This is a genomic window from Singulisphaera sp. GP187, assembly GCF_900129635.1.
GTDB lineage: Bacteria > Planctomycetota > Planctomycetia > Isosphaerales > Isosphaeraceae > Singulisphaera.
In genome coordinates, this window is record NZ_FSRB01000002.1 from 57,672 (window position 1) to 173,014 (window position 115,343).

A 115,343-nucleotide genomic window follows, 5' to 3' on the forward strand; every position below is an offset into this window, starting at 1 on the left:
CGCCACCAGTCCCCGAAGGTCACGCCGGCCATGACCAGCATGACGAGTCCGAGGGAGATTGTGGCGAAACCCACACCGATCACGCCGCTCGTGACCATCACGCTGCCGACTTCGCGGTCCTCTCCGCAGGCATAAGCCCGAGTCGCCCTCATTGTCCCTGTCACGGACATACTGTTCGACCCCAGCCGTAGGTAATTGATGATGCTGGAGGCCGTCAACCAGAGACCGAACTGCGTGTTGCCGAGATGGCCGACATAGATCCGCGTCGTGATCAGGCCGGCGGCCATGGCCACCCCGCTCTGAAGATATGACGCCCCGATCCCGGCCAGCATCAAACGTCGCCCGGCGACCCGAGAGTGACTGGCGCCGGAAAGGTCCGACGACGCCTCGGCGGAATCTTCGAGGATCGGCATCAAAATCGCGTTTCCAATTCGAGCGTGACGGGCGGGAGCTTAGCGCGGACTCCGTCCCCGTCGGTTACACCGATCGTTGGGAACCTGGATCGGCGTGGCAAAGAGACCACGACCGGAGCCTGCTACTCGTCGAGCCTAGGCCTCTGTTTGCAGGGCGAAAACCCCACCTCGGGTTCCGATAAAAAACATACCGAAGTGCCCAAACCAACACCCTTCGGAGCGCCGCGTGAGACAAACTTAAGGCAAGTTTAACGATCTGTCAAGGATTGAGAAAAATGCGGATTAAGACAGATCACACACGATCATGGGTCGACTTGGTCCCCGGATAGGCAACCGGCATCACCCGGATCGGTCGTCTCACCAACGCCTTCCCAGAAAGCCGTAAGGTCCAACGGCACCGTTCTTTGAGTGCGAATGCTCTCCATCGCCGCGTAGGCCGCGAGGTGCGTGGCGACGAGCTCCGTCGCGGGGATCGGTGACGGCGATCCCTCCCGAGTGACAGACAACAGCGTCTCCCACTCGCCACGATGCCCCTTGTCGGTGCGCAGCCAGGCCCGGCGGTGAGTCCGCCGTCGGCCCGCGATCAGCTCGAGGCTCCGGTAGTCGTCGAGCACCGCCACCCGACCGTCGCCGATCGCCTCGATCCGTTCCTTGCTGAACGAGCGGTGCCCGCCGGCCGTATAGATGATCGTCCCGACCGACCCGTCGGCGTAAGTCAAAGTCATGGCAACTTCGTCACCGACCAAGTGGCCACCAGCCTGCAGGGCGCGGGCATTGACTTCCAGCGGGGGCGACCCGATCAGGAATTGGAGCAGGTCGATCCAGTGACAGCCCTCGCCGATGATTCGTCCCCCGCCGATGGCCGGATCCTGGGTCCAGTGGCTCGCCGGGATCGCTCCGGCGTTGATCCGGCAGGTCACCATCAAGGGGCCGCGGCGCGGGGCAAGGAACCGGTGCATCTCTTGCACCATCGGGGCGAACCGGCGATTGAACCCGACCATCAGTCGGCGCTCGGTTTCCTGCTGCACGCTCATGACCGCGGCGAGCTCCGTGACGTTGAGCGCCAGCGGCTTCTCGACGAAGACGTCTTTGCCCGCGCGCATCCCCGCGATCACCTGGCGGGCGTGAAGATCATGGCGGGTGAGGATGGCCAACCAGTTGATCTTCTCGTCCTGGAGCAGTGACGCCTCGTCGGAGGCGCAGTAGGCAAAGCCGAACCGGGAACCCAAGGTCCGAGCGGTCAGCCCCGAACCCGAAGCGATCGCCACGGGTTCGATACCGGGCACCTTCCGGATCGCCGGCAAGAGGGTGCTGCTGGCGAAGTTGCCGGCTCCAAGGACTCCGAGCCGGATGCCGGTCGGCTCGGCCGGGCGCGTACCTCGGCTCGGGGTCGCTTGGGGAAGCTCGATGCGCCCAGGCAGCACGCGTTCGCGCTCGTACTCAAGGATCACGCCCAGGAACGGTTCGTCGACCTTCCTCGTGATCACGTCGTAGGCGCGGAGGGCGTCCTCGATCGCGAAGCGATGCGTGATCAGCGGTTCGATCCGAACGGCGCCGGTGGCCAGCATCTGCGCAAACGCTTCCATGTTCCGCTGTTCGGTCCAGCGCACGTAGCCGTAGGGATAGTCTCGACCTTCCTCTTCGTATTGGGAGTCGTACCGACCCGGGCCATAGGACCGGCTCAGGCGGAGGTCGAGTTCCTTCTCGAAGTAGATCTTGCGGGGGACGGTCAGGCCGACCGCTCCGACGGCGACGACGACGCCACGGTCACGAGCCAGATCGCCGGCCAGCTCGATCGGCCCGTTGTCCTTGGTGTCGGCCGTGATCAGGACGGCGTCGAACCCTCGGCCTCCGCTCTGACTCAGGCCCAGGGCGGCCGCGTCGTCGGGCGATCCCACGGCGTCGGCCCCCAGTGACCGCGCCAGCTCGGCCCGCTTGGGGTCGAGGTCGACGCCCAGCACCTGGCAGCCGGCCGCCTTGAGCATCTGAACGGTGAGCTGTCCGAGGAGCCCCAGGCCGATCACGGCGACCTTGTGGCCGAGGACCACGTCGGCCTGGCGAATGCCCTGCAAGGCGATGGCCCCCACGGTGACGAAGGCGCCGGCCTCGAACGAGACATGGTCGGCCAGCTTCACGGCCAGGTTGCGGGGAATGGACGTTTCTTCCGCGTGCGAGGCGTAGCCGGCCCCCGCGCAGGCGACGCGGTCGCCCGCCTGGAACGACTCGACCTCAGCGCCCACGGCGACGACGATTCCGGCCGAGCTGTATCCCAGCGGCAAGGGCTGGTCCAGCTTGTTCCGGACGCTGTCCAGGGTGCTCAGGACCCCTTCGCGTTTCGCCTTATCCACGACCTGTCGGACCAGGTCCGGTCGCGCCCGCGCCTTGCCGATCAAGTCCTTGCCGGCGAAGTCAATAATCATTCGCTCGGTCCCGGCCGAGACCAGGCTGGCGGCGGTGTGGACCAGGATTCCTCGAGCGCGGAGAACGGGCGACGGTACGTCCTGGACAACCAGCTCGCCGGTCTTAAACGATTGAATGACTTGTCTCATGGTCGATTCGTGAATCGCCTCCGGGAAGGGGAATTCGGGGTTGCCTCAACGGCCGAAGCCATCAGGCCGACCTGGATCCTCATCGAGTCACCGTGAGGAGCCAACGGGAACAGGTCAGGGTACGGTCATCGGAACCGCCTCGGCGCGATCCCAGTCCGGAGTGACTTCGCCGTCGCACGATCGGAGGGGCGAACGCTCTCAGGGATGTTCAGCCACGAGCGCGAAACCACCCCCGCACGGGGCCGCCCCATAGTCGAGGACGACCTGGATCGTCGGCACGCGGACCCCGAAGTCCGGGGACCACCAGGCTTCGACGAGGGTCATCGGGCTGGCGCTCTGGAGTGAGAGGATCACTTCCTGGTTCTCGATCCGGATCTGCCCCGGCTGCGGGGTGAGCCGGCAGTCCGGGTGGAACAAAAGCCGGGCGCGCACCGGCTGGCCGGCCCCTCCCTGGACGGTATCCTCGACCTGGATCCGGTCCTTCGTCACCACGAACCGGCGGCGATGACGCGGGCCGCCGGCAAGCCGCGCGTAGCCGTCGTGCGACCCTTCGAGCTCGAGCTCGTCCCGGCCCAGGCGGAAGTTGTGGCAACGGACTCGAGCCCGCCGCGCCACGCGAAACGAGCTCCAGAACTCGCACTGGTCGGCGTCGCCGACGGTCACCGTGTTGTGCGACGTGGTGCTCCGCGAGTAATCCCTCAACCGTCCCGCCCGATACTCATAGACGCCCGCATCCACGAGGATTCGACGGCCGGCACGGGTCCACTCGAACGCGAGAATGTCGCCCTGGGCATGAGCGGGCAGGAAATCCGGGCAGACAGCCCCGCAGTCGGCGAGGAAGAGGTCCGACCCCGACCGCAACCCGTAGTAGCCGGCATCCTCCAGCGCGAAGGCGGGACGGGCCGTGATCTCCTTGCCGGTCAGGGTTCGGTAGACGTCGATGCAGACGTCGGTCGGGTAGGTCATGTTCAGCCCGCCGTCGTTGAACAGGCTGATCTGGCCGTCGGGGTGGGTCAGATCGATCAACGCCTGGGCCATCCGGTCGAGGGCGCGTCCGAGTGCCACCCGGCACGGGCCGGGACGGATGACATGGAAGCACTCCAGCAGGTCGGCGAAGACCTGGGTGTGGTAGGCCGGGCTCCGTTCGTAATGGAGGCCGTCGGGCGGGACCTGTTCTTCCAGTTCTCGGAGCAGGAGACGCTCGCCCAGCCGGCCCCAGCCGGCGGCCTCGGGGCCTGTGAAGAAACGGCTCGCCCACAGGAGGGTCTTGAGGTTCTTGACCAGGTGGTTGCCGAGGACGTCGAGTTCCAGGTTGTTCCGGAGGAACCGGAGCTGGGCCGCGAGCGAACCGAGGATCGTGGCCGCGACCCGGGGATCGTCAACCCCCTGCGCGGCGAATTGCTGCATCCAGACGACGCAACGGAGCGAGAGGACGTAGCTACTCCAACCGCCCAACCAGTAGGCGGACCGGTAGGGGGGATTCTGGACGATCCAGTCGACCACCAAGGCGGCCCAGAGCTCCTCGGGAAGCCCCTCCAGATATTCCATGTAATGGAGGTGGAACCGGCCAAGGTGGTCGTCGGCCAGGTCCGCGGGCTGCCAATCCATCGGCAGCGCGAGCGCACATCGCTTGTTCAGAAAGCTGAGGAAGCGGGTCTCGCCCTCGTGCTCGACGAAGTGCCGACGGGGGGGAAACAGCGGAGTGGGTAGGTCTCGCGCCAGCGGGGGAACGGCGGGGACCGGCTGTCCTGGCCGCTGGACCAGGCCGCGCCGGGCGAGCCAGACCATGGTCCTGCGACGGGCCGTCAGCCAGACGCGCGCGCGGATCTGACTGGGCCGGAGGTGGCGGAGCGTACGGCCGGTCAGCAGCCAACGGTTCATTGACCGGCCTCCCCGGCGGCTTGAGGCGCCGGATCTCGGGGATCGCCCGATTGCACGCCCAGGGCGACCGCGACCACCGGGCCGGCAGGGCCGCGCCGATGAGCCATCACCGCCAGAATCGCCAACGCGACCAGCGGAACCAACAGCGCCGCCCACCGGCCTTCGGTCCCCGCCTGCCCGTAGAGAGATCCCGCCAGGCAGCACCCGGCGCTCATCGCAAAGTAGATCAAGGTCGTAGCACGATGCGACATCCCCCCCCGGACGAGGAGTTGGTAGTTGTGCTCGCGGTGAGGCCGGAGCACGTTCTCGCCGCGAACCGCCCGCTTGAGCAGCGTGAACACGGCATCGAAGAGGAAGGCGCCGTGGACCAAAAGCAGCGCCGGCCCGGGCACGCCCGCACGCTCATGGGCAATCATCGAGAGCAGGGCCAGCGCGAACCCGAGCGTGACACTCCCCACGTCTCCCATGAATATTCGTGCCGTGGGAAAGTTGTGCGGCAGAAACCCGGCGGCAGCCCCACCGATGGCCGCCGCGACCACGGCGCCCGGCGCGTCGCCCCCCTGCCAGAGCAGCAGCCCGAGGGTCAGCGCGCTCAGGCTTGCCTGGCACGCGGCGATCCCGTTGATCCCATCCATGAAGTTGAAGAAGTTGCTGTACGCCACCACGAACGCGACCGCCAGCACCAGGCCCGCAACGTGCGGCACCCGGACGGCGGCCGAGGGCATGTCGATCGTCCCGACCGGCAGATCCAGGCCGACGATCGCCACCGCCGCCGCGCCCACCTGCACCACCAGTCGCGTCGCGAACGACAGCGAGCGGAAGTCGTCCACCAGGCTCACCGCGGCGACCGCGGCGACGCATAGGCCGAACACCATCGCCTCGCGTCCTGGAACGCCGAACCAAGCCACCACAAGCGCGGTCCCCAGCACGATCGCCAGGCCGCCGCCGCGGGGCGTGGGGGCCTCGTGACTGGACCGCTCGTTCGGCCGGTCAATGCCCCCGAGCCGCAGGATCAACCAGCGCACGGGAAAGGCGAGCACCGCCGAGACGATCAGTGCCAGGAGCGCGACGAGGATCAGAAGCGATTCCACGGCTCAACCCGCTCCTTCCCGATGCATGGCCACTTCGCGGGCGAGTCCCTCCCGCAACGTGATCGGGCGGTAACCGAGGTCCCTGGCCGCCTCCTCGTGCGAGAACGTCTTGTCCTCGTTGAGCCGGAGCACCTGCTCGCGCGAGAACCGGGGGGCCAGGGGGATCCGCCGGGCCAGATCCACCGCGATCAGCGAGACCGACACGGGCAAGTGGACCCGCCGCGGCCGACGGCCCAAAAGTTCCCCGATCAGGTCGACCAGCTCGTTGTAAGACAGCGCCGTGCCGCCGCTGAGGTTGTACGCCTGTCCCGCCGCCACCTCGCACCCGAGAGCGGCCACGACCGCCTGGGCCAGGTCATCGGCGTGCACCGGTTGGAGCCGGTATGTGCCCGGACCGAATACCGGGACGACCTTCCACCGGTCCACCCAGCGGATGAGCTTGATCAGGTTGCGATCCCCGGGGTCGCCGTAAATCATCGTGGGACGGACGATCGTCCAAGGGACAGTCGATCCGCGGACAACATCTTCCGCCTGCTGCCGGACCGACTTGGTGGCGGCGGGCAAGGTGGTGAACAGCGACGTGGTCGAGAAATAGATCGCCCGGCCGATCCCGGCGCGATCCACCGCATCGACGATCGCTTGGGCGTGCCCAAAGCCAAGCGATGCGACGTTCACGAGGGCGTCACGCCCTTCAAGCGCTTGCCCGAGCGACCTCGAGTCGTCGAGGTTGCCCACGACGAACCCCTCCGCAAGCCCTTCGAGGGGCGTGCGCCGACTTCCCTCACGCACGAACGCCGTGACGCGATGGCCCGCCTCCACGAGTCGCCGCACCACGTATTGACCTGTGAAACCGGTGGCACCGGTAACGAGGACATTAGCCATGAGTCATCCCAAAAATCAGACTCTTGCAACCGACTCGAGGTGGTCCAGGTAGCGGAGCGCGAGCTGGCGGCGATCGAAATGCTGGGTCACGTACTCGCGGCCCCGGCGACCGATCTCATCGGCCTGAGCGGGGTCGCTCTGAAGCCGGCGGATCACCGCGGCCAGGGCCTCTGGGTTCTCAGGCTCGGCAAAAAACCCGGCCCCTGCTCGTTCCACCAGGTCGCGGGCCACCCCGTCAATGCCGAGCACGATGGGCCGGCCGCACGCCATCGAGTCGAAGACCTTGTTGGGATAGACCGTGCGAAAGGTGTCGTTCTTTTGGAGGACCGCCGCACATGCATCTGCCGATGCGGTGATCGCCGGCATCTCCTCACGGGGTCGCGGGCCGTGCAGGACGATATTCGTGAGCCCGCGCTCGCGCACCTGGGCACGCAGCGGTTCCAGTTCCATGCCGGCTCCGACCGTGGCGATCAGCACGTTCGGCGTATCGCGGAGCAGATCGGCCGCCTCGACGAGCTGGCTCAGCCGGTTCGCCACGCCGTGGGCACCGCTATAGAGCACCACGTAGCGGCCGTCCCACCCCAGTTCACGGCGCAGTTGGTCGCTCCGCAGCTCGGGCCGCTGCTGCTCGACGTCGACTCCGTTGGGAATGAACCAGACCTTCGAGGCATCCGCCAACCCACGGGCCAGGATGTTCTCCCGAAACGCCTCGGTGAGGACGTTCAACCGCGTGGCCGCGGCATAGCAGCGCCGCTCGATGCCGTACATCAGGCGGATCATCCGCTGACTCCGGACCACCCCCGTGGTGACCGCACTCTCGGGCCAAAGGTCACGCACCTCGAAGACGATCGGAACCCGGCTGAACCGATGGATCAGGAGCATCCCGAGTCCCGTGAACAACGGGGGGGACGAACAGAGCAAGACCGACGGACGTTCCAGCTTGCGATAGCCCCAGGCACTCGAGAGCGCAAAGGCCAGGTACGAAAACGCCCGGCGCGAGAACGACTCGTTGGCACGGTCGGGGACGTACATCCGGTAGACGTCGACATCGCCGTCCTTCTCCAACACGCAGGCCCGGCGGCGATACTCCGGCTCCTTGAGACCCGTCATGTACGAGGCCTGACCGGTGATGACGCTGACCTTGTGCCCCAGATCCGACCAGATCCGCGCATAGTCATTGAACCGGTTGTGCCCCGCGTCGCCCGGCCGAAGATAGTGCTGATAGAGGATGCAAATATGCATAAATTACACCAGCAATGCCTCGACGTCGAAACCGACGGCCCAGCATTCTCAAATATCTAGATTTTTCAAAACCGAACCGGCCCCGCGCGCACTCCGTGCCCGTGGGATGCAGCCCACCTGTCTTTCACGGCTCCAGGTCGGTTCCGCGGAACTGGGGGCCGACTTCGCCCCCCAGACCTCTCGCCCTCGCACCGGGGTCCGAGTTCGGACCCCGGCCACCCCGATCTGGGCCATTCGAGGGTAAACCACGCTCATCATTGGCGGTGGGTGAAGCGAGGGGGCAGTGTCCGGATGGTGGATCAGGTCAAGGAGTGCACTCTTCCCTCGGATAGTTCGGTAGCTCGAGTGGGTTTCCTTGAGCCCGGGGACGCGGCTCGATCAAGGTGAGTTCCGTCGAAGAGCAACGGAAGGACTCATGCCTTGATCACGTGAGACGGACCGGTCCGCTCCGCGAGTGCCTTGCGGGTGGCCCCTCGAGTATCGATGACCAGGCTGGAGTGGGTCAAAATGAGTTCCCAGTCGAAGGCCTTGTGATCCGTGGCGATCAGAACGCAGTCTTGAGCCGACAAGGTTTCGGCCGAGAGCGGCGTACTTTCGAGCCTGACCGTACGTCCGCGCATCAAGGGGAGCGCGGGGACGTGCGGATCGCTGTAGGAGACGGTGGCCCCCCGGTCCTGGAGCAATTCCATCAGCTCGACCGCCGGACTCTCCCGGCAGTCGTCGACATTGGGCTTGTACGCCGCGCCGAGGACGAGAATCCGGCTTCCCTTCACCGCTTTGCCGGCGTCGTTCAACGCCGCCGTCACCCGGTCAATCACGTGGTGGGGCATGGCCGTGTTGATCTCACCGGCCAGTTCGATGAACCGCGTGTGCAGGCCGTAGGTGTGCGCCACCCAGGTGAGATAGAAGGGGTCGATCGGAATGCAGTGGCCGCCCAGGCCCGGGCCCGGGTAGAACGCCTGGAAGCCGAACGGCTTGGTTTTGGCCGCGTCGATCACTTCCCAGACGTCGATCCCCATTCGCTCAAAGACCAGCTTCAACTCGTTGACGAGCGCGATATTCACGGCGCGATAGGTGTTCTCGAGAATCTTGCACGCCTCAGCCACCTCGCACGACGTGACCGGCACCACTTCCGGAACCGCGGCGCCATAGAGCGCCTGCGCAAGTTGGCCGCTCATCTCGTCGTAGCCGCCGACAACCTTGGGGATCGTCCCGGCCGAGAACTTGGGATTGCCCGGGTCTTCGCGCTCGGGGCTATACGCCAGGTAGAAGTCACGACCCGCCACCAGTCCCCCCGCCTCGAGTTCGGGCTTCAACACGTCACGCGTGGTCCCGGGATAGGTCGTGCTCTCCAGAATCACGAGCTGACCGCGTCGTAGGTACCGACCGATCGATTGGCCGGTGGCGATCACGGCCGAAAGGTCCGGCTCGCGGTGCTTACCCAGCGGCGTGGGAACGCAGATCAGGATCGCATCCACCTCGGTCAGTCGCGAGAAGTCGGAGGTCGCCGTGAAGTGTCCTCCATCACGCAACGCACTGACTCGCTCGCTCGAGATGTGTCCGATGTAGCTCTCACCCGCCTGGAGCCGCTCGACCTTCGACGAGTCGATGTCGAAGCCGAGCACCCGAAAGCCACAGCCCGCGAAAAGCTCGACCAAGGGCAGGCCGACGTATCCCAAGCCGATCACGCCGATTCGAGCCGAACAATCTTTGAGGGCGCCCAGGAGAGACTGAAATGCGCCCGGATCGGTATCTTTAGATATCATGGTACTCAACGGTGGCTTAGGTTCAGTCTTTGAGAAACCCTGGAGACAAGCCGTTGGTCGGCTTGGGCGACGACGACGAGGCAATCATTCCGTCGGGGCCGGCGAGTTTTGCCTCCAAACCCATTCGCCCCCCTGCCGTACGTCCCGTGGCCGTTGGTGTGACCGGATTCGCATCCCAACTTGGAGTCGAAGGTCCAGCGGCCCGCGATCAAGCTGACCCGAGCGAAATCGAGAACCATCGCCAGCTTCGGAAGCGGGAGCAAACTCGAAGGTTTGACGAGTATTTGAGGCCAGGGAAAAGCGGACCGGCGTGCTGCTGGGACCAATAAAACCGTGCTCATCACCCCGATTGACTCATTCGAATCAATCCAACCCGATCACAGCGTTCGCATTGAGGTCTCGACTCACCGCAGCTCAGGTTGCGGCGACATCGATCGGCTCCGCAAGATTCGCTCGACTTCATCGTCGCACCAACTTGGGTTGTCAGATTTCGAGAGGGTCGATCCCGATGGTGTCGCTGGCTCCGGCTTGATCGCCATCCCGGTAAGCTGGGACATCACTCGTCCTCGAAAAGCACAAAAACAATCTTCACCCTAAGACATTCGTATGCCTCAAGATTGGGTAAAGACTCGCTCAGCTTCGAAACGCGATCTCATCCAATGATTATGAGAAAGTAAAGTCCCGAAATCGCCTCGTTTTTCTCTTTTGTGCGCGGCCGATGGAAAGCCCAGCTTCATGCGCCTCAGCGAACGACACGATCCTGCTGGTAGCATGCATCTACGCGAACAACGCTATCCTTTTGATACCTGACTGTCAAGAAATCGACCAAGCAAATTACGTAAAATCCGCACACTGCCATCAAGCGGTTGTCCCGTGACGGTTTAACGAGGCAACTGAATCTCCCAAAACGCTTGGCGAGGGGAGCAAAGGTCGTGGTTGCGAACATCGAAAATCCCTTGTGAATGACATCGAACTCGGAATGACGATGATCTGCCGGCCGCGGAGCAATCCTCCCAAAGGAGGCCATCGGGATCAGGCCGCACACGAGTTCCCGAACGCCACGACCCAACCGGTTTGCAACCCGCTGCTCGAGCGGATCCTCCGGCTGAATCGCCACCTCAAGAGGACACACGTACGATCGACATGTCAAACCGGCGATGAATCGAGGTTTCCTGAAAACCGGCTTAACCTCGTTAGACTCCGGCAAACCAGGTCTTGCATCCCTCGGCACTTGGCGCCCAACGCAGCCTGCTCTACCATGTGCCTGCTCGTCCAGAGGTGGGACACTGCCAAGACGAATCAAGTCTCGGAGCCGTCCACGTGCATTTCGCTGGCGAGCCAACGCGTCGTGCCTGGGCTGAATCTGCGTGAGCGTACCTCGTCCGATCCACTACTGCCGTTCTGGATTCGAGTCCTGGGACGCCGTCTTTGGGATTCGAGAGAATCACGATGATCAAGGTCTGTAGCGTCGTCGGCGCTCGCCCCAACTTCATGAAGATGACTCCGATCGTCCATGAACTCGCACGTCGTGGCGTCGAGCAATTTCTCGTCCACACGGGTCAGCACTACGACGCCCGGATGTCCGACGTCTTCTTCGACGAGTTGAACCTGCCCAAGCCCGACGTCTTTCTCGGCGTGGGGTCCGACTCGCACGCCAAGCAGACGGCGGCGATCATGGTGGCGTTCGAGGCGACCTGTCTGGAGTTCCGCCCCGACCTGGTCATCGTGAGCGGCGACGTCAACTCGACGCTCGCCGCGGCGATCGTGGCGGCGAAACTGATGATCCCGCTGGCCCACGTCGAGGCTGGCCTGAGGTCGTTCGACCGCGCCATGCCCGAAGAGGTCAACCGCGTCTTGACCGACCGGGTGTCGGACTTGCTGTTCGCCAGCGAAGAGAGTGGCGTGACACATCTCCGTAACGAGGGGGTCCCCGAAGCGCGGATCCACCTGGTCGGCAATTGCATGGTCGACTCGCTATTCAAGCACGTGGACGTCGCCGTTTCCCGGTCGCCCTGGAACGAGTTCGGCCTCGAACCCGGCAGCTACGCCCTCGTGACACTCCACCGCCCCTCGAATGTCGATGAGATCGAGGCCTTGCGGACGCTGATGGCGACGATCAACCGGGTCGCTGAGCACCTGCCCGTGCTCTTCCCGGTCCACCCACGGACCCGAGCCCGCCTCGCCCAAGAGGCGATCGCAACGACCCCGGGCGTCCGACTCACCGACCCACTCCCCTACCTGACGTTCCTCGGTCTCATGGCCAAGGCCAAGTGCGTCCTGACCGACTCCGGTGGAATCCAGGAAGAGACCACGGCGCTGGGCGTGCCTTGCCTGACACTCCGCGAAAACACCGAGCGGCCGGCGACGATCACCTGCGGCACCAATCGACTCGTGGGCAACGACCCGGCACAGATCGAGGCGGGCGTGGCCGAGATCCGGGCCGGTCACTGGCCGACCGGCAGCCGCCCTCCCTTCTGGGACGGGCATGCCGCGGTCCGCGTCGTCGACGTCCTCGATGCATGGGGCGCCGAGCGCGGCACCCCGTTGACCTGACCGACCAATGCTCAACGGCCGGTTCGTGCGTGTCGAACCGGCCGGGTCCCACCGCGGAGCTTTAGCAACAGCGTTCGCTTCAAGGACGCACGGAAGACCGTCGTGTCGGTCGTCCCGGGACGTTACCGCCTTGGGGAAGCGACCGTGACCGACTCGGTAACGTGAGCGGTCACGGCTTCGAGGCGGACGTGGGTTCAGTCCTTGAGGAGCGGTTGGGGCAAGCCATTGGTCGACTCGGAGGAAGACACCGAGGTGGTAATCTCTTTCGTGCTCGGTGTGATTTGATCTAAACCGTCATCACCCCGGCCATACGTCCCGTAGCCATAGCCATAACCGTAGCCATAACCTTGGCCATAGCCGCTGGCATTCTGGCGGTCGATGCCGTTGACGATGAAGCCGAGAACCGGGCTCTCCATGGTCTTGAGCAATTCCACCGTCCGCTCCGCATCGTGCCGTTTGGTGGCTTCGGGACGAACCACGAGCACCACGCCGTCGACCACGGCGCTCAGAATCGAGGGATCGGTAACGGCCAGCAGCGGCGACGAATCGAAGACAACCATGTCGTAGAGATTGCGGATCTCCGCCACGAAGTCGGTGAGGGCCGACGAGGCGAGCAACTCCGCCGGGTTATCGACATCAGACCCGGAAGCGATGAAGTCAAGATTCTCGATCTGGGTCTGCTGGACCACCCGCGAGAGCGGCAGGAGCCGGCGCAGGATATGGCTCAATCCCTGATCCCCTTTCAGCCTAAAAATCTTGTGCTGAGCCGGTTTCCGGAGATCGCCATCGACGAGTAGGACTTTTCTTCCCGCCATGGCAAAGCTGATCGCGAGGTTGCTCGCGGTGGTCGTCTTGCCGTCGCCGCTGTGGGCACTGGTCACCAAGATGAGCTGAACCTGGCGACTGCGGCGGAGGAACTCGAGACTGGTGCGGACCGAGCGGTAGGCCTCCGCCCAGACCGAGCGGGGCATGGCATGACTGACCAGGCCGACTTCTCCCATGAGCGTCAGTTGATCGACGAGCAACTTCGGGATCGTCCCAATCAGGCGGAATTCCAAGACCTTGCGCACTTCGTCGAGCGTGCGGATCCGGGGATCGAGCCGATCGGCCAGATAGGCGAGGCCAATTCCCAGAAACAGGCCAGTCATCAGGCCCATTAATAGGGTCATCTTGACGCGAGGCTGCACCGGATAAGGCAGGGCGCTGGGAGGTTCGATCACCTGACAACTGATGCTGCTGTAGTCGCTAACCAGTTGCGCTTGTTTGAGCTGATCCAGAACCGTGTTATAGAGCGCCTTCTGCCGGTCCAGATTGCCGTGCAGCCGCTCCTCCTCGAGCAATCCCAGTTCCGACTGCTTGGCCGCGACGAGGTCTTCCTTGAGCTTGGTCTCATACTCCTCGCGCATCGACCCGATCGACTTGAGACTATGCTCGATCGACGCCATCCGGTCGTGAAGTTCGCTCTGGAGCCCATCCTTGCCGAGACCTCCCAACTGCTCGGTCGCCCGATCCACCTGGGACTTCGCCTCAATCGATTCGGGTGCATCGGCGCCAAGCGTCTTGACCAATGTTTCGTGCCGCGTCTTCAGACCTTCGATCGACTTTTCCTTGGATTCTTTCAAGGTTTCATACAACGATGCTTCTTCGGCCGCGAGGGACGTGAGTTCCGCCTCCGCTTTCTGGAGCGCCAGATCCCCTTCGTTGGCCATCTCCCGAGTCAACTGCCGGAGGAGGAGCGGGCGCCGTTGCCGCCAGAGATCCTCGATCTCCGATTCGAGCTCCACTTTCCGTTCCCTGGCGTATTTGAGCGAGGGATCGTTCGTGTTCCGGGTGGCGCGCTTTGCGGTGTCGTAGCGGAGCTGGGCTCGCTTCAGATCACGGTAAAGTTCCGCCACGTTGGGATCGAGTTTGAACGAACCCGCCACGTCGTCCTCGGAGACCGTGGCTTCCGAATTCGGTCGCCCCGCCTTGAGATTATCGACCATGCGTTGGGTGATCGACCGCTTGAGCTTTACTTCGGCAAGCTCCTTTTGAAGCTGCTCGTAGGAACCGGCTGTCCCCGAACTTTGCGGGATCTGGCCGTTGCTGCCGCCGGGAGTCATGGTGGGGAATTGGCTCAACGCCAAGGAGATCGCATTTCCTTGCGATCCACTGCTCTCCATCTTCTTGATCAGCTCGAGCTGGGTCTTGAGCTGAATCATCAAGTCGGTCGTATTATTGATCCCCTGGCTCCACTGCTCGAGCTTTCGCATCGTCAGCGTCTGGCCATTGGAACCGATGGCAAATCCGGGGTTGTCTTTTCGAAACTTGTGATATTCCGCCTGGAGCAAATCGAGTTCTTTTTTCAGATCATCACGGGCGCGACTGACCAGGGTAATGACCTCTTGATTATTCTTCTGGTAGTTGGTTTCCAGAAGTTTCTTATAACTCGCCACAATCGCATGGATCATCTGCAGCGATTCTTGCGTCGAGGCTGACTGATACTGCAAGACGATAATCTTCGTCAGCCGATCAGGACGCGAGACCTTGAGATTGCCGCGGGCGAACCCCACCGGATCGGACGACTGAGCCAGCGACGTGGGCGTGTTCGACCCGAGCGAGTCGACGGCAGCCTGGATCACCAGCGGGCTCCGAATCAGCACCATGTGGGTTGGCACCGGATCTTCGCTGCCCTCACTAATCCGATTCGGATCAGTATAGGCGGAGACGTTGAGCGGGCGTCCGCCATGCTGAATCACGAGTAGACTGGTCGAAGCCTGGTAGATCCGTTTCGTCTTTGCAAGATAAATCGAGGCCAGGGTCAAGCCGACCAAGAGACCCAAGCTGACGAATTTCCAACCCCGCTTCAGCACGTCCCAGAGCGCGACAAGATCGTTCTGGAGTGTCCTCGAAGGCGGCCCTTCCGAACCGGGGCCCGTAATCGATTGTTGGATCGCCATGGACAGTCCCTATTAATCCTTCGACTCGCATCCAGCACGCGAATCAATCGACACACATCCATGCACTATACCAAGTCTCGAACCATGAAGGAGTCCGCCCCTTCCGATTCTGAGAATCTGCTGACGACTGACGGCCAAAGATTCAAAGGTGCAGTTTCGATGTCAGACCAGACGTAAGAGCCGTACGGGGTTTGTTATCGGAAAAAAACCAATCCTCGTGCTTCCTATCTCAACAACAATGAGAAATATCTTAGGCAAAGCTGGGCGATTTGGTCAAGAATGCGACTTTATCTCTCCACGATGCCACGAATTTCCGGCCATAGCCAGAACGCTCCGGGATCTTTTCCAGTGGCCGCAATGGATTGTCAGGATCAACACGGGACGAGTTCGATCGGATCGAACTGTCAAACGCCGAGCGAAGTCACCACATGATCTTGCTGTTGAAGGGAGGGGGCCGGTTCAGGGCTGGTCAAATGGAGCTCGACACCCGGGGGAGTGCCATAGCCCGGGACGAGTTGTTTCAACAGCGCGATCACGTCCTCGCTCGAACCCGTCACCACGCGGGCGACCGATTCAAACTGCGCCTTGAGCCGATCCGGCGAGCACGGCCGATGTTGCGCGGAGAAAATCTTGGGATGGGGAGTCGCCAAGCGCGTCTCCTCATCTTCGTACAGTTCCTCGTAGAGCTTTTCGCCAGGGCGCAGTCCGCTGAAGACAATCTCGATATCGCGTCCCTCGCGGAGCCCGGAGAGCCGAATCAGGTCGCGAGCGAGGTCGTGGACCCGGACCGGTTCCCCCATGTCGAGCACGAAAATTTCACCGCCCCGTCCCAACGCGGCCGCCTGGAGGACCAGTTGGGTGGCCTCGCTGATCGTCATGAAATAGCGGGTCATCGCCGGGTGCGTCACCGTCACCGGCCCACCCCGGGCAATCTGCTGCTTGAATACCGGGATCACGCTGCCGTTGGAACCCAGCACGTTGCCGAACCGAACGGTCACCAAGCGGGTGGCGGACCCACTTGAAAGTGATTGAACGTACATCTCGGCAAGCCGTTTGGTGGCGCCCATCACACTCGTCGGGTTGACGGCCTTATCGGTCGAGATCATCACGAACGCCTCGACCCCCGCCCGCACGGCTTCGTCAGCCACGGTCCGGGTCCCGAAGATGTTGTTCTTGACGGCCTCGCCGGGATTGGCTTCCATCATCGGCACATGCTTATGCGCGGCCGCGTGAAAGACCAGCGCGGGGCGATAACGCTCAAACTGAGTGCGGACCCGGTGGGCGTCCGTGATATCGGCCACCCGAATCACGATCTCGGTGCCGGAACCGGCGGCGACCGGAGCCAGCTCGCGTTCGAGGAAGAACAGGCCGTTCTCATTGTGGTCGAGCATCACGAGCCGCTCGGGCCGGAAGGCCAGGGCCTGGCGGCAAATCTCCGAGCCGATGCTTCCCGCCGCGCCGGTGACCAGCACCACGCGGCCCCGAATCAACCGGCCGATCGACTCGCCGTCGAGCTGGATCGGTTCGCGACAGAGGAGGTCATGAATATCGACGTCGCGCGGGCGGACCGACAGGCTGCCGTCCAGTAACGCATGGAAGCCGGGAACCACCTGGATCTTCAATTCGGCCGCCGTGCAGTCCGCGACCAGGGCGCGAAGCTCGGGGATCGAGACTGTGGGGGTGGGAACCAGCACGGTCCCCGCCTTATGACGGGCGGCCAGCAAGGCGACTTTCTCCGTGCGCCCCACCACCTTGATGCCCGCCAGATTTCGGCCGAGCAGTCTGGGATCGTCATCGATGAAGCCGACGACCTGCATCCCCACACTGGCCTGACTCTGAATCGCTCGGGCGAGGGCCACGCCCGACTCACTCGCGCCCACCACCAGCACGCGCTTGGTACTCTGAGTCGAAAGCATCGGGTAGTAGCGTTCGCGGAACAGGCGCGTGCTCCCCCGAATCCCCCCCACGATCAGCAGCGTTGCCGCCCAATCGATCACGATGATCGAACGGGGAATCTGAAACTGGGTCCAGAACACCATGTCCGTGACCAGGACGGCAATCATCCCGAAGGTCGCCGCCTCGAAAAGCGCAATCAAGTCAGCGAACGACGCGTATTGCCACCACCCACGGTGGCTGCCCATCACCAGGAAAACCGCCAGCTTCAGCGCCACGACCAGAGGAAGCGTCTTCCACGCCAACGCCAACGCCGATGCGGGAATCTTCCCATCAAATCGGATCAGGTAGCTCAACCCATAGATGCCCGCGAAGGCGAGGAGATGAAACACGACAAGAACCGGCACCCGATGACGCAAAAGCAGGTGCAACAGCCGCGTCAACTGGGGCCAAACTGTACCTCTCCCCAGCTCGTGACCCGCTTCGCGTTCGCTCCAAATCGGCTGAGTTCCGTTCACCGCTTCGCGGCCGAAAGCCGAAGCGACCCCGGAAGCCTGGTCGGTCTGCGAAGTCACCGTGGGAGAGGCCGAGTGATGGAGTGACGTCGGAACCATGGAACGGCGTTCCTCATCGTGGTTTGCGTGATCCGATAGACTCGATCAGCTCACAGTGACCGCCGCAAGGCGGCCATCCCAACTCTTGGGAAGCAGAGGAGTAGGATCTTAGGATCAATAAAGGTCATGCCACGGAGACTTCGATCGGCCCCGCTCGTTTTTTTTCGACTTCACCGTCGCACCAACCGCATGACCTACCCACAGCGAAACCCGGTGATCCAACCTGCCAAGTTGGATCCAGCTTGGTTTTCATCTCTTCAATGCAAAAGCATCACGGCAAAATGACAAAAGAACAATCACTGCCCCGATAAACCGAGTCGTTTCGTGAGGAGTGCATATTCCATTGCCTTCGCGAACTAATCAAATCAAATGTTCCTAGCGGGTTCGAGACTCTGGGGGATCACGAACGTCACGTACATTATCGGATGCCCACATTCACGCACCCAAGCGAATAACATGATAGCTTTGTGACCGATTGTCAAGGAGCCACCAAAAAAACCGCCTGAAGTTCGCAGAATACCAGAGGGTCGCCAGGTCGCCATTGTTTAATATTCGACCGGATCTCCTGCCGACATCACGAAGAACCGCGAAGAACGCATTTGCACCCTGCAGAGGTGCCAAAACCATCGGCGTCACGATGTTCTCCCCCCCTTGATTTCGCGGAAAATGCTCCCGGCGCGGGGATCGCCCCCGCGGCTTCGAGCCGTCTCGAGTCACCCAAAGTGGGCCCGTTGGTGGGTGGCATGGGTGACGATCCTGAGAACGCTCCCTGCTCCCCCATCGTATTCGGTTCGAGCATCGGCATCGCGCTGGTCTGACCCCACCCGTTCCGACCTCGCCGCCGTTCCCCTCGAAATCGGCAAATCCTCCCCTCTTGACCACGACGACGCTCACATGCGAATCTTAGGCCACGCTCGACTCAAATGTTCGTATCAATGGTGAGTGGGCCTTGGGAAACCAGGGGGGCCACCCAGGAACATGGGATTGTATGGGGCGCCGACCATCGGCTCGGCAACTTCGACGGCGGCCGACGGGCCGACGGACGGGGCAAGCCCGGTCCGGTCGGAGCGACATTATGGTAGATTGAGAGCGAAGTCGGACAGCGGTGGTGGTGGTCTCCACCGCAGCCGCCAATCATGAAAGGTGGGCACGAAGGACGACGATCAGGGCCGGGGCCGGCCAAGATCGACCGTGCACGGCTCGCCGAGGGATGACTCCATGTCGACGAAGACCCCGATCGACCAAGGCAAGTGGGTGATTACCGGAGGAGCCGGATTCATCGGCTGCCACGCCGCAGCGCGGCTGCACGCGGCGGGGCATCGCGTGGTCGTCGTCGACAACCTCTCGCGCCGCGGAACCGACGCCAACCTGGCCTGGCTCCGGACACAAGGTGTCACCGACGTCATCCAGGCCGACATCCGCGACGCCCAGGCAATGAATGACCTCCTCATTCAGCACGGCGATGCCGATGTCGTCCTCCACCTCGCCGGCCAGGTGGCCGTCACCACCAGCGTGGCCGACCCCCGCGCTGACTTTGAGGCCAACGCCCTGGGAACGTTCAACATTCTTGAGGCCGTCCGGACCGCGGCCCAGGGCCGGCCCGCCCTCTTTTATAGTTCGACCAATAAGGTCTATGGCAACCTCGAGCACGTCGAAGTCGTTCAGCGCGACGGCCGCTACGCCTATGCCGATCGCCCGCTCGGCGTCGATGAAGACGAACGGCTCGATTTCCACAGCCCTTACGGCTGCTCCAAAGGGGCGGGCGACCAATATGTCCGAGACTACGCGCGGATCTACGGGCTGAAAACGGTCGTGTTCCGCCAGTCCTGCATCTACGGAACCCGCCAGTTCGGCATCGAAGACCAGGGATGGATTGCCTGGTTTTCGATCGCCGCGACCCAGGGTAAGTCGTTCACCATCTTCGGCGACGGTCAGCAGATCCGCGACGCGCTTTGGGTGGACGACCTGATCGCCCTCTACCAGCGCGCCTGGGAGCGCATCGACACCGCCCAGGGCGAAGTCTTTAACGTGGGTGGCGGTCCGGCCAACACCCTCAGTCTTCTCGAATTGGTTGCGGCGATCGAGCGGGTGTTGGGCCGCCCCCTCAATCCTGGCTTCGCCGATTGGCGGCCCGGCGATCAACGCGTCTTCGTCGCGGATATCCGCAAGGCGAAGCGGCTGCTCGACTGGTCACCCCAAGTCTCCACCACCGAGGGAATCAACCGGCTCCTCCAATGGGTGCGAGACCATCGCGACCTCTTCGAGTCGGTTGGCCTCGGCTAGAGCACGGGTTTTCCGCTACGGTTGCAAATCGGTGTGCGGCCGCGGGCACTGACCCGCGGCCTCGGGTTGCCTGGCCCCCAATGCGTCGCTCAGAAGACCGGGGGCCGAAGCTGGACTTCGGCCACGCCGGATGCGGACGCCCCGTGAGCAAGCAATCCGCATCTCACCCACAATGTCCCGCTGATCTTTCGTTAACGAGGGCCCATCATACCGCCCATGCTGGGCATGCTGACCCCTCCGCCTCGACCAATCCGATGGACGGCCAGGTTATGGTTGGGGCCGGAATTGGGTCGCAAACCCGGATAATAGCGGGCGGCCCGGTTGTAATAAACCCCAGGCGCGTTGCCGCGTTGCCGGGCGTTCGTCGTGCTGGTGGGATAGACGTGCGGCCGAATCAGACGTTCGCGGCCCGACCGGGTATAGGCGCGGAGCGGATCGGCCTCTTCCTCGCTGAACGGATTGCTGGGGTCGTAGAGTCCCGTCCGATCCGCCGCGGCGGCGAATTGCCGGGCCGCCTGCGCGGCATTGATCGTATCCAGGGGGGTCGACTGCTGCGCGATCGCCGCCTGGTGGGGGAGATAGAAGCCGAAGTAGGCCTGGAACGGATCCAGCGGCAGTTGAGCGTGGGCCGGGCGCGCCGGCAAGAGCAGGAAGACTCCGAGCCCAAGCGCCAGACCAAGATAGGGACGACCCATAGTCCGTGATCCTCCTGTAGTTCGATCCGTCCGTTGGGGCCAGTCGCAAACCAGCATTTTTATCTTACGAAGGAAACCCAAGCGAAGCAAGCGAATGAGACCCCACCTCTGGAGGATAGTCGACCGAACTCCGGCCGGCCCTTTGGAGGAATCTTCGGACTTTCGAGCCCAGAACCGCCCCGGTTCCGAACCTTCGGCACAGCCATCCCCACTTCGCGCGAGCCGGAACCGTCGACAGAATGCATCCTCTTTCACCACGGCGAACGCTTCCACCGCTTCTCGACGGCCCGAACCGCCATCGGAGCCGGGGGCGAGAACCGCTCTCGCCCCCCCGGTGACGAACTTGGGAATGCTCGGCTGGGAGCAACCCTTGGCCTCAAATCCCGCCTCGGCGGCGAACCTTGCCGCCTCGTTGAACCGCTCCATCGTCGCCAGTAGAATCGGTTTTGGTTCGTCAGTGGGTCGCAACGGAATCCGAAACGCAAGTTTCCCCTTTTCATGATGGGAGCGATTCCCACCCGGCTCCTCCTCTTGGATGAATCCAGGGGCTTCCGCCGCCCGGAATTATGACAAACAGCAATACCGCGTCAATCTTCATAACAATTTTTATCCGCACAAATTTTGCATTTCCATAAACATCTCTTAGCATAAACGAAGGCAAACGCCCTGTGGATCACGCGACACGTGGACCAAGCCTCGCTGCCGACCAGGGCAAGCCGGTCCTGGTGCTCATTCCTCTGTACAATGATTGGGACGCGCTCGGCGAGGTGCTTCCCCGGCTCGACGCCGCCCTGGCCGCCCAAGGCATGGTTGCCGATATCCTCGTGGTGGATGACGCTTCGGAGGTCGAGGCGAGCACCGCGCTGGTCCGCGCACCGTTTCGCGCGCTGCGGCGGCTCGAGATTCTGACCCTCCGCCGGAATCTGGGCCACCAGCGGGCGATCGCGATCGGTCTCGCCTACGCTCAGGACCGCTTGAGCCATGACGCCATCGTGGTCATGGACAGCGACGGCGAAGATGACCCGACCGATGTCCCGCGGCTGCTCCAACGCCTGCACGCCGAGGAGGGGAAGAAAATCGTCTTCGCTGAGCGCACGCGCCGTTCCGAGACTTTTTCCTTTCGGATGTTCTATATTCTTTACAAGTTCATCCATTACGCGCTGATCGGCCAAGGCGTCCGCGTCGGCAATTTCAGCGCGATCCCGAGACGACGGTTAGATAGTCTGGTCGTGGTCGCCGAACTCTGGAATCATTACGCCGCGGCGGCCTTTCGCTCGCGCCAGCCGCGCTGCACGATTCCGACCCGACGGGCCAAGCGACTTCGCGGCCGCTCGTCGATGAACTTCGTCGGCTTGGTCACGCACGGCCTCAGCGCAATCTCGGTCTACGGCGACATCGTCGGCGTCCGGCTCCTGGCGCTGAGCGTCGTCCTGGCCCTACTCTCGCTGACCGGGATCGTGACCGTCGTGATTATCCGGTTGACCACGGAATGGGCGATCCCCGGCTGGGCGACGCTCGCCGTGGGACTGTCGTTGCTCCTGCTCACTCACGCGATCATGATGGCCTTCGTCTTCAGCTTTGTGATCCTGGGCTCTCGGCACAACCTGACTTTTCTGCCGTGTCGCGACTATGGCTACTTCGTGGGCGAGCTCAGGGCTTTCCCTCAGGACGATCAGGCCGCCATCGATGCCACGGCGTCAGGGACCGGCAATCCTCAGAATTTTGGCAAATTCCATGACGGCGAATGAATTCAAATACGTCGGTGAGGAACTGGATCTGTTCGCTCAAGCGACGATCTGGAAGTCCTACGTGCGCCGCCAGGTGACCCCCTACCTCGGCCGCAACGTTCTCGAGGTCGGCGCGGGGCACGGCGGGACAACCCGCTTCCTGATCCACGAGCAGGCCGAGCGCTGGGTCTGCCTGGAGCCCGACCCGGGGTTGGCCGACCGCTTAGCCCAGTCGATCGCCAACGGGACGTTGCCGGCGTCGTGCGCCGTCGTGGTCGGGACGCTCGACCAGATTGCCGAGGATTCCGGGTTCGACACGCTCTTGTACATGGACGTGCTCGAACATATCGAGGACGACCACGCGGAAATGGCTCGCGCCATGGCCCGGCTGCGCCCGGGCGGTCACGTCGTGGTGCTTTCCCCGGCGCATCAGTGGCTCTACACCCCGTTCGACAAAGCGATCGGCCATTTCCGCCGCTACACCCGGCGGACCCTCCGCGCCACGGCCCCCCAGGGGCTCACCCTCGTCAGGCTCGCCTACCTCGACTCGGTCGGAATGCTCGCCTCGCTCGGCAACCGCCTGGTCCTCCAGAGCGCCATGCCCAACCGACGCCAGATCGCGTTCTGGGACAAGTTCGCGGTGCGACTCTCCCGTGTGATCGATCCGATCCTCGGCTTCAATCTCGGCAAGTCGGTGCTCGGGATCTGGCGGAAGGACGAGAAGGTGGCCCACCCCGAATAGAATCGCGCGGTCGCCCGACTTCTTGAGCGGGAAATGCCCGCCTCGACCCCTTGAACGTCGCCGAACCGACCATTTACGAACCCTGCGTCGCACCGACTTGGCGAAAGTACGGATTTGCCCTCGCTTTCCGGGCAAACCTCCTCGATTCGTGGTCCGAGATTGCAACGCGAGAATTCGGCGGCAATGATTGAACCGTCGTGCCTTTCCCCATGCACCACGAAAATTGCGTACCGCCGAATCGCTCTTGGACGCGTCAGGTCGAAAGTCGAGTGGGATTGCCCCAAGAATTATTGAGGTGCTCAATGACCTGGGACCTTACAAAGTTCGCCCGCCTTCTGCTCTTTGTCAGCCTCGCGACCCTTATCACACCGACTTGGTCACAAGCACAAGGCCCGCCGACCGATCCGCGGGGCCTGTACGGGGCTTACGAGCCCTTTGCACGTCTCCCCACACCACCGAAAGAAGGCGAATTCCGGCGCCGGATTCCAGAAAGCACGAAGTCACGGTTCGCACCCCATTTTCGTAGCTACATGGGAGAATCGGGGACAGAAGACATCCTGAACAGGCCCGCCGGGGTCCGAGGACGCGCCGGGGTAAAATCGCCCGTTAATTTCGCAAACGACGATGACGACGAAAACGACAATAAAAACGACAAAGGGTTCCAGTCGGCACAGGTTACGAGTCGTTTCGGTGAGAAGGAACGCGAGACGCGCCGCGACGCATACCGGGAATACTTGAAAGAACGCGATCCCGCGAAACGTGCCCAGCTCTATCGTGAGTACATTGGGAAGAATGCCTACTCCCAATCGTCGGGAGATCGTTCCGCCACCCACGACCTGTCGAACCCCTCACTCCCCTCAGTGTTGACATCACCGCCTGGCTTTGGGCGGGACCGAGGAGGGTCGAGCACCCGCCCGTTTCTCTCGTCATCCCCGTCGTCCAGCCCCGCGGTGCCACGGACGAGCCTTTTTTCTTCCTCCCAGCCGAAGGCGCAGACCTCCCCTGGTCTCTTTCGAAGGAGCGACGGACCGGCGACCCAGAAATCGACCGGCTCGGCCTCACGCCGACTCCCCTCCCGCGCAACGGGATCGGCGGGACAAAGTTTCAAGAATGATGACGACCGGTGATGACCCTGAGTTAAGTTGAGTTGAACCAGTTGGCATTCCTGCATGCCCCCCCTGCCCTCAGTTCGGGGCTGCCAACCGATCGGCACCTCTCCAGGCAACCTGCGAGCACTCGCTCAGGTTTTCAGGCCCATCTCCTGCCGCTGCGCCTGCGCGGCCTCCAGGTAACGGGCATAAGCCGACTCGTCCCGGCGGCACTGAATTCCTTGGAAGACCATGGCGAAGCTGCGACGATGGCGGGTCGGGGAGCGATTGGCGTCGGCCCGGTGGATCGTGTCGCCGTGGTGGATGACCACGTCTCCCGGCTCCATCGGCACGGGAACCTCCCGCACGCGATCGGCGTCGCCGTAGTCGGCGACCTCCTGAGAGAAGCCCAGTGTCGACGTTCGCCGATGGGGCCGGATCCCCTGCAGGTGGGAACCGCGGACGTACCGCAAACAGCCGTTTTCCTCATCCACCGGGTCAAGCGCCAGCCAGACCGTCAACACCTGGGTCGGTCGCAAGCAAAAATAGAAGTTATCTTGATGCGGCGGCGTGACGTGATCGGTGCCGATCGGCTTGTTGAACCACTCAACCCCATCCGCGTGCGCCGACTCCCCGAGCAGTGCCTCGGCCATCGCCTTCCAGGTGGGGTGGTGACGGTAGGCGGCGAAGTACCGATCCTGCTCCATCCGCTGCATCTGCTTGAGAGTCTCGGCCCGGCTCTTGTCGTCGTAAAACGCGTCGGCGTCCGGCAACCCGGGCACCACCTCACGGATGTAGCGGTCGACATGATCCCTCAACTCGGCGAACTCGCCGGGGGAGAGCCACTGCCGCACCACCACAAATCCGTCCTCGTCATAACGCAACTTGATGTCGTTGCCATTCTCGGAGGTCATGAGAAAACTCTCGCGTGAAAGAGATTGCCGGCGTCTCATGCAAAACAGAACGTTATGAGTTCGGCGAGGTGTTCCGGGGAGTCGGGGTGGAAAACGTCCGGGCCAGTTCGGCGGCCTCGGCGGCGATTCGGTTTTCAAAGGTGAAACCGAGCGGTGCGTAACGCTCCTGAATGTGTTCGAGCCCCTTCTTGACCATGAGGATGTCGGCCCCGTGGCAGAGGAACGTCGCGCCCAGGTCCATCAACATCTGGGTATGCTCGGGAGTTCCGGTGACGGTGCCCCACCACTTGCCCGCGCTCTTGGCGGCGGCGGCGGTGCGGCGAAGCGCATCGCTGATGATCGGATGGTCGAACTGGTAGGGGATGCCGGAGAGCACGCTCAGGTCGCCCGGCCCGAGCATCAGCACATCGACTCCCGGCACGCGCGCGATCGCCTCCGCCTGATCCAGCGCCTGGAGCGATTCAAGTTGAACGATGATCAGGGTGTGTTCGTTGGCCGCTTGGAGATAGGGCGGCATCGGCATCCCGCAGTAGGGGGCGTCGCCGTTGGCCCCATCCACCCCGCGCTCCCCCTGAGGCGCGAACTTGGCCCAGCGGACGACCTCGGCCGCTTCTTCGGCCGATTCGCAACGGGGATACATGATGCCCTGAGCGCCCGCTTCGAGCAGCCGGGCCATGCGCATGTATTCCCCCTTGGCGGGCCGGGCGATGATATCGGACACCCCCACCCGCGCCGCCCGCATCAGGTGGGACGCCGTCTCGTCGCTGGTCGAATGATGCTCCAGATCGAGCCAGATGCCATCGAAGCCAAGCAAGCTCGTCAGCTCATAGACGCAGGGGTCAATGAGATGGCAGCAGGTGATGAGCGCGGGCTCGCCGCGACGGAGCTTGGCTTTGACTCGACTGAACCGCATGAAATCTCGTCCTTTCCGGATCTTCAAAGCGCCAGGGACCGGCGAACGCCATCGTAAGTGGTACGGACCAATGAAACAATCGGGCCACCTCGGAAACCGTACCCATGCTCGGCAAATCACCAGCAGCCCGTGAGTAACCGTGCCCGAATCCAAGTACCTACCAAAGTCTCACCCTCGGGCAAAGCCGTCGACAATCCCAAGGCGATCTCCCTGCCTTCCGCGGCGCGAAGCCGAAGGGACACTCCCTGACAAAGGGTGGAGCACAACCGACCAGGGAGTGACCTGGTCTCACGCGGGACGAGGGAATCCCCTCAGTCTCAGGGCTCGCGCAGATTAAGTCGGCCCGCCGCGTTTCCCCCTCGAAACGAATAAATTCCAAAATCCGTGTGAGCCACCGGCCTCGACCGGGCATTATTGGGGGATGCGACGAGATCAGGGAGGGATATGGCCGATGGCGAACGGACAGGCAGAACTTCTTCGTCAGGTCCACGAACTGTTCCGTGCGGGGCGAGTCGGCGACGCGACGGACACCGAGTTGCTGGGCCGGTTCGCCTCCCAGCGCGACGACATTGCCTTCACGGCGCTGGTCACACGGCATGGATCGATGGTCCTCCGCGTCTGTCAGGGCGTGCTCCAAGACCAACACGCAGCCGAGGATGCGTTCCAGGCGACCTTCCTCGTGCTGGCCCACAAGGCCCATCGCCTGCATGCGGGGGAAACCTTGAGCCAGTGGCTCCATGGGGTGGCATTGCGGGTCGCGAAGAAGGCGAAGTCCCAAAACGCGAGTCGGCAACAACGCGACCGGCACCACGCGGTGGCGGCCACCTGGGAGCCGAGTGGCGACCCCGACCGGTCCGACACCGAGGCCCTGCTCCACGAAGAGGTCGATCGACTCCCCGAGTCGTACCGCGTCCCCATCGTCCTGTGCTATTTGCAGGGACTGAGTTACGCGATGGCGGCGAATCAACTGGGAATCAGCGAGGGGACAATCCGGGGCCGGCTCGCCCGGGCGCGAGACCGCCTGCGAAAGCGACTCACCCGACGCGGCGTGGTCGTTCCCGCCGGTTTCCTGGTCGCGGGAGACGCATGGACCTCAAGCTCGGCCTCGGCCGCGGTGCCGAACAGCCTGGTCGATTCGGTCGCCCAGGGGGCGTTGCAAACCATCGCGGGCCAGGGGGCGGTCTCGGCGTCCGTCATGGTCCTGACGAAAGGAGTCTTACGAACGATGTTCCTGACCCAGTTCAAAATCGCGGCAACGGCTGCCCTGCTAACGGTCGGTGGCCTCCTGGCCTCAAAGCCACTTCTTATAAATTCGCATGCGAATTCCACCAACACGACTCCCTCACCCCCAAAGAGTGCGACGCAACGTGCAACTCCCGACCCACAACCGAAACCCGCAGACTCGGACAATGACGGAGAAGCCAAAGACGAACCCGTCTTGATCGTCGAATCGCCCCCTAAACCGTGGGAGACCTGCGTTCGCATCAATTTCCCCAACAACGGCGGCACCGGATCCGGGACGGTGATCCAGAGCACGTCCAACGAATCATTAATTATTACAAGTGCTCGCTTTTTTAATTCTGAAAACAAAAACCCTTACACCCCAGAGAAATTTCCGCATACCGTGAAGGTTGACATCTTCGACGGCAAGTTCCACAAGCCAAACGATGACATCGTGTGGTCGACCTTCACCGCCAAGTTGGTGGACTACGACCTGGACAGGGATATCTGCCTGCTCCGGATTCATCCCAATCGGATCCTGGCCGTTTCCCCGATCGTCCGGCCCTGGTGGGGACCTCAAAAGGGAATGAAGATGATGACGGCCGGCTTCTCGAATGGGGGACCCGCGACCTTCTGGACAACCCAGGTCATCGACCCGAAGGTTCGCTTTTTCGCCAATTCCCCATACGATGGCATTCAATGCGAATTTGCGCCAAAGCCGGGTCGTAGCGGTGGCGGGCTGTTCACGTTGGATGGATTTCTCGCCGGTGTCTGCAATTACGCGGAGCCGCAAGGCAATCGTGGCTACTACGCAACCCCCGAGTCGATCTATCAGCTACTGAACCGGAACGGATTGGCGGCTCTGTACGGCGAGAAGGAGCCTCTCAACTCAGAGGATGCAACGAAAAATCCCACGACGAGTCGACCATCGCCCAATCCGGTCCCCGATGAGCTCAACCTGGAATCGATGATCCGTCGCGCGGAGCAACAACTGAGGGATGGCGACCACCAGGGTGCTCGCGTGACGACCGACCGGCTCAACCGCCAACTCCGCAGCCAGCAAGAGGCCTTGCGGTTGAAGCTCGAACACCTGGACTCGCTGGCACGCCAGAGCAACGAAATCCGACTCGCCGCGGACAAGAAGGACGAGGCTGGCCTCGATCGGGCATCGACCCCGCGCAAACCCATCAAGGGAACCTGGTCCGCCTCTCCCTCACAGACAATTCCACCACCGCACGAATCCGGCTCCGCCCCGCCCGATCACGAGCAGCGATTGCGCGATCTCGAGCGGAAATTGGAGCAACTCCTGGAGGAACGTGCGGGATCGGCTGACTCTCCCGCATCAGAGCAGCCAGGCGAGTGATTCCTTCACCATCGGCACACGGCGAGGGTCGAATCCCTCCCGTAGAGTGGGCACGGCCCACCATCCCTATCCCCTTGCCAAGACGAAGGTCAAGCGGAGCCAAAGACTCGCGAATTTTAACCACGAATGACATGAATCATTAAAATCCAATCAATTCGTTTAATTTCCTTGAATTCATTCGTGCGATTCGTGGCTGAAATCTTAATGGGTGGGCCGTGCCCACCCTGTGGGTGGGAGGCCCACGATCATGCCAAGGCCGATCGATCACGCAATCGGGGATTAGACGTTGGCGAACGGGTTCTGGAACTCGATCAGCTGGGCGGCGCGGACCAGTTCGGCAATGCCACGGTCCAGATCGACCGTGGTCTCGAACCCCTTGGCGCGAATCTTCTCGTACGAGACTTCGTAGTTCCGCTGGTCGGCGTCGCTGCCGAACTCGGCGAAGTGGAGGTAGAAGTCGACATGTTCGAGGATCTTCCGCGCCACGTCTTCCTTGGTGAAGTTCATGGTCTCGTGGCCAACGTTGTAGACGTCGTCCTTAACCGTGTCCCACTTCTCCAGGGCGAAGATCATCGAGCGGGCCATGTCGCGGACGTGGACGAAGGTCCGCTTGAAGCCCCCTTGGTAGACGATCAGGCTCTTGTTCTTCACCGCCTGATAGGTGAAGTCGTTGGGCATCAGGTCGAGCCGCATTCGGTTGCTGACGCCGAAGGCGGTCGCGTAGCGGTAGGCGATGCCGTTGCCGGCGTCGAGCACCATCTGCTCGGCGGTCGCCTTGGTCTCACCGTAGAGGGTGATCGGAGCGCGCGGGGTCTGCTCGTTGCAAACGTAGTCGGGCACGGCACCGTAGATGCTGCCGGTCGACGCGAAGATGACCTTCTGGTCGGGCTTCCGCAGATTGAGCAGGGTGCGGGTGCCGTCGACGTTGGTCGACTGGGCCAACTGCGGCTCTTTCTTGCAGGCCGGGTAGCCGACGATCGCGGCGAGGTGGACGACCGCGTCCATCCCTTCGAGGGCCTTCTTGACCCCGGCCTCGTCGGTGACGTCCCCTTTGATCAGTTCGAAGAAGCGGTTCTGACAACAAGGGAGGAGACCCTGGCCGCCGAACTTGAGCGAGTCATAGACACGGACGCGGTGGCCCTGTTCCAGGAGCATGGGGACGAGGGTCGAACCGACATAGCCGGCGCCGCCGGTGACGAGAATCTTCATGGTGGGTCCATCCGTGGTGGCCCCTGACGCGCCTGGAGTCGTCAGGGTCGCGGTGCAAGTTCAGTTCGGGGAGTCGCGGCGGCAAAGTGAGGCGGGTTCAGAACGCCAGGCCCTCATCCTTGCGGCCGATCGATCTTGGGAGGGGTGCACTACACGGCGACAACCGGTTCTTCTTCCGGCGTCGGCGGAATCCTTGAGTTGGCTTTCGGCAATCGGACGAATCAGGATCGCCACTCCGAGGTTGGTGGGTCGATCCCAATCCGTCGCAGAGTTACTATCGGCAAGCGGAGCCGGCCTGTCAACGTCATCTTTCGCGTGCTCGCGGTCAGACATGCCGAAGGAACGCGGGTTGGACGGGCGTTCTGATGCGCCGGGCGGGTCGCGAAATCAGGCAAGCAACCGTTTCAACCCGTCTTCGAAATCGACTTCGGGACGATAACCGAGCACGGCCTGGATCCGCTCGAGGTTGGCCAGCGAATGGCGGACGTCGCCCTCGCGGGGGGGCTGAAACTCCGGCTCGATCCGGGTTCCGAGGATGGCGTTGATCGCCGCAACCAGGTCGAGCAGGCTGACGCTTCGGCCGACGCCGACGTTGAGGATCGCCCCGTCGAGCGGCCGTTCCGACCGCATGGCCGCCAGGTTCGCGGCCACGACGTTGCTCACGTAGGTGTAGTCGCGGGTCTGGCCGCCATCGCCGTAGATCGTGGGCCGCCGCCCCTCGGACATCGCGCGAACGAAGAGCGAGATCACGCCGCTATAAGGGCTGGTGGGATCCTGCCGGGGGCCGAAGATGTTGAAGTAACGCAGGCTGACGCCGTCCAGCCCCATCGTTTTGGCATAGACCGAGACATAGTGTTCGCCGGCGAGCTTGCCGGCGGCATAAGGGCTGAGCGGCTGAGGATAGATCGCTTCGTGCTTGGGCGACTCCACCGACTCTCCATAAGCCGCACTTGAGGCGGCGAACATGAACCGTTTGACCCCCGCCTGCCGCGCGGCCTCGAGCATGTTCAAAGTGGCGGTCGGCCCGCTCGCGTGGGAGGCGAGCGGTTCGCGGACCGATCGAGGAACGCTCGGGATCGCCGCCTCGTGGAACACGAACTCGGCCCCCGCGACGGCCCGGCGGCAGACCTCGAAATCGGCAACATCCCCCTCCAGCCAGTCGTACCGGCCCTCCAGGTGGGCAAGATTGCCGCGATGTCCGGTCACAAGGTTGTCGACGATCCGCACCCGGAACCCTTCGCCGATGAGCGCCTCGGCCAGGTGCGAGCCGATAAACCCGGCACCACCCGTGACCACAACCAGGCCGGCATCCTTCATGGGAATCATTCCTTAAACAACTTTACCTATTTCAAAACAACAAACACGCACATGCCGCATCAATTCGCCCCCTGAAAGCGGAGGTGGGATCGAGCCAGTCCACTGCCCCCTACTCTTTCATGGGACCGGCCCGCTCGCACGCGTGCTCGAGTCCCATGCCGAATTATGGAGACTCGCGTCTTGCTTTCCCAGGCCGATCTCGGCATGTGGCCGCATTCCATCACAGCGGGAGCCCCCCCAAAAAAAAGCGATGGGGGGAGGGAGGGAGAGACGCGGCTCAGCGCTCGGTCTTGGCGACCGCGTCGGCCGCGCGACTGTGGGCCTGCTGCAAGGCGGTGTCTCCGGGCGAATAATAAAGTCCGATCATCGCTTGATCGTAGGCGTCGCGGGCTTGTCCCCAACCGATCAGCCAATCGATGAGCTGGGCCCGCCACACGGTCTTCTTGGGGGCAAACACCAGCGCTTGCTCCATCAGGGACTTGGCCTGCTCGCGATCGTTCATGAGGAACCAGGCATGCGCCTCGGCCTGAAACCGGTCGGCCGGTTCCAGGCTCGTGTCGGCCGCCAGTTGCTTGAGGGCGGTGCGGAGAAGGAGTTCCCGGGAGGGTCGCTCCTCAGGCGTCGTGTACGCACGCTCGGCGAACCGGAGCGCGACCGGTCCCGAGGGAATGATCCGATCGACAAGCTGTTGGGCGGGATAGAGTTCCTTGGCGATCTCGACGATCGCATCGGCACTCTCGGGGGCGAGGCCCAGGATCCGCTTCCAACAGCGCGCGAGCAGGTCGAGGTCGCCGATCTGGATCGCCACGCCCTGAACGAGCTCGAGCACTTGCAGGTTCGGGCCGGCGAGCCGCACGGCGCGATCCGCGGAAACTTTGGGGGGCTCGCCCCCCTGGAGCAGGTAGTCGAGGAGCGCGAGCCGGGCGTGCGGGTCGGGCAAAAGCGGACTGCACCGTCTGGCTTCCAGAAAACAACGGGCCGCCGGGACGAGGTAAAGCCGGATGTGGTCGATGTTCAGCAGGTCGGCGATCGGGATCGGCTTGCCGCCCGACAGGGAGTGGGCCGTACTGAACAGCCAGAGTGGGCTGGCCTGATTGGCCACGGTTTCCTGGTCCTTCTCAAACTCGCGGAGCGACTCCTCCGCGCTGGTGGAGTAGAGTCGCAGGAAGACCAGGCCGAGCTTCCAGTGGCCGTCAGCCCAGTCCGGGCGGATCCGGATGACACGCTCGAGGGCGTCCTGCTTCCGCTCGAGTTCGTCCATGCTCGCGTCGGCTTCGCCCGCGGCCGGCTTGGCGGATCCTTGCAGGTAGAACCCGGCTTCGGACATCGCCGTTTCGACCTGCATCAGATGAACGCCCTCAACCAGGACGGTCGTGCTCAGGGCGAGCATGACGACAGCTCCGAGCACCGAGCCGGCCCGGCGTCCCAGCGAGATCGGCCGGTCCTCCGGCAACCGGTTCCGAGCCTCTAGCCCGAGCTTCGCAAGGTAAGCGCCGAGGATCACCGCAACGACGGAGACGGCCGGCACATGGAGCGCGAAATCTCCCAGGCTCTGGACGATCAGGCTTGAGATTCCAAAGAAGGCCCCGCAGATCAATGCGGACTCCGCTCGGCTCGAAGCCCCTTTCAACGCGCGCCACCCGAGCGCGACGGTCCCGGCCACGGCCGCCAAAACCAGGCCAAGCCCGAGGACACCCCCCTCGAGGAGCCATTCGATGTACTCGTTCTCGGCGTGCTCAAAGATCACGTTCGCATGCATCAAGTAGAACCGCGAGGTGACTGTGGCGAAGCTGCCCAGCCCCGTCCCGAAAATGGCATAGCTCGGGATGAGTCGCCCCGCCGTTTGCCAGATCACGAGCCGATCGGCATAGGCGTTTGACTCAAGGATCGACGCGATCCGCTCCTGGTAGCCGGTCGACGACCCCAGGGCTATCAGCAAGACGACGACGAGCAGTCCGATTCCTCCCAGGCTGAGCACCAGCTTCTTCGCCTGGGGACGAAGCAGGACGACCACCAGGCCGATCGCGACGAGCATCGCCACGAACCCGCTCCGCGCCAGCGAGGCCACGATGCCGACGATGATCAATCCGGTCACATACCCGGCCCAGACCTGATCGCCGCGCTGCCGATCACCGCTCCGCGCGTCGGATCGGGGAGCCATCAGAAAGGTCAGCGCAAAGCCAAGACCGAGATTAAGATAGGCAGCCAGGTGGTTGTGATTGACGAACGGGCCGCTGCTGCCCGACGGCGTCTCCCGGACCCAATAAATCCGGCCGTTCCAGGAAAGCAACTGGATCAGCGAGAACAACGACAGCAAGGCCGCATTGACGGCCAACGCGATCCCGAACCGACGGAGCGAGGCCGTCCCAAGCCCAAGCCCCATCACCGCCTGGAACAGGACCCACCCGGCCGCCAGCCGCATCGCGGCGCGACGCGACGCGTCGGGTTCCAGGCTGAGCGTGGACGCGGGAAGTGCAATCGGCCCCCCTGAGTCACCGCTGACCTGCTCCGGCTCCGCCGGGGTCAGACCGGCCCGCAACGCAACGGTCGCGGGCGAAATCCGCTTGAGCACACCGGGGGACAACGACGTGGCCTGCAAGGCGACAAGCAAAACCAGACCCCCGAGCGCCACGCTGGGCAGGCAGAAGAGCGCGCGAACTCGGTCCGTGCCGGCCCGAATCAGAAGCGACAGGATCGCCAGCAGGAAGATTCCGAGGAAGAGGACGAACTCCGCCCAGGCCTCCACCGCGCCAAAGGCCCAGGGAGCCAGACAGGCCATGGCGATCAGGATCGCCTCCGATGCGTATTGGCAGCGTCGAATCAACATCGACTCAGGATCCCTTGCGGCCAGGCGAGAAGAAAGCACAGACTGTGGGCAACGGCAACGGGCGAGGACGTGCAACCTGCCCTCGAGAGCCACATGATAGGACGCTTGGCGAAGAATTACCAATAGCGGGAACCATGCGAAGCTGAGATTTCCTCCGGTTCCGTGGCCATGGATCGGCCGTGCGCACGGAGCGGCCAAGCCGCCCAGCGAGCCGGGCCGACTCGTGGTCGAGTTCGCAACCGATTCTCGAGGCCCGGTTGTCACGAATCGACTTCGCCAACGTTCAAAAAAAGAGGTCAGAGGGGATGGTTGAACACGCCTGATGGCCCGGGCGTATTGGGGTGGGGGCATTTTATCTCTTTCAACGCGTGAAGATTCACGTCAACGTTCCGCTCACGGCGCAAGGAGGGGCACCATTTACCCGAACAATGAGCCAGCGACTGAGAACTCCTTGGGCGCCCGCCTTCGCGCGGTTCGCATCGAGGTCTTCGGCGATCACGGCATCGGCATCATCGGCGCCAGGCTTGGGGTCGTGCCGACGACCTGGCAGAATTATGAAGAGATCGGTGAAGCGATGCCTGCACAGATCCTCTTGCGATTCATCGAGCTGACGGGGGTCGACCCCCTCTGGCTGATGCGCGGCGAAGGGATGAAATATCGTCGGGGCCGGCGCGGGAGCGATCGGGAGCGGAACCTGTCGACCGCGGCGCGGCGGACCGCCGAACCGTGGTCGTTCCACGCTTGATCCCGTCCCGAACCTATGGTTCCGTTGCCGGCGTGACTCGCGATCGTCGCGCGGCACGAGCGTGGTTTCGCAAAGGTCAAGGCCGACGTCGCATGGACCTCGGCGAACGGATTCAATACGATGGGACCGTTCTCGCCGGGGGGCCGCCCAGCCGCGGTTGGCGATTCTCCAGCGGTTTACGTTCGGGTGAATCAGAGGCCGAGCGATCTGGGTGGATAAGTCGAGGGTAAGCCGCCGGAAGTGGAGACTCGCGGTCGCCTTTGGAGATCCAAGAAAATGTTGATTTCCGCCGAGAAGACGTTTTGATGCCCGCGACGAGCCATCCGCGATCGCGACGGTTCGCCGGCCGTCGTCTCGCCCGAGGTAGGCTCACAGGCGGCGAGGTGGACTGAATGCCCAGGGCGATTCGCGACCCACGGAACCTCCCGGCACGCGAACCGGGCGCGCCCGGCACGCCGAAATATGAACGGCTCAGGCAGTACTTCGTCGACGAGGTCCTGGCGGGGCGGTTGAAGCCCGGCGCGATGCTCCCGACCGAGCAACAACTGGCGGACACCTACGCGATTGCGCGGAGCACGGTCCGTCAGGCCCTGGCGGCGCTCCAACGCGACGGCCTGATCCAGCGGATCCAGGGGAAGGGAACGTTCATCCACGACGACGCCCGGGTCCGGTCGCGGCCCGACCTCGACGTCTTCGCCCTGGTCTTGCCGGAAACCCAATCCGCCTTTTATCCGTCGCTCCAGCGCAGTTTCGACGAGGCGGCCGGCAGGGTCCACAACCAGACCCTGGTCTGCCAGTCGAACAACAACCTCGATCGCCAGGGCAACGTCATCCTCCAGCTCCTCGACAAGGAGGTCGCCGGAGTCGCAATCGTCCCCGTGACGGCCCCGCCGACCCCCGTCTATCAGATTCGGCCGCTCCAGAAGGCGGAGATTCCCGTCGTCTTCTGCCACCGCCGCGTCGAAGGCGTCAGGGCGCCCCTGCTGGCGATCCCGTTTCGCGAGGTCGGGCGACTCGCGGGCCGAGCCCTGGTCGAACGGGGGCACCGGCGGGTCGCCTTCTTCGCCCCCCACCTTTCGGAGTCGGCCGTCGGCTATCTCGACGGCCTGCTCGACGTCCTTCCACCCGGCGGTGTCACCGCGGAGCACCGCGTCATCTTCGGCCCCGAGAGCGTGCCCGACCCCGGGGTCCATGAACCCGAGCTGCTCGCCGCGGTTGCGGCCGTCGTCAACCATCCCAACCGGCCGACCGCCATCTTCGCGAGCTTCGACTCGGCGGCCGAATTAATCTATTTGCTGCTCCTGCGGCTCGGCCTGCGGGTCCCCGAGGAGATTTCGCTCATCGGCTTCGGCGGCACGGTGCGCAGCAGCCCTACGCTTCATCGCATCACATCAGTGACCGTCGATGAAACTGAGATCGGCCGCCGGGCCGTCGAGCTGCTCGACCGGATGCGGCGGCAGGAATTGCCACGCGACTCCAACGAGACCTTCATCATGCCGATCCGTATGAGCGACGGTCAGACCCTGGGGCCTGCTCCGCGCCCGACCCGGTCGGCCCGCTGACGCCTTCGCTTCGCTTGGTTCCCACAAGAATTTAGGATCGATCATTCACGGATCCGAGAACATTTTACGATGTTGATCTTCGACGCCCATCTCGACCTGAGCATGAATGCCCTCGAATGGAACCGCGACCTCACGCGCCCGGTGGCCGAGATCCGGGCCCGCGAGGCGGGTAAGACCGACAAGCCCGACCGGGGCAACGCCATGGTCTCGCTGCCCGAGATGCGTCGGGGTCGGGTCGGGTTGTGCGTCGCGACCCAGATCGCGCGGTACGTGGCGGCCGACAATCCGCTCCCCGGCTGGCACAGCCCCGAGATCGCCTGGGCGCAGACTCAGGGGCAGTTGGCCTGGTATCGCGCGATGGAGGAGGCCGGGCAGATGACGGCGATCGTCGATCGTAAGGGGCTCGACCGCCAAGTCGAGCTCTGGTCGAACGACCCGCCGGCCGACGCCCCGATCGGCTACATCCTGAGCCTCGAAGGAGCCGACTCGATCCGGACCCCCGGCCACCTCGAGCAAGCCTACGCCCAAGGCCTGCGCGCCCTCGGCCCGGCGCACTACGGGCCGGGCCGCTACGCCCAGGGGACGCACGCCACCGGCGGCCTGACCGCGGCCGGACGCGAACTGCTGGCGGAAATGCGTCGACTGAACATCATCCTCGACGCCACCCACCTCTGCGACGATAGCTTCTGGGAAGCGCTCGACCACTACGACGGCCCGGTCTGGGCGAGCCATCAAAACTGCCGCGCCCTCGTCCCCGACGATCGCCAGTTCAGCGACGCACAGATCAAGGAACTGATCGCGCGCGGAGCCATCTTCGGCGCGGCGCTCGATGCCTGGATGATCGTCCCCGGCTGGAAGATCGGCAAAACCCTCCCCCAAGACGTGGGCGCGACGCTCGAACGCGAGATCGACCACATCGACCACATCTGCCAGCTCGCGGGCAACGCACGCCACGTCGGCATCGGCACCGACCTCGACGGCGGCTTCGGCCGCGAACAGGCCCCCGCCGACATGGAGACCATCGCCGACCTGACAAACCTGCCCGCCCTGCTCGCCCGCCGTGGCTACACCCCCGACGACATCGCCGGTGTCATGCACGGCAACTTCCTGCGCTTCCTCCGCCAAACCTGGAGCGAATAACTCGTATCCCTGCCGTGGGGCGGGCACGGCCCGCGATCCCGATCTCCTTGCCAAAACGGAGGTTAAGCGGAGCCAAACAATCGCGAACTTCAACCACAAATATCAGAAATCAGAAACCGTTTACGGGTCGAGGGTGCCAAAAGTATCGAGGAATCGAAGCCCTGGCGTTGCGGGGGCACGTCCTGTAACCTCCAGTCTTGCAAGAGAATACCAAAGGATGACGAGGGCTGACCCCGCACGGTCGCGGCCGGAGTGACAAATGCGCAATTGAATGCCATAGCAGTCAGGTCAGATGCGTTGGCCCTCGACCCGAGAGCGCCCGATTCACATAAACCACTCCAAATCGATGGCGAGCCGCACGATGAAACCGATCCCACGCAGGCGCTTTCTGGAAAGCTCGATGGCGGCCGGCCTGGCGCTGGGAGCGCCGCGGCTGATGACGGGTGCCGAGCCCCGCTCGGGCGGTCCCAATGAGGCGGTCCGTGTGGGGGTCATCGGGCTGGGGGCGACCAATGCGGTCGGTGGCGTGGGCGGGCGTGGTCACCAACTCATCGGCCGGCTCCGAGAGATCTCCGGTGCCAGGATCGTCGCGCTCTGCGACGCGGACCAGGCGCACCTCGACCGCGAAGTCAAAGCGGCCAGGGACCGGGAAGGAAAGGTCGCCGCTCATACGGACCTGCGCAGGATCCTCGACGACAAGAACATCGACGCGGTGGTCATTGCCCTCCCCAACCACTGGCACGCCCTGGCGACGGTCTGGGCTTGCCAGGCCGGCAAGGACGTCTACGTCGAGAAGCCGTTCTCGTACAACCTCTGGGAAGGACAGCAGATGGTGGCGGCGGCCCGCAAGTACGGCCGCATGGTCCAGGTCGGCACCCAGAACCGTTCGAGCACGTTTTTGCGCCAGGTGTTCGAGCGTCTGAAGGGCGGCGAGCTCGGGGCCATCCGGTTTGCCCACGCGCTGGTGTATCGGGCCCGCAACGGCATCGGATCGGGCGACCCGCCCGCGTCGCCCCCGGCCACTTTGGATTACGACCTCTGGTGCGGCCCGGCACCGAAGAAGCCGCTGACGCGTAATCAGTTGCACTACGATTGGCACTGGGTCTGGGACACGGGCAACGGCGAGATCGGGAATAATGGGATCCACGTCATCGACATCTGCCGCTGGGCCCTGGGCCAGGACGGGCCGCCCCCGCGTGCCATGAGCATCGGCGGCCGGTTCGGCTTCCACGACGGCGGCGAGACGGCCAACACGCAGGTCGCGCTGCTGGATTACCGGCCGGCCCCGCTCATCTGCGAGATCCGCAACGTGAGCGTCGCCAAGGGCGCGGACCCGATGGGGAGTTTCCGAGGCCGGAACAAAGGCATCGTCATCGACTGCGAAGGGGGCTACTTCGCGGGCGATTCCTCCGGCGGGGCCTTCTTCGATCGCCAGGGAAAGAAGATCCAGGACATCGCGGATGGTGACACCCCCAAGGCGTTGGAGACGGCCCACCTCTCCAGCTTCGTCGCCGCCGTTCGCAGCCGGCAGACCAGTGACCTGACATGCGAGGCGCTCCAGGGGCACCACTCCACAGCCTGCTGCCACATGGCGAACGTTTCGCATCGGCTCGGGAAACAAACCGCACCCGAGGCGATTCGGACCGCGATCACCGGCAACGGAGAGTTGGCCGCCGCCTTCGACCGCTGCAGCGAGGCGCTCCGCAAGAACGGCGTGGAGCTCGACGCCACCCCGGCCACCCTCGGGCCCTGGGTGACCCTCGACGCGAAACAGGGCCGCTTCGTCGGAGACTTCGCGGACGCCGCCAATAAGCTGTCCCGGCGTACCTACCGCGAGCCGTTCGTGGTCCCCGAAATCACCGAGGGATGAACCCGGCCGATTACTTGACACGGTAGCAAGGACACCGGGTGAATGGATCCTGGCGGCCCGAACAACTGGCTTGTCCGGGCCGCCAGGCCGAACGCCGATGCGAATCCGCTCGTGCATCCCCCCACTCCCTCGGCCGAGGGGAATCGAGGAAGGGGGGGAGAGAGGTCCTTGGCCATGTCAGCCGATTTGCATTTATCGAATCCACGTGTAAAGTAAACTCGAACGATATCGCCGGAAGCGGGTCGCTCCGAGGTCGTAATCGTCTCTCCGGGATGCAGTGCGGATTGTCCGGCCATGATCGGACCGAATGGTCGGGTCTGACGCCGAGCCGCGAGCGGACTCCCGGCCCTTCGTCCCGGTCCGGTTCCTTTCAAGATCGGGGCGAATCGATGGCGCATTCCGAGTCACCGGGCGTTCGGGGACTCGCCCCGGCATGGCCGCGGCGGGCGGCGTCGAGACGCCGAGGGACCGGCCTGGTGCCCGGCTTCGAGGCGTTGGAAGGGCGGGTCGTGCTCAGCACGTTCACCGTCACGAACACGAACGACGACGGGGGCGGCTCGCTCCGGGCGGCAATCGACCTGGCCAACGCGGACCCGGCGCAGGATACGATCAACTTCGCCGTCTCGGCCACCGGAACGATCAGGCTGCGGTCGGCCTTGCCCGACCTCACAACGGCCATCATCCTGATCGGCCCGGGGGCGTCGGCCCTGACCGTGGCCCGCAGCGCCGATCCGTCGACGCCGGAATTCCGGATCTTCAACGTGACGGCGGGGGCCGAGGTGGCGATCTCCGGCCTGACGATCTCAGGCGGCCGGGTGTCCGCGGAAAGCGGCGGGGGCATCGCCAACCACGGCACGCTGGCGATCACCGACTCCACGCTCAGCGGCAACTCGGCCGGGTTTAATGGCGGCGGCATCGACAACTACGGCACGCTAGCGGTCACCCGTTCCACGCTCAGCGGCAACTCGGCACGCTACGGTGCCGGTGGCATCGACAACTCAACCCTCCATGGCACGGTGAAGCTCACCCAGTCCATACTCAGCGGCAACTCGGCCGGCACCGGCGGTGGCATCGGCAACTCGACCGGCACGGTGACGATCACCAACTCCACGCTCAGCGGCAACTCGGCCGTCTACAATGGCGGCGGCATTTCCAATGCGGGCACGGTGACGGTCACCCATTCCACACTGAGCGACAACTCGGCCGGCTTCAATGGCGGCGCCATCTCCAACTATAACGCGGTGACGATCACCAATTCCACTCTCAGCGGCAACTCAGCGGGCGCCGGCGGCGCCATCGCCAACTCATCTTACGCCGGCACGGTGACGATCGCCGAGTCCACATTCGGCGGCAACTCGGCCGACCCGGGGGGCGGCGGTGGCATCGCCAACCACGGCACGGTGACGGTCACCACGAGCCTCTTCGCCAACTCCGCAGGCGGGAACCTCGCTCAAGCGGCCTCTGGCTCGTTCGCCTCGAAGGGCTCCAATCTCTTCTCCGACACCCCCACCGTGGCACTCGACCCCACCGACCTGATTGACACCGACCCCCGGCTCGCCCCATTGGCCGACAACGGCGGACCCACCCAGACCATGGCCCTGCTCCCCGGCAGTCCGGCCATCGACGCCGGACGCGTCGTGCCCGGGATCACCGTCGACCAGCGGGGCGTACCCAGGCCCCAAGGCGCCGCACCCGACATCGGCGCCTTCGAGTCACGCGGGTTCACCCTCGTCATCCTCTCCGGGAACAACCAGAGCGCGACCGGCGGCTCCGCCTTCCCGATCCCGCTGGTCGTGCGCATCGCCAGCCCCTTCGGCGAACCGGTCGCGGGGGGCCGGGTCAGGTTCGCCGGGCCGACGACCGGCGCCTCAGCCAGTTTCACCGGCAACCCGGCTCCGATCGACGCCAACGGCCTGGCGTCGGTCGTCGCCACGGCCAATAGTCTCGGCGGCCCCTATGCCGTCACCGCCCAGGTGTCCGGCAAAGTCGTGGGCCTCACCTTCGCCCTCGAGAACCTCGTCATGCCGCCGCCGGTCGTGGGGCCGACGGTCGTGGGGCCGACGGTCGTGGGGTTGCAGCGTTACGGCTTCCACGCCCAGCCGACGACCCTGGTCCTCCGCTTCAGCGCGGCGCTCGACCCAGGCCGGGTCCAGGACCTGGCGAACTACCAGATCGTCACACTCGGCGGTCGCGGCCTGGCCGGCTCGCGGGTCGGCCATGTCACCCGCGTCCGCGCCGCGGTGTACGACCCGGCGACGCAGACCGTCACGCTCCACCCGGCCCGGCGGCTCAACCCACGCCACACCTACCGGCTCACGGTCCGTGGCACCGGTCCCGGGGGATTGGCGAGTCCGACAGGCGTCCTCCTCGACGGCGGCGGCACGGGTCAGCCCGGCAGCGACTTCCTGGGCACGATCCACCGGGAGACGTTGGTCGGATCCTCACGCGCCTTCTTCAACCAGATCCGCCACCGCTGGGCCGGCCAGGGAGGGATCAGTCAGGGCCAGCACGCATAGCGCAGCGATCGGGGTTGTCTGGCGCGACGGTCCTCGGCTCGACATCTTAGAGACTGTCCCATAAGGGGAACAAACGAGCACTGAGCGACGTAGAAGTGGTATGAGAACCCACCATTACCCCAGCGACGTCACCGACGAGCAGTGGGCCTTGATCGAGCCGCATCTCCCGCCTGCGCCCCTCGGCGGACGGCCTCGTAAGACCGACCTGCGGGACGTCGTCGATGCCATCTTCTACATCCTCCGCACCGGTTGCCAGTGGCGATACCTCCCTGTGGACTTCCCGCCCAAGAGCACCGTCTGGCGGTATTTCAATGAGTGGCGGCACGATGGAACTTTCGACAAAATCCACGACCTACTTCGTCGTAAAGTCCGCACGGTAGAGAAGCCTTACCACCCCCGCACCTCGGCGAGTGTCGACAGCCAGTCGGTCGACACCACCTCCGGTGGCGAGGAGCGGGGCCGCGACAACGCCAAGAACGTCGATGGTCGGAAACGCCACATTGTGGTGGACAGTATGGGTTTGCTGCTGGCCGTTCTGGTGACGGCCGCCGATGTCGACGACGCCAAGGGGGCGACCGAACTGTTCACTCGGCTGGACGGCCAACCGATGAGCAAAGTCGTACGGATGTACGCCGACTCGAAGTATCATAACTTCGATCTCTACGCTTGGGTCCAGGAGCACGAGCAATGGGAATTGACCATCGTGCGACGTCCCAAGGATGCCAAGGGTTGGGTGCTCCTGCCAATTCGCTGGACGGTCGAGCGGACGTTCGCGTGGCTCGGCCGATGTCGACGCTTGAGCAAGGACCGTGAAAAGAGCGTCCTGTCGTCGGAGTCGTTTGTCAAATTGGCCATGATCCAATTGATGCTCAATCGACTCAAGCCCTCGACAGCGGACGCCGAGTTCCACTACCGAAAATCGGCCTAACCCTGCTTATGGGACAGTCTCTTAGTTTTCGGTCCTCGTGATCAGCTTACTGCACTCCGCCGTGCAGAGCTGACACGGACCGATCCAAGGATGCCTCCGGCTCCATCGAAAGTCATACCCGGTTTTTCGCCACCCTGACAACCTGGACGACCTGGTCCGCCGGGGGCTCCTGCCCGCGCTCCCGGCCCCGCCGCGCAAGGCTTACAATGATTTTGATTGAGGCCGCTGACCTGTTATGCGACAAGGCTTGAACGCCTCGATCGAGGACGAGGGACGAAACCAACCCGGCCGCCTCAGCGTCGGGAAGGTCGATTCACCCTCATGGACAGCAGGCCCGCCGGGGAAGTCGTCGTGAAAATCAGTGTCCTGTCATACGAGCCCGTGTTCCGGCTGGACGAGCTGGATCGTCGCATGGGGGTTGCCAAGGCCCTCGGTTATCAAGGGATCGAGCTTGTCGCCACGCATCCGCTGGGTTACACGATCGATGAGGTGATCGCTCTCACCGAGCGTCATCAGCTCCCAGTCGTTTCGCTCTTGTCGGGCTGGTCGTACTCGAATGAAGGACTCTGTCTGTCGAGCCCCGACGCGCGGCTGCGCGCCCGCGCCCAGGAACGGCTGAAACGCTATGTGGAGCTGGCGAGCCGGCTCCGTTCGGTGCTGGTGGTGGGACAGATGCAGGGGCTCCGGTCGGACGAGCCGGACGAGGCGAAGGCGAATGAGCGGATCGCAGAGGGCTTGAAGGGAGTGGCCGACGCGGCCGAGCGGGCCGGCGTCTCGGTCGTCATCGAGCCGGTCAACCATTTTCAGGTGGGGTTCAACCATACGGCCGACGCGGCCAGGGCTATGGCCGACCGGGTCGGTTCGCCTGCGCTGAGTTACATGCTCGACACGATCCACATGAACATCGAGGAGCGGTCAATCGTCGGCACGATCCAAGATCATGGCCCACGGATCAGGCATTTCCATCTCTGTGAGACGAACGGCGGCCCCTTCGGGAGCGGCGGCCTCGATTTTCCCGGCGTTCTGGCGGCGTTGGAGCAGACCGGCTACGATCGCTTCATCTCCGTCAAGGTCTACCGCGAGGTTGATTTCGACACCGCGGCCCGCGGTTCGGCGGAGTTCCTCCGCCAGGTCAGGGGCAGGCTTGGCTGACCGTTGCGAACCGGAGCGGGATCGATGCGTTCCATGGCGGTGATCGAGATCGACGGTACGAAGGTTGCCCCCAACGGGGGGCGTTACCGGGTCCTGGCTGCTGCGTGCGGCCTGGCAGTGATCACCTACATCCACCGGGTCGGGTTTGCCACTGCGGCGGCCGAGTTCAAGGGCCCCCTCGGCCTCGATCAACGTCAACTGAGCTACCTCATGGCCGCCTTCATGCTGGCCTACGGGGGCTTCGAGATCCCCTGGGGCTGGCTTGGCGATCGCTTTGGCGTGCGGAACCTCCTGGTCGTCGTCGTTCTAGGTGGCTCGTTGGCGACCGCGGCCCTCTGTCTGTCGACGGCCTTCCCCGCCGGCGCGATGGCCCTGGGGTACTTGCTCGCCCTGCGGTTTCTGTTCGGGATGTTTCAGGCCGGGACGTTTCCGTCGATCTCACGGATGACGGCCGATTGGATGCCAGGGACCGAGCGGGGCGCGGCGCAGGGACTCGTCTGGACGGCGAGCCGACTGGGGGGCGCGCTCTCGCCCCTTTTGGTGGTGCAACTGACCCTCCATTTAGGAAGTTGGCAAGCCGCGATCGTGGTGATCTCTCTCCTCGGCGGCGTCTGGTGCCTCGCCTTCTGGCCCTGGTTCCGCAACAGGCCGACCACCACGATGGAGGTCAACGTTCCTCAACCCGACCGGCTCGGGGCCGGACGGATGGTCCGGTCGGGGAGCGTCTGGGCCTTGTGCTTGATGTACGGGTGCCTGGGTTATAGCGGGAATTTCTTCCTCACGCTTTTACCCGACTACCTCCGAACGAATCGCGGGCTGTCGCCTGGCACCGCACAATGGCTGTCGTCGTTACCTTTCGCCTGCGGGGTCATCGCCTGCTTTGCTGGAGGAGCCATTTCCGACGCGATCATTCGCTGCACCGGCGACAGGACGAGGGGCCGTCGCCTCGTGGGCGCGGCAGGCATGGCTCTGGCCGCGTCGGCCATCCTGGCCACAATCTGGGTGCGCGACACTCGCGCTCTGGGCTTCTTGCTCTGCCTCACATTCTTCGGCAACGATCTGGCGATGGCACCTGCCTGGTCCGCCGCGGCCGACCTGGGCGGGCGCCTCGCCGGGACACTGGGAGGCGCGATGAACATGCTCGCCAACCTTTCGTCGGCCGTTGCCTCGCTGCTGAGCGGCTACCTCCTCCACAAGGGTCACGTCCAGGTTCCCTTCGTTGTGTTCGCGGTCGTGTACGCCGCGGGCGCGCTCTGCTGGTTCCGTATCGATCTGGACAGGCCAGTGGTCGGGTGAGCAAAGCGGCTCTGTAGACACTTCAGGAGTAGGCCCGATGTTCGATTTCACGGGACGCGTGGCGATGGTGACGGGGGCCGCGCGTGGACTCGGCCGGGCGATCGCCCTCGGGTTTGCCCGTGGGGGCGCGGTCGTGTCACTCACCGACCGGGATGGCGACGGGGTCGAAGAGGTCGCGCGGACGATCCGGCAAGCCGGAGGTCTCGCAACGGCCTATGCGTGCGACGTTGCGGACGCAGACCAGGTGCGGCTTACCGTCGAGGCCACCGAGTCCAGCCTCGGCCCGATCGACGTCCTCGTCAACAACGCCGGGATCACCCGACGGATCGCCCTTTTCGACTGGCGCCCCGAGGACTGGGATGAAGTGATCCGCGTCAATCAGATCGGGACATTCCTCGTCGCCCGTGAGGTTGGCAGGCACATGGTTGGTCGTGGGAAGGGGAGCATCATCAACATGTCCGCTCTGGGTGGCGGTCTCGTCGGCCTGGGCCGTGGCAACGCGATCTATTGCGCCACGAAGGGAGCCGTTGCGGCAATGACTCGCGACCTGGCCGCGGAATGGGCCCCGTTCGGCATCCGCGTCAACTGCGTGGCTCCGGGTTGGTTCCGGACCGAGATGACCGCCCCACTCGTGAAGAACGAGGCGCTCACGGCCCGCATCCTCGACCGCGTCCCGCTGGGCCGTCTGGGCGAACCCGAGGACGTCGTGGGCCCGGTCCTCTTCCTCGCCTCCGACGCCTCTGCGATGATCACTGGTCATACTCTGCCGATCGACGGTGGGGTATCCACCATCGTGCGACTGAGCAGTGAGCCGGTCGTCGACTGAACGGCAAATCGACGTCACCGAGTCAATCTGAAGGTGCGGTTCGCCGCCAACGCCGCCTCTGGAGATCACCTATCGCGAAAGCAAGCAGATCGTCGGGGCGGGCCAGCAGCAGGTGAGGTTCTTGTGGGCGAGCATCGGTGCGTTCCACGTCTGCCTGTAGACATTCACGTTGACCGACGCGTGGGCCTGGGGCCGGAGAGAGGATGAGTTGGTGGACCGCTCGGGCTCGCCGTGGGACAGACCGTCACGCCGCCCGAGCCACGCGGACAAGCGTCGGGCGCTGCTGGGCGAGGAAATCCGTGCGATTCTACGAAAATCATTGCATGCAATTTTAATATCACCTTGTTTTAAGCGTTTGCCCCGCGAACTGTTACGCGAATCGAGTGCAACAAAATCACTATAAGTCATAAATCAGAATTAGGGCGACACACAAAACAATACCACTAGCAATTCGCCACTGATGCGATGCACAATCAAATACGACAATCAATTAAATAACACTATAAGCATTCTTGCGTTTGTTCGATTAGAACCAGGGCTCTACCAGCCGTTCGTCAATTGGGTGACCGAACTCGCCGACGAGTTTCGCCAGCAGTGGGGCGAGAGAGGTTGCATGTTCCACCTACTGTGTGAAACGGCCTCTGCCCTTGCTTCGACTCCCGTGACCAAACCGCTCGGGACGATCCTGGCCGGGTTCTGGTTCGCCTCGATGGCGGATCTGATTGCGGAGATCGGGACATGATCGCCTGCTCCTTCTGCGGCTGCGACTCCGCCATCCACGTGGAAACGCTCTTCCTAACCGGACCCAAGACTGCGATCTGTGAACCGTGCGTGGCGGTTGCGGTACTGGAGATCAGGAAGTGGCGGGGGAAGCAGTGAACGGGGCGAGCGAATGACGAATCATTTCGACCGCCCCATCGGTTTGGTTTACTGGAGATTGAAGTGCTTCGCCAGATCCCGAAGGCCTTCCTTGGTTTTGCCTCTTGCCTTGATCTTATCGGCAATCTCGGTGGCCAGCTTCCTAAGCCCGGCTAGGTCCGCTGGAGGCGGCAGCAGGCAAGCCACGGATACGCCCGGCTGCCCAGCACCCGGCGCGACGCCAAAGCTCTTTAACAGCCCGTCCGTCGAATCGCTGGCATCCTTCGTGTCGCCGTAGTTCTCGGACCCGGCGCGGACACGGCAATCGCGCGGGTCGAAGACGCCGTAGCGGACCCCAACGGCCACGTCTGCGTCAGCGTAATCGTACTGCTGGACGAGCGAAACAATCTGGTTAGCGCTCCATGCGGCGTTGAGGTAGATGGCAAGGTCGATCAGGGCGGCGATATGTAGATCGGTCGACCCGGTCTCAGTGCCGAGCGACCCGACCGGTAACGCGTCCAGAGCGGCAGCAACGGCCGGGTGATGGATCCGGGTCAGGAGGCCGGTCACGGAGTCGTCGGGAAGGTAATCGCCCTCCAGGTCGAGTAGTTCTTCGAGTTCAAACAATTTCGGGGGGTCCGTCACCTCCTCGAGATCCTCTTTGAGCTTGGCGAAGGTCAGGACCGCCGCGGTTACCGCCCCGCAATCGGAATGGCCCAAGGCGACGATCAGACGGAGGGGTTTCTTGGTGAGGTCGACTGAAGGTGTCGGTTTCGTCGGGCCCTTGGGCTTTTGCGGCTTTAACGCTGCAAAACTGAGCAACGAGTAATGGAGGCTGCCCGAGCAGTCCGGGCCGAGCGTGTTTCCCGCGATCCGAGAAATGTAGAGGTCGTCAAAGCCCTGGGTGAACAGTAGTTCGACCGGCGCGCGGGCGTCGACGCAGCCGAGGACCGCCGCGAAAGGAAGCTGTGCCGGGAAACCGGACGGTTTTGGGATGCCGCCGATCTCACGCAGTGCGAGGGGGACCTCCACCGGACGCGGTTTGTCGTGGCCTTTGCACTGGGCGATGAAGTCGGCGAATTTCTCGTTCCCTTTGCACAGCTTTTTGACCGCATCGTCGGCATTGTCCGGCTTCTTTCGCGAGGGGTCCTGCTTTGGCTGTTTAGGCAGCTGAGACCGATCGAAGGAGTAGATTAACTCGATTGTTCCGGAACCGGTTCCCGTCGCGGCGGGTTCTGCTGCTTTTTGGGCTTCTACGGCATTCTTGGTCATCATTCCTCCCCTCGACATGGGTAACTGAATCGGATATCTCATCACTCGACCGATCTGTTTGCAAGGAGTAGCCAAGAAAGGGAGAATCGACGTCCGCTTGAGACCGAAATCGGGCACCGATATGATCTTGGAACGAACCCTCGACTTTGAGCGAACCCAATGATGAACCGGCATCCCGGTCCCCATCTTGGCGGCAATAAATCCGCTATACCGGCGAACACTCTCCATCAGGCCGCTGACGGCCGAGGCAATTCTCCGGTGACTCATGCTCGACCCCATGGTTTCGCTCGCGTTCTCGGTCTATTCCGGCAAGGGTGTCTATTCGGCCCTGCTGGGCTCTGGTGTCTCGCGTTCATCCGGCATACCGACCGGCTGGGAAATCACCCAGGAGCTGGCCAAGAAACTCGCAACCCTTTCTGACGCGGCCACGGAGGACACGCTTGACTGGTATCGGACCGTGTTCAAACAGGAGCCTGACTACTCGGTTCTGCTTGAGCAGATCGCCAAAATGACCGGCGACCGCCACTTCACGCTTCGGCCCTATTTCGAGCCGACGCCGGAGGAATTGGAGGAGGGGAAGAAGGTCCCGACGGCCGCACACAAGGAGATCGCCGACCTCGTACTGAAGGGCTACATCCACGTCATCGTCGCCACGAACTTCGATCGCCTCATGGAGCAGGCGCTAGGTGCCGTTGGCGTGACGCCGAACGTTGTGGCGAACGCGGACCAGGTCAAGGGAATGGTGCCGCTGGTTCATTCCAGATGCACGATCATCAAGGTGCATGGGGACTACACCGACATCCGCATCAAGAACACGCTCGGCGAGCTGGCCGCCTATGAAAAAGAGATGAACCGAATCCTCGACCAGGTGTTCGACGAGTACGGGCTGATCGTCTGTGGCTGGTCGGCCGACTGGGATGAGGCCTTGCGTGCAGCCATCGAGAGGTGTCCAAACCGGCGGTTCACGACCTATTGGTCCGCGTACAGCGGTGTCTCGGGCAAAGCCGAGGCAATCTGCGTCCAGCGAGCTGCCCAGATCATCCGGGGCATGGGGGCCGACGCGTTCTTTGGTCAGTTCAAGGAGAAAATCGAGGCGATGGAGGCATGGACGTCTCCCGCCACCCCCTCACCAAGCAAATGGCCGTGGCATCGGTCAAGAAATACATATCCGAGGAACGCTTCCGACCCCGGCTCCATGACCTGTTCATAGGTGAAGCCGAGAAGGTATAGTGGCCCCCAGATTTCGGACCACTCGGTAAGTTATCATTGAGGTAGGTCTTACCGAGGGCGAAGCATGGGACAAATCCGCAAGCGACACTCGGCGGCGTTCAAGGCGAAGGTCGCCTTGGAAGCTGCCAAGCAGGACAAGACGATCTCCGAACTGGCCAAGCAGCACCAGATTCATCCGGTGCAGATCAGCCAGTGGAAGAAGCAACTCCTGGACGGCCTGGAGGGCCTCTTCGAGAACGGGTCGGCCGCCCGCCGGCCCGACCAGGAGAAGCTCCAGACCGAATTGTACAAGCAGATCGGGCGGCTCCAGATGGAGCTGGCCTGGGTGAAAAAAAATCTGCCTTGTGAGGTCGAGGTCAAAAGAGCCTTGATCGAATCCACGCATCCTCAGTTGAGTGTTCGTCGCCAATGTGAGTTGCTGGGACTCAATCGATCGAGCTTCTACTACGAGCCGGCGACGGAGACCCTCGAGAACCTGAGCCTGATAAGGCGGATCGACGAGCAATATCTCAAGACGCCGTTCTACGGCAGCCGCCGCATGACGGCCTGGCTGTCGAGGCAGGGAGAGGAGGTCAACCGCAAACGCGTGAGCCGCCTGATGGAATTGATGGGTTTGGAAGCGCTTCATCCCGGGCCTCGAACCACGACGCGGAACCCTGACCACAAGGATTACCCGTACTTGCTTCGAGACCTGACGATCGAGCGACGCAATCAGGTTTGGTCCACCGACGTGACGTACCTCCCGCTCAACCAGGGCTTCATGTTCCTGGCGGCGGTGATCGACTGGCACAGCCGGTTCGTGCTCTCTTGGCGGCTGTCGAACACGCTCGACGGTCGGTTCTGCCTGGAGGCGTTGAATGCGGCGTTGGAGGGAGGACGCCCCGAGATCTTCAACACCGACCAGGGCGTGCAGTTCACGGCGCGGGCCTTCACCGGCCGGCTTGAGGCGGAAGGGATCGCCGTGAGCATGGACGGACGCGGGAGGGCGTTGGACAACGTGTTCGTCGAGCGGCTGTGGCGGTCTCTTAAATACGAGGACATTTATTTGAAAGCCTATCGCAGTGTCAGAGAGCTGGAAGCCGGCCTTGAAGGGTGGTTTGCGTTTTACAACCACGAGCGTTTGCACCAGAGCTTGGCCTATCGCACGCCCGCCGAGGTCTACCATGGGGCCGAACCGGTCGGGCCTTGAGAGGGGAGAGCGGGGTGGAGTCCCACGTTCGTTCCGGCCACCGATTGCGTGCCGAGCCGGTCGGGCCTTGAGAGGGGAGAGCGGGGCCGAAGCATAACTTAAAAACCGGGCCGAGTGGTCTGGACATTGGGGACCACTTCACCAAGAAGTGACCCTTTACACATAAGATGCCGCTTGCCAAACCGGGCATAACGCGAATCTCTCCGACTACGTATTGACGATGAAGTTCGGGTCCGATCCTTCTGAAGTTTTACGCCGGATGATGAAGGACAGGATGGAGGGGCAGTGATTGACTATGGTCCCGGGTCAATTCATTCTTGCTCTGCGATCACGGCGGCCGTCATCTCGATGATTTGATCTTAAATCCACGTCAAGCCCTTTTGTTCGAAGTCCTCACGAGAACAATGCTCTGTGCCGTCATGAACAAGATGAGGAATACGCTGCTTTCGCACGGAAGCCTGAGCCCGCATTATGATGATCCCGTCGTCGTCATTAAACAAGAGCGCCACCGCGATCTCAAACTTGTCCGAATCCAGCTTCGACCAGTAAGCACGACGTCCTCTGTCTTCGTTGCTCACCTGGCCTGCCCGCAACTCCGCTTGGGCAGCTCCGAGCATTTCGGAGAAGTTCGCGTCGCGATACTTCCTCGCGTCAGGTAACCACTCATCCCTCTTTCGCTCGATTTCCTCTAGGCCGTGTGGACAATATCTGCGAGTTCTTCGTAGGAAGGGTAATCAGTTTCGCGGTTCCGCACCCTACGGGCACTCAACCATGCGTCGCCATGAAATAGCAGATGAACACTGGGAACGCATCAAGGATTTCCTGCCTGGCCAAGTTGGCGACCCCCGGCGTGACCGCCTCGGACAACCGTCTCTTTGTCAACGCCGTCCTCTGGATCACCAAGACCGGGGCTCCCTGGCGTGATTTTCCCGAACGCTTCGGGAACTGGAATTCGGTCTGGAGGCGGTTCGATCGCTGGTCCGCCAAGGGCGTTTGGCTCCGGATCTTCGAGGAGTTGAATGACACCGACTTGGAGTGGCTCATCCTCGACAGCACCGTGATTCGAGCCCACCAGCACGCCGCTGGGGCGAAAAAAAGGGGGCCCCGATCAGGCGTTGGGGCGCTCTCGGGGCGGGTTCGGGACCAAGCTGCACATCGCCGTCGACGGGCTGGGAAACCCCGTCGAGTTCATACTGACCGGGGGGACAGGTAGCCGACATCAGCCAGGGCAAGGCCCTGATCGAAGCTCATGAATTCAAAGCGGTGATCGCCGACAAAGGATATGATGGAGATAATTTTGTTGCGGCGATCGAGGCCCATAATGCGGCCGCGGTGATCCCGCCGAAAAAGAATCGGATTTTCAAACGAGAGTACGACAAGCATATTTACAAGGAACGCAATCTTGCGGAGCGTTTCATCAGTCGAATCAAGCAGTATCGTCGTGTTGCGACCCGGTACGAGAAGACGGCCCGCAACTTCCTGGGGGTCGTTCACGTGGCTGCAATCATGGCATTGCTGCTTTAGCCCAGGCTCCGCATACTACCCAGGTATTGTCCACACGGCCTAAACCTACGATGAGGGCCGCTTCGTGCCGACCACGTTGACACCGCTGCCGATGACAAGGTCGTGGTGATAGGCCCAATCGTAGAGGCGGCCGGACCGGGCCGGGGGGAGGACGACGAGGTCGTCGAAACCCTCTTCGGTGAACCAGGCCTGGAGTTCCGCGACCGTGTGGTGCGACTGATAGCGCGGGGCATACCAGTCGAAGCTATCGCACACGCGGAGCGTCCAGTCGGGGTGATTCGAGAAGTTCGCAACCTTGTTGAGGGTTCGGTTGAGGACCGGGATGCCGCCGAGCACGCCCAGCGCGACGCAGCAAGGTTCGAGCACGCGGGCCGGGAGCCGAGTGGTCGCAGCGCGGAGCGCGGAATTGATCCACTCCTGGGGGGGGATGTTCTGGCGATAGAGCCAGACCGCCAGCCGGCCTCCCGGTTTGACGCGGGCGGCCACCTGAGCGAACGCCCGCCGCGGGTCGGGGCTGTGGTGCATCACGCCGATCGAGAACGCGACGTCGAACTGCTGCTCGGCCAGCGGAAGGTCGAGCAGGTCCCCCTGGACGATCGAGACGCCAGGCAGGTCGGCACAGAGTTCGGCGGCCTTCTCGACGGCCGTGCTGAGGTCGACCCCGACCACCGTCGCCCCATGGCGACCCGCCAGCCGGGCATAGCGCCCACCGCCGCAGCCGGCATCGAGCACGAGCTGGCCCGCAAGTGAGGCCGGAGCGATCCCGGTCTTGACCAGGAAGGTCGCCTCGTCCTCATCGTCACGCGCCACGTCGTAGCGGTTCCACTGCCTCCCGAAACTGGCCGCGTACGACTCCTCGGTGAATCGAGGAATCCCTCGCACCACGGGGTAGACCTTGCCACAGCCGCGGCACCGCAATTGGGGCGGTTCGCCCGCATTTTCGAGCGACTCGCGACAGCCGGGACAGCGGACAATATTCAGCAGGGCGGCGTTCATCGAACCATTCTAACGAGCGGCCGACCGAGCGTCACGCTCGAGAATGTCCGGGCGTCAGAATGTTGGGTTTCCGCCAATCATCGCATCCTTAATTACGTTACAACAGCATTCATCGAATCGAGATCCCAGGCGTTGGGCACGGCCCTGGTCAATCGTCCTGGATCTCGACGCCCTGTTTCTTGGCGGCTCGCTTGATCCGGCCCTTGATCGTCTTGACCTCGTCTTTGGTGTACTTGGCGGCATTGTCCGCGTGGTTGATGTAGCTCCACGCCGCGCGAACATGCTCGGGGGTGTCGACGGGGTACTTCTTGTTCACGGGGTCTGCGAACTCGACGTCCCCATATTCATGCTCGCCCCGCTCGGGGTTCACATCATCTCGTCGTTGAATCCGTGCGACCATGGCTTGTCTCCCCTCGTGCTGGCTCGAGTGCCCCAATGGATTCGCGAAACCTGGCCCCGCCCATCGGGTCGGGAGCCAGATTCGCATTCAAGCTCCCCTGGGGATTCAAGACGTAGCAATCAGCGCGCCATCGCAGTCGCAACGGGTCGATGTGAGCGCCCCCCTGCCCTGACATTCAGGCCGCCGCGAACTTGACGGACCAACCCACGGCGTCGGGTTCGATGAACCGGACGAGTTGTTCGCCTTCCTCGGCGAGCTCGGCCTTCGCGGGCTTCGCCAGCGCCGTGAACGGCGAGAGGGTCAGGCAGGCCGCTTTCTTGGCGATCATCACCTTCCAGGTGCCGGCGACAAAGCCGTCGACCAGGAACGTCGGCAGGACGAGCAAGTTCTTGGTGGTGACCCGCGGCCGGTATTCGTCGGCGATGATGCGCGTCCGGTCGGCGTGTGACAGGATGATGTTGTCGAAGCCGGGGAGAAACCGCACCGGCGCGGGGGTCTCTTCCGGCGGCCGGGGGGCCTCGGGCAAGTCGAATAGCTCGCGTTTCCGGTCGTCGCGAAACGTCTTGAGCCGGGGCCGAAGGGCTTCGAGCTGGTCGCGAACCCCGGTGAGGCCGGACCAGGCCTGAACGTCCACCGCCGCCGCCGGGCCGAAACCGGCGAGGTAGCGTAAGACGAGCTCCTGCGCCGGCACGCCGGGACCGGGAACCGTGCCGAGCCACGATTCGGCCGTCGCGAAGTCGGGGTCGGCTCGATACCCCCATGAGGAGTCGTCGGGCACCGCGACCAAGGGGAGGTGCGTCCGGACCGCAAAGCCCATCGCACGCTCATCGGCCTCCGGGACCGTTTCCAGAAGCGCGGTCCGGAGCTCGGTGAACGTCCGGGGCCGCTCGTGGAACACCGCGCGGGCCGCGGTCGTCAGCCCTTCGACATCCAGGCCCTCGAGCCGATCGCGGAGCACCGCGCGCATCCCGGCGCTGAGCATCGGCTGGAGTGTGCCGCGAATCCTCAAATAATCGGCCGCGCTCATCAGATGGAGGGTGCCGCGCATCAAGGTCGAGCGCACGACCGCGCGGTCATGGAGCAACCGCCAGAGCGACTCACGCTCGAAGCCGGCAATTCGAGTCCAGAGCCCGATAAACGGAGGCTGCGGCTGCTGGGCCTGCAAGCCGACCAGGCGCTCGACCGCAACCAGCGGAGCAACGGCTTCACGGGCGAGCATCATCTGCCGGGCCAGCAACGCCCGATTCAGCGCGGTTCGGGAAAGTGTCTCGGGTTTCATCCCGGAAGCATAAGAAAAAGGCGTGACGTTGCGAAGCTCAACCACGCCCGCAACCGCCTCATCCGCAACGGCAGGTCGCCAAAGGGGGGATCACGTGCCAGACCGAATCATCGTCCGGCACATTCCCTTCAGAATTCTCTGTCTCGACGACAGGCGAGGGCCGGGTCAGCGAGCGGCGAGCTTCGCCGCAATCTGGGCGACGTGGCGCCCCTGGAACCGGGCGATGGCCAGTTCGTTCGCCGTCGGGGTGCGTTCGCCACGCGGGCCGGCGATGGTCGAGGCGCCATACGGCGACCCGCCCGTGATCTCATCCAGGTTCAGAAGCTCCTTCGCCGAATAGGGCACACCGGCGACCACCATCCCCTGGTGATAGAAGAACGTATGCATGTGGACCAGGGTCGTCTCCTGGCCACCGTGCTGGCTTGCGGTGGAGGTGAAGGCGCTACCCACCTTGCCGATGAGCGTCCCCTTGACCCAGTGGCCGCCGGTCGCGTCCAGGAACGCCTGCATCTGGGCGGTCGCGGAGCCGTAGCGGGTGGGAGATCCAAGGATGATCCCGTCCGCATCGGCCAGGGCGTGGGGGTCGGCGACCGGCACGTGAGCGAACGACTTCTTGGCATCCACGGCCCCCATCTTTTCGAGCACCTCGGTGGGAAGCGTCTCGGCGACCTGGGCCAAGAGCACCTCCACGTCGGGGACTTCCCGCGCGCCCTCGGCAATCGCCACGGCGAGCTGATAGACGTGGGTGTAGAGGCTGTGGAACACCACCTGGATTTTCACTGGCATCGGACTCTCCCTCGCAAGATCCATGAATGAGTCGCCGAAATCCGTTCTACCCTAATCGCACCAAAGCGGCGAGAGTACCGCCCCGCTTCGAGTCCAGGACCGGAATCGGCCTTGAGGGAGACCGATGGCGAAGTCATGATCGTGGGGCCTCTCGGGCGTTTTCCCCTTTTTTTGGGATCAGGCATGAGCCCCCGTTCGCTTGGCCAGTGGCCGCTAAGGGAGAGACGCGATGATCAAGGTCCTCTCGGTGATCGGCACACGGCCCGAGGCGATCAAGATGGGGCCGGTCATCCGGGCGTTGGGCGAGCGGCGGGAGACGTTTCAATCATCGGTCTGCGTGACGGGGCAACACCGGCAGATGCTCGACCAGGTACTCCACCTGTTCCAGATCGTCCCCGACCATGACCTCGACCTGATGACCCCCGGACAGACGCTCGCCCGGCTCACCGCGGCCGTGATCGAGGGAATCGACCGGGTCCTGGAGGTCGAGCGGCCGGACTGGGTGCTGGTCCAGGGCGACACCACCACGGTCATGGCCACGGCCCTGGCTGCCGCCTACCGCAAGGTCAAGGTCGGCCATGTCGAGGCCGGCCTGCGGACCTACGAGAAGCACCATCCGTTCCCCGAGGAGATCAACCGCCGGGTCGCCTCGGTGGTGGCCGACCTGCACTTCGCGCCGACGTCCCGCGCCGCGGAGAACTTGCTCCGCGAAGGGGTGCCCCCCGACACCGTCCGAGTCACCGGCAACACGGTCATCGACGCGATTCAATGGGTCGCCGCGGTCGACCCGGAGCCTGCGAGCCTTTTGCTCGAGGGCCATGAGCGACCGGCCGAGGAAAAACGGATCATCCTGGTCACGGCCCACCGCCGCGAGAGCTTCGGCCAAGGACTCGAGCAAATCTGCGCGGCACTCCGCGCGATCGTCGCGAACCACCCCGACGTACAGGTCGTCTACCCGGTCCACCCTAACCCGAACGTTCAAGAGCCGGTCTACCGACTCCTGACCGGCGTCCCCGGCATCACGCTCTTGCCGCCGCTCGACTATCTCGCGTTCGTCAGCCTGATCCGTCGTTGCCATTTCGTGATCACCGACTCGGGCGGCCTGCAAGAGGAAGCGCCCGGCCTGGGCAAGCCCGTCCTCGTGCTCCGCGAAACAACCGAACGCCCCGAGGGGATCGACGCCGGCACGGTCCGGCTCGTGGGAACCGACCGGGCCAAGATCGTCGCGGAGGCCCACCGTCTCCTGACCGACCCGGCCGCCCATGCGGCCATGGCCCGGTCGATCAACCCCTACGGCGACGGCCACGCGGCCGCGCGAATCGTCGACGCCCTGGCACGGTAAACCGGGTTGAACAGGGTGTCTGCGAAGTCCCTTCGATTCCGTGAGATCCGCCTTCGACAACGTTGCGACTCGTGGTAGAGTGCCGCCCCGTCGACGAACGGATCCTTCGATAACCATGGATGGCCCCTGGCCGATCGTCATGTCCGACTCTGTTTCGACCCAGGACGGGCCGCCGGAAATCAGCGTCGTCGTCCCGTTGCACAACGAGCAGGAGACGCTCGTCGAGCTCTATCGCCGCCTGAGCCTGGCGCTGCGGTCGCTCGGAATCACCTACGAGATCCTGCTCGTCAACGACGGCAGCCGGGACGCGACTCCGGGGATGATCGCTCGGCTGCAGGAGTCGGACCAGAACCTCGTCGCGCTCCACCTGAGCCGGAACTTCGGCCATCAGGCCGCCGTCACCGCGGGCCTCGACCACGCGCGGGGCCTGGTCGTCGCGATCATGGACGGCGACCTCCAGGATCCGCCGGAGCTCCTCCCCGAACTCGTCGCCCTCTGGCGCGACGGCAACGACGTGGTCTACGCCGTCCGCCGCCAGCGTCAGGAAGGGGTGCTCAAACGATTCGGCTACTTCGCCTTCTACCGCCTCATGCGCGCCATGAGCGACCTCGAGATCCCGCTCGACAGCGGCGACTTCTGCCTGATGGACCGCCAAGTCGTCGACGCCCTGAACGGGCTCCCCGAGCGGCTCCGGTTCGTCCGCGGCCTGCGGAGCTTCGTCGGGTTCCGCCAGGTCGGCCTCCCCTACGACCGCCCCGCGCGCGAGGCTGGGACCTCCAAATATCCACTCCGCCGCCTGGTCGCCCTGGCGGTCGACGGCCTGGTCAGCTTCAGCAGTCGCCCGCTCCGAATGGTGACCTACCTCGGCATCGCCTCGGCCACCGCCGCCGCCGCCATGATGGTCTGGGCCCTGGTCGACGCCTTCGGTACCCGCTCGGCCCCGCGCGGCTGGGCGAGCACGATCATCGTCGTCCTCTTCATGGGCGCCATTCAGCTCATCAGCCTGGGCATCATCGGTGAATACATCCGCATGATCTTCCTGGAAGCGAAGCAGCGGCCCACCTATCTCGTCATGAAGCCACGCCCGGTCATCGTCCGGCGGTCCCGACCGAAGAAGCGCTCGCTCGCGGAGCCACACTCGCCCCTCCGAGGCCCCCATCGCTACCGAGGCAGTGAGCCGCCAAGACAGCGACCAAGTCAGTCCCGCCATGGCTTCGATGCCGAGACCATCGTCTGACCGACGCACGGCTGGGGCCGGACCGAGAGACAGTGAGGCCGATGAAATCGATCTTCATTTGTTGTACCAAGAAACATCAAGGCTTCGTCAGCACGATCACTTCGTCCTTCACGACGGCGATCAAGCCAAGCGGCTTCAGAAGCTCCTCGAGCGCCTGACCCAGCGGGACGTCCTTGGCCGAGCCCGTCACGGTGGCCTCGGGATCGATCGCCCCAGCGAGTCGCCCTGCAGGGTCCAGCACGAAGTTTTCCGGCCTGCTTCTCGGCGCAACTCACTTTTAACAAACTCTTTACTGAAACATTGCGAACCGTTGGCTTGGCGTGGTTGCGACAGGCGCAACTCACGCCGAATGCGGAATCAGTGGTTCCCCTTAATCCTTGTCCGCCGAGGAGGCCTTGGTCCGCGAGGAGACCGGCAACGGGACACCGAGCGTGTCACGATTCGCGGTGAAGCCGCCACCGTCCACGTCGACGAAGATCGGGTTACTTACCGCCGTGGGCGGTTGCGCTTCGTAAGGGCCGTGGTAACGTCCGAGACGCGAATGCTCGCCCGTGGCGATCACGATCAGGTGGGCATCGGTGGCCAGAGTCAGGGGCACGTCCCGCTCGAATTGGGCGGGCTCGGAACCGGCGCCAGGACCGGTTGAGAACCCGAGCGAGCCGGAGGCTCGAGTCCAGTTCAAGGCAGGGTCGGGACGGCCGTTGACGAGAACCTGGACCCGATCGACGTCGATTTCCGCGGCGCAGAGGACGCGGATCTTCAGCAACGACGACGTCTTGCCGCCGACGTCGCCACCCGGGGAAACACTGTCGAGTGAAACCTCGAGAAACGGCCCGTTGCTCATGACCGTTCGGCCCGCCTTGACGGCCCTCGAAAGGGCCAGTGCATCGAGCCGGGCCGGGTCATCCACGGCCGATTGAATGTAGGTGAAAATCGACCCGTTGTGAAACGCGGTCGCGTGCGCATCGGAATTGGCGGTGCCGTAGATCCGGTCCCCCTGGTTGAGCATCTGGAGCCAGCGGAAGGCAGTTCCCCGCTTCGCCTCGGGGTCACTTTTTTCCAGGTCCTTGAGCAACTTCGGGATGTCGCGGTTGAGCTCCATCGCATGGGTCAAGGGGCGGGTCCCAAATCCCCCGTCGGGCTTGCCGTCCTGGTCCTTGTCAAAGTAGAGCCAACCAATGCTCGGATGGTTCTGTTGAACAAATTTTTCCGCGTCGTCATCGAGGTGGAACAGGCGGCCCATCTGCACGTTCGGGTCGCGATCGGTGCGCGGAGCGCCGCCCCCCTCGGCCCCTTCGCGAATCCGGAGCGGGAACGCGATCTGGTGATTGATGTCCCCCGGGCCGGGCCGCCCGCTCAGCTCAATGCTGGCGGCCGACTGGAGAAAGGCCCCGAGATGCTCGGCCTCAATCGCCGATGCAAATGAAGTGATGCGGTTATGCTCGGTCGCCGGCGCGAATTCGATCCCGCTGGCGGCGATGCCGACCACACGCCCGCGCGTGTCGGCGATGCTGTCATTACTCGCGGTCGTATGGTTGTGCAAGTCGGCGATCACCCAGCCCGGCGTGTCGAAGCCGCGATGAATCTCCGCGCGGATCGTGGCGGGCTTGCCGTAGTCGACCGCAAACCTTCGCGTTTCGCGGGTGAACTCGGGGCCCCGGCCGATGATGGCCTCGTACTGCCCGGGGGCCAACGGCACGGAAAAGACGCCGTCGCCCGAGACGCAGAGGTTGCCCGCCTGGGTGGGCAGAGCGGCCGGACCAAGGGAGGGGTCAGGCGTGCCATCGACGCCGAAAAGCACGACCTTGACCGGCCCTCGATGACGACCTCCCGCCGTGACCGCCTCGACGTCGAAGACCGCTTCGGAAAAGGGCCCGACGACGATCTCGACCGGCCGGTCGGCAGCCTTCGGGGCATTGATTTTGAGGCGCGTCTCGGCACGTCCGCGCTGGGTCACGGTGAGGTCATGCTCTCCAGGATCATCGCTCAGGATCAGGTTGAGCCGCCCGTCCGCGTCGGTCCGGCCTGTCGAGTGGACAGTCTTATCGCGCTGGGCCTTGACGGTCGCGGCTCGGACCGGCTTGCCGGCGGGGTCGACGACGCGGACCGGGATCATCGCCACCTTGCGCCCGAGTCGTTCGGCGATCACGGCTTGGACATCGGCGGGGTGACGTCCGGGGACCAGGTCGCGTTCCACCACCACCTCCCCGCCCGCGGGAATGGGGGACGGAGCCGGTAGCGATTTGCCCAGCGGGGGCGTCCCGTCAGGCTTGGCAAGCAGGTCGGGGAAGTCGAGCCGGTTGCCCCCCTCGAGGAAATAGACCTTACCGGCGGGGTTGGCGTACGATCGGATCAAGTTGCCGCCGGCCCGGACCACCCCATAGGCGGCGCCGTGCCAGGGCTCATCATAGATCAACGAATCGGTATCGCCCGCGGGCGGAATCTCGAACAGCGTGTCCGCGCGGATCTTGTCATAGACGGCCGCGTTGGCCCGCTTCGACCCGCGGTTCCGGTAGGTGGTCACGATCCGGAGGAAGGGCTCGCCGTCGCGGAGCCGGTATTCCGTCTCAACCTCCACCGGATCCCCTTGCAGGCCCGCGACGGCGGCCCGTGTGAACCGGATCGCCACCTCAGCGCCCTCGGCGCGGAGGATCTCGGCATGAATCGGTCCGGGCGCATCGAGATAGTGACCGTGCGGGTAGTAGGCATCCAGCAGGTCGTTGTTCCCGCCGGCCAGGTCGAGCCGCACGAGGTCGAGCACGGCCCCTTGGACGGCCTGCGTGTTCACGTTGGCGTCGCGGACCGAGGCAACACCCCCGACCGTCGCCGCGATCCGATCGCTCCGAAGCAGGTAGTCCCCGAAGATCGCGTCCACCTCCTTGCCGGCGGGAAGCAACCGGGAGTGCTCAGGGCCAATCTTGACGATCTCGGCGCCGCCGGCTTGCGGGGGAATGAAGGCCCCCGCAAACCAGCAGACCAACCCGAGTCGAGTCCACATCGAATTCTTCACCGTTGATCGCTCCGCACAGATTCAGCAACTTGGGTTGTGGCACAACAAGAGGCCACGCTCAAAAGGAATCGGCCGAGATGATCTCGCCCTGGGCACGCGTACCGAGCGACCAGACCACCGGCATCGCGGTCGAATCCTTGAGGAACCGCACCGAACCGTCCGCCAGGAGGATATTCGCCCCCCCGGAATGGTTGCTGCTCATGTTAAACATTCCGGCGGCGGCCAGCGTGTTGGCATTCCCGGCGCTGCAATTGGTGTACTTGGCGTTGGGAGGCAGAAGGGTGCTGCCCATCGAATATCCGACCAGTCCGAACGCCCACGCCTCACCCAGGATCGGCGTGAAGCTCGACCGGGTCGTCGCCACCGCCTTGGTGCAGCTCTCGATCCAGGCCTGGAAACCGAGGTTGTTCAAGTTCGGCATCAGCTCGGTGCCGGCGGCGGTCCGCGAGGTTCCCGAAGGACCGCTGCCGAGGAAGACGATATCGGTGGGAATGGTGACGGTGCCAATGTTGCCCGACCCGGTCTTCCACTCCGCGAAGGCGAGCGTATTGCTCGACCCGTCCTGAATGCTGCTGAGCCCGAAGGTCGGGCCGGTCACCTGGAAGAGGCCGTTGGGAGGACCGCCGGCCTTGGACGCATCCCATTCAATACCGGCGCCATAAGAAGCGAAATAGTTGTTTCCGGTGGCACGGGCCGAATTGTGCGTGCTGACCCAACTCGGCTCGATGCTCGAGGGGCAGAGGAAGGCGGCGACCCGCGTCGCCGTCACCGTCGAGTTGATCGCCGTCCCCGTCGGATCAGACTTCACCGAGATCGAGAAGTTTGCGGCGTTATACAACGCCTGCTGCTCCAAGGTGGGCAACAATCGAGCGTGGGTGCTGAAGTCGCCGTTGGTCCGGGTTGACCCATCGGCGTTCCGTGATGTCAAAGCTCCCGGGGGAAGGTGTCGTTGGTCTGATGGTAATTGTGCAAGGCCAGCCCGATCTGCTTGAGGTGATTGACGCACTCCATGCGTCGCGCCGCCTCCCGCGCCGCTTGAACCGCCGGCAGCAACAGCGCGATGAGCACGGCAATGATCGCAATCACAACCAGCAGCTCGATGAGGGTGAAACCAAGGACCAACCGACTCCGGAATCGACGAGCAGAAACCTTCATAACGAATTCTCGTTCCCTGAAAATCAGCAAATTCTGAAAAGATGAACATTTTTTGCAAACAAAGCGTCGCCGCGTCACCAGGGGATCGGCAGTGGCCGATACCTCAGCGCGTCGGCAGCGGGAGGAAATCCCAATCGAGGATCATCTTCTCGGCGAGCGCGGCCTTGAGCGTGCGTTCGACCTCGGCGACCTCGGCCCGTCCGGCGAGGTTGTCGAGTTCGCCGGGGTCGGCGTTGAGATCGTAGAGCTCGAACGTCGGCCGCGGAGCCGTGAAGTAGGCGCGGACGAATTGCGGGGCGAGTTGTCCCGCTTGGTTGGCTGCGACCATCGCCTTCCAGCCGGCATCCCGCTGGCTGTCGATCGGGCCAACCGGCTGGTGGGGTGTGCAGTTATAAATCAGCTTATAACGATCCGAGCGGACGCATCGCGCCAGGTCGAACGATGCGGCAGAGATCCCCGGGGACATCGACCCGTCGGCGACGTGGGGGCCACGCTCGGCGAACACATGGCGTCGTGCCGCGAACGCCTGGTTTCGGAGCAGGGGCAAAAAGCTGAGCCCACTCATCGACTTCGGCGGCGCGAGGCCGGCGGCCTCAAGCATCGTGGGCGCGAAATCCTCGCCCGAGATCAGGGCCCGGCTCGTTTCCCCCGGCTTGACCACGCCCGGCCAGCGGACCAAGAGCGGGACATGAATCCCCCGGTCGTGCAGCGCCCCCTTGCCGTGCGGGAAGGCCATCCCGTTGTCGCCCATGAAAACGACGAGCGTGTCGCCGGCGAGTCCCCGGGCGTTCAGCACGTCGAGGACACTCTGGACGTCATTGTCGAGATGCTCGATCTCGGCAAGGTGGCGTGCCAGGTCGTCGCGGACGCCCGGCAAATCGGGCAAGTCCGGGGGAAGCGTGAGCTTGGCGGGGTCGATGGCGCCTCGACTCCCCTGGGTGTCCCAGGGGTGATGGGGATCGCTGAAGCCGAGCCAGAAGAACCAGGGTTTGCCGGCCGGGGCCGCGTCGAGGAACGCCCCGAGGTGATCGCCGTAACGCGACCACCCCTGGGCGGGCGCCTTCTCGACGTAGTCGACACGCTCCTTGAACGTCCGCAGCTTGTGGCGGTCGAGCACCTCGGTCGTCACCGTCGGCGCAAGCCGACCGCGAGCCGCCGGCCCGTCGAGATGATACGTCCTCCCACCAACCCCGGTGAAATACCCCGCGCCCTCGCGGAGCAGGTCGGGGAGCGCCCGCACGTCGGACGGCAGCGGTGACGTGAATCGCACCATGCGGACCGACACCGGCGAGCGCCCGGTCATCAAAGCCGCGCGTGACGGCACGCACTGCGGGCAACTGACGAACATCGCGTCGCAGCGCAGGCCCTCGGCCGCGAAACGGTCGAGGTTCGGCGTCCGCACGTCAGGATTGCCGTAGGCCCCAAGATAGGGGGCGCTGTGGTCGTCCGAGAGGAGGAAGAGGATGTTAGGCGGGCCGCCCGCCGCGGTGGCCGGTTGAGCCAGGGTCAACAGGCCGACAAGCACCAATCCCACTCGCCACGAGTGGCTCCGGCCACCGCGCCGCCGCGGAGCGCTCCCGATCCGCTCGCCACCGCGAGCCGATGAGCCGTGGACAGACCACCTCGGAAACCCTACTCCAGTCATCATCATGACAGAACTCGTAAAGCCGATCCGTCGCCCAAAAATGAGGACGAATCAAGGAAAAAGACAAAGGGCAATCAGGGCCGACGACCGCGCAGCGAACACCCTACGGATTCACCACCCCCTCGCGAACTCGGCGAGCGGGCTTGAATCGTAAATGAAGATGGCCGTGGCGCAGGCGACCGCCCGGCATCAACCTCAGCGGTTGGCCCACAGGTCCTGATGGGCCTGGGCAGGCCCCCATCAGGGAGTCCTGCTGTCTCGTTATGAAACGCCCTGGATATTTACAACGACCCAATCGTCTGAGCCGCCAACTCCGTTCGCTACATCTTGATCGAGATAGTCGGGTTTTGCAAGACCAGCGACCTCACAAATCCTCCCAAGGCCGTTTTACGCTTGATTCCGCCACGATCAAGCAATCGAGATCGCTTAACATAACTCTTCCATCATCGGTCGTGAGCCGGGCCTCGCGGAAGACCGCGAGAGCCTGGGGTTGCCACCCTTTTTTTCAGGGCGTGAAGCGACGGCGGTTGGCGCCGGACGCCTGAGTGAACTTGGAGCCGCCGTGAACCCCTCTGACGTTGCATAGGAGGTAAGGTTCGATCGCGATCGCCCCTTGAAAGACTCCCCAGGCTGTTCGACGATCGATCGGCAAACCAGAGTCGCCCGATGGCAGGGGCGTGCGCCGATCGACGCCCCGATTCCAGGGTGGCAACGCAATCCCATGAAATCAAGATCAAACGTATCAAACTCGCATAGCAATTCTAAAATTCGGTAATTCATCACAATTTGTTTGCGGTGCATTCACACAAAAACTTCAGATCCTGCCGGATTGATGCTCTTGGGCTTCGGCCACCGCCGATGGGATCATCAAGCGATCGGTTTTGGGACGATCTCCAGTCGAGGATCCGGCCTGATCGCAGTCTGGATCAGGCCTGGGCACCCGACCGATCGCTTCGCGTTCTGAGGCGAGCCGGATAAGGATGACTTGCCCCACGCGCGTACCCCGGACCAACGAGGGTGCTCCCTCGTGCGTCCGAGGTCGTTCAAGGGGCCGTCGCGAGGAGGGCCACACGGAATCCGAGACCATAACCGCGCTGGGCAACCTTGCCTTTGGACCGCGAGGAGGAGAGACAGGAACGGCCTTCGTTATGCCAACAGCCACCACGTATCGGCCACGAGGGAAGGGAGAGTGACGTGGTCTCGAAGGGGTCGGTGCCACCGCCCGGTATCTCGACATAGCCATCACGGCACCACTCCCAGAGGTTGCCGTGCATGTCGTGCAGCCCCCAGGCATTGGCTGGGTAGCGGCCGACCGGCGTCGTCAAGCCCGGGTAGGGGCCAACCGGCGCACCTTGAAAAGGAGCGGTTCCATCGAAATTCGCTTGCGCACTTCCCAGTCGGTCGCCAAACGCCGTGGCGGTCGTCGTCCCCGCGCGGCAGGCGAACTCCCACTGCGCCTCGGTCGGGAGGCAGTACTCCGCTCCCGCTTCGAGCCGGCCGGCGTCGCGTTCGGCCTCGGTGAGCTTGCGGCAAAACGCCTCGGCATCGTCATGGCTCGTGAAGTAGATCGGATAGTCCGGGCCCTCACCGGCGCCGAATCGCACACTGCCATCGTCATTCAAGCGACGTGGGAGCCTCGGCTCCTTGGCCTGCTGCTCGGCCAAGGACATACCCATCACCCGTTGCCACTGATCCTGTGTCACCTCGAACTTCCCCATCCAGAACCCGCGACGGAGGGTCACCCGCACTGGATCAGCGTCCACAACCCGTAGCGGTTCCGCGGCCCCCCGCCCATGGGAAAGCTCCCTGGCGGGCACCAGCAAAAGCGCATCCCCAAGCCATTGTCCGCCCGCTCCCGCCCGGCACGCTCCCGCTCGGTCAGGTCGATCCGCATCGGTGGGCCATCCGGAATCCGGGCGATCGGCCGCCGCGCGGGGGCCGGAGCCTGAATCCGCGGCGGGAAGGTCACGCGGAACTGATCGATCAACCCGCCAACCGCCAAGCCGCACACCAAGAAAGCCAGTCCCATCCGTGCGAAGCCGAGCCATCCCAAACGTGTCACTGACAACGGATTCATGGGCGATGCTCAAGATCCAGACTTGATCGGGTCCCTTGACAAACGAGTGATCGCAGGATTCTATCAAAGGCGGCCCAACAGCAACACAACCCGATCTGAAATCAGCATTAACCATATCACAACATCACAACCTAACTCAATCGTCTTTATTCATAATTTTGCGATTCCACAAAACCGCGGCTCTTGTGACGCTTCGCGTGGCCGGAGGCGGAGCGGACGCTTGGGATACATGGTGCTGAACCGCGGCCCGGACCGATTCGAGGAGAGCCGCCATGGGGAATTCAAATTTAACATTCCTACATCATGATATGCCATACACAATCTGGATGAAATTATCCATAATCTTTATTATAGTGCCCCATTTCACCCAGACAACGGCAAGATTGACGAGTGTTCCCTTTATTCGCCTCGGCGAGCATCAGCCACAGGCCCAGCAACAACGCCAGGGGCACAAAAGCGGCCATCCACGGCGTAGCTGTCATCTGTAAAACACCAGCAGGAGCAGACCCAGGATCGACAGAACGGCCAGCAGCCGTCCGATGGCGATAGAACCGCCCGCCACCCACTCTGCCACAGCTTTCCGGGCATGATGCCGGCCGCCTGCGTCGAGTGCCGCCCGATTCTCCGGCTCCAGCCCCAGCCCGTATTCCAGCCGCCATTGTTCGAGGTAATAGACGAAGCAGGCGATTTCTGCCGCCGAGATCGGGTCGGGCTGCTGAATTGGCCTACGCCGAACCTTCACCACAAAGCCCCAAGTTTCCCAATTTAGCTAATTTAGTCCATTCAGTTGCCAACCATCTTTTCCACATGCCGAATTCCAGGTACACTAAACGGATGTTTCAAACAGTCCAGCTGGAGAAGGCGATCCGCGAGTTAAGCTGTTTGTAGATAACAGTTTGAAACATAATTGCTTCGCTAGAAGGCTCCTCCTGTTCTAAGTATCCGATGAGAACAAGGGGCCGATTCTGCGCGGATTGGCTTTGACTGGTAAGGCTCTAGAGGGTACGCCGAAGCTGCGATGTCCCGAAATCGCGAAGCACGAACCATGAGACAGATTTAGAGATGAATGATCACGGGCGGTGGCTATTCGATCTTGGGAAGACTACTACGGCTGTAGACGGCCTAGTGGCCGTGTCCGGTTACATCCGTGAAGGTCGTTCCCCCGAAGAAGTGGTAATGATGGAAAAGGCGGCCATCTATGGCGCGCACTCGGTCTTCTTCGAAGCTGGTCGCAATGGACGCCCCCCCATTGCTCAGGCTTTCGTTTTCCTCTCCGACGGGCCTCACGACGATTCGGGCTTCGCTGAATTGCACAAACGCCTGTGGAGTTGGGGAGGAGTGCCCCTCATCTACAGAAAAGTCGCCGGGATGGTGCAACTTTTCCGTTGCGCCCACAAACCCGATTTCGTCTCCGCCAAAGGCGACATCGTCTGCAAACCGATCAGGACGCTGAAAACGGCGGCGGCAATCGGCGGCAGCGAGGCATGGTGGGACGCATCACGACTGCGTAACGGCACGATCTGGGATGATACTGAAGTCTGCAGTACGATGTTGTCCGCTTCTAAAGCTGCCCATAAGCGGTTGATCGATGCAGTGCGGCGGCTTAATGACGATCTTAACAATGAAGGGGTACTCAAGAAGCACCTGCGGCGAAAATTATTGATCCTCTCACTACTCATTGCTTACCTGGAGGAACGCGGCGTTTTTCAGAAGGATTATTTCGGGCGGTTCCTTACAGGTGCCACAAAGTTTTTCCAGGTGCTCGCGAATGGCGAAGCACTGGTAAATCTGCTATTAGCTTTGGAGGACCGCTTTAATGGACACGTTTTCATTATCGAGGAAAATGACCGGGAAACCCTTAAATCCAGCACGCAATTAGCTAGATTTGCCCGGCTTGTCGAAGGACGGACGGAAGCCAGCGGACAACTTACACTTTGGCAGCTCTATTCCTTCAAAGATCTTCCCGTAGAATTGATCAGTCATATTTATCAGCTATTTGTCAAGGATAATGAAAGCTCAGTCTACACACCGCCGTTCCTTGTTCGATTAATGCTCGAAGAGGCACTTAGCTGGGAACGACTCGACAGGCTGCATTCCCGTAATGAGATAATCCTCGACCCCTCATGTGGATCGGGCGTTTTTCTGGTTGAAGCTTATAAACGTTTGGTGCTGCACTGGCGAAGCCGCAATTCCTGGAATCGGCCAGGTATACCCGTCCTTCTGACGCTGCTCCAAAAGGTTCATGGCATTGACCTAGAGGATGGTGCGGTAGAGTTGGCGGCTTTCAGCCTGTGCCTTGCCCTGTGCGATGCGCTCGAACCAGAAGAAATCCGCGCCAGCATTAGATTGTTCCCTCCGCTTAGCGGTAACACGATACACCAATCCTGTTTCTTCGAGGCGATTGAGCGAAAGCTTTTGACCGCAGCGGTTGGCGTTGTCGTCGGAAATCCACCGTTCGCATCGAGCTTGAGCACTCCGGGAGCGGAACGTAGCTACCAGAATTACAAGGTGAATCATGGTCCGTTGCCCGACAAGCAAGTAGCCTACCTCTTTTTGCATGAAGCAATGGGACTCGTTGCTGAAGGCGGCGTGCTGAGCATGCTTCAGCAATACGGTTTTTTATATAACAAACTCTCCGTAGGATTTCGCCGGGATTTTATTGATAGGTGGGATGTCCGCGAGGTTTTGGATTTCGTCTCAGTACGAGGACTGTTTCAGAAGGCTGGTGCCGACACTAAAGTGGTCGTTGTTGTGGCAGATGCGTCCGCACCAAAAGCGGACCGCCAAATCCTTCACGCCACCTTCCGTCGTAGTGGACGAATTGACGCGGAGCAGGGTTTTGACATCGATTATTACGACCTGCACTGGCTACCCCGCCCCCTCGCACTCAGCAACGATGGCGTCTGGCGATCCGGCTTGCTGGGTGGTGGTCGTGTTCTTGGTTTCGTTGACCGGCTGAAGTCATTCCGCACGCTAGGGCAGTTCGCCGAGGAGCACGGCTGGGATTTCGGTGAAGGATTTATCGAGGGAGTGAAAAAGAAAAGAGGCAAATCTCACAGAGCAGACCACATTATCGGAGAATCGGTTCTTCCGTCGGAAGCGTTAACTTTGGACGGCATCGACACTTCCGCAATCACGAAGATGCCTGAGAAGCCGATCGAGAAACAACGATCGGCAAAGCGCTTTACACCACCCATGCTTCTGGTACGCGAGCAAATGGACTTGCCTCATGCAGTATGGTCGAAAGATTACCTCACTTACAAGAATCAAATTGTAGGGTTCGCAGCATCAAAGGAACAGCATACTACCCTTCAACAATTGGATGAGTGGCTTTCGACGGAAAGTTCGCCCCTGAGAGCATTCGTAGCATGTGTTAGCGTGAAGTTGTTTACCCAAAAGGCCACGACTCTATCTGGGGCAGACATTCTGGCTCTACCCTATCCAGAAAATGCCTCCCTTGATCTTAGTGTCAATGAACGAATTATCGTCGATGACATCGTCGAATATCAAAGGGACCTGGTTAGGCTAGGCGAAGACTCGCCAGTGATGCGAAATAGCGGTCACTCAAATCTTCCGGCGTTCAATTCGACTTTCATTGGGCAAATCAACACCGTTTATAGAAAGCGTCCCCTTCAGCCGCTTGAGCCGCAATCCTGGCCCGGTGTCATTTGCCAACCATTTGTGTTCGGTCAAGGCCTAGTGGATTGGGAAGGGGCCGACGGATTGAAAGGCAAGCTCAACAATCTGCTTCACGAACAGTTGGGGACAACCCTTCATGTCACACGAATTGCTCGCATCTATGACGGCCATTTTGTGTTCCTCCTGAAACCCGATCGCATGCGCTATTGGCTACGATCTGTTGCGTTACGGGATGCGGACGAGATTCTTGCCGACTTACGACAACAGGGTTTCTGAGAATAACGCGATGCTAGCCAACTCTGCTATTACAACATCAAAATCCGGTGCATTAAACGAGGACGTGCATCTTCCTGGCACTTCATTATATGAGTTAATTGATTTTATATCTGCTGAGTTGCCGCACTGGAGAGATCGACCCGAAAGACCGGCAGTAAAATCGGAAACCGCATTAACATCACAACTCTGCGCCCATCTAAACAGTTCCGCGCGCCACTCAGTTGGATGGGATTTTCTCCAGTTTAGGATCGAAGAACCGGATGAAGTGGTGAAGGGCCGCAAAATCGACCTGGTCCCTGCCCCTTGCGGCACGACTGTTTGGATTGAAGGCCGGAAACATGTTGACTTCGACATTTTGCTTCCCATTGAATGCAAGCGATTACCCACCCCCAAAGCTTCCGATCGGGATGAAAGGGAGTATGTGGTCAGCCAATATTCAACAACTGGAGGCATCCAGCGGTTCAAAGAAGGTCATCACGGCGCCGCTCATTCACTTTGCGCGATGATTGCCTATGTGCAAGAGAACCCGGCAAAGCATTGGGATGCCTGTGTATGCAAATGGATTAATGAATTAGTTGATTCTGGGCAGACAGGCTGGAATGCAAAGGATGTCCTTTATCTTCTGAATGATGACCCGGCAACAGGTATAGCGGTATTACGCTCGACTCATTCGAGGCCAGATGGCTTACCTGACATAGAGATTCGACATCTTTGGGTTTGTGTCAACTGACGATCTTATGCTAATAGCCCACCAATCTCAAAATGCGGACTTGCAATTGTTACAAGCCACTCGGACTACCGAGTTTCACCCCTCAAAACAAGGATGGTTGGTTATTAAAAGCAGAATCACAACATCAGTTTCTCATATTCGCAATCTTGCACTTGATTTCCGGCGGCAAACTGGCCGGTTAGGTCGTTAGTGCATCGACCAACTCTGTAACTCGGATCATGTCTTCGACTGCTCCCGTGGCCTCTGATTCAGATGGTTCGGTCGCCGCATGAGCAACTTTTCCACGCCGAGTCCGGTGCGCGACGAATCGTTGCCAAACCGCAGGGTCGAGATCGGCTGCCGATGAGCCAGTTGCTTCCTTCAGAATCTTCTTCGCCCGATCGTCATACCGTGGGTTTTTACTGAGAATGTCATCGATCTCAGGATCTGTCTTGCCCTGCGAGCTATAGCCTCCACGAATTTTGCGTACCAGGCAGAGATCGAAAGCCGCTGAAGCTTCGATCATGGCCGACCTGAAACCTCCCCGCTGGAGCAGGGAGCGCGCCCGGACGTTGAGCAACTTCACTGGATCGGGATTCGGCGTGTTTTCCAGCTGCGTTCGGAATGCGGTTACCGCCTGTTCCGGATGCTCAAGCCACGGCCGTCGGACCATGTAGGGGAATCGCCCACCAACGTGACGAATGTTATCCAGCAGTTGGCCATTGAAATATTTTTCGACGAGGATCCCGTGAAACGCGGTGCTGCTGAAGAAATTTTCGGTGATTTCCTGGACAAAAAAGTCATTGAATGTGGCCATGTAACCTACGTTCCGCACATCTCTGGTTCATTATCTCCGAATTTCCGGCGGCCTGCAATTTCAGCGATCGTAGGCCGTCGCCATGCCAAGCAGGTTCAGAATCTGGCGTTGCAACTTGGAGAGCTCGGTCGTGAATTCCACTGGCGCTTGCCCCTCCACGATCAGCTGATGACGCTGCACCTCCTCGAACAAATCAATCACCCGACGTGCCGTCGGGCGATGGCACGCTCGACCTTCCGGGTACAGAGGCACACTCTTCACACCATCGCGTTTCATCGCCGCACGCAGTTCCCGCTCCAGCAGCGCCTCGGTCAACAGGGCCAAGAAATAGACGCAAAGCAGCGACTGGATCCGCCCCACGTTCTGCAGGTACACGGGAGCCACTTCGAAGTCTGTCTTGAGTTGCGAAAACCGCTTCTCGATTACCGGCTGACGCTTGTATGCTAATAGCAATTCTTCCTCAGTAAGCAATAACTCGTTGGTGATTAGGGGAAAGACACCGTCGACGCACATTTCCGCCGCGAGAGCAACATGGTCGATGCGGTAAGTCAATGCGATGCGAACGGTCTCCTCTTTCACGTAGCGCGTCTTGTCGTTGGGACGGCCACGCCCCTCCTGACGGTAAGTTTCCTCCCGTTTTTCCACGACTTCGACTGTGATCCACCGGGCCAAGTCCCGCGGCTCCAGGATGGCCGCGACCGCCTCCTTGACCTTTCCGAGTTGGCGATAGCGGCTACGCGGCGAGCTGAGTTTTAACCGCAGTTCCGACAACGCCAGCAACGCACGCTCCACTTGCTGATGACGTGATGATGCGTCGACTTCCGCTTTCCGTGTGCTGTGACACGTGTGCGTCCGGTGAACCCCTTCTTGTGGCCCATGCTACGATCGGAGCATGGCCGAAAGGGGGTGAACGATGGGCCGAGTGGCAGGATCGAGAAACGGGCGGGAGCCGTACTGGCGGCTGGTTCTGGCCCGGTGGAAGCGGAGTGGACTGTCGGTCCGGGCGTTCTGCCTGGCCGAGGGCGTGAGTGCGCCGTCGTTTTATTGGTGGCGGAGGGAACTTCAGCGGCGCGACCAGCCCAAGCCCGCGTTTCTTCCTGTGCATGTGCTCGCCGACAAGGCTGAGTCGCCCGCCGGGAGCATCGAGGTCGTACTGGCCAACGGACGCTGCTTGCGGGTCGGGGCCGGGTTCGACCCCCAGACCCTCGTGCAAGTCGTTGAACTGCTCGAAGCCGGAGGACGGTCATGGTGAGCTTGGCTCCGACCGTCCGGATCTGGCTCGCGGCGCAGCCGGTCGATCTGCGAAAATCGTTCGACAGTTTGGCGGCCCTGGTCCGCGAAGGGCTCCAGGGCGATCCGCTCTCGGGAGACGTCTTCGTCTTCCGCAACAAGGCCGCCGACCGCATCAAGCTCTTGATCTGGGAGGAGGACGGATACGCGATCTGGTACAAGCGATTGGAAGCCGGCACCTTCCGCTTTCCGCCGACTCTGGAGGCTCAGCCACGCCTCGAGGTCCGCGCCGCGGACCTCGTCATGCTCCTCGAAGGGATCGACCTCTCGAGCGTGAAACGCGGCAAACGCTATCACCGACCCGTCCCCAGAGCCACGGTGTGAGTCCCCGGCCGGCCGCGGTGTTTTTCCGAAGAATCATCGAATAATATAAGGACCTCATACGTCTAAGAGGGCATGAGCGCAGACGCCCGCCCCATCACCCCTGAGACCCCTGCCGATCCCACGGCGACGTTGCCCAGTGACCCCGCCTTCCTCCAGCAGATGATCATCGAACTGCTCGCCGCCCTCCGCGACACACGGCGTCAGAACGAGGAATTGCAGCATCGCCTTGACCTCCTCTTGCGGCGGATCTACGGCCCACGCACCGAACGCTTCGACCCCAATCAGCCGCTGCTCATCCCCGACGCCTTCGAGCCGCTCGCCCCGGAACCGGAACCCGCGGCCACCGGCGACGCGGTCCCACCCGAGTCCGAACCGGGAGCGACCCCCGCGAAGAAGGCACGCCCCCACGGCCGCAGGCCCTTGCCCAAGGACCTCCGCCGCGAGCCTCGGGTCTATGAGTTGACCGAAGCCGAACGCCGCTGTCCGCAATGCGGCGAGACCCGGGCCCAGATCAGCGCCGAACGCAGCGAGCAGCTCGACTACGTGCCGGCGACCCTGTTCGTGGTCGAGCACGTGCGCTGCATTTACGCCTGCCCGCACTGCGAAGGTCAAGTCGTCACCGCCGGCAAGCCAGCCCAGCCGATCTCCAAGGGCTTGCCTGGACCGGGATTGCTCGCTCATGTGATCACGGAAAAGTATGCCGATCATATTCCGCTCCATCGCCAGGAACGCCGCCTGGCCCGGCAAGGGGTGGAGCTGTCACGCTCAACCCTCTGCGACTGGATGGCCGGCGCCGCCCAAACTCTCAAGCCGCTCTACGACCTGATGAAGACATTGATCCTGTTGTGCGGCACGATTCACACCGACGACACCTCGGTGAAGCTGCGGGACTCGGAGCGAAAGATTAAGGCCTTGGCCCGGCTCTGGATCTACTTCGGCGATTATCTTTATCCTTACAATGTTTTTGATTTCACGAGGAGCCGCAAGCGAGACGGTCCGAGTCTGTTTCTCAAGGGTTTTCGCGGTTATTTGCAGGCTGATGCCTTCAGCGGCTACGACGGCATCTACGCGGGCGGCAACGTCGTGGAGGTGGGTTGCAACGCCCACGCCCGCCGCAAGTTCGTCGAGGCGCAGAAGACGGACCTGGCGCGAGCGAGTACGGCCCTGGCCTACTACCGCCAGCTCTACGCGATCGAGAAGGAGATCAAAGCGGAGCTCGCCAAGCTGCCCGAGGACGCCGACGAGCCGACGCGGGCCGCGATTCGGCTGCGGGTCCGCCAGGAGCGGGCGGTGTCAGTTTGGGAGCGCCTCGAGAAGTGGCTGAAGGAGGAGCGACCGCAGGTGCTCCCCAAGAGTCCGATGGGAGGCGCAATCGGTTACATGGAGAACCACTGGGAGGCGTTGAAACGGTACACCAGCTCGGGCTACCTTTCGATCGACAACAACGTAGCCGAGCAACACATGAAAACGATTGCGACTGGACGAAAGAATTGGCTTTTCACCGGCAGTGAGACCGGCGGGAAGACGATGGCTGTGTTATTCAGCGTGGTGTCGAGTTGCCAGCGTCACGGTCATGACCCGTTCGTCTACTTGCGTGACGTGCTGTCCCGGTTGCCGACCCTTCCCAAAGAGAATCTGGCCGACCTTCTCCCCGATCGTTGGTCGCCTCCCCAAGTCGCCGATCCTCCGGCGACCCCAGAGGGTCCCATCGCCGACGGTTCCCCGAGCTGACAACGGCTCCCGCCGGCACTCGAAACGCGGCACGCTCCCACCGCGGAGTTCGGGCCAGGCTCGACACGGGTTGAAGAGCGCGTCGCGTCTGCTGACGCCGGATCATGACACCGCGTGGGGTTCCAACCGACGGTCACCAAATTGGCCAAGGCCCCTCGGCCAATTGCCAAGGGGGACGTGGTCCGCCGGACGCACACTGTGACACCAGATCAGACGGTAGCCCTCGGCACTGAGGGTCGCCTGGTCGGCCACGCTGTAGCGTTCCAGGAGAACTCCCTTCTCATCCCGCTTCTCATGGATCGGCTTCCAGGTCACCTGGTCCTGGTACAACAACGCGCGGAATTCGCCATCTTCGGAGCGGGTACGAGGCAGGATGCTCAGGAATCGGCCGCCGTGCTGGTGCAGGTAAGCCATGTTCTCGGCGGTGGCGAGCTTGCAGTCGGCCACATAGAGAAAGTCCCGTCGCCCGGTCAACTGGCACAGCAGGTCCCAGGTGGCACGATGAGTGCGGTCGTCGGTGGTATTCCCGCTTTCGACGCGGAAGTGAACCGGTACGCCGCCATCGCGAGTGACGGTCAGGACGTAGAGCAGTTGTTTGAGGTCAGGGCGATGATCCTTGTTGTGCCCCCAGGTAATGGCCTGGGTCTTCTGGCCCCGCATCAGGTCCTCTTGGGCCGCCTCGCGATAGTCGCCGTGGAAGGTGATTGTGGTCGAGTCGTTATGGAGTTCGTCCAATGCGACGTTGAACTCCGCCACGGCATGGGTGGCGACGGCCAGGGTGAACGAGGGGACATTGGCGTCGAAGAGTCGGTCGAGACAACGTCCGACGCGGTCGTCGTTCCAGTGGGGCAGTTGGGCCGGGGTCAGAGCGAACCACTCGGCGGGGTGGCGACTCGCCCATTGGCCGACGCCATACATGGGTTCACGGGAGACGAGAAGGTTCTTGAGCAAGAGAAGGAGGCCGGTGGAGGTGGCGATCTTTTGGCGGGCATCCTCGGGGGGAAGGTATTGGCGGAGGAAGTCATCCAGTCGAAGTCGGCGGATGATCCGATCGAGGATGGGAAGGGCGCCGAGCCGGAAGGACTTGAGGGACTGACCGCCGGTGTGGGCCGCCTCGCCGGGACTGAGATCGGGAGCGGGATTCGACTGGCGCGGTCGTTTTTGTTCTGGCATGGACCATGGCCTCGAGAGGGATCAAATCGTCCTCGACATGCCCGCGATTGGCGACAGGCGTCGGGTTGTGATTCCCGTCGGCATGATTGTCCGAGAGTCGAGCGGGTCAAGGTGGAAAATTTTGTTGACTTGCAGAAATAATTACGCCTTGACGTAAGTCTAGGCCCGCAAGACTTACGTCAAAAGCGAATCCTCAAGTTTGACTCCGAAAGGAGGCAGGGAACGGTTGGGACATTGCCTTGCATGGGAAACAAGCGAAGAATCGATGGGGAACGATCACGATGGGTTGGCGGGACGAGGAGGCGTGATGTGAGCAAGTCAGTGGCGGAGATCATGGAAGGAGCGGGTCGCGGGAGCCAATACATCAGCGTATGCCAGAAATAGCAGGAGGTGAAAATTCCGAGAAATTGCAGGCGAGATGTGCGGAACGTATGATGTAACTGCGAATCAGTACATTTACGGCTTTGCAGAAATCCTGAACTTCCGTTGCAGGGAATAGCTTGTCGGCAGTCAGCCTAATCGCCGTGTCGTTTCGAAAGGTCGCGTAGCCGTCGGAATCGAGCTGTGCGAGTTGCGCCTTTGCGAAATTCTCCAACTGTTTGGGATCGCCCGCCTTTCCGGGATCATGCAGAAGTATTTTGGTGATAGCCGCCTGAACTAGGTGGTCATCATTCAGTTCGGCCATATCGGCAATTTGTACCTCGCGTGTGTCAACGCGTCGCACAATCGTCCTGAGTTCGATTTTGTAGAGCGAATCCCATCGCTCGGATAGCTGTAACTTTAATTCATCAGGCTTACCCATCATCATCGCATGCGAGTCAACCGGTATGGCCACCCTGTTCTGAAGCAACTCCACCTGGTATTTCGTCCCATCCAAATCGACCACATAGTTGCTTTCCGGCAGGTTGAGGCTGAACGGCAGTTCGCCCTGAATTGACCGGCTCAAGCTTAGCGAATCCGTCATTGTGAAGTTCCTCGCTAAACGGTACAAATTACAACGTCAGCACGATTTGCTGTTCACTGTCAGCTGGAGCTTTTCACGCCGCATTATCATCTCGATCAGCAGCCAGGGCCGCCACCACAGATCGGAGAATTTCGTACTCTTGCCTTGCCCTTTCACCTGGGATTCGAGCGTCTCACCGGCTTCTTTGTAGCCGCCATGCCCGAACGCCTGGAATAGCCGATCGCAGAAAATTTGTGCTCTGCCCTTTCGTCGCCCCTGAGGGTACGGGCATAAGCGACGAATTGCTGGATTGAATCCAAGCGAGTATTCACACAATAACCTTTCTGCTGTATCTTAAATCGCTTGTCATCATTTTGGCCGGTAGCATGCCCTTATTCAAGCCGTTCGCTCCGTGTGACGCGATTTTCAACCAGCAAGGTCGTTTCCCCGCTTAGGGAAGCTAATCCAAGCATGCGTGCAACCAGGTCTCTTGGCAGCATCGGCCGGGTGTGATAGGCTGGAATGTCAAGGAGAACCATCAAGATGACCATACAATTACCCAAAGAGCTGGTATCGTCCATTGAGGCCGTCGTCCATAGCGGGCGTTTCGCTAAGGTCGATAAGGCGATGGCCGAGGCCGCCCGGCTGCTGCTTCGCAACTATAAGCAGCCTGTTCGGCCCGTTGCCCCCACCGGTGCCGCCCGGCCAATCGACCCGATTCTGGGCTCCATTGATGCCATGCACGAGGATGGCGAACTCCTTGACGTAATCGTTGCCAACGCCTACCAGCGGCGGCGCGAGGATAAAGGGCGGGAATTCGTCCTTTTAACAAGGCCCTGATCGACACTGATATCGCTTCCGAAATCCTTAAAGGCGTCAATCAGACTGTCAGGGCTAAAGCCATCGCTTACCGGTAGGATCTTGGCGTCCTGACTCTCTCGGCGGTAACGCTGATGGAGATCACGCAAGGCCACTGCCAAAAGCAGGTCCTGCGGCAACTGCAAACCTTCCTGGCCAGCGTCTCCGTTGAAGAAGTGATCCCCTTCGACCGGGCCGCCGCCGAGCTTGCTGGCCGTATCGATGGCGAATTGGATGGTCCTCGCCCCAGAGTCTCGGCATCACTCCGGCAACCACACCGATCGCGGCTCCCCGGTTCGCGAGGACTTGAATTAAGAATACCCCATCGGTTTAAATCACAATTTAATCGATTAATAAATATTTGCATGATAGTTTATTTGCAATTTACTGAAGTTGCGGGATCATCCCGCGGGGGGGGCGATGCCACCGGAGGAACCGGAATCCAACCGGCCCTCCCTGAATGCCCTTCGAAGTTGCCCTCCCGCGTTCATGATCCCCTCTAACGATCGTTGCCTCGGGCGGGGTGGAACTGCTCGTGGATCTCCCGCGCGCGCTTGCGATCGGCCTCGCTGGGTGGTTTGATTTCCAAGGTGCGCACTTCGCCCGGCCTCAGGGAGAATTGCTCGACCGGAAGTGAGATGGAAACGCCTTCCCCCATCGCCAACGACCGGGACAGGGCGATTTCGCCCGCTGGGACTTGGACCTCAACCGGATTACCCGTCGTGGCAATCGAAGCGACCCGTACTCCAGGCGCGCTGGGCTTGAGGCCGACCGGCCTGATCCCGACGTTGGCATTCTGGTCGGCAACGTCCCCCGTACTGTTGAAGGTCAGTGCTGCCCAGGGTTGAAGTCGGATCAGATCGGCTTTTTGGGCCCCGGCTTGGATGGCGAATCCGGAGGGGTGCAGAATCATCAAGAGGTCGTCATCATCCTTGGGATACACGACGAAATGGCCGTTCTCATCCGTGGGTGACCACTGCTCGTCGTACGGGTCGCGCAACTGAGTGCCGGCCAGCGACACGTCCAAGGCGGCGAACGGGCCGGCCGTGGTTGGCAGCACGATCACTTGCGCCGCCCGGGCCGCCTCCCCTTGCGGCGTGATGACCTGCCCGGGTCGTGCCTGGCGGGGATCCGGGCGCAGGTCAGCGGCGGTGCGAATGGCGTCGTAACGCGCGCTGCCCCGTGGCGAAATACTGGCGAAGGTCACCCCCACGGGCTCGAAAAGCTCGGGATAGAGCTTCATCACCCGGTCATGGTAATCCCGCCGGCCGTCCGTTCGTTCGAGTCCGTTCGTGGTCGAAAAGGTCGCCCGGAACGGACCGGATTTCCGGATCGTAGTGTGCGTCCGGCGGACCACGTCCCCCTTGGCAATTGGCCGAGGGGCCTTGGCCAATTTGGTGACCGTCGGTTGGAACCCCACGCGGTGTCATGATCCGGCGTCAGCAGACGCGACGCGCTCTCCAACCCGTGTCGAGCCTGGCCCGAACTCCGCGGTGGGAGCGTGCCGCGTTTCGAGTGCCGGCGGGAGCCGTTGTCAGCTCGGGGAACCGTCGGCGATGGGACCCTCTGGGGTCGCCGGAGGATCGGCGACTTGGGGAGGCGACCAACGGTCGGGGAGAAGGTCGGCCAGATTCTCTTTGGGAAGGGTCGGCAACCGGGACAGCACGTCACGCAAGTAGACGAACGGGTCATGACCGTGACGCTGGCAACTCGACACCACGCTGAATAACACAGCCATCGTCTTCCCGCCGGTCTCACTGCCGGTGAAAAGCCAATTCTTTCGTCCAGTCGCAATCGTTTTCATGTGTTGCTCGGCTACGTTGTTGTCGATCGAAAGGTAGCCCGAGCTGGTGTACCGTTTCAACGCCTCCCAGTGGTTCTCCATGTAACCGATTGCGCCTCCCATCGGACTCTTGGGGAGCACCTGCGGTCGCTCCTCCTTCAGCCACTTCTCGAGGCGCTCCCAAACTGACACCGCCCGCTCCTGGCGGACCCGCAGCCGAATCGCGGCCCGCGTCGGCTCGTCGGCGTCCTCGGGCAGCTTGGCGAGCTCCGCTTTGATCCCCTTCTCGATCGCGTAGAGCTGGCGGTAGTAGGCCAGGGCCGTACTCGCTCGCGCCAGGTCCGTCTTCTGCGCCTCGACGAACTTGCGGCGGGCGTGGGCGTTGCAACCCACCTCCACGACGTTGCCGCCCGCGTAGATGCCGTCGTAGCCGCTGAAGGCATCAGCCTGCAAATAACCGCGAAAACCCTTGAGAAACAGACTCGGACCGTCTCGCTTGCGGCTCCTCGTGAAATCAAAAACATTGTAAGGATAAAGATAATCGCCGAAGTAGATCCAGAGCCGGGCCAAGGCCTTAATCTTTCGCTCCGAGTCCCGCAGCTTCACCGAGGTGTCGTCGGTGTGAATCGTGCCGCACAACAGGATCAATGTCTTCATCAGGTCGTAGAGCGGCTCGAGAGTTTGGGCGGCGCCGGCCATCCAGTCGCAGAGGGTTGAGCGTGACAGCTCCACCCCTTGCCGGGCCAGGCGGCGTTCCTGGCGATGGAGCGGAATATGATCGGCATACTTTTCCGTGATCACATGAGCGAGCAATCCCGGTCCAGGCAAGCCCTTGGAGATCGGCTGGGCTGGCTTGCCGGCGGTGACGACTTGACCTTCGCAGTGCGGGCAGGCGTAAATGCAGCGCACGTGCTCGACCACGAACAGGGTCGCCGGCACGTAGTCGAGCTGCTCGCTGCGTTCGGCGCTGATCTGGGCCCGGGTCTCGCCGCATTGCGGACAGCGGCGTTCGGCTTCGGTCAACTCATAGACCCGAGGCTCGCGGCGGAGGTCCTTGGGCAAGGGCCTGCGGCCGTGGGGGCGTGCCTTCTTCGCGGGGGTCGCTCCCGGTTCGGACTCGGGTGGGACCGCGTCGCCGGTGGCCGCGGGTTCCGGTTCCGGGGCGAGCGGCTCGAAGGCGTCGGGGATGAGCAGCGGCTGATTGGGGTCGAAGCGTTCGGTGCGTGGGCCGTAGATCCGCCGCAAGAGGAGGTCAAGGCGATGCTGCAATTCCTCGTTCTGACGCCGTGTGTCGCGGAGGGCGGCGAGCAGTTCGATGATCATCTGCTGGAGGAAGGCGGGATCACTGGGTAACGTCGCCGTGGGATCGGCAGGGGTCTCAGGAGTGATGGGGCGGGCGTCTGCGCTCATGCCCTCTTAGACGCATGAGGTTCTTATATTATTCGATGATTCTTTGGAAAAACTCGGCGGCCGGGAACTCACACCGTAGCTCTGGGGACGGGTCGGTGATAGCGTTTGCCGCGTTTCACACTCGAAAGATCGATCCCTTCGAGGAGCATGACGAGGTCCGCAGCGCGGACCTCGACGCGGGGCTGAGCCTCCGGAGACGGCGGAAAGCGGAAGGTGCCGGCTTCCAATCGCTTGTACCAGATCGCGTATCCGTCCTCCTCCCAGATCAAGAGCTTGATGCGGTCGGCGGCCTTGTTGCGGAAGACGAAGACGTCTCCCGAGAGCGGATCGCCCTGGAGCCCTTCGCGGACCAAGGCCGCCAAACTGTCGAACGATTTTCGCAGATCGACCGGCTGCGCCGCGAGCCAGATCCGGACAGTCGGAGCCAAGCTCACCATGACCGCCCTCCGGCTTCGAGCAGTTCAACGACTTGCACGAGGGTCTGGGGATCGAACCCGGCCCCGACCCGCAAGCAGCGTCCGTTGGCCAGCACGACCTCGATGCTCCCGGCGGGTGACTCAGCCTTGTCGGCGAGCACATGTACGGGGAGAAACGCGGGCTTGGGCTGGTCACGCCGCTGGAGTTCCCTCCGCCACCAATAAAACGACGGCACGCTCACGCCCTCAGCCAGGCAGAACGCCCGGACGGACAGTCCACCCTGCTTCCACCGGGCCAGAACCAGTCGCCAGTACGGCTCCCGGCCCTTGCCCGATCCTGCCACTCGGCCCATCGTTCACCCCCTTTCGGCCATGCACCGATCGTAGCATGGGCCGCAAGAAGGGGTTCACCGGACGCACACGATCGTACGCAGACGCTTGACTACCTCGTCCCAGGTGACGATTTCGTCACCCCACAAGATCACATGTTTGCTTAATATGACATTCGGCGATTCCGCCTTGGGCTGAGAAACCTCGCTTTGAGCTGCGGACTGGGGCCGACTCGCATCCTTCGCTTCCGCTTGCGGTGGGCTTGCGGCGGGGGCCCAGGCCTGCACGAGCAACGGGGTCAGCGCCACGAGGATAAGGACGGACAGGAAAAAGGACCAGCCGGCCCGACTGAGGCGGAGCATCGGCCGATCGTCGCGGGCGAGCAGGCGGAGGACCCGGCGTTTGAACTCCGACTCGTCGGCGCCCCAGGCGGCGAGACCCACACCCGACTCGCCGATCCGGGTGCGGCGAAGGGCCCACGAGAGCTCGGCCATCCGCACGAGCGCGTCGGCGTAGTGGACGCGTTGCCAACCCGCCGCGAGCACCAGGTCGTCGGCCGCAAGCTCGCGTTCCGTGCTGATGCGATGGCTGACGAACCAGACGGCCGGATGAAAGAAGAGCACGGCCTCGGCCAAGCGCTGAACCAGGTTCACCACCAGGTCGAACCGGCGAATGTGCGCCAACTCGTGCGCCAGCAAGGCCTGCAATTGATCGGGCGACAGCCCCGACGCCAGCGCGGCCGGCAAGAGAATCACCGGCCTCAAAAGCCCCACGACGATCGGCACCGAGATTCGCTCGCAAAAAGCGACCGCCGGAGCGACCTTGATCCCCATCCGCCGAATCTCCAGGCCGATCAGCGTCAGGAGTGGCTCATCCTCCACGGGGACGGCCGATCGCGTCAATTGCCGACCCCCTTGCAAGGCCAGGATCAAACGAAGCGTCATCAGCGCCACGCCGAGGAAATAGCCCGCCATCACGGACGGTGCGAACGGAGCCAGCCAGGACCAAGTCCGGCCCGCCCAGGACGGCCACCACCCAACGCGGCGCGGCAGAGAAGAAGTAACGGCCTGCGGCCCCTGATCGACGACCGCCCTGGCTTCCAACGCCTCCTGAGGCGAGTCGGCGTCCGAGCGACCGGCCGTACGCAACGCCGACGACCGCGGCCCCGGTTCACCCGATCCCGGGACAGCCACCAGCGCAAACGTCACCGGCAGGCAGCCCGCCATCACGACCAACGCGGCGACATCGAACGCGTACCGAACCTGGGCCGACGCTCGCTTCAACGTTCGACCCGCGAGCATGACCACCAGGGCCACCGCACAGCCTTGCCAAAGAAAGTGCGACAACGCCTGCACCAGGCGCAGGGCCATCGACTCATCAAACCAATAAAACGGGTTCATCAGAATTCTCCTCGTGAGGATCGAATTCGCGGCGTTTCGGGCATTGCGGACGGAATTGAAGGCGGGCGCGTTCGACTCGAGGGGCCGTTACGAATCTTTCAACTTGCGGTCGATGATCTGTCGCAATTCCTTGAGTTCTTCATAATTGACGCTTTTTACGTCAAACAACTTGAGCAAGATGGCCGCCGTTGATCCACTGAAGACCCGGTCCAGAACGTCGCCCAAGACACGGCCGGAAACCTCATCCTCGGTGATCCGAGGCGAGAACAGGAACGAGTTGCCTTGCTTGGTGCGCTCCAAGTACTTCTTATCCACCATGGTGTTGAGCGTCGTAATGACCGACGTCTTGGCCAGATCCCGGCCGTCGCCCGCCAACGCCTCCTTCACCTCACGGGCCAGCCGCGGCGACTGCTGCCACAGCACCTGCAGAATCTGAAGTTCCAAAGTCGTTGGATACTTCGAAGCCGGTCGAACCATCGAGCGTCTCCCGCCAAACCCATCGATCTGTATCCGTCTAGTTTTATAGACAGACCAGGCCAGGGACGTCAAGAACGATCGTCTAGAAAACTCGACGGACCGGAAAACAAGTGGACCGGTCTCGTCATGGGTGGGTCCGTGAAGGCGGCCCACTGACGACTTTGCGCCGTGCTGGTGATTCGATTCAGGTGTCGAGAAATGCCGAGAGACGATTGACAGTTGGGCCCATCGCCGGTCTGCTAATCAGGGTAAATCGTCGGCGACGGACAGGAATCACAGAGGCAGTGCGCCATGAACGACTTCCCCCGGATCCACGCTCATTCCCTCGTGATTCTCGGTCTCGCTCTGACACTTCCCTTCGGCCTGGCCGGTTGCGCTCGGGCGCCGGCCAGCGCACCGCCCCCGGCGGCGGCCACGCCGGTCTCGGTCAGTCAGCCGATCGAGCGGAAGATCAACGACTACTCCGACTTCACCGGGAGGACGGCCGCGGTCGAAACGGTCGAGATCCGGGCGCGGGTGACGGGCTACCTGGACAAGGTCAACTTCAAGGAAGGAACGCTGGTCAAGAAGGGAGACGTGCTCTTCGAGATCGACCCGCGGACCTATCAGGCGGCCCTGGCCTATTCCAAGGCCGAGGTCGAACGGCTCAAGTCCCAGCGCGACCTGGACGCGATCGAGCTGCACCGCTCCGAGGACCTGATGCGGCGCGGCGCGGAGACCCGGGAGAATTTCGACCGGGCCGCAGCCAAGCGGAGCGGGTCCGTGGCCGCCCTGGTCGCCGCCGAGGCCCAGGCCCAGCGGGGCGATCTCGACGTCGGGTTCACCAAGGTCGCCGCGCCGATCAGCGGGCGGATCGGCCGGACCCTACTCACCGTGGGGAACCTGGTGCAGTCGGGAGACCAAAATGGCGGCACGCTGCTCACGACGCTCGTCTCGGTGGACCCGATGTACGTCTACTTCGATGTCGATGAGCACACCTTGTTGCGCGTCCGCCAGTTGATCCGCGAGGGGAAGGCGAAGTCCGCCCGCGACGCCAAACTGACGGTCAGGCTCGGCCTGGCCAACGAAGAGGGCCATCCGCACGAAGGGGCGATCGACTTCGTCGACAACCAGGTCAACCCAAGGACCGGCACCTTGCGGTTGCGCGGGGTCTTCCCCAACAAGGACGAGGTCCTCTCCCCCGGCCTGTTCGCGCGGGTCCGGGTGCCGATCGGTGAGCCGCATCCGGCCCTGCTCATCAGCGAGCGGGCCATCGACACCGATCAGGGTCAGAAAATCGTCTACGTCGTCAACAACAAGGACGAGGTGGTCGCACGCCCTATCCGCCTGGGAGCGCTCCACGACGGCTTGCGGGTGATCGAGGATGGCCTGCGCTCGAGCGATCGGGTGATCGTCGTCGGCCTGCAACAGGTTAGGCCCGGCGCCGTCGTCGCGCCGAAGCTCGTCCCGATGCCGGTCGCGGGATTCCAGGCCCCCCCACCCACGGTCGGCGCGGCGAAGACTCCGAATTGACGGTGTGACCGTCGACCCTATCCCGTCCTTGACTGCCGATCTCGCATCGAATCGAGGGGACTTTCATGCTGGCGCGTTTCTTCATCGACCGGCCCGTCCTGGCCTGGGTCATCTCGGTCGTGATCGTCCTGCTCGGCGGGATCGCGGCCGGCCTGCTGCCGATCGCCCAGTACCCGGAGATCACCCCGCCGACCGTCCGGGTGTCGGGGAGCTACCCCGGGGCCAACGCGCAGGTCGTGGCCGACACAGTGGCGGCACCGATCGAGCAGCAGGTCAACGGCGTCGAGAAGATGCTCTACATGTCGTCACAGAGCAGTAATGACGGCTCGTACACCTTGGACGTGACCTTCGCCCTGGGCACCGACATCAACATGGCACAGGTGCTGGTCCAGAACCGCGTCGCCATCGCCCAGCCAGCGCTTCCTGAGACGGTCCGGGCGATCGGCGTGACCGTCAAGAAACGGTCTCCGGACATCCTCCTGATCGTCAATCTCTATTCCGAGGACGACCCGGCGACCGGCCAGCCACATTTCGACCGGCTCTACCTGAGCAACTACGCCACGATCAACCTCCAGGACCCGCTGGCCCGGATGGACGGCGTGGGCGACATCTTCTCCTTCGGCGGCCAAGACTACAGCATGCGGATCTGGCTGGACGCGAACAAGCTGGCCTCGCGCAACCTCTCCGCCGGCGATGTCATCCAGGTCTTGCGCGAGCAGAACATCCAGGTGGCGGCCGGGCAGATCGGCCAGCCCCCCGTCCCCCGCGGCCAGGAGTTTCAATACACGCTGAGCACCCTCGGCCGCCTGGTCGAGGCGGACCAGTTCGCGAACATCATCCTCAAGACCGACTCCCAAGGCGAGGTCACCTACCTCAAGGATGTCAGCCGGTCCGAACTGGGCGCCAAGAGCCAGGACCAGACCCTGACGCTCGACGGCAAGCCGTCGGTCGGCCTGGCGATCTTCCAGTTGCCCGGGTCGAACGCCCTTGAGGTTGCCGACAACCTCAAGGCGGGCATGCGCCTGCTGGAGAAACGCTTCCCCAAGGGGCTCAAGTACACAATTGCCTATGATACTACTCCGTTCATCCGTGAATCGGTGGGCGAGGTCTTCAACACCTTGCGCGACGCGGTGATCCTGGTTGCTATCGTCGTTCTCTTGTTCCTTCAAGACTGGAAATCACTGCTTCTGCCGGTGATCGACGTTGGGGTCTCCCTGATCGGCACGTTCGCCGTCATGACGATGATGGGGTTCTCGCTCAACAACCTGACCCTGTTCGGCTTGGTGCTCGCCATCGGCATCGTCGTGGACGACGCCATCGTGGTCCTCGAGAACATCGAACGCTGGCTGGACAAGGGCCTCCCGGTCCGCGAGGCGACGATCCGGGCGATGAACGAGATCACCGGGCCGATCGTCGCGATCACGTTGGTGCTCAGCTCGGTGTTCCTCCCCAGCGCCTTCCTGGGCGGGATCACCGGCCAGTTCTTCCGCCAGTTCGCCCTGACGATCTCGGCCTCAATGATCATCTCGGCGATCAACGCCATGACGATGACTCCGGCCCGGGCGGCCTCGATCTTCGCCGGCCGAACCCCGGGCCAGCACGGCGACCAGGGCAAGGAAGCGCTCCCTTGGTGGAGCTTCGCCCTGTTCGGGGGCCTCGTGACTGTCTGGCTGCTGACGCCGACGCTCGGCGCCTCGCTCGGCCTCCACTCCGGAGAAGAAGGAGGCGAGGCGGTCCCCGGCGGCCTGATGGCCTCGTTGCTGGGCTGGGGCGCCCAGCTCATCCTGTTCCTCCCCGGCGCCTTCGCGGGCGGCCTGCTCGGCTGGTTCCTGATCCGACCGGTGAACTGGGCCCTCGCCCGGTTCTTCCGAGGCTTCAACTGGGTCTTCGACCGTGTGACCGACGCCTACGGCGCCATTGTGGGCTGGAGCCTCCGCCTCAGCCTGATCGTGCTCTTGCTCTACGCCGGCCTGATCGGCCTGACCGGCTACGGCTTCACCCAGGTCCCCGCCGGATTCATCCCGAGCCAGGACAAAGGGCGCCTGATCGTCAACGTCCAACTGCCCGACTCGGCCGCGCTCGAGCGTACGGCCGAGGTGATCGACAAGATCGAAGTGATCGCCCGCGAGACCCCCGGGGTCGCGCACACGCTCGGTAACCCGGGCCGGTCATTCGTCCTCAACGCGATCGGCTCGAACCTCGGCTCCGCGTTCGTCATGCTCGAGCCGTTCCACGAACGGAGGGATCCCGCGCGGGGGGCGGACGCGATCATGGCCCGGCTCCGCGACCGGTTCAAACGCGAGATCCCCGAGGCCCGGGTGAACGTCTTCGGGGCGCCTGCGGTGGACGGGCTCGGAAATGCCGGCGGGTTCAAGCTGATGGTCGAGGCGACCGGCGACGTCAACTTCACCGCGCTCCAGAGTCAGGCGGACAACCTCGTCACCAAAGGGAACCAGCAGCCCGGGCTCATCGGCCTCTACAACGGCTTCCGCGCCAATACGCCTCAGCTCTACGTGGACGTGGACCGGACCAAGGTCCGAACGATGGGGGTGGCGCTCACCGACGTCTTCGACACCCTCCAGGTCTATCTCGGCGGCTTCTACGTCAACGACTTCAACCGGTTCGGCCGCACCTGGCAGGTCAAGCTCCAGGCCGACGCCTCGTTCCGCGTCGACGCCGAAGCCGTCAAGCAGCTCAAGGTCCGCAACACCGACGGCGACATGGTGCCGCTGGGCGCGGTGGTCGACATCAAGGACTCAGTCGGACCACTCACCGTCACCCGTTATAACATGTTCCCCTCCGCACCCATCAGCGGCGCCTCGCTCCCCGGGGTCAGTACCGGCGACGTGCTCCGGATGATGGAGAACCTGTCGGAGCGGGAGCTGCCGCGCTCGATGACCTACGAGTGGACCGAGCTCAGCTACTTGCAGAAGCAGGCGAGCAAGATCGAGAAGTTCCGCGACTTGCAGCAGAACCCCTTCAGCGCGTTCGCGCTCGGGGCCCTGCTCGTCTTCTTCGTCTTGGCGGGTCTCTACGAGAGCTGGTCGCTACCGCTGGCGGTGATCCTGGTCGTGCCGATGTGCCTGCTGAGTGCCCTGACCGGGATTGCGCTGGCGGGGATGGATGTGAACATCTTCGTACAGGTCGGCTTCGTGGTGCTGACCGGCCTGGCCTGCAAGAATGCGATCCTGATCGTCGAGTTCGCCCGCGACCGCCAGAGTGAAGGGGTGCCCCGCTTCGAGGCCGCCCTGGAGGCCGCCAAGGTCCGGCTCAGGCCGATCATCATGACCTCGCTGGCGTTCATCCTCGGCGTCTTCCCGCTCGTGATCGCCCAAGGGGCCGGGGCCGAGATGCGCCGGACGCTCGGGACGGCGGTCTTCGCCGGCATGATCGGCGTGACCCTGTTCGGCATCTTCCTGACCCCGGTCTTCTACTCCGTCATCCGCTGGTTCAGCGGCCCGGGGCCAGCAGCCGGCTCCCGCCATGAAACCGGCGTGCATGTCGTCGCCCTGCCGGAACCCGAGCCTGAGCCCACAGACTCGGCCCAAGAGGTTCCCGACCGTTGAGGAAGCGGCCCCATGAAACGACACCACGAACACGCCCTCATCCTGCTGCTCAGCCTGCTGGTGGCTCCGCGGGTCGCGGTTCGGGCCGAGCCGCCGGCGGCCGTCAAGCTGAGGCCGCATCCCGACGCCCTGCCCAACACGCATCCACCCGGCGAGGTGGATCGGCCCGAGCTCGTTCCGTTCATCGTGGCGGATCCGGCATCGCTGCCCGGGATCGTGGTCGATGACACGGCCGCCACGCTGGTCGGAAAATGGCAATATTCCACGCACACACCGCCCTATGTGGGACTCGGCTATCTCCATGATCTCAAGGAAGGCAAGGGCGAGAAGTCGGTGACATTTACCCCCGACCTCCCCCACGACGGCCTCTATGAAGTGCGGCTGGCCCATTGCTACAACATCCGTCGCGCCACCAACACACCGGTGACGATTCAACATGCCGACGGCGTGACCACGCTCCCGATCAATCAGCAGGAGACTCCCCCGCACCACCGACTGTTCCGCACCCTCGGCACCTTCCGTTTCCAAGCCGGCCGCTCCGGCTGGGTCCGGATTTCCAATCAGGGAACCCCAGGCAAGAACGTCATTGCCGATGCCGTGCAATGGCTGCCCAGGGAGGCGAAGGCGAAGTAAGTCGACGCTCAATACGCCCACTCAAAAAAAACAACCAAATCTCAAAATATAAACAATCAATGAAATTCAAGCGGACGGGACGCCCGCGGTCCCAGGGACGGGAAGAGTGGGGAAGGTATTCTCTGGCGTTTTGGCGTGGTGCTTGTCAACATGCTGCGTCCGTGCACGGGGTGGGCAGGGCGTCCGGTGTGCGATCCTCACGAAACCCTGCGGCAGGAGCCTGTGATGAAAACGGTTGCGCTGACAGCGGGAGTGGTCTTGATTGCGTCGGTTTCCCTGCTGGCCGGGGCGGACAACGAGGCCACCCCGAGCATCAAGCAGGTGATGGTCAAACTCAACAAGGGCCCCAACTCTCCACTCGCCAAGCTCAAGACGGACCTCGGCGCTTCGACGCCCGACTGGGACAACATCCAAAAGTCGACCAAGGACTTTGTGGTCTTGGGAGCGGCCCTGGCGAAGAACACGCCCTCGAAGGGGGATAAGGCGTCCTGGGACAAGCTCTCCGACCTCTACTTCAAAGACTCGAAGGCCCTCGACGACGCGGCCAAGAGCCACGACCTGGCGGCAGCCAAGGCGGCGCACCAACGGCTCTCCACCTCATGCAAGTCCTGCCACGGGGCTCACAAAGGCAAAGCCAGCTGAGCCTCCCCACCCCCGATGAGTCGGTTGGACCTCTCGTCAACAGCCCCTGCTGTCCCCCTCGGCGAGAGTCCCGGCCGCTCTTCGTCATGGCCGATCGCCCCCAGTCGGCGAACGTTCCCCCAAGGCCGGTCGGTCGACTCCAACGCCGGGCGCGAATCCGAGCGATTCGGTTCCGCAGCGACAAGGTCGGCCAGGCGTTGGCTCCGGGCCCGGAGCCAAGGACCAAGGGCGGCTTACCCCGGTATCCGCCGGTTCTCCAACCGCTCCACCCGAGCCACAAAACGGCCAAGCTCCCCTGTAACCCCTTCACGAGATCGGCCATTCGCGTATAATCGCCACCATTGGACCAACGGCCATGGCAGCCCGGCCGTTTCTTGAGAGTCCCCAAATTACCGCATCACCAAACCTAGTTCGCCTATCTTTCCCACTTTACATAATACGACTTTGTGGGCGGGGTGAATTTGACACGTCATTCATTGTCCACGCATGCACCCAAATTAGTCTTCGACTTCCCTGCCCGATAGGTATCGGACCAGGGGAACGATAAGAACGCCAACCACGCTCATTGCGATCCGAAGGGAAATTCTGATGGATATCACGCTCAAGGGTGGGCCGCTCGACGGGGAAGTCGTTTCGATTACCGTTTCAAGCACGTCCTACCGTACGCAGATCGAGAATCGCCACGTCGTTTATGACCAATCGAACGAGCGAACCGAGCGCGGCCAGCAGGTGTTTACTCATCGCGCGCCGGTAATCCAGAGTAAACCGACCCCGTAACCACCGATCGCAGGATCAACGTCGCGTTAACGAACCATATCGCCGCCCCAACAAGACATGCCAAGGCAGTCCGGGGCCACGCCCGGCCCCGACGCTCTTCCCTGGTTGGAACCGACCCACTCCTCCCCTGGGACCGCGGACGCCCAGACCGCGGCTCCCAGGACTGACGCTACGTCCCGGTGGGAACCGACAACAACGCGTGGCGCCGGCAACCCGGTCCGGCCGCCAGCCACCGCGGCCCGCGGCCAACCGAGAGACGAAACCTTGAACCTGCCCATCGCCTCGAGCCTCTTGGTATTCTCGGGCGAGGGGACAAAGCCCTTTTCGCTGTCCTCGGTAGCCTTCACCAGCACCATCACTCGTATCGTGCGTCTCCTCGTTTTGGCCGGTGTATAACCATCGCCTCGGGAAGGCCTCCTCAGCCGTCGCCCCGGCGTGCAGCTTCGATCGCGGCGATGTCGATCTTCCTCATCGTCATCATGGCTTCCATGGCACGCTTCGCTGCGGCGCGATCCGGGTCGGTCGTCGCGTCGAGCAGCACGCGCGGCGTGATCTGCCAGGAGAAGCCCCAGCGATCCTTGCACCAGCCGCAAGCGCTCTCCTTGCCGCCATTGCCGACGATCGCGTCCCAGTAGCGGTCAGTCTCATCCTGGTTCTCGGTCAGGACCATGAAGCTGACCGCCTCGTTCGGCTTGAAATTCGGCCCGCCATTCAGGCCGACGTAAGCCTGGCCCAGGACGGTGAACTCGACGGTGAGATCCTCGCCCACCTTGGCAGACGGAATGTCCACGGGGGAGGCGTGGGCTTTCCCGACGTGGCTGTCGGGGAACACGCTCGCGTAGAACTCGGCCGCCTCGCGGGCCTTGCCGTTGTCGAACCACAGGCAGGTGATCATCTTGGTCATCTCCGCTCTCCTCATTTGCCGCTGGCGAACCCCTGTCATCTCTCCGAGAAGATCCCAGTTTCGGGATTGGAACCATTTATCGGCAGGGAGTCAACGGACGTACAGTAATTTTCCGGATTGGGCGATCCCTTCGGGCCGGGCTCTACTCGCTTCGCTCACAGAGCCCCTGCGAGTCTCCGCCATTCGGTGACGCGTGCCTTCATTTCTGGAGGTGGGTGGGGGTTCCACCGAGGGAAACTGAGAGGTACGATGGTGCTGAAATTCTCGACGCAGACGCATCAAAAATCGCTTGACCTTGTTGCGTCAATGAAATAGCGTTTACTTACGACTGCACTTTCCGCAACTTTGTACATTCAGCACGGCGACGCAGCCACGCTACGGACGGTGGCGTCACGACACTCCCTCGTAACCGCTCTCACCGACTTCGGCGAGCCGCGCCACGATGCAATAGGCGGCCCGGGGTGACCGAAGGGGAAATTCAGGAGGCCGCCGCCAGGCTGCTCAGCCTGGCCGCCTGACATCGATCAGGTCCCGGAAAGTGCAGGTTGCGTCTCAGCGGGAAGGCAAGATGGCTTCATCCCATCGCCGGCAATCGACTCTGGCCAAGATCATGACCGTCAACGTGGCGGTCGCCATCCTCCTTGCGTCGTTTCGGCTCGGTCCCGCGGGCCTGGCGCCTTACGGTTTGGCGCTCTTGTATGTGGCGATCGGTCTGCTCCTCGCCTTGCTGATCACCGTCCCACTCGACGCCCTGCTCGGCATTCCGTGTCCCTACTGCCAGCACCGGTCGTTACGGCGTCTGGCCCTTCCCCTCAACATTGTCAGCTACTACCAATGTGCCAACTGTAAAACGCGTTGCAAGCGGTCGTTACCGCTCGCGCGCTGGCGGGATGCGTCGGGGCCCGAGGACGCCGCGAAGTATCGGCGAAAGTCCCCCGCGGGAAAATGGCTGGGCTACACCCACCCCGGCCCCAACGCCGATGACTCCACCTGTTCGGGGATCCTGCTCCGAAGCAAGCGACTCCGGACAACGACGCCGGGCGCCGAGGAATCGCCGCCACCCTCCTAAATAAAAGAAGGAAAGGAGCGGCTCAAACGCGGGCCGGCCCGCCCCAGCCCAGGATCACTCGAATCGAGTCGCGGCGTCCCCAGGCGACGACGGCCGCCAGGGCGAGGAGGACCAGCGGGGCCGCGGGGCTACTCTTGAGCACGACGAGGTGGGCAACCACGGCCCCAATCATGATCGGCGCGAGGAGCAACGCCCCCAGGCCGCTCGTTCGCGGGACGATCAGGAGCACGGCCGCGAGGACCTCCAAGGTACCCGTCAGGCAGCGGAACCACTGGCCAAGGCCGACCTTCCGGAACTCCTCGACCATCATCTCGACCCCGGCCAACTTGGCCCCCCCCGCGCCAAGGAAGGCCGCCGCCAAGAGCACCTGGAGGATCCAGAGGCCGACATTGGCCCCACGACCCGGCTTGGCCGCTGAAGCGGAGTCTTGAACATCAACCATGGTACAACTCCTCATGAAGCCGCGGCCCGACAATCGGGATCGCTCCTTGTTTGGTCGTTCCTGACGAACCCGAGCCCATTTCTCAAGCAGAGCCTAGTCCGAGCGACGACCTTGCGATATAGATCATTCTGGCGTAACCCTTTAGGCCACCCTTTCAGAGCCAATGATCCTCGTGGCCGAGCGCCCTGGGCTACCTTGGACCGCCCCGTTGAGGCTGATTCCAAACAAACGATTCACCGCAACACTCATACCACAACATCAAATTTCCATAACCCATATGCCATCCGACGGTAAACCGCTGTAAGCGCCAGAACGGCGAGTGGATCGCTCCCTTGCCGACTTGGGAGAGAGGGAGGGGGGGAGAAGGCGAAGCGGAACGTCCGAGGTCCCAAGGGAGCAAAAAAAATCGGCCGAGCCCGTTCGCGGGAAGTGTCGCGAACGGGCCCGGCCGTGGTGGGAGTGGAGACGAGGGGTCAATAGCTGTCGGAGCTGACGACCTCGGATCCCCGGGTGGTCGAGAGGGCGCGCCAGACGACCGTGCTGATCGTGTCCTTGAAGAACCGGACCGAGCCGTCGCCCATCGCGGCGTTGACGCCGCCGGAGTGGTGACTCCGCAGCGCCAGCGACTGGTTCTGGGTGGCGTCGGCCGTGCCGGAGCCGGCGCTAATCACGCATCCTTTGATGCCGTTCCAGTCCTGACGGGCCGGGCAGACGCGGTCGGCCTCGTCGGGGTTCGACGAATTCGGGGGATTCCAGGTCTCGAACCCGTTGCCGCCGCTGGCGATCGAGACCTCGCTGATCGGGCCGCCCCAGCCGGGGGTGGTGGTCGAGGTGAGGATCTCTCCCAGCAGCAGGGTCGTGCTCGTGCCGTCGTTCATGTCCTTGAAGCCGTAGCTTGCGCCGATGCCGAACGGTGCGCCGAGGAAGGGGACGTTGACCTTGGTCGTCTGTCCGTAGTTGGTGTTGCCGAAGTTCGCGGCGTAGTTGCTCCGGATCCGAGCCCAGGTCGCGTCCGTCCACTCGTCTTCCCGGAGGCCGTCGGACGGGCAGCCAAAGGTGGCGATCTTGGTCTTCCGCGCGGTCAGGTTCGACGGATCGCTGTAGGACATACTGAAGTTATGGCTATTGAACCAGGCCTGTTGCTCGATGGTGGCGCCGATCCCGCTATACCAGGTCATATCATTGTTCCAGCCGGTGTTGGCCCCCGGCGGAGCGCTGGCGCCGTACTTCGTGCGAGCTCCCAAGGGGAGCGATCCCTGGGTGTCGTGATAGTTGTGCATCCCGAGCGCCAGTTGCTTGAGGTTATTCACACACTGGGAGCGTCGGGCCGCCTCGCGGGCCGCCTGAACGGCCGGCAAGAGCAAGGCAATGAGGACGGCGATGATGGCAATGACCACGAGCAGTTCGATCAGCGTGAACCCGCGTCGCGTTTGGGACATCGTAGGACTCCTGGACTGCCTGACAAGGCGTCAGTTACGAAAATACCAACCAATGATTACTTCGACGACATGGCGAAATCCTGATCCGCCTTATCCGCTTTCACTTCGATCGGGAGACCGTTCTTGTAACGGGCCGGGATGGTGGCCGAAGGAGGGGGCGTGTAGTTGCTGCTCACCACCGCGGGCCGCTCGGCTGTCGCCCCACTCAGGATCACGGTAACCTTGCCCACGCCAACCTTGGGGGCGACGTAACGACCTTTGAGGATCGGCACCGTGACCGGCGGGGCCTCCGCATTCGAAGGGACAAACTGAATCGACCCCTCATCAAGTGGCTTTCCGTCCAGCGTAACCTCTCCCTCGAGCCGGGCCGACTCGTATTTGGCCGAGGCGCCGCCGCCGGATCCGCACCCCCCCACGAGGCCGACCACGGCCGCGACGATCCCAAGCCGCGCGCACGAACGTTGGACCCAACCATCAACCATCGCGACAACCTCCACTGCATGCACAATAAAAACGAAACAAAGAGCCACCCGAAGGACCGTCCACCGACGACCGACACTCCCTCATCCCTAACGGAGGGGGGGGACGGAATTGCGAGCTCGCACGACCGTTCAACCCACACGCAACTCGCGGGTCAAACCTAACAACTTAAAAGATAGGAATTCGGGACGTTTTGACGATGGCTAGTTACCCTTATATTACTCTGACCAACTCTTTGTAAAGGAAATTTCTAAAGCTCAATCAGTCCTGAGCGAACGAATGGCATACGGAAGAAGCCAGCATGCGTGACAGGTGGAAAGTCATAACTTCCTCTAGCAGACCAAGTTTTTGACGAGACGAACGGCGCTTTTCCCATCCGCTTTCGGGGTCGAAACGCGACGAGGAAGCCGTTCTGATTTCGACGTGCATCGTTGGCTTCATGACCGCCTGATACTCCGCAATTAGCGGGTCGACCGGCGAAGTGGTTGCATGACCGCCACACCGGGCTGTACAGTGGCAGATGGGGGCCAAGTGCGTTGACAACCGACCAGAACCGCAATCGAGAACCCGCGGCCGACGCCAAGCCGGTCGCCGGCGCGGCGGGGGGGCGTTCCGCGCGGCGTCGGATTTGGGCCTACCGGCTCGCGTCGTTGGTCCTGGGGCCGGTCCTCTTCCTGGGGTTGCTCGAGACCGGCTTGGGGCTTGCGGGCTACGGCCACCCCACCTCATTCTTTCTCGCACGCGCAAGGGCGAAGGGCGCGACGACCCTGACCGAGAACCCCGAGTTCGGCCTCCGGTTCTTCCCTCCGAGTCTCGTCCGGACTCCGCTGTCGATCGCCTTCCCGACCGCCAAGCCGGCGGGCACCTGCCGCGTCTTCGTGCTCGGTGAGTCGGCCGCGATGGGGATTCCCGACCCGTCGACAAGCTTCGCACGCGTCCTCGAGGTGATGCTCCGCGACCGGTTTCCCCAAGTCCGGTTCGAGGTCATCAACACGGCGATGGTCGCCATCAACTCCCACGCCGTCGTCGACATCGCGCGGGAGTGCGCCCGGCATCAGCCCGACCTGTTCGTCGTCCTCCTGGGGAATAACGAGGTGGTCGGACCGTTCGGGGCCGCGGGCGTGATCGGACCGTACGCGCCAAGCCGGCGTCTGATTCGTGCTTCGCTCTGGGTGAAGGACACCAGGCTCGGCCAGCTCATGAGCGCCGGCTTGCGCGCGACCCGCCTCGCCGGCAAAGCCCCCCGATACTGGGACGGCATGGCCATGTTCCAAGGCAGCCGGGTGCGCGCCGACGACCCCCGCCTGCGGGCGACCTACGCCCACTTCCGCGCGAACCTCGGGCAAGTCTGCGAGGCCGGCCTCAGCGCGGGGGCGAAGGTCGTCGTCTGCACTGTGCCGGTGAACCTGGCCGATTGCCCCCCGTTCGCCTCGGAGCACGCCACGCGACTCACGCCGGCCCAGCGCAACGCCTGGGAGACGCCCTATCGCGAGGGGGTCGAACACCAAGCCGCGGGGCAATACGCCGCCGCCCTCGACCGCTATGACCACGCGGCCCGGATCGACGACACGTTCGCCGCGCTCGAATTCCAGCGCGGCCAGTGCCTCAGAGCACTCGGACGCGACGCCGAGGCCCGCCCCAGCTTCAGCCGGGCCCGCGACCTGGACGCCCTCCGGTTCCGCGCGGATTCGACCGTGAACGCGATCATCCGCCAGGTGGCCGCCTCGCACCAGGCACGCGGCGTCTCGCTCGTCGACGCCGAGCGGGAGTTCGCCACGACCAGCCCGAACGGTCTGCCCGGGAAAAACCTCTTCCATGAACACGTCCACATGACGTTTTCCGGAAATTATCAGCTTGCGAGCGGCGTCTTCCGGACGGTCGCCAAGGTCGTGGCCCCAGCGCAGCCGCCCGAGGCGGAACCTCCCTCGGAATCCTGGTGCGCGGAGCGGCTCGCCTACACCCGGAGAGAACGGACCCGGAACGCGGCCCGGATCCACGAGATGCTCCAGAATCCGCCGTTCACCGACCAGCTCTATCACGCCGAACGCGAAGCCGAGTGGGAAGCGCAAGCCCCGGAGCGACAGGATGACCTCGGGCTCGCGGCCCTTCAAACCGCCGTCGACACCTGCCGAACCGCCCTGCAAGCGAGCCCCGACGATTGGATGCTCCGGATCCATTACGCCTACTTATTGACCGAACTCGGGGCGCCGAGCCAGGCGGCCCTGCAATACGAGGCGGTCATCAAGCAGCGGCCCTTTAGCGCCATGGCAATCGACAAGTTGGCCACCCTCCAGTTGAAAGCAGGGGAGTTCGACGAGGCGGCGGCCGGTTTCGAAGCCGCGCTCGCAATCCAGCCCGGAGACTCCTCCGCGGCCTACGGCCGGGCCGAAGTTCTCGCCGCCCGAGGCAAGATCCGCGACGCGATCGCGGCGTACGAAGCGCAAGTCGCCAAACAACCCGACCGCGTGGAAGCGCTCCGACGATTGGCTGGCTTCCTGAACCACCTCGGCAAGCCGAACCAAGCCCAAAGCCGCCTGGAGGAGGCCCTCCGGCTCGATCCCAACGACCCGCTCACCCGCGTCGACCTCGGCAACGCGCTCGCCCAGGCGGGCGACCTCGACGGCGCGATCGCGCAGAGCGAGGCCGCCCTCCGACTTCGACCCCACTGGCCCGAGATGACCGACCACCTCGCCGCCCTGCGAAAGACCAAGGCGAGCGACGGGCCAGGCCGATCGCGATGACGATCGCCGCAACAACGCCCCATCCGAAATCAATCATGTTCACATTTCATGCATGCACGATAGGATTCACGTTGGCCAAACCCGTCCTCTCCCGTTCGGAGGCCTCACGATGCTCTCGGCCCTTCTCATCGGCTCGGCGCTGACACTGGACGCGAACGGCCCGGAAAAGCCCGACTTGGCCGCCTATGAAACCGCCAAGGCCAACGTGAGACGCGACCCGGACGCGCACGTCAGGCTCGCGCTCTGGTGCGAGGCCCACGGGCTTCAGGCCGAGCGTTTGAAACACCTCGCCATCGCCGTCATCGCCAACCCACGGCACTCGATGGCGCGCGGGCTGATGGGCCTGGTCGAGTATCGCGGGCGTTGGCAGCGACCCGAGACGATCAGTGAGAAGGCACGCAACGACGCCTTGCTCGGCGAGTACCGCGAGCGGCGCGCCAAGACCAAGGAGGACGCCGACTCCCAGTGGGCGCTCGCGCTCTGGTGCGACGCGCACGACTTGAAGGCCGAGGCCGTCGCCCATCTCACGGCCGTCGTCAAGCGCGACCCCAAACGCGAGGACGCCTGGAGACGACTCGGGTTCAAGAAGCAAGGTCAGCGCTGGGTGACCGACGCGCGACTCGCCGAGGAAAAGGCTGAAGCCGAACGCCAAAAGCAGGCCGACCGCCACTGGAAGCCGCTCCTGGAGAAGTGGCGCGACGGACTCGGCAGCAAGAGCGCCATGCGGCGTGCCGAAGTCGAGACGGCCCTCTCTGAGATCACCGACCCGCGTGCGGTGCCGATGGTCTGGTCCGTCTTCGCCACCGGTAGCGCCGAGCGGCAAGCGATCGCCGTACGAGTGTTGGGGCAGATCGACGCGAAGGAGGCTTCGCGAGCCTTGGCGATGCTGGCGGGTTTCAGCGACACGTCGGAGGTGCGGCGGACGGCCACCGAGACCCTCAAGCGACGCGATGCACGCGAATATGCAGACCTCTTAATCAATTTGATCCGCGACCCGATCAAGTACCAGGCGCAGGCCGTGGGCGGGCCAGGGATACCCGGAACCCTGCTCGTCGAGGGCAAACGTAAGAACGTGCAGAGGCAATACGTCCCGCTACCAATGCCTCGCTTAAATATATTCCAGCCAGACGGAATGGATCTCCTGACCTACGATGCGTCTGGTTTGCCGGTCATCGTTCGCGGCACGGGCTATTCGGGATACATCGGACCTGATGGCTACTTCGTCAAATCTCGCCAAGGTTACGCCATCGGATTCAACAACGCCCCGATCGAAGCGATCGGTCAGGGCTCCGGCCCCACATCTTCCACCGGGGCGGACATTGCCAAGATCCTGCTCAACACTCCCGATCCCGCCGCTGCGATCAAGTCGATTCATAACATCACACCAAAAACTAACCCCTTAAACACACCCTCGATGCTGAGCCAGAACCTCATTCTTCAAGGTTACTCAGGGGGTTGGAATCCGGCCGGAAACACGATCGAGATCGGCCGGGCCACCCTCGAGACCCAGTACGCCGCGGCCTCGCTCCAGCAACAGCTCGAGTCAGATGTCGCGACCCTCGAACGCTCCAATACCCAGACGCGCGAACTCAACGAGCGGATGACCAAGCTTCTGAACGAGACCACCGAACAGGACCTCGCCGCCGACCGAACGGTCTGGCAGGGATGGTGGCTCGACCAGCTCGGCTATGCCCAGAAACAATCGTACGACCAACCCAAGCCCACAGTCGTTGAGGTCGTATCCCGCCCACTCCCGCCGGTCGCTGGGTTCGAGGAGCGAGAGAATGGCTACTTCCGGCGGAGGAGTTGCTTTGGGGCCGGCACTCCGGTGCATACCCTCTCCGGCGTCCAGCCCATCGAAGCCCTCAAGGAAGGAGACCGCGTCCTCACCCAAAACACCAAGACAGGAGCACTCGACTACCAGCCGATCCTGGTCGTCCACCACAACCCGCCGAGCCCCACCTACCGCATCACCTTGGGCGACGAAACCGTCATCAGCAGCCATTTCCACCGCTTCTGGAAGGCGGGCCAAGGCTGGGTCATGGCACGCGACCTGACCCCGGGCGACACGGTCCGGACCCTCGGCGGGCTCGTTCGGGTCGGCTCGATCGACGCCTCCGACGTCCAGCCCGTCTTCAACCTTGACGTGGCCGGCGATGCCGACTTCTTCGTCGGACGCCAAGGGGCCCTGGTCCACGACAACACCCTGCCCGACCTGAGGCAGACGCCGTTCGACGCTCCCCCCAGCCTCGCAACCGCAAGTCCCGTTTCGCGATGACGTTGCCATCAGTGAATACCGGCGCAACCACCCACGGGTTAAGCTCAACCCATGGGCGTAAGTCACGGCTTTTACATCGTTCCCCCCCAAAACATCCATTGCCTTGCGTAAACTTTTGCATGACCGCAAAAAATAAGGAACGGGAGCGAGCCAGGACAACCGGATTCTTGGCCTGCCGGAGCTCCGACACCTTGCCGCGAGGGCCCTCAACCGGGAAGATCCGGTGTTGGTGAGCGCGAACGGCGATTGGCGAAGCGACTGGGGAGGAAGGCGGGCCGATGAAAAAGCTGATCAACCGGCCGGAGTCGGCCGTCGAGGAGATGGTTGAGGGGCTGGTCGCGGCGTACCCCGGGCTGGCCCGCCTGCCTGGTCAGACAGTCGTTGTCCGGGCCGATGCCCAGGAAGAACGCGACCGCCGCGTGGCCTTGATCTCCGGGGGAGGGAGCGGGCACGAGCCCGCGCACGCGGGGTATATCGGTCGCGGAATGCTCAGCGCGGCGGTCCTGGGCGAGGTCTTCACCTCCCCCGGCCCCGACGCCGTGCTCGCGGCGATCCGCGCGGTGACCGGCGCTCCGGGGGTCCTGCTCATCGTCAAGAACTACACGGGGGACCGGCTCAACTTCGGCCTGGCGGCCGAGATAGCCCGGACGGAAGGGATCAACGTCGCGATGGTCGTGGTGGCCGACGACGTTGCCCTGGCCGCGTCGGCCGACAACGCGGGGCGCCGCGGGTTGGCGGGAACGATCCTGGTCCACAAGATCGCGGGGGCCGCCGCCGAAGCGGGGGCCAGCCTGGAGCAAGTCACCGCCGAGGCCAGGGCCGCCGCCGAGGCGGTCGGCACGATGGGCGTCGCCCTGACCCCTTGCACCGTGCCGGCCGCGGGCCGCCCGAGCTTCGCGCTCGGCGACGACGAGATCGAGCTCGGCCTGGGCATCCACGGCGAGCCTGGCGTTCGTCGCGAGGCGCTCGAACCGGCCGACGACCTGGTCGACCACCTCGTCAACGCCATCCTCGGCGACGCCCCGCCCGCCCCGGGCGAACGGGCCGCCTTGCTGATCAACAACCTGGGGGCCACCCCCACGATGGAGCTCCTGATCGTCGCCCGCTGCGCCCTCGCCCGGCTCGAGTCCCTCGAGGTCAAGGTCGAGCGGGTTTACCTCGGCACCTTTCTGTCCGCCCTCGAGATGGCCGGGGTCTCGCTTTCCGTCCTCCGGTTGGACGATGCGCGGTTGGCCCGGCTCGACGCGGCGACCGAGGCCCCCGCCTGGCCCAACGCCGCCGCCCGCCCGCGCGTCCCCAACGCCACCGTGCCCCCGAGCAGGAAAGCCAAGAAAAAAGGGGGCCTGCCCCGGTCGGCCGCGGAGCCGCCGCGGACCGAGCTCGGCCGGGCCTTGGAGCACGCGATCCTCGCGGCCATGGTGGCACTCATCGACGCCGAGCCGACGCTGACCGAGCTCGACCGGGTCGTGGGCGACGGCGACCTCGGACTCAGCTTAGAGCGTGGCGCCCGGGCTGTGCGCGAGGCACTCGGCACCTCCTCGTATCCGCTCGACGACCCCAGCGCGACCTTGCAAGCGCTCGGCCTGACGCTTCAAAAAGCACTCGGAGGCACCTCGGGCGCCCTCTACGCCCTGCTCTTCCTCCACGCTTCGGCCCGGCTCCGCACCCTCGCGTCCACCGACCCCAAGGCCTGGGCCGACGCCTTCCGAACCGGCGCCGCCGCCCTGGGCGACCTCGGCGGCTCGCGCCCGGGCGACCGCACCATGCTGGACGCCCTCCTGCCTGCACTTGACGCACTCGACGCATCCCTGGACGCCAACGCTACGCTCGTCGACGCCCTGGACGCCGCTGCGAGCGCCGCCGAAGCCGGATCCGACGCCACGGCCCGGATGTCACCCCGCCGGGGCCGCTCCAGCTACCTCGGCGACCGCGTGCTCGGCTACCCCGACCCCGGAGCCGTCGCGGTCGCCGTCTGGCTCAGAGCCGTCGCCTCGGCCTTGTAAAAACAAATTGAAGAGCGGGCGGGACGCCCGCGGTCCCAGGGGGGGAACGAAGGCAAATCAAGCTGACGCCCAGGCCCCCCTGCTCAGACGGAATCGATTCCATTTTCGACACCTTGACGTTTTTCGACGATCCGTCAATAATCCGCACATGGCTACAACGTCCCGGAAACAACGTGAGGTCCGTCAACGCGAGCTGCACCTCCTGGATGTGGCGCGTTCGATGCTCATCGCGCAGGGCTATGCGGGGCTGAGCATGGACCGGCTCGCCGAGGCGACGGAGTACTCGAAAGGGACGATCTACCAGCACTTCTCGACCAAGGAAGACCTGGTCATGGCCCTGGCCTCGCAGTCGATGGAACAGCGCCTTGCGCTCTTCGAGCGAGCCGCGCATTTTCACGGCCGGCCTCGCGAGCGGCTGCTGGCGCTCGGGATCGCCGATGAATTGTTCGCCCGGCTCTACCCCCACGCCTTCCGCTCCGAGTTGATCATCAAGATGGCCAACCTCGAGGAACGCGCGTCGCCCGAGCGGACCGATGCCCTCCGCGCCTGCGAAAGCCAATGCACGGGCCTCGTCCGCAGCTTTGTCGAAGAGGCGATCGCCGTCGGCGAGCTCGCCCCGACCGTCTCCTTTTCCCAGGTTGTATTCGCTGTCCTCACCATGGCCCTGGGCACCCACACCGTCGTCGCCAACTTCCGTCCGCTCCTGACCGAAGCCCAAGTCACCGACCCGTACTCATCCCTGCGGGAAAGCATCCAGATCCTGCTCGACGGCTTCGGCTGGAAGCCCCTCTCGTCCGAGTGGGACTATGCCGAAACCTATCGCCGGATCGCCCAGGAGGTCTTCGCCGATGAATGCCAATCCGCCGGACCCGGCTCCCTCTGATGAGCCCTCCCCTTTTTTTGCGCCGAAATCGACGAATCGTCGAAAATCGACGTTAGGTATTGTCGGTTTGGTCGTGACGACGGCCGCGGCGCTGACGGGTCGTTGGCTGCTGGCCGCATCGGCGGCGGCGCATGCTCCCAAGGCGGTTGAGCCGTTGCCGGTCTCGGTGCGGGTCCTGCCGGTCGTCGAGGAGGTGGTCTCGTCGGGGCTCCGCTACAGCGGAGTGGCCAAGGAGTTGAGGAAGGCGGAGCTGTCGTTCCGGGTCTCGGGGACGGTGACCTATCTCCATCAAGTGGCCGCCCCGGGCGATCGCCTCCGCGACGTCCACGAGGGGGACACGCTGGCCAAGGGGACGGTGATCGCCCGGCTCGACCCGGATGACTATGGCCGCGAGCGCGGGCAGGCCGCCGAGCGGCTGGTGACGGCTCGGGCTCGCTTGGCCCAGGCCAAGGCGAATACCGAGCAAGCTCAGATCGACCTCAGACGCAACGAGCAACTCGCGCGGCGGAACTCACTCAGCGTCTCCGAGCTCGACAACGCCCGAACCAACCTGAAGGGGATGACGGCGACCGAGGAGGCGGCCGAAGGGGACGTCGCCTCGGCCCGGATCGGCCTCGAGCAGGCGGAAGCGAACTTGCGGTATTGCTCTCTGGCCGTGCCGTTCGACCGGAGCACGGTCGCCGCTCGCCTGATCGACAACAACGAGCGCATGACGCCCAACCAGCGGACCTTCACGATCGTCGACATCTCCAGCGTCGTGATCGCCTTTAACGTCCCCGACACCCTGGTCGGCCGGCTCGCGATCGGCCAGGAGGTCGAGGTCACCACCGACGCGCTCACCGGCCAGCGGTTCGTCGGGGTGATGCACAAGATCGCCTCGTCGGCCGACAGCCGCACGCGAACTTACCCGATCGAAGTCCGCGTCGACGCCCCGAAGGGACTCCGACCGGGGATGGTGGCCACGGTCGTCTTCCGCAAGGAGACTCGCGCCTACCTCCTGCCGCTGACCTCGGTGGCGGCGGGCCCCTCCGCGCGATCGCTGATGGTCTACCGGGTCGAGGACGAGGGGGGCAAGTCGGTCGTCCGAGAGGTGCCGATGGCGTTCGACGACGTCCTCGACAACAAGGTCGCCATCCGGATGGGCGCCGTCGACGGCCTCCACTCGGGAGACCGCGTCGTCGCCACGGGCGTCCATCGCCTCCGCGACGGCCAGGCGGTCCGAGTCGTGGAATGAATCGCCAATCCGTGCCAATCCAACCGCAAGCTCCCCTCCCTCCCCCCCTGGGACCGCGGGCGCCCCGCCCGCTCTTCAATGAAATAAAGATCAATTCAATTGCGGGTGGGATGCCCGCGGCACCCGGGAATGGCCCTGCGAAACGCAAAATGACGTCCGCTCGCGAAGGATCCGGAACTTCCCGGCCAACCGATCGGGATCACCCCGAGGTAGGTAAGGACTCATGACCACATCGCAATATTTCGTCTACAAGCGGCCGATCGCCTGGACTCTGCTGATCGCGACGATCCTCTGGGGGATCTCTGCCTATCGGTCGATGCCCCAACGTCAGGACCCGCTGATCCAGATCCGCAGCGGGGTGGTGCTGACCTGGTACCCGGGGGCGGTCGCCGTCGAGGTGGAGCAGGAGGTCAGCCGCAAGATTGAAAAGGTGATGACCGAGAACCCGGCCGTCGAGCACGTCCGCTCGATCAGCCAGAAGGGGCAGTCGATCGTCTTCATCGACCTCTACGAGACGATCAAGAACGCCGAGGCGATCTGGCAGGACCTGAGCAACAAGCTCGATGCGATCACCGACCTGCCGACCGTCGCCGGGCAATCCTTGCGGCCCAAGCTCAACAAGGACTTCGGCGATACCGTCGCCACGATGCTCACGGTGAGCAGCCCACCGATCACCGACTTCGAGGTCGAGCAGCGGGCCGAGTTAATCGTCCGGAAGTTGGAAGCGGCCCGTGCGGCCCGGCCCGTGGCCTTGCGCGACCGGCGGTACAGTGGCGTCCTGGTCCACCCTTCGTCGGTCTCGCCCGAGTTCATCGAGCGGATGGGCCGGTCCGCCTTGGAGCATCTGGTCGAGGCCGGCCTGGCCGAGGACGGACAGTACCTCGCGATGCTCGGAGCCGGCGTGGTCGACTTTCGGCTCGCCGACGGCGCGGACGAGTCGAGGCTCCACCACGAGGTCGGCCGCTGGGAGCGTGACACCCTCGGCGCCGGCCTCGGGCACCCCGACCTCTGGCCCGCCCTCTTGATCTGCGAGCCCCAGACGCTCGCCGGCGCAATGAAGCGACACGTTCAGGAGGAACCGGGAGGAGTGGCCCGCTACACCTACGAAGACCTGCACCGCTTCGCCGACCTGATCCAGGACAGGCTCCGGCAATCGCCCCGGGTCGGTAAGATCGAGCAGATCGGAGTCCAGGAGCAGGCGGTCTTCCTCTACTACAGCAACCGGCGTCTGAGCGCGCTCGGCATCGAGCCGATGGCCCTGGCGCAGCAACTCGCCTATCGTAACATCAACATGCCTGGCGGTTCCGTCGAGCTCCCCGAACAGACCCTCGCGGTCAAGCCGAGCGGCCCCTACCGCGAAGGCCGGGAGATCGGCGAAACGGTCGTCGACATCCGCGACGGCTACCCGCTCTATCTCCGCGACCTCGCCGAGGTCGTCCGGGGCTACGAGGACCCGGCCCGAACCCTGAACTTCCGCACAGTGAAGCGCCACCCGCTCCATCCGCCGACCGCCCTCGATCGGGCTGAGCCAAAACCAAAGTCAGAATCGGGGTCGGGGCACGCCAAGGCCGCAGCCCCCGCCGGCCCGGCTCAGCTCTGGACCACCCGCGCGGTCACGCTGGCGATCTGCCACGTCAAAGGGACGCAAATCGCCGATTTCGGCCGGGACGTTGACCAGACCCTCAAGTCGCTCGAAGGCGTCCTGCCCGACGACTTGCAGGTGGAGCGTACCAGCGACGAGCCGCACGAGGTGCACCGCAAGATCGAGCTGTTCAAGGACTGCCTGATCGAGGCGATGGTCATCGTGATCGTCGTGACCCTCCTCTTCATGGAGTGGCGGAGCGCCCTGCTCGTCGCCCTCTCGATCCCGATCACCGTGGCGATGACCCTGGGCCTCTGCGCGATGCTCGGGGTCGACATTCAGCAGATCTCGATCGCCGCCTTGATCATCGCCCTGGGCCTGCTGGTCGACGACCCGGTCGTGGCCGGCGACGCGATCAACCGGGAGCTGGCGCACGGCACGCCCCGCGACGTGGCAGCCTGGCTCGGCCCGCAGAAGCTGGCCCGCGCGATCCTCTATGCCACGCTCACGAACATCGTCGCGTTCTTACCTTTGCTCCTGGTCGGCGGCGGCGCGGGGGAGTTCATCCAATCGCTGCCGATCGTCGTGACCGCCTCGCTGGTGGCCAGCCGGATCGTCTCGATGACCTTCATCCCGATGCTCGGTTACTACATGCTCAAGGGGCAGAAAGGGCTCGAGTCGGGGTTGTCCGAGGGAAGCAAGGGCTCGCGGTTCGCCCGGATCTACAACGGCTTCTCCGAGCTCTGCATGGAGCACAAGTGGGCGGCCCTCGCCTCGTGCCTGGTCGTCCTGTTCGCGGCGGCGAGCCTGGTCCCCAAGATCGGCACCAACTTCTTCCCCAAAGACTTGCACAACACATTCACCGTCAATCTGTTCCTGCCCGAGGGGACGCCGATCCGCCAGACCAAGGCCGAGGCGATGAAGGCCATCGCGGCGATCGACAGGCTGGCCGGCTCCGAGGCCGAAGCGTACACCACCTTCGTCGGCGCGGGGGGGCCTCGGTTCTGGCTCTCGGTCGTCCCCGAGCAGCCGGCGTCGAACTACGCCCAGATCCTGGTCCACACCCGCGACGCCTTCGCCACCGCGGCCCTGGCCTCGCGAATGAAGCGCGAGCTGCCGCCGTCGTTCGCCGCGGCCCGTGTGACCGTCGAACAGCTCGAGTCCGGCCCGCCGATCGGCACGCCGATCCAGATCCGGCTCCAGGGGCCCGAGCTGGCGACACTCCGGCTCCTGGGCGATGAGGTCAAGCGGATGATGGCCGCGTTCCCCGGGACCGAGAACGTCCACGACGACTGGGATCCCGAGTCGCTCCAGATCAACCTCAACATCGCCACCGACCGGGCGAACATGTCGGCCATCACCAACCAGGACGTGGCGATGATGACCAGCGCCGGGCTCTCCGGCTACACGGCGACCACGATCCGCGAGCGCGACCGGCAGGTCCCGGTGATCCTCCGGCTCCGCCCCGACGAGCGGAGCCGGATGGAGGACTTGAACACCATGCAAGTCTTCAGTGCGCGGGCCAACACGCAAGTCCCGCTCGAGCAGGTCGGATCGTTCCAGACCGAGATGATCTCTCCCAAGATCGGCCGCCGGGACAACGAGCGCTGCCTGACGGTCAAGTGCGACACCGTGCCCGGCCTCCTGCCCAGCCGCGTGGTCGACCAGTTGGAGACCCGGCTGATGGAGGCGTCCAAGGCATGGCCCCCGGGCTATCGCTTCGCCTTCGGCGGTGAGAAGGAAGAGCAGGCCAAGGGATTCGCGTTCATGTCGGTGGCGATGGTGGCCTCGATCATCGGGATCTACCTGGCCCTGGTGCTCCAGTTCAACAGCCTCACCAAGCCGCTGCTCGTCTTCGCCGCGGTGCCGTTCGGGATGATCGGCGGGCTCATGGGCCTCTTGATCTTCAACGTCCCGCTCGGGTTCTTTGCGATGCTCGGCCTATCATCACTGGCCGGCGTGATCATCAGTCACGTCATTGTACTCTTCGAATACATCGAGGAGGCCCATGAACGGGGCGAGCCGCTCCGCCGGGCGGTGATCGACGCCGCTCTGGTGCGGTTGCGGCCGGTCCTGGTGACGGTCCTGGCGACGGTAGGCGGGCTCGTCCCGCTGGCCATGAAGGGGGGACCGCTCTGGGAGCCGCTCTGCTGCGTGCAGATCATCGGCCTTTTGGTCGCGACCCTGGTGACCAAGGTCGTCGTACCCGTCCTCTACGTCCTGTTCGTCGAGGACTTCAAGCTGATCAAGTGGTCCGCCCCCGGCGAGCACGCCATCGAGGGCCCGCCCGCCGAATACCTGGTCCATGGGCATGGCCATGGCCCCGAAAGGCCGCTGGCCATCCCGATGAGCTGAGACTCCGGCGGGCTACGCGAACGCGCGGCGGATCAAGTCGGGGAGCTGCGCCGTGAACTGGCTGCGGGCGAGCACGGGGTCGCAGCCGGCCGAGCGGGCGTCGGCGAGGGCCGCGGTGTCGACGTGGGAGCCGAACGCGATGAACGGGGTGCCCTCGCCGGCCAGCGTTCGATAGGCCAGGAGCGCGGGGATGGAAACGAGCTCGCCGGCCGAGAGGTCGACGAAGACGACGCGGGGCTTCCACTGCTCGATCATCGCCTGTGCGAGCGCGGTGTTGCCGGCCACCATCACGCGGTGGCCGAGTTCACGCGCGGTGCCGGTGATCTTGGACGTGAAGATCAGGTCGCGGCTCAAGAGCAGGCCGGCCGGCTCCGACCCTTCGGGGGTCGGCACCGACGGCATGGTCGGGTCAGAACTCATCGCGTTCCAGCTCCTGAATTGCGATCGCGGGCGAACTGCGCCTCGATCCAGACGGGGGTCAGATGATCCACGCCGGGCAAGACGGCGTCGGCTCCGGCCCCTTCGAGCTCGTCGGCCCGATAGGTATTGGAAACGCCGACGGCAAACATCCCCGCGCCCTTGGCCGAAGCCACGCCGGCCAGGCTGTCTTCAATCACCAGGCACTCGCCCGCATCCAGGTCGGGCACCCCCGCCCCCGGGTCGTCGCGCAAGGCGGCGAGGGCGAGCAAATACCCTTGCGGGTCGGGCTTACAACGGCTCGTGTCTTCGGCCGAGACAATCGCCCCTACCCGCTCACGCGAGCCGATCAGGCCCAGGGCGAATTCGATCTCGGGACGCAAGGCGCCCGAGTTGATCGCCAACGGCCAGCGACCGGCCAGGGCGGCCAGGCAGTCGGCCGCGCCGGGGAAGAATCGCAGGCCGATCCCCGCCTCTTCCGCATAGCGAACCGCCTTCCGCGCGATCAGGGCGTCGAGTCGCTCCTGATCGGCTTCCTGACCGCCATCGATCAGGGCGGCTTCAAAGCAGCCGCGATCGTCGAGGCCCAGGTAACGCTCGTGGTAGTCGCGATCGGTGATCGTGACCCCCTCGGCCGCGAGAACTTCGCGAAACATGTCGAAATGAAGATACTCGTCGTCGACGAGTACGCCGTTGAAGTCGAAAATCACCGCCCGGATCATGCCAAACCTATTCTCTTCCCGCTCAGTTGAGGATTCGTGAGCCACCAAAACCAAACCCATCCCAAAACCGATCCCGACCCGATCCAATCAGGTCGGGTCAGATCGCCTCGGGCCCACGCTCGCCGGTTCGGATCCGGATGCAGTCGTCCATGGGGAGGATGAAGATCTTACCGTCGCCAATCTTGCCGTCAGGCCCGCTTCGCCCCGCCTGAATGATCGCGTTGACGGTCGGCTCGACGAAGTCCTCATTGACCGCGATCTGGAGCTCGATCTTACGGAGCAAGTTGACCGTAAACTCGTGCCCGCGATAGACCTCGGTGTATCCCTTCTGACGCCCGAACCCCTGGACGTCCATCACGGTCAGGCGAAACACCTCGACGTGTGAAAGGGCTTCCTTGACGGCCTCGAGTTTGGTGGGCTGAATCAACGCGATGATCAGTTTCATGGAGGTCCCGCTCTTTCCGACACCCCGCCGCCGTGCCGTCGCACGAACGATGACAGGACCTCGGACTCCCAAGAGGTCATCCCCGAAGCACGTTCAGATTGACCGAGAATCAGGGTTGGCGTCAACAGAAAAGTTACGAACGAGGGTGTCGTGGCCCGGAGTGTCGTCGCCCCGCGACTCGCATAGGGCCGAAACCCAAAAAAGCCCCGTCCGAATGAATCGGGCGGGGCCATCGATCGCGCCAGGGCAAAACTTCGTCCTGGTTTCCCAATGAGTCGGCTTACCTCAGAGGCTGGGGCCGGGGCCGGGCAGGCTGCCCACGCTGTCCGGCGGCGGCGGAGACACCTCACCCGAGGCCGGGGGCACCGAGATCGCCCCGGCGGCCGCGGACGGCGGCAGCGGCTCCGGGCCATCCGAAGGTGGGGTCGGCGCGGGGGAGTTCACCGCGGGTGGGGGCGTGGCCGCGTCGGTCGACGAGGCCGGCGGCAGAGGAGCGCCGGGGGGAAGCATCAATGGTGCTCCCTGACCGGGACCCGCCATCGAATACCCGCCCGCTCCGGGCCCGCCCGAGGTCGGGGGATAAGACTGGGGACCGCAATTGCCGCCGATGCAGGGCGTGGGGAAGTCGTCGCAGGTGTCACACTGGGCACACCCCACCGCCCCGACTGCCAGGGCCGCGGCCAATAGCGCGAATTTGATCCGCAACATCGCCGGTATCCTTTCCGTAACATGTTTGGCCGTCATCTCTTCGGAACCCGGACCGTTCCGTGGTCCATGGCCCTTTTGCTGGATCGGACCCGCACCATTCGTTGGGAGTGCCGACCGCGCCTTCATTAGTCCTATTCATCGGCCACACCGCCGCTCGACAATGACACGAAACGGCCCAAAGTTGCCTCAACCCTTTGAATCCCCGTATTGACGATCGCTTCGCGCAGGCCGGCAACTCAACGCAAACCTTCCAGTCAACCTCATCTTCCAACACAATTCCACGCCAAGGTCACCCGACCACGTCGCCCCTGGGGCGTCTAACTCGCCTTGGCGGTACGATCGTCGTGGGATTTGCAAACGAATCCGGTCCGACCCGGTGACTTCCTGCATGGTAGTGGCGACCGAACTCAACAGCGCCGCGGGGACGACGACACGATGGCAACCGGGCGAACGGCCTCCGTCCTGCGACACCTCCGCGTCCTGTTCGCGGCGGGAACGACGGCGGGGCTGACCGACAGCGAGCTTCTCGAGCGATTCACGGCCAAACGTGCCGAGTCGGCCGAAGCCGGCCTCGCCTCGGAAGCGGCCTTCTCCGCCTTAATGGACCGTCACGGAGCGATGGTCTGGGGAGTCTGCCGCCGCGTGCTCGGCGACACCCACGAGGCGGAGGATGCCTTCCAGGCCACGTTCCTGGTGCTCGTCCGTAAGGCGGGGTCGGTGCGGGTGGACGACTCGGTTGGCCGCTGGCTCTATGGGGTCGCTCACCGCGTCGCCCTACGGGCTCGCTCCGAGGCGCGACGGCGCGAGTCCAGACCGGGCCATGCCCCCGCCCAGGACTCCGAGGATCCGGCAACCGTGGTGGAACTCAAGGAGTCATGCCACGCCTTGAGCGAAGAAATCGATCGGCTCCCCGCGAAATATCGGTGCCCGATCGAACTCTGCGACCTGCAAGGGCTGACGTATGACCAGGCCGCGCGACAGCTCAACGGGTCGGTCGCCATGGTCAAGGGCCGACTGGTAAGAGGACGGCTCAAATTGCGAGAGAGACTGGCAGAGCGAGGTCTCTCGCCCGTCGCGGCGGTCGGGTTCCAGGCGCTCTCGCGCGAAGCCCGGTTGGCCGTTCCACCGAAGCTCGTTCATTCCACTGTGCGCGCGGTGACTTCCTATGCCCCGGGCCTGTTCCCGGCGGCGGTCATCGCCCAGACCGAGGAGGTTTTAAAGATGATGATGTGGGAAAAGCTGAAACTGGCGGCCGCAGGCGCCCTCGTCGCGGCCGGCTTGACGGCCGGTGCCCTGGCGCAACAACAACCGGCCTCGCAGGATCGTGCCCCCGAGGCGCCACGGCCCAAGGTCAACGCGCAATCCCTCGAAAAACCGAACAGGAAGCCTGGGGAGGATCGTCGCTGGCTCAAGACCATGTCCAGTGGCGCAACCCTCGAAGTGGTGGCAATTTCTCCCCACCCGTCCGGCCCGAACACGTGGTGGCGGCCCAACGGGACCCCGCTCAGTCAACCGCCGTGTGACCCATTCCCCACAAGGTTGACCTCGGACGAAAACGTCGTCCCCCGCGCCATCGTGGTCCGCCTGACCGGAATTCCGGCCGAGGCTGATCACCGGTGGTGGATCGACCAGGCCAATGGCGGCTCCCACTCCCAGGGCGATGCCAAACTCGCCGGCATCCCGGTCTCGGGCTTGAGTGAGATCGTCACCTTCTTCCCGAGCGGCCTGGATTCGAGCACGATCCGGTTCGAAGTCGCCGCCGGTCCCTGGAAGACGGTCCGAACCTGGGGGAAGAGCCCGGGGGCCGTCGGTTCCCGAGAGGTAAGCTACATCTTCAGCGCGCCCATCGCCACCAAGAAGGGGACGACGTTGTCCGTAACCCACAACATCCAGGACGTGTCTGTGCGACTGGTCGCGGTGGATGGCGAGGGCAAGGAACACCCGGCTGAGAACCGCTCGGGGAGCGGCGTGGGGGATTATTATCAGATCACAGGTGAATTCAACCTTCCTCCCGATCAAATCGAAGAATTCCGGGTCCAGACGCGGCCCTACGAGAAGGGCGAGATCAACGGGGTCGCCCTTAAACCGAGCGGGCCTGCCTAAAGCGGACTTCGCATCTTCAATCTCATGATCATGCTTACGTTTTCTTGTAGGGTGGGCACGAACCACCAGGTTTCGCCCGCAAGAAAGAAGGGTGACCCACTCCTGCCAAACCTCTTGTCAAACGCCGTGGTGGGCCGTACCCACCCTACAAGATACCTTCTCACACACGCTCGAAGACCGGTTTACCCCCTGGGTTGCCCACACATCGGGGGCGTCTACTACGGACTTGGCTTCGAGGCGACGTCCACATCCACCGGGGTCTCCTCGGCGTTGCCCCAGTCGGACCAGCCCAGATAGTAGTTCCTCGCCTTGAAGCCGAGCCGGTCGAGGACGAACGCGTTCACGGAGGCACGGCCGCCATTCTGGCAGTGGGTGATGACCGGTTCGCTCGCGTTGACGCCGGCCTTGGCGAGCCTGGCGTGAAGATCCGCCTCCTCGAGAAAGCGACCGTCCTTGCCCACGAGGTCGGACCATTCGAGGTGGCAGGCCGCCGGGATGTGCCCGCCCCGTTTCGCCCGCTTTTCGATTCCGTCGTACTCCCCCCTGCTCCGGGCGTCGACGATCAAGGCCGACTTCGAGGCAATCGCGGCCAACACCTCAGCGCGGGTGGCGTTCCTGTCTTTGCGGAAGCGGACTTCGACTGAACTCGGCTCGACCGTCGCCACCTCGGTAGTCACCGGCCGGTTCTCGGCCACCCAGAGCGGAAAGCTGCCATTGATGAGCCCCGCGCGTTCGACGCCCAGGTAACCGAGGAGCCACCAGAGCCGAGCCGCGTCGAGTTGCCGGTTCGCGTCGTAGACGAGAACGTCGGTTTTCGGCCCGATGCCGAGCGGGGCCAGCCACGACTCCCAGGCCTTCCGGTCGGTGAGGACGCCAGGATTCTTCACGGCCATGGTCGCGACGGCCCTGGCATCCACCCAGACGGCGCCCGGGATGTGGCCCTTGTCGTAGTCGGCCTTGGGCCGGGCATCAAGCACGCGGAGCGTTGGCTCGCCAAGTCGACGCTCCAACTCCGCGAACGAGACGAGCCGCGCCGGCGGCGACTCCCCGGAATCCGCGGCCCAGCAAGCCAGCGGAGCGAGCACGATCAGCGGAACGATTCGCCAGGTTCGAGACATCATGCTCACCATCCCTCACGAAAACAGGCATCCTGCCAATAGTGTTCGGCACGAAATTTGCGACATCTCCACCCAGGCCAATCTTGCCCTCAAGGGCCGAAAACGGGGATTTCGCAAGGACTTTCGGCACAGAATTTGCGCCTTCTCCACTCAAGTGCATCTTGCCGTCATTTTGGCAGGGCCTTGGGAATGGCAAAACGCTCAGCAAAACCTCTGAAACCCCGAGATATCCAGGGGTTGAAGTACGTCGAGCGGTTACTGCCGCTGCTCGACCAACTCCACGATGTCGGCTGCCAACGCGACAGGTCCGGTAATCGCAGCCTGCATTACGATCAGTATTGCATGCTCGTCTTACTCTTCCTCTTCAACCCAGTCCTCCGTTCCTTGCGCTCCTTGCAACAGGCGAGCACACTCAACAACGTGCAGCGCAAGCTCGGCTGCGCCCGGGCCTCGTTGGGGTCGCTCTCCGAGGCCGTCGAGGTCTTCGAACCCGAGCGGCTGCGCGGCATCATCGAGTCCCTCGCCGCCGAAGTGAAGCCCGTCCGCGACGTGCGCGGCGGCCACCTCGCCCATGCCCTGACGGCCGTCGATGGCAGCGTGGTCAAGACGCTCAAGACCATCGCCGAGGCCGCCTTCATGAACGACAAGAACGGCGGCTCTCACAGCGGCTGGCGACTCCACACCCACTTCGCCATCGACCGCCACGTCCCCACCCGGATCGAGGTCAGCGCCGCTGCCAACAGTGGCCATAACGACGAGAAGAACCGACTCCGCGCCGCCTTGCAGTCCGACCACTGCTACGTCCTGGACCGTTGGTATGCCCAGTTCACCCTCTGGAACGACATCGTGGCCGCGGGGAGCAGCTATGTTTGCCGCATCCGCGACAACAGCAACCTCAATGCGGTCATCGAAGAGCGCCCGGTCTCGGCGACAGCCGCGGCTGCCGACGTCCTCCGCGACTTCATCGTGGACCTCGGCGCCGCCAAGAAGCCCGACGAGCGGCCGGCCCATCGGGTGCGGGTGATTCTGGTGAAAACGACGCCCCACACCAAGCGTGGGGGCCGCAAAGGGGGCACGGCCGGTCCTCCCAGCGACGGCGTGCTGCGGATCGCCACGAACCTCCTGGATGTTCCCGCCGAGGTGATCGCTGACATCTACCGACACAGGTGGACAATTGAACTCTTCTTTAGATTTTTCAAGCACGTGCTCGGCTGTCGCCACCTGCTGAGTACGCATCCCAAGGGGATCGAGATCCAGGCGTACTGCGCGATCATCGCGTGTCTGCTGATCAGCCTGTGGACGGGCCGCAAGCCGACGCTCCGGTCTTACGAGATGATCTGTCTGTACTTCGCAGGCTGGGCGAGCCTTGAGGAACTCTTGGACCATATTAGTAAATTAAAATCTGAAGAGACGTAGTGCCCGCGGCTCGACTCCCAAGTCCGCGGTGTTCGCTGCTGCGCGGTGGTTTGTAGTTCACCCGAGTCGTCGGCTCGCCCCAGGTCACCGAGAACGTCCCGCACGCCTCTGCGGGGCGGCCGTGTCGGCCAGGCTTCCTCG

The 115,343-nt window shown here is 63.3% G+C and carries 86 protein-coding genes and 3 pseudogenes (1 of these 89 only partly in view); 41 read left to right on the top strand and 48 right to left on the bottom strand.

Features of this window, described 5'->3' with window-relative positions:
* The 7 genes from BUS42_RS24745 to BUS42_RS24775 all read right to left on the bottom strand — a co-directional run.
* Window positions 1-413, bottom strand: partial view of a lipopolysaccharide biosynthesis protein gene (locus tag BUS42_RS24745; RefSeq protein ID WP_074311508.1) — the beginning only. The gene continues 1,174 nt to the left of window position 1, outside the view; 413 of the gene's 1,587 nt are visible here — the first part of the coding sequence; its start codon is at window positions 411-413; its stop codon lies beyond the left edge, outside the window.
* A 302-nt stretch (window positions 414-715) separates the two neighbouring features.
* Window positions 716-2,962, bottom strand: a complete 2,247-nt coding sequence (locus BUS42_RS24750) for a bi-domain-containing oxidoreductase (RefSeq protein ID WP_074311510.1) — start codon at window positions 2,960-2,962, stop codon at window positions 716-718.
* 198 nt (window positions 2,963-3,160) lie between these two features.
* Entirely contained in the window at window positions 3,161-4,843 is a 1,683-nt protein-coding gene (locus tag BUS42_RS24755) for a heparinase II/III family protein (protein WP_074311512.1), read from the bottom strand.
* On the bottom strand, window positions 4,840-5,934 hold the full coding sequence (locus BUS42_RS24760; RefSeq protein ID WP_074311514.1) for an MraY family glycosyltransferase: 1,095 nt from the start codon (window positions 5,932-5,934) through the stop codon (window positions 4,840-4,842). The genes BUS42_RS24755 and BUS42_RS24760 overlap by 4 nt, the downstream gene beginning before the upstream one ends.
* Window positions 5,935-5,937: 3 nt before the next feature.
* Window positions 5,938-6,816 (bottom strand): NAD-dependent epimerase/dehydratase family protein, encoded by an 879-nt coding sequence (locus BUS42_RS24765; RefSeq protein WP_074311516.1) that lies wholly within the window; start codon window positions 6,814-6,816, stop codon window positions 5,938-5,940.
* Window positions 6,817-6,831: 15 nt separating this feature from the next.
* Window positions 6,832-8,058, bottom strand: coding sequence for a glycosyltransferase family 4 protein (locus BUS42_RS24770; RefSeq protein WP_074311518.1), 1,227 nt, complete (start codon window positions 8,056-8,058; stop codon window positions 6,832-6,834).
* 413 nt (window positions 8,059-8,471) lie between these two features.
* Window positions 8,472-9,824: a nucleotide sugar dehydrogenase gene (locus tag BUS42_RS24775; RefSeq protein WP_074311520.1), complete on the bottom strand. Its 1,353-nt coding sequence runs from the start codon at window positions 9,822-9,824 to the stop codon at window positions 8,472-8,474.
* Window positions 9,825-11,273: 1,449 nt separating this feature from the next.
* On the opposite strand from BUS42_RS24775, the gene wecB (BUS42_RS24790) reads away from it, so the two are divergent.
* Complete coding sequence (gene wecB / locus BUS42_RS24790; protein WP_074311526.1) at window positions 11,274-12,377, top strand: non-hydrolyzing UDP-N-acetylglucosamine 2-epimerase; 1,104 nt, start codon at window positions 11,274-11,276, stop codon at window positions 12,375-12,377.
* Window positions 12,378-12,571: 194 nt separating this feature from the next.
* Here wecB (BUS42_RS24790) and BUS42_RS24795 read toward each other — a convergent pair whose 3' ends face one another.
* Together BUS42_RS24795 and BUS42_RS24800 are read right to left on the bottom strand one after the other, a co-directional pair.
* Window positions 12,572-15,316, bottom strand: coding sequence for a polysaccharide biosynthesis tyrosine autokinase (locus BUS42_RS24795; protein ID WP_074311528.1), 2,745 nt, complete (start codon window positions 15,314-15,316; stop codon window positions 12,572-12,574).
* Window positions 15,317-15,720: 404 nt separating this feature from the next.
* Window positions 15,721-17,823 (bottom strand): polysaccharide biosynthesis protein, encoded by a 2,103-nt coding sequence (locus BUS42_RS24800; protein WP_074311530.1) that lies wholly within the window; start codon window positions 17,821-17,823, stop codon window positions 15,721-15,723.
* 1,218 nt (window positions 17,824-19,041) lie between these two features.
* Between BUS42_RS24800 and BUS42_RS24805 the strand changes: the two genes are divergently transcribed.
* Window positions 19,042-20,106: an SDR family NAD(P)-dependent oxidoreductase gene (locus BUS42_RS24805; protein WP_074311532.1), complete on the top strand. Its 1,065-nt coding sequence runs from the start codon at window positions 19,042-19,044 to the stop codon at window positions 20,104-20,106.
* A gap of 191 nt (window positions 20,107-20,297) precedes the next feature.
* On the opposite strand, the gene BUS42_RS24810 is transcribed toward BUS42_RS24805, so the two are convergent.
* Window positions 20,298-20,801 (bottom strand): hypothetical protein, encoded by a 504-nt coding sequence (locus tag BUS42_RS24810; protein WP_074311534.1) that lies wholly within the window; start codon window positions 20,799-20,801, stop codon window positions 20,298-20,300.
* Window positions 20,802-21,469: 668 nt separating this feature from the next.
* Between BUS42_RS24810 and BUS42_RS24820 the strand changes: the two genes are divergently transcribed.
* Window positions 21,470-22,549 (top strand): glycosyltransferase, encoded by a 1,080-nt coding sequence (locus BUS42_RS24820; RefSeq protein WP_074311538.1) that lies wholly within the window; start codon window positions 21,470-21,472, stop codon window positions 22,547-22,549.
* Window positions 22,536-23,270 carry a class I SAM-dependent methyltransferase gene (locus BUS42_RS24825; RefSeq protein ID WP_074311540.1) on the top strand — a complete coding sequence of 245 codons (735 nt, stop codon included), beginning with the start codon at window positions 22,536-22,538 and terminating at the stop codon, window positions 23,268-23,270. The genes BUS42_RS24820 and BUS42_RS24825 overlap by 14 nt, the downstream gene beginning before the upstream one ends.
* Window positions 23,271-24,510: 1,240 nt before the next feature.
* On the opposite strand, the gene BUS42_RS24840 is transcribed toward BUS42_RS24825, so the two are convergent.
* Both BUS42_RS24840 and BUS42_RS24845 read right to left on the bottom strand, forming a co-directional pair.
* Entirely contained in the window at window positions 24,511-25,272 is a 762-nt protein-coding gene (locus tag BUS42_RS24840; RefSeq protein ID WP_074311546.1) for a phytanoyl-CoA dioxygenase family protein, read from the bottom strand.
* A gap of 52 nt (window positions 25,273-25,324) precedes the next feature.
* Complete coding sequence (locus BUS42_RS24845) at window positions 25,325-26,185, bottom strand: HpcH/HpaI aldolase family protein (RefSeq protein WP_074311548.1); 861 nt, start codon at window positions 26,183-26,185, stop codon at window positions 25,325-25,327.
* Between the two features lie 451 nt (window positions 26,186-26,636).
* On the opposite strand from BUS42_RS24845, the gene BUS42_RS24850 reads away from it, so the two are divergent.
* Entirely contained in the window at window positions 26,637-28,769 is a 2,133-nt protein-coding gene (locus BUS42_RS24850) for a sigma-70 family RNA polymerase sigma factor (RefSeq protein WP_074311550.1), read from the top strand.
* A gap of 279 nt (window positions 28,770-29,048) precedes the next feature.
* Here the strand turns inward: BUS42_RS24850 and BUS42_RS24855 are convergent, their stop codons facing one another.
* The 3 genes from BUS42_RS24855 to BUS42_RS24865 all read right to left on the bottom strand — a co-directional run bounded on the left by BUS42_RS24855 (window position 29,049) and on the right by BUS42_RS24865 (window position 34,122).
* Window positions 29,049-29,978, bottom strand: coding sequence for an NAD-dependent epimerase/dehydratase family protein (locus BUS42_RS24855; protein ID WP_074311552.1), 930 nt, complete (start codon window positions 29,976-29,978; stop codon window positions 29,049-29,051).
* A gap of 387 nt (window positions 29,979-30,365) precedes the next feature.
* Window positions 30,366-31,295, bottom strand: coding sequence for an SDR family oxidoreductase (locus BUS42_RS24860; RefSeq protein WP_074311554.1), 930 nt, complete (start codon window positions 31,293-31,295; stop codon window positions 30,366-30,368).
* Window positions 31,296-31,572: 277 nt separating this feature from the next.
* Window positions 31,573-34,122 carry an O-antigen ligase family protein gene (locus BUS42_RS24865; protein WP_074311556.1) on the bottom strand — a complete coding sequence of 850 codons (2,550 nt, stop codon included), beginning with the start codon at window positions 34,120-34,122 and terminating at the stop codon, window positions 31,573-31,575.
* 451 nt (window positions 34,123-34,573) lie between these two features.
* Between BUS42_RS24865 and BUS42_RS24870 the strand changes: the two genes are divergently transcribed.
* From BUS42_RS24870 to BUS42_RS46060, 10 genes are all read left to right on the top strand, one after another.
* Window positions 34,574-34,867, top strand: coding sequence for a hypothetical protein (locus BUS42_RS24870; protein WP_074311558.1), 294 nt, complete (start codon window positions 34,574-34,576; stop codon window positions 34,865-34,867).
* Between the two features lie 392 nt (window positions 34,868-35,259).
* Window positions 35,260-36,429, top strand: coding sequence for a GntR family transcriptional regulator (locus BUS42_RS24875; protein WP_074311560.1), 1,170 nt, complete (start codon window positions 35,260-35,262; stop codon window positions 36,427-36,429).
* 69 nt (window positions 36,430-36,498) lie between these two features.
* Window positions 36,499-37,569, top strand: a complete 1,071-nt coding sequence (locus BUS42_RS24880; protein WP_074311562.1) for a dipeptidase — start codon at window positions 36,499-36,501, stop codon at window positions 37,567-37,569.
* A 361-nt stretch (window positions 37,570-37,930) separates the two neighbouring features.
* Window positions 37,931-39,439: a Gfo/Idh/MocA family protein gene (locus BUS42_RS24885; protein ID WP_074311564.1), complete on the top strand. Its 1,509-nt coding sequence runs from the start codon at window positions 37,931-37,933 to the stop codon at window positions 39,437-39,439.
* A gap of 389 nt (window positions 39,440-39,828) precedes the next feature.
* Window positions 39,829-41,955 carry a choice-of-anchor Q domain-containing protein gene (locus tag BUS42_RS24890; RefSeq protein ID WP_143206499.1) on the top strand — a complete coding sequence of 709 codons (2,127 nt, stop codon included), beginning with the start codon at window positions 39,829-39,831 and terminating at the stop codon, window positions 41,953-41,955.
* Window positions 41,956-42,055: 100 nt separating this feature from the next.
* Window positions 42,056-42,883 carry an IS5 family transposase gene (locus tag BUS42_RS24895; protein WP_074305915.1) on the top strand — a complete coding sequence of 276 codons (828 nt, stop codon included), beginning with the start codon at window positions 42,056-42,058 and terminating at the stop codon, window positions 42,881-42,883.
* A 321-nt stretch (window positions 42,884-43,204) separates the two neighbouring features.
* Complete coding sequence (locus BUS42_RS24900; protein ID WP_074311568.1) at window positions 43,205-44,035, top strand: sugar phosphate isomerase/epimerase family protein; 831 nt, start codon at window positions 43,205-43,207, stop codon at window positions 44,033-44,035.
* Window positions 44,036-44,059: 24 nt separating this feature from the next.
* Window positions 44,060-45,331, top strand: a complete 1,272-nt coding sequence (locus tag BUS42_RS24905; RefSeq protein ID WP_083670609.1) for an MFS transporter — start codon at window positions 44,060-44,062, stop codon at window positions 45,329-45,331.
* A 37-nt stretch (window positions 45,332-45,368) separates the two neighbouring features.
* A complete protein-coding gene (locus BUS42_RS24910) occupies window positions 45,369-46,157 on the top strand; it encodes an SDR family NAD(P)-dependent oxidoreductase (RefSeq protein ID WP_074311572.1) in 789 nt (262 codons plus the stop codon).
* A gap of 613 nt (window positions 46,158-46,770) precedes the next feature.
* A complete protein-coding gene (locus BUS42_RS46060) occupies window positions 46,771-46,899 on the top strand; it encodes a hypothetical protein (RefSeq protein WP_256386206.1) in 129 nt (42 codons plus the stop codon).
* A gap of 185 nt (window positions 46,900-47,084) precedes the next feature.
* Here BUS42_RS46060 and BUS42_RS24925 read toward each other — a convergent pair whose 3' ends face one another.
* A complete protein-coding gene (locus BUS42_RS24925) occupies window positions 47,085-48,290 on the bottom strand; it encodes a carbonic anhydrase (protein ID WP_074311577.1) in 1,206 nt (401 codons plus the stop codon).
* A gap of 262 nt (window positions 48,291-48,552) precedes the next feature.
* Between BUS42_RS24925 and BUS42_RS24930 the strand changes: the two genes are divergently transcribed.
* From BUS42_RS24930 to BUS42_RS46650, 4 genes and pseudogenes are all read left to right on the top strand, one after another.
* Window positions 48,553-49,497 (top strand): SIR2 family protein, encoded by a 945-nt coding sequence (locus BUS42_RS24930; RefSeq protein ID WP_074311579.1) that lies wholly within the window; start codon window positions 48,553-48,555, stop codon window positions 49,495-49,497.
* A gap of 84 nt (window positions 49,498-49,581) precedes the next feature.
* Complete coding sequence (locus BUS42_RS24935) at window positions 49,582-50,706, top strand: IS3 family transposase (RefSeq protein WP_074311581.1); 1,125 nt, start codon at window positions 49,582-49,584, stop codon at window positions 50,704-50,706.
* Between the two features lie 793 nt (window positions 50,707-51,499).
* Complete coding sequence (locus BUS42_RS46645; RefSeq protein WP_074311585.1) at window positions 51,500-51,919, top strand: IS5 family transposase; 420 nt, start codon at window positions 51,500-51,502, stop codon at window positions 51,917-51,919.
* Window positions 51,920-51,921: 2 nt separating this feature from the next.
* Window positions 51,922-52,230 (top strand): annotated as a pseudogene (locus tag BUS42_RS46650) (transposase); the annotation flags it as partial.
* A 45-nt stretch (window positions 52,231-52,275) separates the two neighbouring features.
* On the opposite strand, the gene BUS42_RS24955 reads toward BUS42_RS46650, so the two are convergent.
* From BUS42_RS24955 to wrbA, 4 genes are all read right to left on the bottom strand, one after another.
* Window positions 52,276-53,226, bottom strand: coding sequence for a methyltransferase domain-containing protein (locus BUS42_RS24955; RefSeq protein ID WP_083670613.1), 951 nt, complete (start codon window positions 53,224-53,226; stop codon window positions 52,276-52,278).
* 148 nt (window positions 53,227-53,374) lie between these two features.
* On the bottom strand, window positions 53,375-53,626 hold the full coding sequence (locus BUS42_RS24960) for a DUF6582 domain-containing protein (protein ID WP_074311589.1): 252 nt from the start codon (window positions 53,624-53,626) through the stop codon (window positions 53,375-53,377).
* Between the two features lie 175 nt (window positions 53,627-53,801).
* Window positions 53,802-54,905, bottom strand: a complete 1,104-nt coding sequence (locus BUS42_RS24965; protein ID WP_074315279.1) for a winged helix DNA-binding domain-containing protein — start codon at window positions 54,903-54,905, stop codon at window positions 53,802-53,804.
* Between the two features lie 165 nt (window positions 54,906-55,070).
* Complete coding sequence (gene wrbA, locus BUS42_RS24970; RefSeq protein WP_074311591.1) at window positions 55,071-55,691, bottom strand: NAD(P)H:quinone oxidoreductase; 621 nt, start codon at window positions 55,689-55,691, stop codon at window positions 55,071-55,073.
* Between the two features lie 229 nt (window positions 55,692-55,920).
* Here wrbA and wecB (BUS42_RS24975) point away from each other — a divergent pair, with 229 nt between their 5' ends.
* Window positions 55,921-57,033: a non-hydrolyzing UDP-N-acetylglucosamine 2-epimerase gene (gene wecB, locus BUS42_RS24975; RefSeq protein ID WP_074311593.1), complete on the top strand. Its 1,113-nt coding sequence runs from the start codon at window positions 55,921-55,923 to the stop codon at window positions 57,031-57,033.
* A gap of 115 nt (window positions 57,034-57,148) precedes the next feature.
* On the top strand, window positions 57,149-58,270 hold the full coding sequence (locus tag BUS42_RS24980; RefSeq protein ID WP_074311595.1) for a glycosyltransferase family 2 protein: 1,122 nt from the start codon (window positions 57,149-57,151) through the stop codon (window positions 58,268-58,270).
* Window positions 58,271-58,346: 76 nt separating this feature from the next.
* Here the strand turns inward: BUS42_RS24980 and BUS42_RS43055 are convergent, their stop codons facing one another.
* The 8 genes and pseudogenes from BUS42_RS43055 to BUS42_RS25005 all read right to left on the bottom strand — a co-directional run bounded on the left by BUS42_RS43055 (window position 58,347) and on the right by BUS42_RS25005 (window position 66,902).
* Complete coding sequence (locus tag BUS42_RS43055; RefSeq protein WP_254053774.1) at window positions 58,347-58,511, bottom strand: STN domain-containing protein; 165 nt, start codon at window positions 58,509-58,511, stop codon at window positions 58,347-58,349.
* 129 nt (window positions 58,512-58,640) lie between these two features.
* Window positions 58,641-61,280 carry a CehA/McbA family metallohydrolase gene (locus BUS42_RS24985; protein ID WP_074311597.1) on the bottom strand — a complete coding sequence of 880 codons (2,640 nt, stop codon included), beginning with the start codon at window positions 61,278-61,280 and terminating at the stop codon, window positions 58,641-58,643.
* A gap of 58 nt (window positions 61,281-61,338) precedes the next feature.
* Window positions 61,339-61,491 (bottom strand): H-X9-DG-CTERM domain-containing protein, encoded by a 153-nt coding sequence (locus tag BUS42_RS46655; protein WP_410001724.1) that lies wholly within the window; start codon window positions 61,489-61,491, stop codon window positions 61,339-61,341.
* Window positions 61,465-62,435 (bottom strand): annotated as a pseudogene (locus tag BUS42_RS24990) (DUF1559 domain-containing protein); the annotation flags it as partial. The pseudogene BUS42_RS24990 and the gene BUS42_RS46655, both read right to left, overlap by 27 nt.
* Before the next feature lie 103 nt (window positions 62,436-62,538).
* Window positions 62,539-63,960, bottom strand: coding sequence for a sulfatase family protein (locus BUS42_RS24995; protein WP_254053777.1), 1,422 nt, complete (start codon window positions 63,958-63,960; stop codon window positions 62,539-62,541).
* Window positions 63,961-65,123: 1,163 nt separating this feature from the next.
* Window positions 65,124-65,897, bottom strand: coding sequence for a formylglycine-generating enzyme family protein (locus tag BUS42_RS43830; protein WP_254053778.1), 774 nt, complete (start codon window positions 65,895-65,897; stop codon window positions 65,124-65,126).
* On the bottom strand, window positions 65,819-66,157 hold the full coding sequence (locus BUS42_RS43835) for a hypothetical protein (RefSeq protein ID WP_159452291.1): 339 nt from the start codon (window positions 66,155-66,157) through the stop codon (window positions 65,819-65,821). The genes BUS42_RS43830 and BUS42_RS43835 overlap by 79 nt, the downstream gene beginning before the upstream one ends.
* Window positions 66,158-66,635: 478 nt before the next feature.
* Window positions 66,636-66,902: a hypothetical protein gene (locus tag BUS42_RS25005; protein WP_254053779.1), complete on the bottom strand. Its 267-nt coding sequence runs from the start codon at window positions 66,900-66,902 to the stop codon at window positions 66,636-66,638.
* A 317-nt stretch (window positions 66,903-67,219) separates the two neighbouring features.
* On the opposite strand from BUS42_RS25005, the gene BUS42_RS25010 reads away from it, so the two are divergent.
* Together BUS42_RS25010 and BUS42_RS25015 are read left to right on the top strand one after the other, a co-directional pair.
* Window positions 67,220-70,072, top strand: coding sequence for an HsdM family class I SAM-dependent methyltransferase (locus BUS42_RS25010; RefSeq protein ID WP_216821082.1), 2,853 nt, complete (start codon window positions 67,220-67,222; stop codon window positions 70,070-70,072).
* Window positions 70,044-70,802, top strand: a complete 759-nt coding sequence (locus tag BUS42_RS25015; RefSeq protein WP_216821083.1) for a hypothetical protein — start codon at window positions 70,044-70,046, stop codon at window positions 70,800-70,802. Before BUS42_RS25010 ends, BUS42_RS25015 begins: the two co-directional genes overlap by 29 nt.
* Before the next feature lie 178 nt (window positions 70,803-70,980).
* Here BUS42_RS25015 and BUS42_RS25020 read toward each other — a convergent pair whose 3' ends face one another.
* On the bottom strand, window positions 70,981-71,598 hold the full coding sequence (locus BUS42_RS25020; RefSeq protein ID WP_074311603.1) for a hypothetical protein: 618 nt from the start codon (window positions 71,596-71,598) through the stop codon (window positions 70,981-70,983).
* A gap of 60 nt (window positions 71,599-71,658) precedes the next feature.
* Window positions 71,659-72,378, bottom strand: coding sequence for an IS1634 family transposase (locus BUS42_RS25025; protein WP_074311605.1), 720 nt, complete (start codon window positions 72,376-72,378; stop codon window positions 71,659-71,661).
* A gap of 133 nt (window positions 72,379-72,511) precedes the next feature.
* On the opposite strand from BUS42_RS25025, the gene tnpA (BUS42_RS25030) reads away from it, so the two are divergent.
* From tnpA (BUS42_RS25030) to tnpC (BUS42_RS25040), 3 genes are all read left to right on the top strand, one after another.
* Entirely contained in the window at window positions 72,512-72,850 is a 339-nt protein-coding gene (tnpA, locus tag BUS42_RS25030) for an IS66 family insertion sequence element accessory protein TnpA (RefSeq protein ID WP_074306291.1), read from the top strand.
* Window positions 72,844-73,212: an IS66 family insertion sequence element accessory protein TnpB gene (tnpB, locus tag BUS42_RS25035; protein ID WP_074306290.1), complete on the top strand. Its 369-nt coding sequence runs from the start codon at window positions 72,844-72,846 to the stop codon at window positions 73,210-73,212. Before tnpA (BUS42_RS25030) ends, tnpB (BUS42_RS25035) begins: the two co-directional genes overlap by 7 nt.
* A gap of 72 nt (window positions 73,213-73,284) precedes the next feature.
* Window positions 73,285-74,943, top strand: coding sequence for an IS66 family transposase (tnpC, locus tag BUS42_RS25040; protein ID WP_074306289.1), 1,659 nt, complete (start codon window positions 73,285-73,287; stop codon window positions 74,941-74,943).
* Between the two features lie 102 nt (window positions 74,944-75,045).
* On the opposite strand, the gene BUS42_RS25045 is transcribed toward tnpC (BUS42_RS25040), so the two are convergent.
* Window positions 75,046-76,116, bottom strand: a complete 1,071-nt coding sequence (locus BUS42_RS25045; protein ID WP_074311607.1) for an IS1634 family transposase — start codon at window positions 76,114-76,116, stop codon at window positions 75,046-75,048.
* 364 nt (window positions 76,117-76,480) lie between these two features.
* The gene (locus BUS42_RS25050; RefSeq protein ID WP_074311609.1) at window positions 76,481-77,080 is read right to left on the bottom strand and encodes a hypothetical protein; all 600 of its coding nucleotides are present in this window, start codon (window positions 77,078-77,080) and stop codon (window positions 76,481-76,483) included.
* Window positions 77,081-77,602: 522 nt separating this feature from the next.
* Between BUS42_RS25050 and BUS42_RS25055 the strand changes: the two genes are divergently transcribed.
* The gene (locus tag BUS42_RS25055) at window positions 77,603-77,899 is read left to right on the top strand and encodes a ribbon-helix-helix domain-containing protein (protein WP_074311611.1); all 297 of its coding nucleotides are present in this window, start codon (window positions 77,603-77,605) and stop codon (window positions 77,897-77,899) included.
* Between the two features lie 517 nt (window positions 77,900-78,416).
* Here BUS42_RS25055 and BUS42_RS25060 read toward each other — a convergent pair.
* The 6 genes from BUS42_RS25060 to BUS42_RS25085 form a co-directional block, all read right to left on the bottom strand.
* Window positions 78,417-79,337 carry a hypothetical protein gene (locus BUS42_RS25060; protein ID WP_074311613.1) on the bottom strand — a complete coding sequence of 307 codons (921 nt, stop codon included), beginning with the start codon at window positions 79,335-79,337 and terminating at the stop codon, window positions 78,417-78,419.
* A 114-nt stretch (window positions 79,338-79,451) separates the two neighbouring features.
* Window positions 79,452-81,110 carry an IS66 family transposase gene (gene tnpC, locus BUS42_RS25065; RefSeq protein ID WP_074308792.1) on the bottom strand — a complete coding sequence of 553 codons (1,659 nt, stop codon included), beginning with the start codon at window positions 81,108-81,110 and terminating at the stop codon, window positions 79,452-79,454.
* Between the two features lie 68 nt (window positions 81,111-81,178).
* A complete protein-coding gene (tnpB, locus tag BUS42_RS25070) occupies window positions 81,179-81,547 on the bottom strand; it encodes an IS66 family insertion sequence element accessory protein TnpB (protein ID WP_074308790.1) in 369 nt (122 codons plus the stop codon).
* Window positions 81,541-81,879, bottom strand: a complete 339-nt coding sequence (tnpA, locus tag BUS42_RS25075; RefSeq protein ID WP_074308788.1) for an IS66 family insertion sequence element accessory protein TnpA — start codon at window positions 81,877-81,879, stop codon at window positions 81,541-81,543. The genes tnpB (BUS42_RS25070) and tnpA (BUS42_RS25075) overlap by 7 nt, the downstream gene beginning before the upstream one ends.
* A gap of 54 nt (window positions 81,880-81,933) precedes the next feature.
* Complete coding sequence (locus tag BUS42_RS25080) at window positions 81,934-83,256, bottom strand: M56 family metallopeptidase (RefSeq protein WP_074311615.1); 1,323 nt, start codon at window positions 83,254-83,256, stop codon at window positions 81,934-81,936.
* An 87-nt stretch (window positions 83,257-83,343) separates the two neighbouring features.
* Window positions 83,344-83,733, bottom strand: coding sequence for a BlaI/MecI/CopY family transcriptional regulator (locus BUS42_RS25085; protein WP_074311617.1), 390 nt, complete (start codon window positions 83,731-83,733; stop codon window positions 83,344-83,346).
* 291 nt (window positions 83,734-84,024) lie between these two features.
* On the opposite strand from BUS42_RS25085, the gene BUS42_RS25090 reads away from it, so the two are divergent.
* The 5 genes from BUS42_RS25090 to BUS42_RS25115 all read left to right on the top strand — a co-directional run bounded on the left by BUS42_RS25090 (window position 84,025) and on the right by BUS42_RS25115 (window position 90,863).
* Window positions 84,025-85,245: an efflux RND transporter periplasmic adaptor subunit gene (locus BUS42_RS25090; protein WP_074311619.1), complete on the top strand. Its 1,221-nt coding sequence runs from the start codon at window positions 84,025-84,027 to the stop codon at window positions 85,243-85,245.
* Between the two features lie 65 nt (window positions 85,246-85,310).
* Window positions 85,311-88,811 (top strand): efflux RND transporter permease subunit, encoded by a 3,501-nt coding sequence (locus BUS42_RS25095; RefSeq protein WP_074311621.1) that lies wholly within the window; start codon window positions 85,311-85,313, stop codon window positions 88,809-88,811.
* 12 nt (window positions 88,812-88,823) lie between these two features.
* Window positions 88,824-89,444: a golvesin C-terminal-like domain-containing protein gene (locus tag BUS42_RS25100; RefSeq protein ID WP_074311623.1), complete on the top strand. Its 621-nt coding sequence runs from the start codon at window positions 88,824-88,826 to the stop codon at window positions 89,442-89,444.
* 225 nt (window positions 89,445-89,669) lie between these two features.
* On the top strand, window positions 89,670-90,086 hold the full coding sequence (locus BUS42_RS25105) for a cytochrome c (protein WP_074311625.1): 417 nt from the start codon (window positions 89,670-89,672) through the stop codon (window positions 90,084-90,086).
* A gap of 588 nt (window positions 90,087-90,674) precedes the next feature.
* On the top strand, window positions 90,675-90,863 hold the full coding sequence (locus BUS42_RS25115; RefSeq protein WP_074311629.1) for a hypothetical protein: 189 nt from the start codon (window positions 90,675-90,677) through the stop codon (window positions 90,861-90,863).
* A 266-nt stretch (window positions 90,864-91,129) separates the two neighbouring features.
* Here BUS42_RS25115 and BUS42_RS46660 read toward each other — a convergent pair.
* Together BUS42_RS46660 and BUS42_RS25120 are read right to left on the bottom strand one after the other, a co-directional pair.
* Window positions 91,130-91,228, bottom strand: a pseudogene (locus BUS42_RS46660) (YciI family protein); the annotation flags it as partial.
* A gap of 53 nt (window positions 91,229-91,281) precedes the next feature.
* Window positions 91,282-91,767 (bottom strand): VOC family protein, encoded by a 486-nt coding sequence (locus BUS42_RS25120; protein ID WP_074311631.1) that lies wholly within the window; start codon window positions 91,765-91,767, stop codon window positions 91,282-91,284.
* Window positions 91,768-92,335: 568 nt separating this feature from the next.
* Between BUS42_RS25120 and BUS42_RS25125 the strand changes: the two genes are divergently transcribed.
* Window positions 92,336-92,836: a hypothetical protein gene (locus tag BUS42_RS25125; RefSeq protein WP_074311633.1), complete on the top strand. Its 501-nt coding sequence runs from the start codon at window positions 92,336-92,338 to the stop codon at window positions 92,834-92,836.
* A 22-nt stretch (window positions 92,837-92,858) separates the two neighbouring features.
* Here the strand turns inward: BUS42_RS25125 and BUS42_RS25130 are convergent, their stop codons facing one another.
* From BUS42_RS25130 to BUS42_RS25140, 3 genes are all read right to left on the bottom strand, one after another.
* Window positions 92,859-93,278 carry a DoxX family protein gene (locus BUS42_RS25130; RefSeq protein ID WP_083670617.1) on the bottom strand — a complete coding sequence of 140 codons (420 nt, stop codon included), beginning with the start codon at window positions 93,276-93,278 and terminating at the stop codon, window positions 92,859-92,861.
* Between the two features lie 473 nt (window positions 93,279-93,751).
* A complete protein-coding gene (locus tag BUS42_RS25135; RefSeq protein WP_074311635.1) occupies window positions 93,752-94,717 on the bottom strand; it encodes a DUF1559 domain-containing protein in 966 nt (321 codons plus the stop codon).
* A 56-nt stretch (window positions 94,718-94,773) separates the two neighbouring features.
* Entirely contained in the window at window positions 94,774-95,199 is a 426-nt protein-coding gene (locus tag BUS42_RS25140; protein WP_074311637.1) for a hypothetical protein, read from the bottom strand.
* A gap of 534 nt (window positions 95,200-95,733) precedes the next feature.
* Here BUS42_RS25140 and BUS42_RS25145 point away from each other — a divergent pair.
* The 6 genes from BUS42_RS25145 (at window position 95,734) to BUS42_RS25170 (ending at window position 108,273) form a co-directional block, all read left to right on the top strand.
* Window positions 95,734-97,938: a tetratricopeptide repeat protein gene (locus BUS42_RS25145; protein ID WP_074311639.1), complete on the top strand. Its 2,205-nt coding sequence runs from the start codon at window positions 95,734-95,736 to the stop codon at window positions 97,936-97,938.
* Window positions 97,939-98,047: 109 nt separating this feature from the next.
* A complete protein-coding gene (locus BUS42_RS25150; RefSeq protein ID WP_083670619.1) occupies window positions 98,048-100,216 on the top strand; it encodes a polymorphic toxin-type HINT domain-containing protein in 2,169 nt (722 codons plus the stop codon).
* 278 nt (window positions 100,217-100,494) lie between these two features.
* Complete coding sequence (dhaK, locus tag BUS42_RS25155; RefSeq protein ID WP_074311643.1) at window positions 100,495-102,219, top strand: dihydroxyacetone kinase subunit DhaK; 1,725 nt, start codon at window positions 100,495-100,497, stop codon at window positions 102,217-102,219.
* A gap of 148 nt (window positions 102,220-102,367) precedes the next feature.
* Complete coding sequence (locus BUS42_RS25160; RefSeq protein ID WP_074311645.1) at window positions 102,368-103,102, top strand: TetR/AcrR family transcriptional regulator; 735 nt, start codon at window positions 102,368-102,370, stop codon at window positions 103,100-103,102.
* A 73-nt stretch (window positions 103,103-103,175) separates the two neighbouring features.
* Window positions 103,176-104,336, top strand: coding sequence for an efflux RND transporter periplasmic adaptor subunit (locus tag BUS42_RS25165; protein ID WP_254054007.1), 1,161 nt, complete (start codon window positions 103,176-103,178; stop codon window positions 104,334-104,336).
* Between the two features lie 223 nt (window positions 104,337-104,559).
* Complete coding sequence (locus BUS42_RS25170; RefSeq protein WP_074311649.1) at window positions 104,560-108,273, top strand: efflux RND transporter permease subunit; 3,714 nt, start codon at window positions 104,560-104,562, stop codon at window positions 108,271-108,273.
* Window positions 108,274-108,285: 12 nt separating this feature from the next.
* Here the strand turns inward: BUS42_RS25170 and BUS42_RS25175 are convergent, their stop codons facing one another.
* The 4 genes from BUS42_RS25175 to BUS42_RS25190 form a co-directional block, all read right to left on the bottom strand.
* Window positions 108,286-108,693 carry a response regulator gene (locus tag BUS42_RS25175; protein ID WP_074311651.1) on the bottom strand — a complete coding sequence of 136 codons (408 nt, stop codon included), beginning with the start codon at window positions 108,691-108,693 and terminating at the stop codon, window positions 108,286-108,288.
* On the bottom strand, window positions 108,690-109,412 hold the full coding sequence (locus BUS42_RS25180; protein WP_074311653.1) for an HAD family hydrolase: 723 nt from the start codon (window positions 109,410-109,412) through the stop codon (window positions 108,690-108,692). Before BUS42_RS25180 ends, BUS42_RS25175 begins: the two co-directional genes overlap by 4 nt.
* Window positions 109,413-109,509: 97 nt before the next feature.
* Window positions 109,510-109,857 carry a P-II family nitrogen regulator gene (locus BUS42_RS25185; RefSeq protein WP_015247204.1) on the bottom strand — a complete coding sequence of 116 codons (348 nt, stop codon included), beginning with the start codon at window positions 109,855-109,857 and terminating at the stop codon, window positions 109,510-109,512.
* A 285-nt stretch (window positions 109,858-110,142) separates the two neighbouring features.
* Window positions 110,143-110,565 (bottom strand): hypothetical protein, encoded by a 423-nt coding sequence (locus BUS42_RS25190; protein WP_074311655.1) that lies wholly within the window; start codon window positions 110,563-110,565, stop codon window positions 110,143-110,145.
* A 435-nt stretch (window positions 110,566-111,000) separates the two neighbouring features.
* Between BUS42_RS25190 and BUS42_RS25195 the strand changes: the two genes are divergently transcribed.
* Window positions 111,001-112,668 (top strand): RNA polymerase sigma factor, encoded by a 1,668-nt coding sequence (locus BUS42_RS25195; protein ID WP_074315295.1) that lies wholly within the window; start codon window positions 111,001-111,003, stop codon window positions 112,666-112,668.
* A 218-nt stretch (window positions 112,669-112,886) separates the two neighbouring features.
* Here BUS42_RS25195 and BUS42_RS25200 read toward each other — a convergent pair whose 3' ends face one another.
* Window positions 112,887-113,789: a sulfurtransferase gene (locus BUS42_RS25200; RefSeq protein ID WP_254053780.1), complete on the bottom strand. Its 903-nt coding sequence runs from the start codon at window positions 113,787-113,789 to the stop codon at window positions 112,887-112,889.
* Window positions 113,790-113,975: 186 nt separating this feature from the next.
* Here BUS42_RS25200 and BUS42_RS25205 point away from each other — a divergent pair, with 186 nt between their 5' ends.
* The gene (locus BUS42_RS25205; protein WP_074304436.1) at window positions 113,976-115,202 is read left to right on the top strand and encodes an IS4 family transposase; all 1,227 of its coding nucleotides are present in this window, start codon (window positions 113,976-113,978) and stop codon (window positions 115,200-115,202) included.
* Window positions 115,203-115,343: the final 141 nt, after the last annotated feature.

Coding starts and splice junctions, on each gene's coding strand:
- BUS42_RS25100 (WP_074311623.1), top strand. CDS start 88,824: ATGAAACGACACCACGAACACGCCCTCATCCTGCTGCTCAGCCTGCTG.
- BUS42_RS24880 (WP_074311562.1), top strand. CDS start 36,499: ATGTTGATCTTCGACGCCCATCTCGACCTGAGCATGAATGCCCTCGAA.
- BUS42_RS24840 (WP_074311546.1), bottom strand. CDS start 25,272: ATGACCTCCGAGAATGGCAACGACATCAAGTTGCGTTATGACGAGGAC.
- BUS42_RS25130 (WP_083670617.1), bottom strand. CDS start 93,278: ATGGTTGATGTTCAAGACTCCGCTTCAGCGGCCAAGCCGGGTCGTGGG.
- BUS42_RS24930 (WP_074311579.1), top strand. CDS start 48,553: ATGCTCGACCCCATGGTTTCGCTCGCGTTCTCGGTCTATTCCGGCAAG.
- BUS42_RS24865 (WP_074311556.1), bottom strand. CDS start 34,122: ATGTTGATTCGACGCTGCCAATACGCATCGGAGGCGATCCTGATCGCC.
- BUS42_RS24890 (WP_143206499.1), top strand. CDS start 39,829: ATGGCGCATTCCGAGTCACCGGGCGTTCGGGGACTCGCCCCGGCATGG.
- BUS42_RS24965 (WP_074315279.1), bottom strand. CDS start 54,905: ATGAAACCCGAGACACTTTCCCGAACCGCGCTGAATCGGGCGTTGCTG.
- BUS42_RS24910 (WP_074311572.1), top strand. CDS start 45,369: ATGTTCGATTTCACGGGACGCGTGGCGATGGTGACGGGGGCCGCGCGT.
- BUS42_RS46645 (WP_074311585.1), top strand. CDS start 51,500: ATGAACACTGGGAACGCATCAAGGATTTCCTGCCTGGCCAAGTTGGCG.
- BUS42_RS46060 (WP_256386206.1), top strand. CDS start 46,771: ATGTTCCACCTACTGTGTGAAACGGCCTCTGCCCTTGCTTCGACTCCC.
- dhaK (WP_074311643.1), top strand. CDS start 100,495: ATGAAAAAGCTGATCAACCGGCCGGAGTCGGCCGTCGAGGAGATGGTT.
- BUS42_RS24900 (WP_074311568.1), top strand. CDS start 43,205: ATGGACAGCAGGCCCGCCGGGGAAGTCGTCGTGAAAATCAGTGTCCTG.
- BUS42_RS24825 (WP_074311540.1), top strand. CDS start 22,536: ATGACGGCGAATGAATTCAAATACGTCGGTGAGGAACTGGATCTGTTC.
- BUS42_RS24960 (WP_074311589.1), bottom strand. CDS start 53,626: ATGGTCGCACGGATTCAACGACGAGATGATGTGAACCCCGAGCGGGGC.
- BUS42_RS25105 (WP_074311625.1), top strand. CDS start 89,670: ATGAAAACGGTTGCGCTGACAGCGGGAGTGGTCTTGATTGCGTCGGTT.
- BUS42_RS24875 (WP_074311560.1), top strand. CDS start 35,260: ATGCCCAGGGCGATTCGCGACCCACGGAACCTCCCGGCACGCGAACCG.
- BUS42_RS25055 (WP_074311611.1), top strand. CDS start 77,603: ATGACCATACAATTACCCAAAGAGCTGGTATCGTCCATTGAGGCCGTC.
- BUS42_RS25020 (WP_074311603.1), bottom strand. CDS start 71,598: ATGGCCACATTCAATGACTTTTTTGTCCAGGAAATCACCGAAAATTTC.
- BUS42_RS24750 (WP_074311510.1), bottom strand. CDS start 2,962: ATGAGACAAGTCATTCAATCGTTTAAGACCGGCGAGCTGGTTGTCCAG.
- BUS42_RS24855 (WP_074311552.1), bottom strand. CDS start 29,978: ATGAAGATTCTCGTCACCGGCGGCGCCGGCTATGTCGGTTCGACCCTC.
- BUS42_RS24885 (WP_074311564.1), top strand. CDS start 37,931: ATGAAACCGATCCCACGCAGGCGCTTTCTGGAAAGCTCGATGGCGGCC.
- BUS42_RS25135 (WP_074311635.1), bottom strand. CDS start 94,717: ATGTCCCAAACGCGACGCGGGTTCACGCTGATCGAACTGCTCGTGGTC.
- tnpC (WP_074306289.1), top strand. CDS start 73,285: ATGAGCGCAGACGCCCGCCCCATCACCCCTGAGACCCCTGCCGATCCC.
- BUS42_RS24905 (WP_083670609.1), top strand. CDS start 44,060: ATGCGTTCCATGGCGGTGATCGAGATCGACGGTACGAAGGTTGCCCCC.
- BUS42_RS25200 (WP_254053780.1), bottom strand. CDS start 113,789: ATGATGTCTCGAACCTGGCGAATCGTTCCGCTGATCGTGCTCGCTCCG.
- BUS42_RS24845 (WP_074311548.1), bottom strand. CDS start 26,185: ATGCGGTTCAGTCGAGTCAAAGCCAAGCTCCGTCGCGGCGAGCCCGCG.
- tnpB (WP_074306290.1), top strand. CDS start 72,844: ATGGTGAGCTTGGCTCCGACCGTCCGGATCTGGCTCGCGGCGCAGCCG.
- BUS42_RS25190 (WP_074311655.1), bottom strand. CDS start 110,565: ATGTTGCGGATCAAATTCGCGCTATTGGCCGCGGCCCTGGCAGTCGGG.
- BUS42_RS24770 (WP_074311518.1), bottom strand. CDS start 8,058: ATGCATATTTGCATCCTCTATCAGCACTATCTTCGGCCGGGCGACGCG.
- BUS42_RS24755 (WP_074311512.1), bottom strand. CDS start 4,843: ATGAACCGTTGGCTGCTGACCGGCCGTACGCTCCGCCACCTCCGGCCC.
- BUS42_RS25010 (WP_216821082.1), top strand. CDS start 67,220: ATGAATGATCACGGGCGGTGGCTATTCGATCTTGGGAAGACTACTACG.
- wecB (WP_074311593.1), top strand. CDS start 55,921: ATGATCAAGGTCCTCTCGGTGATCGGCACACGGCCCGAGGCGATCAAG.
- BUS42_RS24925 (WP_074311577.1), bottom strand. CDS start 48,290: ATGATGACCAAGAATGCCGTAGAAGCCCAAAAAGCAGCAGAACCCGCC.
- BUS42_RS24955 (WP_083670613.1), bottom strand. CDS start 53,226: ATGAACGCCGCCCTGCTGAATATTGTCCGCTGTCCCGGCTGTCGCGAG.
- BUS42_RS25160 (WP_074311645.1), top strand. CDS start 102,368: ATGGCTACAACGTCCCGGAAACAACGTGAGGTCCGTCAACGCGAGCTG.
- BUS42_RS25090 (WP_074311619.1), top strand. CDS start 84,025: ATGAACGACTTCCCCCGGATCCACGCTCATTCCCTCGTGATTCTCGGT.
- BUS42_RS24800 (WP_074311530.1), bottom strand. CDS start 17,823: ATGGTTCCGACGTCACTCCATCACTCGGCCTCTCCCACGGTGACTTCG.
- BUS42_RS24775 (WP_074311520.1), bottom strand. CDS start 9,824: ATGATATCTAAAGATACCGATCCGGGCGCATTTCAGTCTCTCCTGGGC.
- BUS42_RS25125 (WP_074311633.1), top strand. CDS start 92,336: ATGGCTTCATCCCATCGCCGGCAATCGACTCTGGCCAAGATCATGACC.
- BUS42_RS25170 (WP_074311649.1), top strand. CDS start 104,560: ATGACCACATCGCAATATTTCGTCTACAAGCGGCCGATCGCCTGGACT.
- BUS42_RS25120 (WP_074311631.1), bottom strand. CDS start 91,767: ATGACCAAGATGATCACCTGCCTGTGGTTCGACAACGGCAAGGCCCGC.
- BUS42_RS25185 (WP_015247204.1), bottom strand. CDS start 109,857: ATGAAACTGATCATCGCGTTGATTCAGCCCACCAAACTCGAGGCCGTC.
- BUS42_RS25045 (WP_074311607.1), bottom strand. CDS start 76,116: ATGCCAGAACAAAAACGACCGCGCCAGTCGAATCCCGCTCCCGATCTC.
- BUS42_RS25115 (WP_074311629.1), top strand. CDS start 90,675: ATGGATATCACGCTCAAGGGTGGGCCGCTCGACGGGGAAGTCGTTTCG.
- BUS42_RS24805 (WP_074311532.1), top strand. CDS start 19,042: ATGTCGACGAAGACCCCGATCGACCAAGGCAAGTGGGTGATTACCGGA.
- BUS42_RS24895 (WP_074305915.1), top strand. CDS start 42,056: ATGAGAACCCACCATTACCCCAGCGACGTCACCGACGAGCAGTGGGCC.
- tnpA (WP_074308788.1), bottom strand. CDS start 81,879: ATGGGCCGAGTGGCAGGATCGGGCAAGGGCCGGGAGCCGTACTGGCGA.
- wecB (WP_074311526.1), top strand. CDS start 11,274: ATGATCAAGGTCTGTAGCGTCGTCGGCGCTCGCCCCAACTTCATGAAG.
- BUS42_RS25205 (WP_074304436.1), top strand. CDS start 113,976: ATGGCAAAACGCTCAGCAAAACCTCTGAAACCCCGAGATATCCAGGGG.
- wrbA (WP_074311591.1), bottom strand. CDS start 55,691: ATGCCAGTGAAAATCCAGGTGGTGTTCCACAGCCTCTACACCCACGTC.
- tnpA (WP_074306291.1), top strand. CDS start 72,512: ATGGGCCGAGTGGCAGGATCGAGAAACGGGCGGGAGCCGTACTGGCGG.
- BUS42_RS24860 (WP_074311554.1), bottom strand. CDS start 31,295: ATGAAGGATGCCGGCCTGGTTGTGGTCACGGGTGGTGCCGGGTTTATC.
- BUS42_RS25140 (WP_074311637.1), bottom strand. CDS start 95,199: ATGGTTGATGGTTGGGTCCAACGTTCGTGCGCGCGGCTTGGGATCGTC.
- BUS42_RS25050 (WP_074311609.1), bottom strand. CDS start 77,080: ATGACGGATTCGCTAAGCTTGAGCCGGTCAATTCAGGGCGAACTGCCG.
- BUS42_RS25195 (WP_074315295.1), top strand. CDS start 111,001: ATGGCAACCGGGCGAACGGCCTCCGTCCTGCGACACCTCCGCGTCCTG.
- BUS42_RS46655 (WP_410001724.1), bottom strand. CDS start 61,491: ATGTTTAACATGAGCAGCAACCATTCCGGGGGGGCGAATATCCTCCTG.
- BUS42_RS24795 (WP_074311528.1), bottom strand. CDS start 15,316: ATGGCGATCCAACAATCGATTACGGGCCCCGGTTCGGAAGGGCCGCCT.
- tnpB (WP_074308790.1), bottom strand. CDS start 81,547: ATGGTGAGCTTGGCTCCGACTGTCCGGATCTGGCTCGCGGCGCAGCCG.
- BUS42_RS25080 (WP_074311615.1), bottom strand. CDS start 83,256: ATGAACCCGTTTTATTGGTTTGATGAGTCGATGGCCCTGCGCCTGGTG.
- BUS42_RS25085 (WP_074311617.1), bottom strand. CDS start 83,733: ATGGTTCGACCGGCTTCGAAGTATCCAACGACTTTGGAACTTCAGATT.
- BUS42_RS25150 (WP_083670619.1), top strand. CDS start 98,048: ATGCTCTCGGCCCTTCTCATCGGCTCGGCGCTGACACTGGACGCGAAC.
- BUS42_RS24850 (WP_074311550.1), top strand. CDS start 26,637: ATGGCGAACGGACAGGCAGAACTTCTTCGTCAGGTCCACGAACTGTTC.
- BUS42_RS24765 (WP_074311516.1), bottom strand. CDS start 6,816: ATGGCTAATGTCCTCGTTACCGGTGCCACCGGTTTCACAGGTCAATAC.
- BUS42_RS24810 (WP_074311534.1), bottom strand. CDS start 20,801: ATGGGTCGTCCCTATCTTGGTCTGGCGCTTGGGCTCGGAGTCTTCCTG.
- BUS42_RS24935 (WP_074311581.1), top strand. CDS start 49,582: ATGGGACAAATCCGCAAGCGACACTCGGCGGCGTTCAAGGCGAAGGTC.
- BUS42_RS25180 (WP_074311653.1), bottom strand. CDS start 109,412: ATGATCCGGGCGGTGATTTTCGACTTCAACGGCGTACTCGTCGACGAC.
- BUS42_RS43835 (WP_159452291.1), bottom strand. CDS start 66,157: ATGAATCCGTTGTCAGTGACACGTTTGGGATGGCTCGGCTTCGCACGG.
- BUS42_RS25095 (WP_074311621.1), top strand. CDS start 85,311: ATGCTGGCGCGTTTCTTCATCGACCGGCCCGTCCTGGCCTGGGTCATC.
- BUS42_RS24980 (WP_074311595.1), top strand. CDS start 57,149: ATGGATGGCCCCTGGCCGATCGTCATGTCCGACTCTGTTTCGACCCAG.
- tnpC (WP_074308792.1), bottom strand. CDS start 81,110: ATGAGCGCAGACGCCCGCCCCATCACTCCTGAGACCCCTGCCGATCCC.
- BUS42_RS25175 (WP_074311651.1), bottom strand. CDS start 108,693: ATGAGTTCTGACCCGACCATGCCGTCGGTGCCGACCCCCGAAGGGTCG.